Below are 91699 nucleotides of genomic sequence, written 5' to 3'. Positions count from 1 at the left end.
GCGCCACCACCGTCGAACACTTCGAGGCTCTCCTGCCCTGGAATCTCAAGGCTGAGCAGTTGATCACAGCGTAGCGAGCCCAGGAAGGATGGGGTTCGTGGAGCGCTTACAATCAATGGGTTACGAAGGTGTGTTTGAAATGTGCTTTGGTGGGCGCAGGCGACCGTGTTCGGAATTATGACGTGAGCGAAACCGTCGCGGCCGCGTCGCGAGTTACCACGTGGTCCAATCGACCCATACCACCGCCAGCCCGGACGCGAGAGAACGCGATGACCGCACCCCAACCCAACAATCCCCTGCACGGCCTCACGCTGGAGCGGATCCTCAACGAACTGGTGGCGTGCTACGGCTGGGCGGCGCTCGGACGGCAGATCGACATCCGCTGCTTCAACCACGAACCGGGCATCGCCTCGAGCCTCAAGTTCCTGCGTCGCACGCCGTGGGCGCGGGAGAAGGTCGAGGCCCTTTACCTTCACATGGTGCGCAGCAATGCCGCGCAGCGACACCCGACCCACGGCGCCGCGCCCAGGAGCACCCCTAAGGCATGAAAACCCCGAGCAGGATCCAGCCCCTGGTGGCCGATGGCCTCGTCGACGCCGTCATCCGGCAGCTGATGAGCGGCAAGGAGGCGATGGTCTATGTCGTCCAGTGCGGCGACACGCTGCGCTGCGCCAAGGTGTACAAGGAAGCCAACAAGCGCGGTTTCCACCACGCGGTCGATTACACCGAGGGGCGCAAGACCCGGAACAGCCGCCAGGCCCGTGCGATGGCCAAGGGCTCGCGCTACGGCCGCCAGGAACAGGAAGCGGCGTGGCAGCACGCCGAGGTGGACGCGCTGCGCCGTCTCGCCGCGGCCGGGGTGCGCGTGCCGACGCCGTACGACTTTCACGAAGGCGTGCTGCTGATGGAGCTGGTCGCCGACGAAGATGGCGAACCGGCGCCGCGCCTCAACGACGTCGTGCTCGGCGCGGAGGATGCGCGGCGCTACCACGCGATGCTCGTGCGCGAGGTCGTACGCATGCTGTGCGCCGGCATCGTCCATGGCGATCTGTCCGAGTACAACGTGCTCATCGACCGCGACGGGCCGGTGATCATCGACCTGCCGCAGGCGGTCGATGCTGCGGCCAACAACAACGCCCGCCGCATGCTCGAGCGCGATGTCGCCAACCTCGCCGCGTACTTCGGGCAATTCGCCCCCGCGCTACTGGATACCGACTACGGTAGCGAGATCTGGTCGCTGTATGAATCGGGCCAGCTTCAGCCCGAGAGCGCGCTTACCGGGGTCTTCAGGGCGGAAGAGGGATACGCCGATGTCGACGAAGTGATGCAGATCATCGAGGCGGCGCGCAGGGAAGAAGCCGCGCGCCAGGCCGGCCGCGCGGCGGCAGGCGCTGCCTGAACCGCAAGGCGGATGCCGATGCGCCCCCACGTCACCGTCTCGCCCGACGACGTCGAGATCAGCGCCATCCGCGCCCAGGGCGCGGGCGGGCAGAACGTGAACAAGGTGTCGAACGCGGTGCATCTGCGTTTCGACATCGCCGCCTCATCCTTGCCCGAGGCGATTCGGGCACGGCTGCTGCAGCTGGGTGACCAGCGCATCAGCAAGGACGGCGTCGTGATCATCAAGGCGCAGAAGTTCCGCAGCCTGGAGAAGAACCGCGCCGAAGCGCTGCGGCGGCTGGAAGAGCTGATCAACCGTGTCGCGGCACGGCCCAAGGTCCGCCGCGCCACCCGGCCGACGCGCGCCTCCGTCACGCGGCGTCTGGAGGGCAAGGCGCGGCGTGCAGCGGTGAAAGCGGGGCGGGGGAAGGTGGGCGAGTAGGGCGTCGGGCGCGGCCGATGTCGCGCTGACAGGGGCGGTCGGCGCGGGGGAGAACGGATTCAGCCGCAGCCGAGAAGCGCCTCGGCCAGCGCTGCGGGGCTTTCGAAAGCGCGCCAGTGGGGGGCCATTTCGGCCGCGGAAAGACTGCCATAACCCCAGGTTGCGGCGAGAAAAGGGAGGTGGTTGGCGTCGGCCGAGCGGCCGTCTTCGTCGCGGTCGCCGACGTACACCGCGCTGGCGGGGTCGATTCGGCAGTCAGCGAGCAGGCGGGCGATCATCGCGGCCTTGTCGGGCAGGCGAGGCTCGAAGAGGTCGAGCGCGTATACGGCATCGAAATGATTTTCCCATCCGAGGAGGCGAAGAATCAGGCGGGTGGGGTGCAGCCGTTTGTTGGTCGCGATGGACATCGACAGCCCGCTACCCTTGAGGCGTGCGAGCATTGCGGGGATCCCATCGAAGGCGCTCGTTTGGCGGTATCCGGTACGGTCGTAGCTCCGCTTGAATTGTTCCGCCAGACGGTCGATCAGCACCTTGTCGCAGTCGCCAGCCAGAAGCTCCAGCGTCTCGGTCAGCGGCGGGCCGATGATCGATGCATCGATCGGACATGCGGGCTCGCGCCCTGCGACCTCGAAGGCGTCACGATAGCTGGCGAGGATCGCCGGCGCGGAGTCGATCAGGGTGCCGTCGAGATCGAACAGCACATGTCGGAGGCGTGGCATGCGGAAACGATGAGAGGCGCGAGGACTCGGGAACGCGTTTGGCTTGGGTGGTAGCCGGGCGTTTGCGGATTCGGTGGCGCGGTGAATTGGCCTCGTCACCAGGAATCGAACCTGGATCTGGCGCTTAGGAGGCGCCTGTTCTATCCGTTGAACTATGACGAGCACGGCCGGCTATTCTAGCCGTTCGGCGGTGCGGGACCAAGTGCGACAACCATCCCACTGCACTACGGTTCCCGGTACAGGCATGCGGCGCGATCGGCCGGGCAGCCGGTCGATCGCGCTGCGGGTGGGGGACGATGGCAATCGACCGGGAGGGATCTCAGGTTTTGTCGGGGGCGGATTTGTCGTTTTCGTTCCCGTTTGCCGCGGCGCTCGCTGCCGGGTGGAATTCGCCTGCCGCGGGCGCGCTCGCGGCGGCGGGCGTCGCGGCTTCGTCTTTTTCGTCACGAAGCGGCGGCAGCAGGAACGCTTGCGGAGTGCGGAGCAGGCGTTTCAGCAGCAGCCTGCCGAGACTGCGCCCTTGGGCGAAGGTGATGCGGCGTGCGCGCATGGCTACGCTCAGGGTCAGGGTGAAGCTGACCAGTAGGTTCGTCACGCCGATCAGCAGCACGCCACCCAATCCCAGGGCCACGGCCTGCAGGGGGAGGGCGAAATCGAGCGCGATTGCGGCATATCCCAGGTAAGCGGACGAGAATGCGATGTGGCGGATATCGACCGGCAGGCCGAACAGCACGCCGATCGCAGTCGCGCCGCCGAGCAGGAAGCCGAAGAAAAAGTTGCCGGCGAGGGCGCCGAGGTTGTTTTCGATGTACACCGTGATCCGCTCGGTGCGCTCTTCGCCCAGCAGCCGGCGCGGCCAGCGCAACTGGCGCAGGCGCTGCGGGATGCGGTTGTAGGCCGAAAGGTTGTCGTAATAGGCTGCGATCAGGCCGGACATGAACAGGCATACGCCGGCGATTCCGGCAAAGAACAGGGCGCCGCCGCGCGGGTCGATTTCGTCGAGCAGGAGCCAGGCCTTGTCGGGGGGGACGAAGTGGCTGCCGGTGGCGAGTTCGAGGAGGAAGCCGATGAAAAGTGCCACCGGGATGGCAACCCCGATATTGCCCAGGATCGCGGCCACCTGGCTGCGCACCGTGCGCACGATGAGGTCGGCCAGTGCTTCCAGGTCGCGTGTCTTGCCGCGCGCTTCGCCGATCGAGGCGGCGATCGCGTTGGCGGTCATCGCCGGCTGCTTGGTGGCGACGGTGCCGCCGAGGACGTGGATCAGGACGAAGCCGAGGCCGTAGTTCAGGCAGAACGACAGCAGTTCGTTGAGCGGCGCCATGCCCTGGGTGCCGAGCACGATCTTGTGCGCCGTCATGAGGGCGATGATCAGCCCGCCGAGGGCGGCCGAGCCGAACATGCTGAAGTATTCGCCGCGGGTGCTGGTGATGTAGCGTTCGCCCGTCTTGCTGGCGCTTTCGGTCATGCGCAGCGACAACAGCTCGACGTTCTTGCCCCAGTAGTCGGTGAGCACGTTCTTGCGGCATTCGGCGCGCACCAGGGCCTTGAACAGGCCGATCAGGCGCGGGGCGACGTCTTCGATGACGCGGCGGGTGCGCAGTTCGCTGAGCAGGCTGATCAGTTCGTGAATGCGTTCGAGGTGCTGGCGCAGGCGCTCGAGCTTGAAGGTCAGGGTGAGGCTGGTGCCGATGCGGGTGGCGCGCTTGCGTACGCGCTGCAGGATTTCGTCGCACTGGTGCAGCATCACCGTCAGGTGCTTGTCGTCGGCGATCAGCGCGCCGGGCGTGGTCCACCAGTCGGTGTAGTGCTGGATGTAGATCAGTAACTCGCTGTTCTGCGCCAGGAAGGGCGATTCGTGTTCTTCCAGGTGGGGGTCGATGCGCACCAGTTCGGGGTCGAGGCCGATCGCCGAGACGTGGAAGGACAGCACCCGCAGCGCTTCGAGGATCTCGCCCACCGCGTGGGGGAGCGGGCTGGCGTCTTCCTCGAACATCGGCGTTTCGTGGCCGACCAGGGTGGTGAGCAACTCCAGCCAGACCTCGTCGGCGACCGCATTGACCCAGACTTCGTCGTCTTTGCGGTGGAACACCGCCGACAGCAGATCCCTCAGGTAGGCGGTGTCGATGATTTCGGGCAGCACCCGCCCGGCGATGCGGCGCGAGGTCTCGGAGAAGAAGCCGGTCGACGGCAGCAGTCCCGAGGAGACGTACAGCGTCACCTGCTTGCGTTCGGCGAACAGGCCCACGAGGGAGGTGCGCAGGCCGGCTCGCAGGTCGCTGCGACGGCCGATCAGGTCGGTGAGGGTGCGCAGGTTGGCGGTCGCCTTGCCGGTCTGGCTGGCGCGCGGCGGGCGCAGTTTGTCCACCAGCGCCGCCCACAGGGCGACCGGGTCCTGCCCGGGCTGGGCGAAGCGTTCAAGGAGTCTTTCCATCGATTGGGTACCTGTTTGCTGCCGCGCCGGCGCGTGGTCGATGTCCCGCGCGCTGCGGTGAGGGCTTGGAGAAACGCCGCGGCGCAGGGGGCCAGGTGCGGGCGTTCAAGCGCGATTTGTGCGCCGCATTATGCGATATTCCGCCCCGGATGCCAGCGCGGGGCTAAAATCCGCACCTCTCTTTCCCGCCCGCGCGTGACGATCGCGCCCCTCCGATGCCCCTCCTTTCCGTTGATAACGCCTGCCTCGCTTTCGGTCACGTCGACCTCCTCGACCATGTCGCTTTCCAGCTCGATGCGGGCGAGCGCGTCGCCCTGATCGGGCGCAACGGTTCGGGCAAATCCAGCCTGCTGCGCGCCCTCGCCGGTCAGGCGGCGCTCGATGACGGCACGGTGTGGCGGCAGGCCGGGATGGTGACGGCGTACGTGCCGCAGGAGCCGGATTTCCTTCTCGAGCGCGACGTCTTCGCCACCATCGCCGACGGTCTGGGTGCGGCTGCGCAGTTGCTGACGGAGTACCACGCCGCGATGCTGGCCGTCGGTGAGCACGCCACCCCGGAGGCGCTCGCCCGGCTTGACGACCTGCAGCACGCGGTGGAGTCGGCCCAGGCATGGCGCCTGAACCAGCGCGTCGAGCAGATCGTCGCCCGCCTCGGGCTCGACCCCGCGGCGCCGGTCTCCAGCCTCTCGGGTGGTGGCGTCAAGCGTGTCGCCCTGGCGCGCGCGCTGGTTGCCGAACCCGACCTGCTGCTGCTCGACGAACCCACCAACCATCTCGATCTCGACGGCATCCTGTGGCTGGAGGAACTGATCCGCGACTTCCGCGGCGCGGTCATCGTCATCACCCACGACCGCGTCTTCCTCGACAACGTCGCCACCCGCATCATCGAGCTCGATCGCGGGCGGCTGGCGAGTTATCCGGGGCGTTTTTCCGACTATCAGCGGCGCAAGGCCGAAGAGCTGGACGCGGAGGAAAAGGCTGCCGCGCGCTTCGACAAGTTCCTCGCCCAGGAGGAAGTGTGGATCCGCAAGGGGGTGGAGGCGCGCCGTACCCGCAACGAAGGCCGCGTGCGCCGGCTCGAAGCCTTGCGCCGCGCGCGCGCGGCGCGCCGCGACCGCCTCGGCGACGTCAGCCTGGCGGTCGATAGCGGCGACAAGAGCGGGCAGATGGTGGCCGAACTGACCCATGTCACCAAGCGCTACGGTGACAAGGTGGTGGTGCGCGACTTCTCCACCCGCATCCTGCGCGGTGACCGCATCGGCTTCATCGGCCCCAACGGCGCGGGCAAGACCACGCTGTTGAAGCTCATCCTCGGCGAGATCGAAGCCGACGAGGGCACGGTGCGCCGCGGCACCCGGCAGTCGGTGGCCTACTTCGACCAGCTCCGCGCCCAGCTCGACCCCGAGCTGGCGCTGACCGAAGTGATCAGCCCGGGCTCGGATTTCGTCGAGATCGGCGGCGAGAAGAAGCACGTCATCGGCTACCTCGGCGATTTCCTGTTCGCGCCGCAGCGCGCGCGCTCGCCGGTCAAGTCGCTCTCCGGCGGCGAGCGCAACCGCCTGCTGCTCGCCCGCCTGTTCGCCCGCCCGGCCAACGTGCTGGTGCTCGACGAACCGACCAACGACCTCGATATCGAGACCCTCGATCTGCTCGAGGAACTGCTCGCCGGCTACGACGGCACGCTGTTCCTGGTCAGCCATGACCGCGCCTTCCTCGACAACGTCGTTACCCAGGTGATTGCCGCCGAGGGCGAGGGGCACTGGGGCGAGTATGCCGGCGGCTACGCCGACTGGCAGCGCGTGCAGGCGGCCCGCGCCCAGGCCCGGACGGACGAGCGGAGCGCGGGCGCGGCGCGGGCGGGGGCGGTGGAAAAAACGCCGGCGGCGAAGGAGCGGCCGGCCGTGGACAAAGCGGCGAGCCGGCCAGCCAAGCTGTCGTTCAACGAAAAACGCGAGCTGGACGCGCTGCCCGGGCTGATCTCCGCGCTCGAGGACGAGCAGGCGGCGCTGCATGCCCGCATGGCCGATCCGGCGTTGTACCAGCAGGCTCCGCACGAAGTCGCCCAGGCCAAGGCGCGGCTGGAGGCCCTGGATGCCGAGATCGAGGCCGCGATGCTGCGCTGGGAAGAGCTGGAAACGCGCGCCGCCTCCTGAGCCCCCGCGTCGTGCCGCTGCATGCCGCGTCGGGTGCGCGCCGCGGCGAAGCCGTTGCCGCCGCCTTCCGGGGCGGGTGATCGGTCTGGCTATAATCGTTTTCAGGGCCGTGTCCCGGCCTACGACGATTTCCCCACCGAGGAGACTGCCCGCATGAGCCCGTTCAAGGCCTTCGTCATCGATCAGGATGAGAACCGCAAGATCGTCAGCCGCATGACGACACTGACCGCCGGGCAGCTCGACGCCGGCGAGGTCGGCATTCGCGTCCATTATTCGAGCATCAACTACAAGGACGCCCTCGCCGCCACCGGCGCGGGCAAGATCATCCGCCGCTTCCCCTGCGTCGGCGGCATCGATCTGGCCGGCGAAGTGGTCGATAGCGCCGACGCCCGCTTTCGTCCCGGCGACAAGGTCGTCGTCACCAGCTTCGATCTGGGGGTGGCGCACCACGGCGGCTACGCCGAATACGCCCGTGTGCCGGCGGCCTGGGTCGTGCCGCTGCCGGCCGGGCTGGACCTGTTCGAGGCGATGGCGCTGGGCACGGCCGGCTTCACCGCCGCGCTCGGCATCGTGCGCATGGAACACAACGGGCTGGCCCCGGCCAACGGCCCGGTGGTCGTCACCGGCGCCACCGGCGGGGTCGGCGGCCTGGCCATCGACATGCTGGCGCAGCTCGGCTACCACGTCGCCGCGCTGACCGGAAAAGCGTCCGAAGTCGACTACCTGCGGGGGCTGGGGGCGGCCGAGGTGCGGCTGCGCGCGGAGATCGATTTCGACAAGGTGCGCCCGCTCGAGGCGGCGCAGTGGGCGGGGGCGATCGATAACGTCGGAGGGCCGATCCTGCACTGGGTGCTGGCGACGATGAAGCAGGCCGGGACCGTGGCCAGCATCGGCAACGCGGCGAGCTTCGATCTCCACACCACGGTCTTCCCCTTCATCCTGCGCGGAGTCAGCCTGCTCGGCATCGACTCCGGCTACATGAGCTTTCCCACCCGGCTGCGCGTGTGGGAGCGGCTGGGCCGCGACCTGAAACCGCGCCATCTGGCCGCGGTGACGCGCACGATCGATTTCGACGCGCTGCCGGGCGCGTTCGACGACTACATCCAGGGCCGGATCAAGGGCCGCACCGTAGTGCGGATCGGCGCCTGATCGGCGGCGGCGCTTGGTAGAATCGCACGATCGCCGCCCGCGCCCGGAACGGGCTGTTCCAACTATTCCATAAATCGATCCGGCAACGGCGGCGGACATGCGGGGAGGGGCTTCCCTCGTCCGCACGTAGTGACGGCAGGTGCCGCCGCGCTGTCCCGGCGCAGCGGCGCAGACGTCACGTCATGGCAATACAGGTTCATTGATTGGAGAGGAAGCAATGACCGATTACCAGCAGTTCCACCGCCGTTCCATCGACCAGCGCGACGAATTCTGGGCCGAACAGGCCGCGCTCGTGCATTGGAACAAACCCGCCGAGCAGATCTGCGATTTTTCCCACCCGCCGTTCGTCAAGTGGTTCAAGGGGGGAGAGACCAATCTGTGCTACAACGCGGTCGACCGTCACGCCGCGAAGCGCCCGAACGACCGTGCGCTGATCTACGTTTCCACCGAAACCGGCGAGGAAAAGATCTATTCCTTCGCCGAGCTGCAGCGCGAGGTCGAGCGCATGGCGGCGATCTACCTGGCGCTCGGTGTCCGGCGTGGCGACCGGGTGCTGATCTACATGCCGATGATCGCCGAGGCCGCGTTCGCAATGCTCGCCTGCGCGCGCATCGGCGCGATCCATTCGGTGGTGTTCGGCGGCTTCGCCGCGGGCTCGCTCGCGACCCGCATCGATGACGCCAAACCGGCATTGATGGTGAGCGCCGATGCCGGGATGCGCAACGGCAAGCCGGTGCCCTACAAGCATCTGGTCGACGAGGCCTGCAGCCTGGCCGAGCACCCGCCGCAGAAGGTGCTGATCATCGACCGCGGCCTCGACAAGAACTTTTCCCGCGTCGACGGGCGCGACGTCGATTACGCCGAACTGCGCGCCAAGCACCTCGATGCCCGGGTGCCGGTGACCTGGGTGGAGTCGTCCGAGCCGAGCTACATCCTGTACACCTCCGGCACCACCGGCAAGCCCAAGGGCGTGCAGCGTGACACCGGCGGCTACTGCGTGGCGCTGGCGGCGTCGATGAAGCACATCTACACTGGTGGCGAAGGCGAGACGATGTTCACGACCTCGGACATCGGCTGGGTGGTCGGCCACAGCTACATCATCTACGGCCCGCTCATCGCCGGCATGGCGACGGTGATGTACGAAGGCACGCCGCTGCGCCCCGACCCCGGAATCTGGTGGCAGATCGTCGAGAAGTACAAGGTCGATGTGATGTTCTCGGCGCCGACCGCGGTGCGCGTGTTGAAGAAGCAGGACCCGGCCTGGCTCAAGAAGTACGACCTGTCCTCGCTCAAGCACCTGTTCCTTGCCGGCGAGCCGCTCGACGAGACCAGCCACCGGTGGATCATGGACGCGCTGGGCATCCCGGTGATCGACAACTACTGGCAGACCGAGACCGGCTGGCCGATGCTGGCGATCTGCCGCGGCGTCGAGGACAGTCCGATCAAGCTCGGCTCACCCGCCTTCCCGGTGTTCGGCTACGACCTGCGCCTCTTCCGCGAGGATGGAAGGGAGTGCGGCGCCAACGAGAAAGGCATCGTCGGTGTCGTGCCGCCGCTGCCGCCGGGCTGCCTGTCGACGGTGTGGGGCCAGGACGAGCGCTTCGTGTCCACTTACTTCAGCGTGTTCAAGGAGCCGGTGGTGTATTCCTCGTCGGACTGGGGAATCAAGGACGACAAGGGCTACCACAGCATCCTCGGACGCATGGACGACGTCATCAACGTCGCCGGCCACCGGCTGGGCACGCGCGAGATCGAGGAGGCGGTGCAGATGCACCCGGCGATCGCCGAGGTGGCGGTGGTCGGAGTCGCCGACGAGGTCAAGGGCCAGATGCCGATGGCGTTCGCGGTGGCGAAGGACGCGGCGGCGGTCGACACCGCCGAAAAGCGTGCCGCGCTCGAGAAGGACGTGATGAAGAAGGTCGACGCGGTGCTCGGTGCGATCGCCCGTCCCGGCCGGGTGCATTTCATCAACGGCCTGCCCAAGACGCGCTCGGGCAAGATGCTGCGCCGCTCGATCCAGGCACTGGCCGAAGGGCGTGACGCCGGCGACCTCACCACGATCGACGATCCGGGTACGCTGGAGCAGATCAGGGTCGCGCTCAAGAGCTGAGCGCGCGCCGTTCGCAGCGCGCCGGCGTCGGTTGCCGGCATGCTGCGGCTCATCCCGCCCGCGGCGCGGACATCCGTGCCGGCTGCGGGCGCGCGCGGTGCAGCAAGGCCGGCCGGAATGCCGCGCGCGGCCTCAGCGACAGACCATGTTGTCGCGGTGGATCAGCTCCGGTTCGTCGATGTAGCCGAGCAGTTTCTCGATTTCGGCGCTCGGCCGGCGCGCGATGCGGCGGCATTCCGAGGCTGAGTAGTTCACCAGTCCGCGCGCCACCTCCTCGCCGCCGAGCGTGCGGCAGGCCACCGCGGCGCCGCGTTCGAAGTCGCCGCGCACCTCGATGACGCCGACCGCGAGCAGGCTGCGCCCGCTCTTCAGGGCGGCGGCGGCACCGTCGTCGAGGACCAGGTCCCCGGCGAGCTGGAGGTGATCGGCGAGCCACTGCTTGCGCGCCTGCAGCGGCGTGCTGCTGGCGTAGAGCAGGGTGCCGAGCGCTTCGCCCGCGGCCAGGCGCAACAGCGGGTCGCGCTCGCGGCCGCTGGCGATGCAGGTGTGGGCGCCGCTGCGTGCGGCGCGCTGGGCCGCGCGGATCTTGGTGATCATGCCGCCACGGCTGATGCCGGTGCCGGCACCGCCCGCCATCGCCTCGTAGCGGCGGTCTTCGGCGCGGCCTTCGGAGATCAGCGTGGCGGCCGGATCGCTGCGCGGATCGGCGGTGTACAGGCCCTGCTGGTCGGTGAGGATGATCAGCGCTTCGGCCTCGATCAGGTTGGCGACGAGCGCGCCGAGGGTGTCGTTGTCGCCGAACTTGATCTCGTCGGTGACCACGGTGTCGTTCTCGTTGATGATCGGCACCACCCCGAGCGCGAGCAGGGTGGTCAGCGTGCTGCGCGCGTTCAGGTAACGGGTGCGATCGGCGAGATCCTCGTGCGTCAGCAGGATCTGCGCGGTGTGCAGGCCATGGCCCGAAAAGGCCTTTTCGTAGGCTTCGACGAGGCCCATCTGGCCGACCGCGGCGGCGGCCTGCAGCTGGTGCATCTCGTGCGGGCGCTTCGACCACCCCAGGCGCTGCATCCCGGCGGCGATCGCCCCCGAGGATACCAGCACCACCTGCCGTCCCTCGGCGTGCAGCGCGGCGATCTGGCGTGCCCAGGCGCCGAGCGCGTCCTTGTCGAGGCCGGCACCGTTGTTGGTGACGAGCGCGCTGCCGACCTTCACCACGAGGCGGCGGGCGTTGCGGATCTTGGTTCTCATCTTTCCAGCGGACTCAGGTCAACAATCCTTTTCAGTGGGGGCGGCCGCCATGGCCGCGCGTACCGGCAGCGATGATATCTGTCGGGGGCGCGCGCCGGCCGCGGCCCTGCGGCCGGGTTTCAGCGCTTTCGGGCGAACGGGGGAAGCGCTGCGCGGGCCTCTTCGATCACCGCGGTTCGTCTCCGGCCTTTGCTTCGTCTTCGGGCAGGGCGTCGTCGCTTTCATCGTCGCCCTGCACCTCTTCCTCGTAGGCCGCGTCGGCCGCTGCGCGCGCGGCCTCGGCTGCGGCCAGGCGGGCGGCTTCGGCGGCCTGGCGCTCGGTGCGTTCGGCGTCGATGCGGGCGCGTTCGGCGTCGAGGAAGTCCTGGATCGCGAAGATCAAGGGCCTTGTGCCTTCGCCTTTCAGCGCCGAGATCTCGAAGTGGCGCTCGACCGGGCCATAGGCCTCGAGGAAGGCGGCGACGCGTTCGGCGCGTTCTTCTTCCGGGATCAGGTCGAGCTTGTTGAGCGCCAGCCAGCGCGGCTTGTCGTACAACGCTTCGTCGTATTTGCGCAGCTCCTCGACGATGGCCTTGGCGTCCGCGACCGGATCGGCTTCGGGGTCGAAGGGCGCGAGGTCGACCAGGTGCAGCAGCACATGGGTGCGCTGCAGGTGGCGCAGGAACTGGTGGCCAAGGCCGGCGCCTTCGGCCGCGCCTTCGATCAGGCCGGGAATGTCGGCGATGACGAAGCTGCGATTTTCGCTGGTGCGGACCACGCCGAGGTTGGGGGCGAGGGTGGTGAACGGATAGTCGGCGACTTTCGGCTTGGCTGCCGAGACGCTGCGGATGAAGGTGGACTTGCCGGCGTTGGGCATCCCCAGCAGACCGACATCGGCGAGCACTTTCAGCTCCAGGTGGAGGTTGCGGCGTTCGCCTTCCTGGCCCGGAGTGCATTTGCGCGGGGCGCGGTTAACGCTGGACTTGAAGTGGATGTTGCCCAGTCCGCCGCGGCCGCCACGGGCGATCAGCACGATCTTGCCGTCCTCGTCGAGGTCGGCGACGAGTTCGCCGCTGTCCATGTCCTTGATCACCGTGCCGACCGGAAAGCGCAGCGTGATGTCGTCGCCGCCCTTGCCGTAGCAGTCGCGGCTGCCGCCGTTCTCGCCGCGCTCGGCGCGGAAGGTCCGGGTGTAGCGGTAGTCGATCAGGGTGTTGAGGTTGCGGTCGGCCGCCGCGTACACGCTGCCGCCGCGTCCGCCGTCGCCGCCGCTGGGGCCGCCCTTGGGGATGAACTTTTCGCGGCGGAAAGTGGCCACGCCATTGCCGCCGTCGCCGGCGAGGACTTCGATGCGGGCTTCGTCAAAAAACTTCATGCCTGATCAACCTTGAATGTCGAACCCCGCATGGACGCAGAGTTCGGAAAACAAAAAAGCCCTACCGCAAGGATAGGGCTTTTGTACTGCAAAAGCGCGGCGCGCGAAGATCAGGCCGCTTCGGGCACGATGATCACGGTGCGGCGCTTGGACGGGCCCTTGACCGCGAACTGGACGACGCCGTCCTTGAGCGCGAACAGGGTGTGGTCCTTGCCCACGCCGACGTTGTCGCCCGGGTGGTACTGGGTGCCGCGCTGGCGAACGATGATGTTGCCGGCGAGCACGAACTGACCACCGTAGCGCTTTACGCCGAGGCGTTTCGATTCCGAGTCGCGGCCGTTACGCGAACTGCCGCCAGCTTTTTTGTGTGCCATGTCGGATTACCCCCTGCGCTTAGGCCGAGATCGCTTCGATGCGAAGCTCGGTGTAGTTCTGACGATGCCCCTGGTGCTTCTGGTAGTGCTTGCGGCGGCGCATCTTGAAAATCTTGATCTTGTCGTGGCGGCCGTGCGAAACCACGGTCGCCTTGACGGAAGCCCCGGCCACCACCGGCGTGCCGATCTTCACGGACTCGCCTTCGCCGACCATGAAAACCTGGTCGAGGGTGATTTCGGAACCCACGTCGGCCGGTATCTGTTCTACCTTGATCTTTTCGCCAGCGGCAACGCGATACTGCTTGCCACCGGTTTTTATCACCGCGTACATGGTGTTGCTCCAGTTGATGGGTTTGCAAAGAATCGCGCAATCTAATCCGAAAGGTGGGCAAAGTCAATGGCGAAACAGCGGCTTGCGAGCCGTCCCGGGCTCGTGCCGGGTGCTGCCGGATTGTCTCCGGAGCGCATAATGTCCCATTCCCGATGACCATGGCGCCGCGCTCAGATGGCCTTCACCCACATCCCGCCGATCCAGTGCCTCGTGACTTTCGAGGCCGTCGCCCGCCTGCGCAGCGCCAGCCGGGCGGCGGACGAGCTGTGCGTCACGGTCAGCGCCGTCAGTCACCGCCTCCGCCAGCTCGAGGCGCAGCTCGGGGTGAAGCTGTTTACCCGCAACGACTTCACCCTCACCGGCGACGGCGCGCACTATCTGCAAAACGTATGCGCCGGCCTCGCCGCCCTCGGGCGGTTGCCTGCGGAGGGCGGGCGCGCGGCCGTGCCCCGGTTGCGGGTGGCAGTCACTCCCACGTTCTCGCGCCAGTTGCTGATGCCGCGGCTCGAGCTGTTTCGCGCTGCCTATCCGGATGTCGAGCTGACCCTGCAGGTGTCGATCCCGCTGCTCGATGTCACCGCCGAAGAAGCCGACCTGGAAATCCGCTTCGGTACCGGAGGCTATCCCGACCGCGAGTACCGGCGGGTCCTCGGCGACGTGATCACGCCGGCCTGCAGCCCGAGTTACCTGAATGAACACGGGCCCTTCGACGGCTTTTCCTGCGAGGCCGAATTCGTCCGCGTGCGCCTGATGAAGACGCCACTCGAGCCCTGGGCGCCGTGGTTCGCCGGCTGCGGCGTGAGCCGCGCGGAGCCCGCCGGCGGTGCGCAGTTCAACGACCTGGGCCTGGTCTATGACGCGGCCGCGAGCGGCTTCGGTGTCGCCCTCGTGCGCCACAAGCTCGGTGCGGCCTGGTTCGACAGTGGCCGCCTGCTGCCGCTGTCCACCCATTCGGTGCCCTCGCCCCACAGCCATTACCTCTGCTGGCGGCCCGGCACGCTCGAGCGCTGGGAGTGCGCCGCTTTCGTCGATTGGCTCGCGCACGTGCTGGCTTGACGATTCTTCAAGCCGCGGGCAAAAAACCATCAACCCGGTAGCAGGAAAAGCCTTTTATCCTTCGAAAATTCCACGCTTCGGGTGCGGCGGCCCTGAACTGGCCCCGATCCGATCCCGAGGCGGGGGGCCTGCCCGGCACCGCCGGCGATCGTCCTGCTTCGCCGGATCGCGGTTTTCACCGAGGGCGGGCAGCCGTGGCGCAGTCTAGAATCGGCGGGCCGCGCGGGGCTGTCCGGGGCGGTAGAAGGAGGGGAGAGATGGAAGCTGCAGCGAAAGACCTGGCGTATGGCGAGACCGAGGGCGATTTCTCCGCGGTCGACAAGGTCCGCGTGATCGAGGCGCTCGGGCGCATCCTGCCGCCGGGCAGCCTGATGTACGACACCGAGGATCTGCGTCCCTACGAATGCGACGGCCTCGCCGCCTATCGTGCGCTGCCGCTGGTGGTGGCGCTGCCGAGTACCGAGGAGCAGGTTGTGGCGGTGCTGCGCAGCTGTCACCAGCTGGGCGTGCCGGTGGTGGCGCGCGGCGCCGGGACCGGGTTGTCGGGCGGGGCGCTGCCGCATACCCGCGGCGTGCTGCTGTCGCTGGCGCGCTTCAATCGCATCCTCCACCTCGACCCGCTCGCGCGCCTCGCCGTGGTCCAGCCCGGAGTGCGCAACCTGGCGATTTCCGAGGCCGCCGCAGCGCACGGCTTGTACTACGCTCCCGATCCGTCGTCGCAGATCGCGTGCACGATCGGCGGCAACGTCGCCGAGAACGCTGGTGGCGTGCACTGCCTGAAGTACGGCCTGACCGTGCACAACCTGCTGCGCGTGCGCGGGGTCACGATCGAAGGCGAGATCATCGACCTCGGCAGCCACGCGCCGGACTGTGCCGGCTACGACCTGCTTGCCCTGCTCACCGGCTCGGAGGGCATGCTCGCGGTGCTCACCGAAGTGACGGTGAAGCTGGTGCCCCGGCCGCAGTTCGCGCAGTGCGTGCTTGCCGCCTTCGACGACGTGGTGCGCGCCGGCGATGCGGTGGCCCGCATCATCGCCGCCGGCATCATCCCCGCCGGGCTGGAGATGATGGATCAGCCCGCCACCGCTGCGGTGGAGGAGTTTGTGCACGCCGGCTATCCGCTCGATGCCAAGGCCATCCTGCTGTGCGAGGCCGACGGCACCGCCGAGGAAGTGGCCGAGGAGGTCGCGCGCGTATGCCGGGTGCTCGAGGACAGCGGCGCCACCGAGCTGCGCGTGTCGCGCGAGGAGGCCGAGCGGCTCAGGTTCTGGGCCGGGCGCAAGGCGGCCTTCCCCGCCGCGGGGCGGATTTCGCCCGACTACTACTGCATGGACGGCACCATCCCGCGCAAGCGCGTGGGCGAGATGCTCACGGCCATCCAGCAGATGGAAGAGCGCTACCGGCTGCGCTGCATGAACGTATTCCATGCCGGCGACGGCAACCTGCATCCGCTGATCCTTTTCGACGCCAACCAGGCCGACGAATTCGAGCGCGCCGAGGCCTTCGGCGCCGAAATCCTCGAACTGTCGGTGGCGCTCGGCGGCACCATCACCGGCGAGCATGGCGTCGGGCTGGAAAAGATCAACCAGATGTGCGTCCAGTTCGGCCCCGCCGAACTGCGCCAATTCTTCCGCGTCAAGGCCGCGTTCGACCCTCCCGGCCTGCTCAACCCGGGCAAGGCGATTCCAACCCTGAACCGCTGCGCCGAATACGGCCGTATGCGGGTGAGCCGCGACCATGTCCCCTACCCGGACATCCCGCGCTTCTGACGGCGCGGACGGCGATGGCGGACAAGGGCTGGGTGCAGTTCCTGCTGGTGGCGGTGCCGGTGATGTCGCTGGTCGGCGCCTGGCTGGCGCTGCGGACGGTCGGCGGGCGTGCCCACCGCCGGCCGGAGCAGGAAAAGGACGACGGGCCGCCTGGCGGTGGGCACTGGCGACGGGAAGGCGGAGAGGGGGAGGGTGTGCGCAAGGCGGGCGGGCAGTGTCGATTGGATGGGAATGCAACGGGCGCAGGCCTGGGCCGATTGATCCGGCGGGACGAGGTGGACGATGAATGAGGCGATGACCGCCATCGAGCGCGAATGGAGCGAGCGGGTGCGCATGGCCGTGGCGGACAAGCGCGCGCTGTGTCTGCGCGCAGGCGGTACCAAGGATTTCTACGGACGGGCGCCGGCAGGGGAAATCTTCGATCTGCGCGCCAACACCGGCGTGGTGAGCTACGAGCCCACCGAACTGGTGGTGACGGTGCGCGGCGGCACGCCGCTGACCGAACTCGAGGCCTTGCTCGCCGGGCAGGGCCAGTTCCTCGCCTGCGAGCCGCCGCACTTCGGTGCCGCCGCCACGGTGGGCGGCGCGGTCGCTGCCGGACTCGCCGGCCCGCGGCGGGCGAGCGCGGGCGCAGTGCGCGATTTCGTGCTCGGGGTGAAGATCCTCGACGGGCGCGGCGAGGTGCTGAACTTCGGTGGCCAGGTGATGAAGAACGTCGCCGGCTACGATCTGTCGCGCCTGATCGCGGGCAGCCTGGGCACCTTGGGCATCATCCTCGAAGTGTCGCTGAAGGTGCTGCCGCGGCCCTTTGCCGAGCGTACGCTGCGTTTCGAACTCGACGAAGCGGAGGCGATCGCGCGCATCAACGAATGGGGTGGACAGCCCTTGCCGGTGTCGGCGACGTGCTGGGCTGCAGGCGTGCTCTACCTGCGCCTGTCGGGCGCCGAAGCTGCGGTGCGCGCGGCCACTGACCGTCTTGGCGGTGAGGTGGAGGGCGAGGCCGAGGCCGCGGCGCTGTGGCAGGGCGTGCGCGAACAGCGCACCGCACCTTTCCCGCTCGCCGCGGGCGAGACCCTGTGGCGGCTGGCCCTGCCGAGCACCGCGCCCGCGCTGGCGCTGCCCGGGCGTCAGCTGATCGAATGGGGCGGCGGCCTGCGCTGGCTCGCCGGCACGCCCGAGCCGGCCGCCGTGCGCGCACGCGCCGCGGCGCTCGGCGGCCATGCCACGTGCTTTCGCGGCGGCGACCGTGGCGGCGCGGTGTTCCAGCCGCTGTCCGCCCCGCTGGCGGCGATCCACCGCCGTCTCAAGCACGCGTTCGACCCTGCCGGCGTGTTCAACCCCGGCCGCCTCTACGAGGATTTCTGAGCATGCAGACCCGGCTTGCCGATTTCATCCGCGACACCGCGGACGGCCGCGAGGCCGACGCGATCCTGCGCAAGTGCGTGCATTGCGGCTTTTGCACCGCGACCTGCCCGACCTACCAGCTGCTCGGCGACGAACTCGACGGCCCGCGCGGACGCATCTACCTGATCAAGCAGCTGCTCGAAGGCGCCGAGGTCACCGAGCGCACCCGGCTCCATCTCGACCGCTGCCTGACCTGTCGCGCCTGCGAGACCACCTGCCCCTCGGGCGTGCACTACAGCCGTCTGCTCGACATCGGTCGCCGCCTCGTCGATGAACGGGTGCCGCGCCGCGGTGGAGAGGCGCTGATGCGCCTTGCCCTGCGCGAGTTCGTGCCGCGGCCGAAGCTGTTCGGGCTGGCGATGAAGGCCGGCCAGGCCGTGCGCCCGTTGCTGCCGAAGACGCTGCAGGACAAGGTCCCGCGCCGGCGTCCGGCGGGCCCCCGGCCGGCGCTGCGCCACGCGCGCCGGGTGCTCGCCATCGCCGGCTGCGCGCAGCCGGCGATGGCGCCGTCGATCAACGCCGCCGCGGCGCGCGTACTCGATGCGCTGGGAATCTCGATGGTGGAAGCGGCTGGCGCCGGGTGCTGCGGTGCGGTGCGTTTCCACCTCGACGACCACGACGGTGCACGCGCCGATGCAAGGCGCAATATCGACGTCTGGTGGCCGGCGATCGAGGGCGGCGGGGTCGAGGCCGTCGTCACCACCGCCTCGGGCTGCGGCGTGCAGGTGAAGGATTACGCCCATCTGCTGCAACAGGACGGCGCTTACGCCGCCAAGGCGCTGCGGGTGAGCGCGCTGGCGCGCGACATCGGCGAAGTGGTGGCGGCCGAGGCCCCCGCGCTGCAGGCCGCGCTCGGCGCCCGCGCCCAGCCCCGGCGTGCGCTCGCTTGGCACGCACCGTGCACCCTGCAGCATGGCCTGCGCATCCGCGGCACGGTGGAAGCCCTGCTCGCTGCGGCCGGATTCGAGCTGGCTCCGGTGCGCGATGCCCACCTGTGCTGCGGCTCTGCCGGCACGTACTCGCTGCTCCAGCCCGAGCTCGCCGCGCGCCTGCGCACGAACAAGCTCGACGCGCTGGAGGCCGGCGGCGCCGGCCTGATCGCCTCGGCCAACATCGGCTGCATCAGCCACCTGCAGGCCGGGACCGCGACTCCGGTGCGGCACTGGATCGAGCTGATCGATGCGCGCCTGAACGGCCTGCCGGATTGATATCATGCGCTGACGTCCTTTCCGCAACCCCTTGCCCACGATCCCGCCGATGCCTTTCAGTGCTGAAACCTGCGTCGCCCTGCACCGTGGCGACCGCGAGGAACAACAGGACCGGGTCGGCCTTTTCCCCCATCCGAAACGCTCGGGCACGCTGCTGGCGGTGCTCGCCGACGGGATGGGCGGCCATAGCGGCGGGGCGATGGCCGCCGAGCAGGTGCTGATCCGTGCCCGGCAGAATTTCGAAGCTTACGCTCCGCTGTACGAGACGCCCGACAGCCTTCTTGCCAGCGTCATCGAAGAGGCCCACCTGGTGATCAAGCTGACCCGCTTCACCAGCGAGCAGGACCCGCACAGCACCGCGGTGGTGTTCCTGCTGCAGCAGGGCAAAGCCTACTGGGCGCATTGCGGCGATTCGCGCCTCTACCACTTCCGCGGTCCGTCCCTGGTGTCGCGCAGCGCCGACCATTCGCTGGTCGGCGAGCTGCAGCGCAAGGGGCGGCTGGACGCCGCCGATGCGCTCTGGCATCCGCGGCGCAACGTGCTGCTGTCCTGTCTGGGCAGCGAGCGAGCGCCACGGATCGCGTATGGCCGCGAAGAAGCGCCGCTCGCGGGAGATGCCTTCCTGCTGTGTTCGGACGGGGTGTGGGCCTACTTCGACGACGCCGAGCTTGGCGCCACCCTGCACGAGCTGCCGCCCCGCGCCGCCGCCGAGCGCCTGATCGGCCAGGCCCGCGCGCGCGCACGCGGGAGCGGCGACAACCTCTCGCTGGCGATCATCAAGCTCGTTCCGCCGTCCTCGCCTGCGCCGGCGTCGCCCGGCAGGAAGTGAGCGCGGGGGGCGCAACTGCCGCGCCGATCCCGTCCGGGTCGATCCGCCCGCTGCCGATTTGCCCGCCGATGCGCCGGGTTGCGCCGCCGGCGGATGCCGGTAAGATGAGCCCAATAGCGGATTCGAATGCCGCTGCAAAGGCCTTCGGCGCGGCGTTGCCGCTTCCCGGTTCCCCGGGCCGCGGCCTTTCGACCCGGTTTGATGCCGTTTTTGAGCGAGGAGGATGTCCATGCCCCTGGTCATCGGAGTGCTGGTGGAAACCCACCCCGGCGAGCGACGCCTGTCCGTCGTGCCGGATGTGGTCAAGAAGTATCAGGGCCTTGGCGCCCGGGTGGTGATGCAGAAGGGCGCGGGCCTGCCTGCGCACTTCCGCGATGCCGACTTTGCCGAGGTGACGCTGGTCGACCGCGCCGACGAGGTCTGCGCCGAGGCCGACGTGGTGTTCTGCGTGCAGCCGCCCGCGCCCGCCACGCTCGCCGCGCTCAAGCCGGGCAGCGTGCTGCTCGGCCTGCTGCAGCCCTGGGCGAGCGCCGAGCGCGCGCGCCAGCTCGCCGAACGCCAGGTCACCGCGTTCGCGCTCGAACTGCTGCCGCGCATTTCGCGGGCGCAGAGCATGGACGTGCTCTCCAGCCAGGGCGCGGTGGCGGGCTATGAATGCGCGCTGATCGCCGCCGACCACAGCCCGAAGTTCTTCCCGATGCTGACCTACGCCGCAGGCACCATCCGTCCGGCCAAGGTGCTGGTGATCGGCGCCGGCGTCGCCGGCCTGCAAGCGATCGCCACCGCGCGCCGGATCGGGGCGATGGTCGAGGCCTACGACGTGCGTCCGGAAACGCGCGAGCAGGTCGAATCGCTCGGCGCCAAGTTCGTCGACACCGGCGTGGCGGCCGCGGGCAGCGGCGGCTATGCACGGGAATTGACCGACGAGGAGAAAGCGAAGCAGGCCGAACGCCTGTCCAGGGCGGTGGCGCAGTGCGATGCCCTGATCACCACCGCGGCGCTGCCCGGGCGGCCGGCGCCGCGCATCATCGGCGCGGACATGATCGCGCGCATGAAACCCGGCGCGGTGGTCGTCGATATGGCGGCTGACACCGGCGGCAACGTCGAAGGCACGGTGGCCGGCGACAAGGTGTGGATCAACGACGTACTCGTGATCGGCCCCACCAACATTCCCAGCCGCATGCCGGTGCACGCTTCGGAGATGCTCGCCAAAAACCTGTTCAACTTCATTTCGCCCTTCATCCGCGACGGCGCGCTGGCGCTCGACTGGGAAGACGAAGTGATTTCCGGCAGCTGCCTCACCCACGCGGGCGAAATCCGCCACCCCGGGGTGAAGCAGGCGCTCGGTCTGTAAAGGAGGATTCAGCCATGGATGGCTTCACCGCACTGTACATTTTCATGCTGGCCGCATTCACCGGGTACGAGGTGATTTCGCGCGTGCCGGTGATCCTGCATACGCCGCTGATGTCGGGCTCGAACTTCGTGCACGGCGTGGTCCTGATCGGGGCGATGGTCGCGCTCGGCCATGCCGATCCGGAGGACCCGGTGCAACTGGCAGTCGGTTTCGTCGCCGTATTCCTGGGCGCGGCCAACGCCGCCGGCGGTTACATCGTCACCGAACGGATGCTGGGCATGTTCAAGGCCGGCGGCCGCAAGCAAGGAGGCGCGCAATGACGTCGAACTGGTTCGTGAGCATGGCGTATTTCATCGTCGCGGTGGTGTTCATCATCGGCCTGAAGGCGATGGCCTCGCCGGTGACCGCGCGCCGCGGCATCGTGTGGGCCGGCTTTGCGATGGTCGGGGCGACGGTGGTCACCTTTTTCATGCCGGGGCTGCACAACATCGGCCTGATGGTGCTGGCAATCGTGCTCGGCGGCGGTGTCGCCTGGTACAGCGGCAAGGTGGTCAAGATGACCGACATGCCGCAGATGGTCGCCATCTACAACGGCATGGGCGGCGGCGCCGCGGCGGGGATCGCGGCGATCGAGCTGGTGCGCGGCGTGCCCCACGACGGCGTCACGTCGACGCTGCTGGCGCTGGGGGCGATCATCGGCGCGGTGGCCTTCTCCGGCTCGTGCGTGGCGTTCGCCAAGCTGCAGGGCTTGATGACGAAGGCGATCCGTCTGCCGCAGCAGAACAACATCAACTTCTTCCTGACCCTGGCGACGTTCGGCATCGGCCTGACGGTGGCCTATTCGAGCGCCCCGGGCGGCTTCGAGATCTTCCTCTTCTTCGCCCTGGCGCTGGCGCTGGGGGCGGTGCTGGTGATGCCGATCGGCGGCGCCGACATGCCGGTGGTGATCTCGTTACTGAACGCCTTCACCGGCCTGGCGGTGGGCTTCAAGGGCTTCGTCATCGGCAACCCGGCGCTGATCGTGGCCGGGATCGTGGTCGGCGCCTCGGGCATGCTGCTCACCCAGTTGATGGCGAAAGCGATGAACCGGCCGATCCGCAACATCATCTTCGCTCCGCTCACCGGCGCCGCGGCTGAAGGCGGCGAGGCGGTCGAAGGCACGATGCGCGAGCTCTCCGCGATGGATGCGGCGGCGCTGATGCGCTACGGGCAGAAAGTCATCATCGTGCCGGGCTACGGTATGGCGGTGGCCGGCGCCCAGCACAAAGTGTGGGAGATGGCGCAACTGCTCGAAGAAGGCGGCGTCGAGGTGGCGTTCGCGATCCATCCGGTCGCCGGCCGCATGCCGGGTCACATGAACGTGCTGCTCGCCGAAGCCGGAGTGCCCTACGACAAGATCTTCGATCTGGAGGAGATCAACGCCGACTTCGCCCAGGCCGACGTCGCGCTGGTGATCGGCGCCAACGACGTCGTGAACCCGGTGGCACGTACCGACAAGTCGAGCCCGATCTACGGCATGCCGATCCTCAACGCCGATCTGGCGCAGAACGTCATCGTGGTCAAGCGCGGCAAGGGCGCGGGCTACTCGGGGATCGAGAACGCGCTGTTCTACAAGGACAACTGCCGCATGCTGTACGGCAGCGCGCAGGAGGCGATCGGGGAAGTCATCCAGCACGTCAAGGCGCTGGAGGCCTGACCCGGCGGCCGCGCTCCGGGAGGAGTGCGGCCGCATCGGACCTCGGGCGGCAAGCCCGGCTTTCGTGGCCGGGCTTGCCGCCCGATGCCGTCGGCGCCGGCGGGCTTACTTGCGACCGAGGCCGCCGAGCAGCACCGCGATCGGGCGCTGGTTGCGGCGCAGCGGCTCCGGCGGGTTCGGTGAAATCGCGCCGGGCTTGGTTTCCACGGCAACGGCGGGGTTGGTTGGCTGGTAGGGTTTGCTGAAATCGAAGCCGTCGGCGGCGATCGTCGAGCGGTTGCGGCGCGGGTTGCCGCGCGTATTTTCGCGTGTGCCGCTTTCCCGCTCACGGGAGCCGCCGCGTGCGGCACGTGGGCGTTCGCCGGGTTCGTGCTCTGCCGGCGGGCGGCGCGAGCGCTGGCTGCGGGTGCCGGCCTCGAAGAACTCGGGCTCCGGATCGAAGCCGGGCACGACTTCCTGCGGGATCTCGAACTTGATCAGCTTCTGGATTTCGGCGAGCCAGTGCTTTTCCTCCGAGCTGACGAGCGAGATCGCATTGCCCTGGTGGCCGGCGCGGCCGGTGCGGCCGATGCGGTGTACGTAGTCTTCGGCGGTGTGCGGCAGCTCGAAGTTGATCACGAAGGGCAGCTCGTCGATGTCGATGCCGCGCGCGGCGACGTCGGTGGCGACCAGCACGCGCAGCTTGCCGCTTTTGAACGCCTCGAGCGTTTCGGTGCGCTGCTGCTGGCTCTTGTCGCCGTGGATGGCGTCGGCCGAGATGCCGCTGCGCTCGAGGAAGTGGGCCAGGCGTCCGCAGACGATCTTGGTATCGACGAAGACCAGTGCCTGGGTGTCGGGCTTGTGCCGCAGCAGGTGGGCGAGCAGGTTGCGCTTCATGCCCGAAGACACCGGATGCACGACGTGGGTGATCGTCTCCGACACCATGTTGCGGCGCGCGACCTCGATCAGTTGCGGGTTCTTCAGCATCTGGTCGGCGAGCTTCTTGATCTCGTCCGAGAAGGTCGCCGAGAACAGCAGGCTCTGGCGCTGCGCCGGCAGCAGCGCGAGGATGCGCTTGATGTCGGGAATGAAGCCCATGTCGAGCATGCGGTCGGCTTCGTCGAGCACCAGCACTTCGACCTGGGAGAGGTTGATCGACTTCTGTTCGATGTGATCGAGCAGGCGCCCCGGCGTGGCGATCACGACTTCGATGCCGCGGCGCAACTCCATCTGCTGGGGCTTGATGTCGACCCCGCCATAGACACACACCGAGCGCAGCGGCAGGTGCTTGCTGTAGGTCTTGACCGACTCGTATACCTGCATCGCCAGCTCGCGCGTGGGCGCGAGAATCAGCGCGCGCGTCTGGTGGCGCGCCGGCGAGGTGCTGGTATTGGCGTGGCGGGCGATGCGGTGCAGCAGCGGCAGGGTGAAACCGGCGGTCTTGCCGGTGCCGGTCTGTGCGCCGCCCATGACGTCGTGGCCGGCGATGACGGTGGGAATGGCCTGGCGCTGGATCGGCGTCGGCTCGGTGTAGCCGGCGTCGGCGACGGCCTGCAGCAGTTCGGGAATGAGGCCGAGATCGGCGAAGCTCATGGGTGCCTTCGGTTGGGGGCGGCTCGGGCGCGGCCGTCCAGATTGCGAAATGGCGGATTATACACGGCGCACAAAACCGTTCCGGGTCAGAGGGTTCGGTGAGGGCGCGGCGCCAGCGGGGCGGCCGCCGGCTAACGCTTGAGGGTGAGGAAGGCGGTGACTTCCTCGCGGTCGTGGTAGAGCTGCTTGATGCGTAGATCGAAGGGGCCGACGCTGGCCAGGCGCTTGCGGATCAGTTCGCGGCATTGCTCGACCGCTTCGCGCCGGCGCTTCATCGGCAGCTTGAGGTTGAAGATGGTGTAGCGGCAGCGCCCGGTGGCGATCCATTCGGCCATCAGCGAGGCGATCCGCGAGGGCTGCTCGACCATGTCGCACACCATCCAGTCCACCGGCCGCTGGGGTCGCCAGGTGAAGCCGTCGGCGCGCAGGTGTTCGACCATCTCGGTCGCCATCACGCTGTCGCGCAGCGGGCCGTTGTCGATCGCGGTGACGCGCAGACCGCGGCCGACCAGCTGCCAGGTCCAGCCGCCGGGGGCGGCGCCGAGGTCGACGGCGCGCTGGCCGGCGCGCAGGATCGTGTCGCGCTCGCCGTCGTCGAGCAGGGTCATGAACGCTTCGGCGAGCTTCATCGTGGACCGGCTGGGGGCGTTCGACGGCATGCGCAGGCGGGGGATGCCCATCGGCCACGGTGCGCACTGCCCCGGCTGGCCGGCGGCGAGCCAGGCGGTGGCGGCGTCGGTGAATACGACATGCAGCACCGGCAGCCCGGTGCGGCTGGTGCGCAGGCAGCCGGCCTTCTCCAGGGCCTTGGTCAGCGGCTCGGTGAAGCGCTTGCAAAAACCCGAACGCTGCTTGGCCTCGTCGGTGTCCGGCGTTTCCAGGATGACGCCGGAAAAGCGCTGGCCGCAGGCTTTCACCGCGGCGACGATGGGGGTGGCGCGGTCGCGCTCGGGCAGCTCGTCGATGCGGCCGAACCAGGGCAGCAGCTGGCGGGCGAAGGTGGCGCGGCGCCAGTCGGTGGCCTGGCCGAAAGCGCCGAGCGGGGTCGGCTCGAAGGTTTCGAACAGCGCGAAGCCGGTGTTCGGCTCGGCGTGGAGGTGGCCGATGAGGCCGGCGTCGGCGGCGAAATCGTCGAGTTCGGCGGCCAGTTCCTTTTCGAAGCCGGCGCGGCAATAGCCGATCAGGCCGGCGCAGTGCAGGCCGGCGGCGGGAGTGTGCTGGTTCATCGGGGCGAGCGCGCGCAGGCGCTGAAGTATGATTGGGCCTTCGGTCGGGATGCGACGGGCCGGAAGCCGGGATGATAAGCCGCCTCGCGAGAGCTGGCGAGTACGCCGGTGTTCCGGGTCGTTTCGCCGGGACATGCCGTAACGGCCGCATAACAGGCCGGCGGCGGGCTGCAGCCGATCGATCGACAACAGGAGAGCACATGAACAAGCGTGAAATGCAGTACCGTCCGCTCGGTGAAGCGGGGCCGCAGGTGTCGGCGATCTGCCTGGGGACGATGACTTTCGGCGAGCAAGCCGGTGAGGCCGAGGCCCACCGTCTGCTCGACCATGCTTTCGAGCGCGGGATCAACTTCATCGATACCGCCGAGATGTACCCGGTCCCGGCCCGCGCCGAAACCTGCGGCGCCACCGAGTCGATCGTCGGCAACTGGCTCGCGCGCAAGCCGCGCGACAAGCTCGTCGTCGCCACCAAGGTGACCGGCCCGGCGCGCAGCCTGGACTGGATCCGCAGCGGGCCGCCCGCACTCGATCGCGCCAACATCCGCGCCGCGGTCGAAGGCAGTTTGCGCCGGTTGCGCACCGACTACATCGATCTCTATCAGCTGCACTGGCCCGAGCGCAACCAGCCGCTGTTCGGCCAGGGCAGCTTCGATCCCGCCCGCGAGCGCGCATGCACGCCGATCCGGGTTCAGCTCGAGGTCCTCGCCGAGCTCGTCGAAGAAGGCAAGGTCAGGCAGATCGGGTTGTCGAACGAGCAGCCTTGGGGAGTGATGGAGTTCCTGCGCGTGGCGCGCGAATCGGGCCTGCCGCGGGTGGCGACGGTACAGAATTCGTACAGCCTGCTCAACCGCGTCTACGAATACGGCTTGAGCGAAATCACCTACCGCGAGAAGGTGGGGATGCTGGCGTACTCGCCGCTGGCCTTCGGCCACCTGTCGGGCAAGTATCTGGCCGATCCGGCCGCGCACGGGCGGATCACGCTGTTCGAGCGCTTCGGCGTACGCTACACCAAGCCCGGCGTGCTGCCGGCGGTGCGCGCCTATGTCGAACTCGCGCGCCGCCGCGGACTCAGTCCGGCGGCGCTGGCGCTGGCCTTCGTCTATTCACGCTGGTTCGTGACCAGCACCATCGTCGGCGCGACGACCATGGCCCAGCTCGCGGAAAACCTTGACGCCTGGGAGGTCGTGGCGGACGAGGAATTGTGCCGGGAAATCGAGGCCGTCCACCAGCTCCATACCAATCCCGCGCCCTGAACGGCAGCGTCTCGCGTTCCCCGCGGCCGTGTTACAACTGTGGTCCGCGGGGCGACGCCGGCACGACTATAATTCCGCCGCTTCCGGGGTCGTCGCCCCGGTCCTTGCCGATACGTGCCGAGCCCATGAATACAACGCGGTTGAAACTTCTGTTCAGCGTTTTTTTCGGCTGCGCTGCCGCGGCTGTGCAGCTGCCCGCGCTCGCGGCCGCGCCGCCGCAGCAGATCGAACTGTTCCACCGCCTGCCGGATACTAGGGCGGCGGCTCTTGCCGGTCTGGTCGAGCGTTTCAATGCCCAGTCCAAGGAGGTGCGCGTCGTCCTGTCGCAAGCCGACTGGCGCCGCGCCGCGCCGCACCTGCTGATCCTCGAAGGCGACGATGAAGACGATTTCGTCGCCGGCAAGCCGCGTTTCAAGCCGCTGCATGCGCTGATGCGCGAAAGCGGAGTGGCGCTGCAGACCCTGCGCCCGCCGGCGATGATGACGCGGACTCCGGTCGATACCCAGGGGCGCTTGCTGGCCCTGCCGATCGGGCTGTCCACGCCGGTGCTGTTTCTCAATCGGGATGCGCTGCGCCGTGCCGGCATGAATCCGGACACGACCCGGGTCGATACCTGGTTCGAACTGCAGGAAACCCTGGGGCGTCTGGCCGATACCGGGCACACCTGCCCGTACACCGTGTCCGAACCCGGTCGCGTGATGGTGGAAAACCTCAGCGCCTGGCATAACGCGCCGGTGGCCGCGGTCGCCGGAAAAACCCCCGTGCCCAGCTTCAACGGCATGTTCCAGGTCAAGCACGTGGCGATGATGGCGAGCTGGACACGGGCGCGCTACCTGCACGTCTTCGGCCACCAGGCCGAAGCCGAGCAGCGCTTCGCCAGCGGCGACTGCGCCGTGATCGCGGCACCCTCGGCGAGCTGGGTGGATTTCCGCCGCACCGGCAAGCTCGATATCGGCGTTTCGCGCCTGCCGTACTACGAGGATTTTCCCGGGGCGCCGCAGAACACCGTCGCCGACGGTCCCGCGCTGTGGGCCGCGGCCGGCAAGAAGCCCCAGGAGTACAAGGCGGTGGCGCGCTTCGTCGCGTTCTGGCTGCAACCCGAGAATCAGGTCGCCTGGCAGCGTGAAACGGGCTACCTGCCGCTCAATCGCGCCGGCCTGCTGGCTTCGCGCAGCGAACTGCTCGGCAACGACCTCGAGAACGTGCGCGTGGCGGTGGACCAGCTCACCCACAAGCCGGCGACGCCGCAGTCTTCGGCCCAGCCCGTGGTCGAGCGTCAGAAGGTGCGGCGCATCCTCGACGAGGAACTGGCCGGGGTGTGGGCCGACGAGAAGGCCGCCAAGGAAGCGCTCGACAACGCCGTGATGCGCGCGCGCAACGGCGGCTGAGCATGTTTCACGCCCGCCTTCGCCGCAAAGCTCCCGCCGCTTGACGCCGCGCGCGCGCGACACCTACCATTCCGCTTTTTCCGCGAGCGTGCCCGCCTTGTCCGCCAAGCAGCTTTTCGCGCCGATCGCCGCCGACATGCAGGCGGTGGATGCGGTCATCCGTAACCGTCTCTATTCGGACGTGGTCCTGATCCGCCAGGTGGCGGAGTACATCATCCACAGCGGCGGAAAGCGTCTACGCCCGGCGCTGGTGCTGTTCACTGCCGGAGCCATGGGTTACCGGGGCACGCGGCACCATGAACTGGCGGCGGTGGTCGAGTTCATCCATACCGCGACCCTGCTGCACGACGATGTCGTCGACGAATCCGAACTGCGCCGTGGCAACAAGACTGCGAACGCCTTGTTCGGCAACGCCGCTTCGGTGCTGGTCGGCGATTTCCTCTATTCGCGCGCCTTCCAGATGATGGTCGGGGTCGAAGACATGCGCGTGATGCGCGTCCTTTCCGATGCAACCAACGTCATTGCCGAAGGCGAAGTGCTGCAACTGCTCAACTGCCATAACGCCGACGTCGTCGTCGACGATTACCTGCGCGTGATCCGCTACAAGACTGCCAAGCTGTTCGAAGCCGCGGCGCGCCTGGGCGGCATTCTGGGGGGAGCGAGCGCAGAGCAGGAAGAGCGCCTCGCCGCTTTCGGCACCCACTTGGGCACCGCTTTCCAGCTCATCGACGACGTGCTCGACTATTCCGCCGACGAAGCCGATACCGGCAAGCACCTCGGCGACGACCTCGCCGAAGGCAAGCCCACCTTGCCCCTGATCCACGTCATGCAGCGCGGTACGCCGGAGCAGGCCGCCCTGGTGCGCAACGCCATCGAGCACGGCGGTCGCGACGATTTCGCCGCGGTACTCGGCGCGATTCGGGCCACCGGTGCGCTCGAGGAGACCCGCCGTTACGCACAAGCCGAAGCCCGACTCGCGATCGAGGCGATTTCCACCTTGCCCCCTTCCATTTTCAAGGATGCGCTGCTACAATTATCGGACTTTGCAGTTGCGAGAAATCACTGATATAGTAGTCGGCTCTCGCGGAGCAGAAGATGGTCTGCAGGACAACGTCGGGGAATAGCTCAGCCTGGTAGAGCACTGCGTTCGGGACGCAGGGGCCGGAGGTTCGAATCCTCTTTCCCCGACCACCAATTCAAGCAAAACGCCCAAGTGATTCCGTCACTTGGGCGTTTTGCTTTGCAGCGGCGATTCACGTCGAGTTGGAGAAAATCGCGTGCGCATTGTCCCAAGGTTGCCCCAACGGACAGCGGGGTCTCCTGGTGTCCACCGAGTCTGTCCTTCGGAACCCTTGACCTTCGCCGATCCTTGCTCTAATTGATCCTGATCAACGTTCCCGATGACGTCACTCCCATGTCGCTCCATTCTCCCCGCTTGTTGCTCACGCCAAGCGTATCGCTGTTCGTTCTGCTGATAGTAGTGTTCGCTTCCTCCGCGTGGGCGACATTGCCGGTGCGGCTTGCCCTGCAATGGCAGCCGCAGAGCCAATTTGCCGGGTATTACATGGCACAGAAGAAAGGCTTCTACCGGGAAGCTGGGCTGGCCGTTACGTTGTTGCATGGCGACATCGAGCGTTCGTCGCGGGCGATGCTGGCTGACGGCAGTGCCGACGCCGGGTCGTTGATGCTGGCCGATGCGATTGTGGCGGCACAGGCCGGTGCAGCGGACACGGCGGCGACGCAAGTGTCGCTCAGGCAGTTGTCCCAGCTTTTTCAGCATTCGCTGCTCACCTTGGTGGCATGGAAAGACATGGGGATCGAACGGCCGGAAGATCTAAACGGGCGTCCGGTGAGTTTGTGGCAGGGGAGTTTTTCGCTGGCGTATGAGGCTTTTTTGCGCAAGCACGGCGCATCACCAGTGCGGATACCGCAATACGGCTCGGTGCAACTGTTTTTACAACGCGGCGTGGTAGCGGCGGCGGCGATGGAGTACAACGAGCTTAACCGGCTCTACCTCGCTGGCATCGATGCGGACCGACTGACAGTGTTTCGTATGCGCGACTTCGGCCTTGGCATGCCCGAGGATGGCCTCTATGCGCGAGCGGACTGGGCGGCGCGTCATCCCCAAGCAGCGCATGCGCTGTCGCAGGCGACGCTGCGTGGCTGGGAGTATGCGCGCCAGCACCCCGAAGAGACGCTCGATACGGTGCTCGAGTTGGCGGAAAAAGCCGGAGTGGTGACAAATCGCGCTCACGAGCGCTGGATGCTTAAAACGGTGCTGGCGGCAATTTTTGTAGACGGTGCGGCACCGGATGCAGCCGGCCGCATCGATCCCGACATGTACGCGCGTGCCGTACGCAGCCTGCGCGAGGCAGGGCTGATTGATGCGGCAGTGGTGCCCGCGCTGGCCGACTTTCAATTGCCGCACGGGAATACGCCATGAGCACAAGGACCGGGCAAGGCTTGCTCATACGCCATGGCCTAGCGTGGCGCATGATCGTCTGGACGATCGCCGTGACCGCCATCATCCTGGCGGCGGTTCTTTTTTCCAATCACCGCAATGTTGTAGACCAATTGGAGGACGACGCACGCGAGCGCGTGGCGACAATCACCGAAGGCGTTGCGGCGCGCATCGATGCTGAACTGGGGCGGTTGCATGGGTTGGTCGATGGCATCGCGCTGGCGCTTGAGGCTGCCCGGCTGCAGGTTGCGAACGACGAGGTGCTCGCCCTACAGATGCGTGTCCTGCGCGAACACGACGGTGTGCTCGGTGTCGGCGCGGCTTTCGAGGAGCGGCTGCGGCCGCCGGGCTGGCGTCATGGCGCACCATACAGCTACCGCCACAACGGTCAACTGGTGACGGTCGATCTGGTCACCCGCGACCATGCCGCCTTGCAGGGCGACTGGTATCAGTTACCCAAGCATCTCGATCGGCCGGTGTGGAGTGAGCCGCACGTCAAACAGGACGGCATCAAACGGGTTACCTACTCGGTGCCGATCCATCTGCCGTCGCCCGACGGGCCGGTATTTGCCGGCGTGGTCAGTGCCGACATCGACCTGCAATGGCTTGACCAGTTGATTGCCCGACAGCCGCTGGGCGAAGGCGGCTATGGGCTCATCATGACCCGCAGCGGTACCTATGCCTCGCACCCGGTTGCCCAGATGGCCTTCAGGGAAACGGTCTTCAGTATTGCCGAGGAACGCGGCGACATGGCTTTGCGCGCCCTCGGCCAGAGTATGGTGTCCGGTGAGGCAGGCCTGATCAGTTGGAACAACTGGACCAGCGCCGAGCGCAGCTGGCTAGCCTGGCATCCCCTGCAAACGACCGCATGGACGATGGGCGCGGTGGTTTCGCGTTCCGCGCTCGAAGCGCAGATGCTGCGCCACAGTCGCGACGCTGCCTTGCTCGGCAGCGCCGGGCTGTTGCTGCTGGTATTGGCAGTGGCCCTGATTGCCCGCTCGATCACGCGTCCAGTGCACGCCTTGAGCGAGGCGGTGGCGACCCTCGCCGACGGCAATCTCGATGCGCCCCTGCCGCCACCGCAGGGCCAGGACGAAGTGGCGCACCTCACAAGTGCCTTCGGTCGCATGCGTGACAGCCTCAAGCGTCACATCGCCGATTTGCAGAGCAGCACCGCCGCGCGCGAGCGCATGCACAGCGAGCTGAAAGTTGCACACAATATTCAAATGGATCTTGTGCCGAAGACCTTCCCTGCCTATCCGCACCGCAAGGATATCGACCTGAGCGCCATGATCGTGCCTGCGCGTGAAGTGGGGGGCGATTTTTACGACTTTTTCATGCTCGGTGACGACCGTTTGGTGGTGGCTATTGGCGACGTGTCGGGCAAGGGGGTGCCGGCAGCGCTGTTCATGGCCGTTACACGGAGCTTCCTGCGCTCGGAATTCAAGGTTCAGGACGACCCCGGCAAGGTGCTGACGCGCGTCAACGACGCGATCGCCGAGAGCAACGAATCGTGCATGTTCGTGACCCTGTTCTGTGCGGTCATCCACCTCGATGCAGGGCGTGTCGATTACAGCAATGCCGGCCACAATTTGCCGGTGCATCTGCGCGACGGCGTCCTGTCCTGGGTGCCGACCCCTGCCGGCACCGTTGCCGCCGGGGTCATGCCGGGCATGGAGTACGATACCCTCAGCCTGGACCTGCAAGCGGACGATGCCCTGCTGCTCTACACCGATGGCGTGACTGAGGCGATGAGCCCGGCCAGTGTGCTCTATGGCGACGAGCGCCTGCTTGCCTGCCTGAAGGCAGCCGGCAAGCAAACCTGCGAAGCGACGCTCGACACCTTGTTCCAGGACGTGCTGCGCCATGCCGACGGTGCCGATCAGTCCGACGACATTACCACCCTGATGTTCCGTTGGTTGCCGCCGGATGCTGCATCGCCTACGGGCATGTCAAGAGCACAGGCGCCATTGACGGAGAGCGTAGCCGCAGGCTCTGGGTACCCCCCCCCAGCCCATTGGCAGGCCGAATTCCACCCGGCTCCTGGCGAGTTGGCCGACGCACTGGCCCGATTCGACGAATTTCTCGATGCCCGGCGGGTTGCATCCGCACTGGCGCATTCGTTACGCTTCATCTTCGAGGAGATCATCACCAACGCCATCAAGTATGGCTATGACGACGGCCCGGCCGGACATCGGATCAGCGTGCATGTCAGACTCGACACCCCGGTCGTGATGGTCATCGAGGATGACGGACGGCCCTTCGATCCGCTGCAAGCGCCCTTGGCGCCCGACCTTGACCTGTCCGTGGAAGACCGCCCGATCGGTGGCCTCGGGCTGTACATGGTCAGGACCATGGCGACGCGAATGGACTACACACGTGACAACACGCTCAACCGCCTTACCATCGAACTGCCCGCCCAGCCGCAGGCATGACCCGGCGTCGGCAGACTGAACCACACCGTATCTCAACAAGGAAAAGCGCTCATGGAAATCACTCACCGCAGCGACGCCGACGTCGTCATCGTCAATGTCGTGGGCAAGCTCGACACCACCACCGCGGCTGAGTTCGACGCGCACCTGCGCGACGCAGCGGGCGGTGCCAGCCACTGCATTCTGGCGCTCGAGCAGCTCGACTACATCAGCAGCGCCGGCCTGCGCAGCGTGTTGATAGCCGCCAAGCTGTTCGACGCCAAGAAAGGCAAGCTCGTTCTGAGCGGTCTGTCGGGCGCAGTCAAGGATGTTTTCGCCCTTTCCGGGTTCGACCGGGTGGTGAAGATCAGCGCCAGCGACGCCGACGCCCTCGCCCTGATCCGGCAGTGACAGGGCTCGTCCGCATTCGAGTCCGGAAGCCGTTTTCCAGGAATGAATGATCCGAAGCAATCAGGCAGGCCACCCTCCGCGCCCCAGCGCCTCCGTATCAACAGGTGAACATGAAGCGGCAACAATCCTGCAGCACGCCCAGCACGGCATCGGCCAGTTTCCCTTTTTCGCCCGACTTCCTGCCCTTGGCCATGGCGTTCACCGAAAAAGCGGTACGCGGCTTCGCCTTTGGTGAAAAAGAAACCAGCAGTTTGGTGCTCGCGGTCGAGGAGATTTTCAGTTTCTATCTCGATCAGCTGTCGGGTGCGACCGGCATCGATTTGCGGCTGGCGAACGAAAACTACCAGTTGGTGGTCACCATCGGCTTTCGCGTGGCTCATCCCGATCTAGGCGCCTTCAACCTCACGTATCGGGTGAATCCTGACGATGAGGATTCGCTGGCTGGGCTGGGACCGATGATTGCGGCCCGCAGCGTTACCCGCCTGCGCCTCGATTTCGGCCACGACGAACGGCTCGACCTGCAACTAACGCGGACGCGCGAATACGCCGCGGTTCAGCCGCTGGCGCTGCCTGCTCTGCCGCCTGCCGCCACACTGCGTTGCCAGCTTCCGGGCAGCGCCGACATCGATTATTTTGCCCGCCTTGTGGCGGCAGACGACGCGACCTGGGTGCCGCCCTGGCTGCTGCGTTCAGGCATGGCGGCCGACATGCTGGCGGCAGGTGCCCTGGGGGGCATCCTTGCCAGCCGGGGGGAGGCCATGGTCGGCGGCGTGTTCTGGCGCAACCTGAGCGAATCGACTATCGAACTGTTCGGCCCCTATCTGCTCTATCCGGATCCAGACGATACGGTTCTGAGCGATCTGCTGGACGAGGCGGTCGGACGTATCGCGCGCAGCGGCGCACGCTCCCTGCTTCGTCGCCAGGGGCGGCTGGCCGGCTATGACCGGTTTTTCGACCGGCTCGGCGAGCTCGTGCTGATCCGTGGCGGTGAAGCTGTGCGCTGGACCCACTACTATAAACAGCTGCGCGAAGAGAGCGGCGCGACGGTGTATGCCGAGCCCCGGTTCGCGGCGTTCCTGTGCGCCGAGTACGATCGTCTCTGTCTGCCGCGTCAGGTGCGTGAGGCCTTGCCGCAAAGCGATGCGCGCGGGCGCAGCGCCGCTTCGGTGTTCAGTGTCGACTTCGAGCCCGAGCGCTCGCTCGCGACGCTGCGCCTTCTGGTGACGGGAAACGATTTGGCCGGCAATTTCACGCGCCACATGCAACTGCTTGAGCGCGAGGGCATCCACAACATCATCGTCGAAATCGATACCGCCTCGCCCGATGACAGCGCTTTGGTTCCGCTCCTGTACGCTGTCGGGTTCACGCCCCGCCTCCTGTTACCGGAGGCAGGCCGCGGCGATCTCGTCATTTTTTGTCCTGAATCATGAGCGCCGAACTGGATTTTGGCCGTCATCTCGACACACTGATTCCGGAGTACGTCAGGAACTTCGAGGCCTACGTGCCGAGCAAGCCCGATCAGCACCTGATGCGGGAGTATGGCGCCCCCTTTCTTTGCCGGATGAACAACAACGAGAATCCACTCGGGCCGCCGCCCGCCGCCCGGCAGGCCATGGAAGCGTATTCCGTCGACCTGCTGTCGCTCTATCCCAGTGGCGATGCCTACGATTTGCGCGCGGAATTGGCCGCCCGGTTTGATCTTTCCGCCAACCGTTTTTTGGTCGGCAACGGTTCTTGCGAGGTGATCGGCTCGATCATCAAGGCTTTTTGCGAGCGCGGCGATAACATCGTGACCGCGGACAAGACCTTTGCTGTTTATGAATGGGTTGCCGAGTTTTCCGGTATCGAAGCGCGCCTGGCGCCGCTGCGCGACCACGCTTTCGATCCGGAAGCCATGCTGTCCAGGATCGATCGACGCACCAAGATCGTTTTCGTCTGCAACCCGAATAATCCGACCGGAACCTATTGGCCTGCCGATGTCCTCGTCGATTTCATCAAGCGCGTGGACGAGCGCTGCATCGTGGTTGTCGATGAAGCCTATTTCGAATATGTGGACAAGCCTGACTACCCGAACGCCATGAGCCTGATGGAGCGTTTTCCGAACGTGGTGGTGTTTCGCACGTTCTCGAAAATGTATGCCTTGGCCAGTCTGCGCATCGGCTTCATGGCGGGTAGCACTGCCGTCATCGAGGCGGTGCGTCGCACCTACGTCACCTATTCCGTCAATACGCTGGCCCAGGTCGCCGCCCAAGCTGCTCTCGCCGACCTCAGCGGTCATGTGGTGCGCTCACGGCAGATGGTTTGCGAGGCGCGTACAGCGCTGACGCGGCTGTGTGCCGAACTGGAGCTGCCGACGGTGGGCGGCGAGGGCAATTACCTGATGATCAAGGTGCCGATCAACGATACCCTGATGTACCGCCGACTGATGCGCAGGGGTATCATGATCCGTTCGATGACGGGGTTCCGTTTTCCAGGCTGGATTCGCGTCACCCTCAGAGAAAGCGAAGCGATGGCGCGTTTTGCTGAAATTTTCACGGATGAAATTCGCCAGTTGCGCCAGTCTGCCCATGCCTGAACCAGCAACATGCGGGAAGAAATACAAAAAATCGTGGACCCAACGCCAACTTATTCCGTTGAACCCGGGCAAACCATTGTCATCGATCGTTACCGCCCCGAAGATGCAAATGGTGTCGTCAATCTGTTTCGCTTGGTCTATGGCGAGGATTATCCGCTCAAGCAGTATTACGACCCGGCATGGCTGACAAGCGCCAACGGCAGTCATGACCTGATTTCCGTGGTGGCGCGCACGCCGAAGGGGGACATCGTCAGCCATATGGCGGCCTACCGCAGCGCCGCGGTCAATCCGGAGCTTTACGAAATCGGCGTCGGCCTGACCCTGAGCGGCTATCATGCCGCGAGTGAAATCATGCGTCATATCGTCGCCATGCTGCCAAGCTTCGGCCTGGCCGGCATTTACGGCGAAGCCGTGTGCAATCATTTGGTGACACAACGCTTCTCCTACGACGTAGGTTGTATCGAGACGGCCATCGAAATCGATCTCATGCCGGCCGAAACCTATCGTCTGCTGAAGAACTCCGTGGGGCGCGTCTCCTGTCTGTTCACCTATCTCCCCTTCCGCACGGCCCCGCAGACCCTGCATGTCCCGGCGCTCTATCTCGACCCGGTGCGTTTCATTCTCGACCCCGTGCCCGGTGAGCGGAGACTCGTGGCCGCCGGTAGCACCGCGGCCGGACAGGAAAAAGCTCAGGTGGAGACCCGGGTGTTCGACTTCGCATCGGTCAGTCGCTGCCAGGTGGTTGTCTGCGGCGAAGACATCGCTGCGAGGCTTGCCGACATGGAACGCGCGGCCGATGCGCAAATGTGCACCACCCGCCAAGTCTTCCTCAATCTCGGCGATCCGGCCGTCGGACAAGCGGCGCAATGGCTGCGCGACCAGGGCTACTCGCTGGCCGGAGTGACACCGGGCTGGTTCTCCGGTGATCGGGACGGTCTGCTTCTGCACAAAATGCTCCACACGCCCGATTTTGGGGCGGTCAAACTGTACCGTGAGAGAGCTTGGCAGCTCCTGGCGCGGGTTGAAGCCGACTGGCGGAGCGTGAATGGCTGACGAGACGCGCGCGACCGCGCTGCGGGTCGGCGCGTCGGAAATCAGGGCGGATGCGCAGGCGAAAGCCGAAGGGCGCGAAGCTTATGCAGCCGACTGCTACCCGCAAGGACTGCTCTGGGCTGGTGCCGTGCGCCCCGGGGCACGGCATGGACTGGCGCACGCGCGCATCCGGAGCATCGACACCCGCATGGCCACTGCAATGCCAGGGGTCGTCAAGGTACTGACCGCACGCGACGTGCCGGGGACGAACCGGCAGGGGATCGTGCACAAGGACATGCCGGTGCTGGCCGACCAGAAGCTGCGTTATGCGGGCGACCCGGTCGCCCTGGTCATTGCCGAGAGTCCCGAGGCGCTGCGTGCAGCGCTGTGCCGGGTGGAGGTCGAACTCGAACCCTTGCCGGCGGTCTGCGACCCCGTGGCAGCGCTGGCCACCAATGCCCCCAGGCTCCATGAGGAGCGCGCCGACAACCTGCTCGGCGCTGCCGAAATCCGCCGGGGCGATGGCGCTGAGGCATTGGCATCCTGTGATGTCGTGGTCGCGGGTGAATACAGCACGCCGGTGCAGGCACATGGCTTCATCGAAACCGAAAATGGCGTGGCCTGCTATGCGCCTGACGGCACGCTGACACTCACGCTCTCGACCCAGGCGCCCTTTCGCGACCGCCTGGAGATCGCTCATGCGTTGGGTCTACCGTTCGAGCGCATCCGCGTCATCGCTCCCTGCCTAGGCGGTGGCTTCGGCGGCAAGGATGGCGCCACGGTGCAGTGTCTTCTGGCATTGGCGGCCCTCAATAGCGGCGGCCGTCCGGTCAAGATGCACTGGGATCGCGAAGAAAACCTGCTGGCGGGCTACCGCCGCCACGCCTGTCGCATCGAATACCGGCTCGGCGCCCGGCACGACGGTACGTTGCAGGCGCTTCATTGTCGCCTGGTCTACGACACGGGCGCCTATGCCCACCTCGGGGCCGAGGTCATGGCGCTAGGCATGGAACACGCGGGGGGGGCCCTATCGCATCCCCAATGTTCTGATCGAAGGTCAGTGCGTCTACACCAATAATCCGGTCGCGGGTGCGATGCGTGCCTTTGGCGTCTGTCAGGTCAGCTTTGCCTTCGAGAGCATGATGGACGAACTGGCCCGCGCACTGGGCGCAGACCCGCTGGTGCTACGACGCCACAACGCCTTGCGCGCAGGCGACACCAACTGTGCCGGGGTGACGCTGGCCACCTCAACCGGCATGGGCGCCTGCCTCGAAAAGCTTGCCGCCCACTCGCATTGGCTGAACCGCTACGCCTGGCAAGCAGCGGCGGCCCCCGGCACGCGCCGCGGCGTGGGCCTGGCAGCGGTGTTCAATGCCATGGGTTACGGCGGCAAGGTTCGGGATGCCGCCATCGCCAAAGTCGAACTGACCGCCGACGGCCGGATCGTGGTGCACAACGCGGTAGCCGACATGGGGCAGGGTAACGCCAGCGCCTTTGTCCAGATAGCCGGACACATTCTGGCCCAAGATGCCGGCCGGGTCCGTGTGCGACAACCGGATACGGCAACCGCCTACCCCTCAGGCTCTTCATCGGCTGGCCGGACCACCTATACCTTCGGCAACGCGCTGATTGCGGCATGTGAGCAACTCAAGGCCCGGATCATCAATCGTGCCGGACTATTGCTCTTCGTCGACGACGACTCGACGCTTGAGCTTGTCCCGGGCAAGGTCTGTCATGCGGCCTCCGGGCGGGAAGTCAGCCTGGCACGCCTGGGCGGATTCATGCGTGAGGAAGAGCGTTGTTGCATCGGTGAGTTTGTCGCTCCGGTCTGTCGGGACACCGGGAGCGGCAAAGGGTTTTTCATTGGCTTCCCCCATGTGATCTTTGCCTACGCCGCGCATCTGGCGCGCATCGAAGTCGACCTCGCCACCGGCTGCGTCCGGGTCATTGACTATCTGGCGGTGACCGATGGCGGCGCCGTACTCAATCCCGGCATGGTCGAGCAGCAGGTACAAGGCGGCGTGGCCCAGGGGCTCGGCTACGCCCTGATGGAGGATCTGGCTACCCATCATGGCCAAGTACTGGCCGAAGACTTCAGCCGCTACGTGATGCCCGGCAGCCTCGACGTACCGGAGATTGTTTCCCTGACCTGTGGCAGCGCCGAAAGTACTGGCCCGTTCGGCATGAAGGGCGTTGGCGAAGTCGCCATGAATGGGCCATTGCCCGCGGTGGCCAATGCGCTTGCCGATGCGTGCGGCATCGCCCTGCGGGATGCACCTCTGACCGCAGAGCGTGTCTTGCATGCACTGGATGAGCGCGAGCAGGAAAGTACGGTATGAAAATCCGACTCGGTTTTGAGCTGAATGGCAATCCAGTCAGCCTCGAAGTCCCGGCAATGCGCCGGGTGATCGATCTGCTGCGCGAGGACCTCAAGCTGACGGGCAGCAAGGAGGGCTGCGGCACCGGCGAGTGCGGCGCGTGCAGCATTCTGGTCGACGGAGAAGTGCAGCTGGCTTGTCTGCTGCTCGCCGGCCAGTTGGCGGGGCGCCGGGTCACCTCCATCGAGGGGCTGGGCGCAACGCAGGCAGGGGCGAGCCTGCAACAGGCTTTCGTCCAAAGCGGTGCCGTCCAGTGCGGCTACTGCATACCGGGCATGGAAATGGCCGCGCTGGCCCTGCTGACCCGGCAGCCGCATCCGTCGCGCGAAGAAATACGCGTGGCCTTGAGCGGCAACCTGTGTCGGTGTACCGGTTATGTGAAAATTGTCGATGCCGTGGCGCAGGCCGCCGCCGCGCTCCCGGCGACTGCAGCGGAAGAGCGGGTCAAGGCGAGTCCATGAGCACCATCCTGTCGCCAACCACCCTCGCCGAGGCGCTGGAACTGCTGCAGCGCGGTGAGGAAATGCAGCCGCTGGCCGGCGGCACCGACCTGCTGGTACACCTGCGTCGCACGGAGCAGGCAGCGGCGCCGACGCTCCTCAGCCTGGAACGGATACCGGAGTTGCGGGGCATTGACCTCGGCGATGGGTATGTGTCGATTGGCGCGGCGACACGCTTCAGCGAAATCGGCGCTTCACCGCTGCTTCTCGAGCAGGCGTCAATACTCGCTGCCGCTGCACGAACGGTCGGCGGGCCAGCCATTCGCAACATGGCAACCCTCGGCGGCAATCTCTGTATCGCCTCGCCCGCCGGCGACTCCCTGCCGCCGCTTTACGCCCTGGGCGCCGAAATTGAGCTGGCCTCCCTGCGTGGCCGCCGTCGGCTGCCGCTGCCCGAATTTGTACTGGCTCCCGGCCGCACCTGCCTGGCCCGGGACGAACTCCTCACGCGGATCCTCCTGCCCCGGCGACCGGGTTTTTCGCGACAGGGCTTTGAAAAAATCGGCCATCGGCAATCGCTGGCGATTGCCGTGGTCAGTTTTGCCGGTCTGTTGCGCTTCGATGCCGAGGAGCGTGTCGTGGCATCGCACTTTGCCTGGGGGGCCGTCGGACCGACCATCGTGACCTTGCCCGCGCTGGAAAGCCTCCTGCGCGGCGAGAAACTTTCTCCTTCGCTGGTGCGGCAGGCAGTCGCACTGGTCCGGAACAGCGTGCAGCCGATCAGCGATTTGCGAGCCGGCGCAGAGTATCGGCGGATGCTGGCCGGTAATCTGCTCCAGCGCTTCTTGCTGCAATGCCCCGCCCCGGCCGTGCATGACTGACGGCGGCAAACTCTGGACGCCGGGCTTCATTGCGCTGAACCTCCAGTTCATGCTGGTGACGTGCGTTACCGCGCTGTTCTTTCCTTTCCATGCCTATCTCGGCCTGCTCGGCCTCAGCCAGGAGTCGGCCGGTTTGATCATCGGTGCCGACGCGCTCGCCTCCCTGATCGTGCAGCCTCTGGTCGCTTTGCTGATCCATCCGGCAACGGCGCGACGCTGGCTGATCGGCGGCTCGCTGGTCTTTGCCGCCGCGCTGTACATGGCCAGCCATGCCACCGGTTTTGTCCCCCTGATGGCGGCGCGCTTGCTCCAGGGGGCGGGTTTCAGTTGCGTTATCGCCGCGCTGATTTGCATGATTGTCGAGACCATTCCGGCGGGCAAAAGCGGGCAGGCGTTCGGCTGGGCTTCGCTGGTTCGCCTCGTTCCTTATGCCCTCATGCCGCCCCTGCTCGATGTGCTCGGCATTCTGCCGGCGGCCTTTGGGCAGGTTCTGCAATGGGCCGCCTTGATTGCCTTGCTGCCGATCGCGCTGGCGCTGTTTTCCCGTCAAGGCAACACCGCAGCCGCCGTTGCGGCGCCACCCGGCATGGCTGGAGCGCTGGATAGCGTTCGCAGCCTGCCGATTGCCCTGCTGTTGTTTGCCAGCCTGGCTCTGTATGGCGGCTATGCTGCCGTATTTTTCTTCCTGCGCGAACTGGGCAATACCCTGGGCATCGTCAATAGCGGCCTGTTCTTCACGCTGGCAACCGTGGTGATGATGCTCGCACGCCTGTTTGGTGGCCCGTATTTTGACCGCCATGACAAGCTGCGCTTGTCGACTGCGGGCTTCTGTCTGGTTGCCGCGTGCTATGTCCTGCTGCCCTTTGCCAGCCAACAGATCCTGTTTTTTGCCTTGGCGGTTTTCCTCGGCCTAGGATGGGGCGTCATCATGCCCTTGCAGGCGGCGCTGATGTTCGATGTTTCACCGCCGGCAATGCGCGGCCTCAACCAGAACCTCCTGCTCGCCATGATGCAGGCTGGGTTTTTTCTCGGTCCCAGCGTCGCCGGCGTGTTGCTTTCCGCAACCGGGTTTACGGGGCTTTTTGCCGCTGCCGCCCTGACCACCCTCTGCGCCGCCCTGGCAAATGCCGCCCTGAATCAGCGCTCAGCATGACCAGCAGTTTTCGGCATATGCCACCGGGTTGAAAGACGGGGAGGCTCACAAAGATGTTCGCCTTTCTGAAGCAGAACAAAAGCTTCAGGCGCTTCTGGTTTGCTCAGGTGGCCTCCCAGATAGGGGCTAGTTCAGCGCTTTGAGCTCCGGCGGGGAGGCGTTCGGCCCGGTGGTATGAGCGCTTCAATCAAGTGCCACGAGGTGTCCACGCCCATGAGGGGCGTCGAAGTCGAGCACCGGCCCGGCCGGGACGATTCCGTTCGGATTGATCGTGGGGTGGCTCCGGTAGTAGTGCGTCTTGATGTGGTGCAGGTCCACCGTGGCGGCCACGCCGGGCCATTGATACAGCTCGCGGGTATGGCCCCATAGCTGCGGGTAGTCGCTCAGGCGCCGCAGGTTGCACTTGAAATGGCCGTGATAGACCGCGTCGAAGCGCACCAGGGTCGTGAACAGGCGCCAGTCGGCTTCGGTGATGCGCTCGCCGAGCAGATAGCGCCGGTCCGACAGCCGGGCCTCGAGCGCGTCGAGGGCATCGAACAAGGCTGCCACCTCGTGCTCGTAGACCCGCTGCTCGGTGGCGAAGCCGGCCTTGTACACGCCGTTATTGATGGTGCCGTACACGTGGGCATTGATCGCGTCGATCTGCGGCAGCAACGCCGCCGGAGCATAGTCGCCGGGGCGGGCGCCGACGTCGTCGAAGGCCGAATTCAGCATGCGGATGATTTCGGCCGACTCGTTGCTGACGATCGTATCGCGTTCCAGGTCCCACAGCACCGGCACCGTCACCCGGCCGCTGTAGCCGGGTCGGGCGCGCAGGTAGACTTCGTAAAGATGGCGTGCCTGCCCGACCGGATCGGCGATGACGCCGGGCGCCGGGGCGAAACTCCAGCCGTTCCCGGCCATGTGCGGGTTGACCACCGACACCCCGATGATCGTTTCGAGCCCTTTGAGCGCACGGAAGATCAGCGTGCGATGGGCCCACGGGCAGGCCAGCGAGACGTACAGGTGATAGCGCCCGGGCTGCGCCGCGAAGCCGCCTTCGCCACTCGGGCCGGGGCGGCCGTCGGGAGTGATCCAGTTGCGGAACTGCGCCTCGCTGCGCACGAAGCGTCCCTCGCTGGCCGCGGTGTCGTACCACCGATCGACCCATTCACCGTCGACGAGCAAGCCCATCCTGACCTCCTCCGGCGTGTCTGTGTGTGCGCATCGCTGGATAGAGATGCGCGCCCGGCGGTTCGAGTCCGCCATCCGGCGTTTCGTTCGGGAGCCGGCCGAAGCGGCCAAGCCGCTTCCCGCGGCGCTCAGTTCTGGATCGCTTCGAGCGAGACCGTGATCGTCACGTCGTCGCCGACGTTCGGGGCGAACTTGCCGGCGTTGAACTCGCTGCGCTTGATCACGACCGTGGCGTCGGCGCCGATCGCGTCCTTCTTCAGCATCGGGTGCGGCATGTTGGTGAAGTGGGTCACCTTCAGCGTCACCGGCCTGGTCACGCCCTTGATGGTGAGCTCGCCGTCGATGGCGACCGGCTTGTCGCCTTCGAACCTCACTTCGGTCGACTTGAAGGTGGCGGTCGGGTACCTGGCGGTATCGAGGAAGTCTTCGCCCTGGATGTGGCCGTCGAACGTCTCGTAGCCGGTGTCGACCGAAGTCATGTCGATGGTGATGTCGACCGCGCCGGTCCTGGCGGCCTTGTCGAGGGTGACGGTGCCGCTGGTCTTGTTGAATTTCGACAGCTGGGTCGACAGGCCGAAGTGGCTGTACGAGAAGCGCGGGAACGTGTGGGTGCCGTCGACGGTGTAGGTCGCGGGCGCGGCCAGCGCCGGGGCGGCGGTCGCGGCGCAGACGAGCAGGGCGGCGGAAAGTCGGGCGAAGCGGTTCATGGCGGAGTGTCCTTCAGGGGGGGTAAAAAAGCACAAAGGGGTGGATGGGGGGCGGCTTACTTGCCCGCGGCGGCGGTGATGCGGAACTTGATCACGACGTCGTTGGCGACGATGTCGAAGGCCTTCCACGCACCTTCGCCGATCGAGAAGTCGCCGCGCTGGATCGTGAGACTGCCGTCGAACACGGCGCTGTCGCCCTGCGCGGTGAACGTGGCCGGGACGATGACGTCGCGGGTCGTGCCCTTGATCGTCAGCCGGCCGGAGACTTCGTAGCGGTTGCCGCCGAGCGCCTTGACGCCGGTCGATTCGAAGCGGGCGACCGGGAAGTTCGAAGTGTCGAACCAGGTCCGGGTGGCCACTTCGGCGTCCCCTTCGGCGCTGCCGGTATCGACGCTGGCGAGGTCGACTTCGATCGCCGCCCGGGCCGCGGCCGGGGCCGCCGGGTCGAAGCGCAGCTCGCTGGTGAACGTGCCGAACCTGCCCTCCATCGACACGCCCATCTGCTGGTAGCCGAAGTCGATCCGGCTCTGCTCGGCCCGGACCCGGGTGTATTCGACGGCGTGGGCCGTTCCGGCGAGGGCGAGTGCGCTCAGGAGAGCGATGGCAATGCGGTTCATGATCGGGTGTCCTTTGCTTGCGGTAGGGCGTTCAGGAGGCGCGACGCGGCAGAATGCGGGTCAGCACGTCGTCCTTGTCGATGAAGTGGTGCTTCAGGGCCGCGCCGATGTGGCCCAGCAGGATCGCGACCAGTAGCAGGTTCAGGCCGGGGTGTACGGCCTGCAGCAGGTCGCCGAGTTCCTTGTCCTTGGCGAGCAGGTCCGGGATCGGCAGGACACCGAACCACACGGTCTGGAAGCCCTTGGCCGAGCTCATCAGCCAGCCCGACAGCGGGATCACGAGCATCAGCGCGTACAGCAGGTGGTGGGCGGTGTGCGCCGCCAGCTGCTCGATCGGGGCCATGTGCCCCGGCAGGGCGGGCGGACGATGGGTGGCGCGCCAGCCGAGGCGGAACACGGCGATCAGGAACACGGTAACGCCGGCCCACTTGTGCCACGCGTACAGCTGCAGCTTGGTCGGCGACAGCGGCAGATCCTGCATGTAGAAGCCCAGGCCGAGCAGCCCGAGGATGAGGGCGGCGATGATCCAGTGCAGGGCCTTCGCCGTGGCGGTGTAGTGCGTGCTCATGTCCGGTGTCCTTTGGCGGCGCCTCCGGCGGCGGTGCCGGCGTATGCGATGGGTGGACTGTATGCGGCACGTGGGGAGGTGAAACAGGGGGCAATCGTCAAATCACCATTGCCGCTGATGGAACAATAGACCCGCTCGCCGCCTGCCGCCGGTTGCATGACGGGCCAATGGCGGCTACCTTCCGGCGATGTTTCCCGTTCCCCGGAGCGCCGCGTTGACCGACGCCGATCTCTCTCCCGGTCTGATTCTGATCCACGGCAACCAGGCTGAGTCCCTGCGCGACCTGCTCGTCACCTGGATGAAACGTCATCCGCTTGCGCCGCTGGAGACCGAAGTGGTGCTGGTGCAGAGCAACGGCATCGCGCAGTGGCTCAAGTTCGCGCTTGCCGCCGACGCGGGGCGGGGCGGCTGCGGCATCGCCGCCGGGCTGTCGTTCTCGCTGCCGTCGCGCTTCCTGTGGCAGGCCTATCGTGCGGTGCTCGGGCGCGATGCAGTGCCGGAGGTCTCGCCGTTCGACGAGACGCTCCTGCAGTGGCGGCTGATGCGCATCCTGCCGACGCTCGGGGCCGAGCCGGTGTACCGGCCGCTGCAGCGCTTCCTCGATGACGATGCCGACTTGCGCAAACGCTTCCAGCTCGCCGAGCGTGTCGCCGACCTGTACGACCAGTACCAAGTGTACCGCGCCGACTGGCTGGCGGCGTGGGCGCGGGGGGAGGATGTGCTGATCGATGCCCGTGGCGGGGTGTCGCCGCTGCCCGAGGAGCAGCGCTGGCAGGCCGCGCTGTGGCGCCACCTGCACGCCGACATCGGCGCGGCGCGCCCGGCAACGGGCGGCGCGGCGCGGGCGGCGGGCGGGCGTGCCACCGTCCATGAAGCCTTCCTCGAGCGCGCCCGCGCCCTTGCCGACGCGCCGCGACCGCCCGCGCTGCCGCGCCGGGTGCTGGTGTTCGGCATCTCCGCGCTACCGCGCCAGTCGCTGGAAGTGCTGGCCGCGCTCGCGCAGTGGTCGCAGGTGCTGATGTGCGTGCATAACCCGTGCGAGCATTACTGGGCGGACATCGTCTCCGGGCAGGACCTGCTGCGCGCGCGCGCTTCGCGCCAGGCGCGCAAGCCGGGTTCGCCGCCCGCGCTGAGCGAGGAGGCGCTGCACCTGCACGCCCATCCGCTGCTCGCGGCATGGGGCAAGCAGGGGCGCGACACGATCGCGCTGCTCGACGAGCATGACGACCCCGGCGCCCGGGCCGGCCACCAGCGCCGCTTCGCCGCCATCGGCGAGCGCATCGACCTCTTCGTCGCCACTGCCGGCGCCACCCTGTTGCAGCAGATCCAGGACGACATCCGCGCGCTGCGTCCGCTACCCGAAATCCGGCGCCTCGGGCGCACGGTCGACCCCGCCGGCGAACGTTCGCTGTGCTTTCACGTCGCCCACAGCCGGCAACGGGAAGTCGAGATCCTCCACGACCAGCTGCTCGCTGCCTTCGATGCCGACCCCGGCCTGCATCCGCGCGACGTGATCGTCATGGTGCCCGACATCGACGCCTACGCTCCCCACATCCAGGCCGTATTCGGGCTGGACGAGCCCCACGACCGGCGCTTCATCCCCTTCAGCCTCGCCGACCAGGGCCCGCGCCGCATCGACCCGCTGCTCCATGCGCTGGAGCATTTGCTCGGGCTGCCGCAGTCGCGGCTGGCGGTCAGCGACGTCCTCGACCTGCTCGAAGTGCCGGCGCTGCGCGCGCGTTTCGGGCTTGCCGCGGATGACGTGCCGGTGCTCCACCGCTGGATCCGCGGGGCCAACATCCGCTGGGGGCTGCACGGCGAACAGCGTGCCCACCTGGCGCTGCCGGATGCCGGCGAGGCGGCGCCCAACAGCTGGCTGTTCGGCTTGCGCCGGATGCTGTTGGGGTATGCCGCAGGGGCGGAGGCGGCGCCGTGGCAGGACATCGAGCCCTATGGCGAGATCGGCGGCCTCGATGCTGCGCTCCTCGGCCCCCTCGCCATGCTGCTCGCCCGCCTCGACGACGCCTGGCGCACGCTGCGCACGTCGGCCACGCCGCGCGCCTGGGGCGAGCGCCTGCGCGCCCTGCTTGCGCACTTCTTCGCGCCCGCGGCGGCGGCCGACGCCTATACCCTGTCGCGCCTCGATGCCGCGCTCCAGCGCTGGCTCGACGCCTGCGACGAGGCGGCGCTGGACGAGCCCCTGCCGCTGGCGGTGGTGGCCGGGCACTGGCTCGACAGTGTCGATGACGGCGGCCTCGGCCAGCGTTTTTTCGCTGGTGCGGTGACCTTCGCCACGCTGATGCCGATGCGCGCGATCCCGTTCCGCCACATCTGCCTGTTGGGGATGAACGACGGTGATTATCCGCGCACCCGTGAGCCGCTCGACTTCGATCTGATGGGGCGCGACTACCGCCCCGGCGACCGCTCGCGGCGCGAGGATGACCGCTACCTGTTCCTCGAGGCGCTGCTGTCGGCGCGCGAACGCCTGTACGTATCATGGGTGGGGCGCAGCATCAACGACAACACCGAGCGCCCGCCTTCGGTGCTGGTCGGCCAGCTGCGCGACCACCTCGGCGCCGGCTGGCGCCTGGCGGGCGATGAGGCAAGCAGCGCGGCGGACGCGGCCCGGGCGCTGCTTGCGGCGCTCACCGTCGAGCATCCGCTCCAGCCTTTCAGCATGCGCTACTTCGCTCCCGATTCGGCCGCGTCGGCGCTGTTTACCTATGCCCACGAATGGCGTCGCAGCCCGCTTCCGGCATCCGCCGCCGGGGCCGCCGCCGGGTCCGCCTCATTGCCGCCGATGCAGCGCGAAGAGCCGCTCAGCGTGGGCGAGCTGGCCGATTTCCTGCACGATCCGGTGAAGGCTTTCTTCCGCCGCCGCCTCGGGGTCGCGTTCGAGCACGAGGATCCGGCGAGCACGGATGTCGAGCCGTTCGTTCTCGACGGCCTGCAGAAGTGGCAGTTGCAGGACGAACTGATCACCGCCCAGGCCGATGCCCTGGCCCGGGCCGAGGCCCCGGCAGCAGCGCGCGAAGCCGGCCTGGGGGCGATCCGCCGCCGCGGCGAGCTGGCCGCGGGGGCCTTCGGCGAGCGCCTCGCGACGGAGCTGGCCGAGCCGATGGAGGCCTTGTTCGACGCGTACACCCAGGCACTCGCACGCTGGCCGCGGAACGTCGAGGGCGAATTCGAGCTGCGCTTCGAGGCGGTATGCGACGGCGTCCGCCTCGAACTCGCCGACTGGCTCGGCGGCCTGCGCTGCCGCGACGGCGATGGGGGCGACGAGGCCTGGATCGCGCAGGGAGCGACGGGGGGCGCCGTCCCGGCCGCCTCGTCCGCCGTCATCGTGCTCGAACCCAGCGACCTGGTGAAGGACCGCCACTACCGCGGCGAGAAGCTGATCCGCCACTGGGTCCGGCACCTGGCCTGGCAGTGCGCCCGGGGCGCGGTGACCACGGTGGTGGTGAGCAAGAAAGGGGTGGTCGCGCTCGCGCCGCTCGAGGCCGCCGCTGCCGCCGAGCGGCTGCGCGACCTGCTTGCCGCCTGGCAGGACGGAATGGGCCGGCCCCTGCCGCTGGCGGTGCGGACGGCGTTCGCCTGGCTGCGTGCGCGGCCCGGGTCCGCGCACGGCGGGGAGGAGGAGCAGGGGGACGGGGAGCGGGAGGACGGGAGCGCAGCCGGCAAGGCGCTGGCGGCGGCGCGGACGGTCTACGAAGGCGGCTACGGCAATGACGGCGAGCTGGGCGCCAGTCCTTATCTGCGCCGCGCCTTTCCCGACTTCGATGCCCTCGTCGGCGGCGGCGAGTTCCAGGCGCTGGCCGAGCACCTGCTGCGCCCGCTGCACGACGCCATCCACTCGCAGGCGGCGGAAGAGGGGAGGGCGGGAACGGAGGCAAGGCGAGGACGGAGGCAAGGTGGGGACGGAGGCAAGGCGGGGCAGGGCGGGGATGCAGGAAGCAGGAGGAACCGGAAGTGAACGCTGAGCAGGGGAAGGAATCCGGCGGCGCGGTGGACGGAGGCGAGCTGCCGGGGAGCAGTGCCGGCGCTCCCCTCGATCCGCTGCGCTTCCCGCTCCACGGCCAGCGCCTGATCGAGGCCAGCGCCGGCACGGGCAAAACGTTCACCATCGCCGCGCTGTACGTCCGCCTGGTGCTGGGCCACGGCGGCGCGGATGCGTTCGTGCGCGCCCTCGCGCCGCCCGAGATCCTCGTCGTCACGTTCACCGAAGCGGCGACCAAGGAGCTGCGCGAGCGCATCCGCGCCCGCCTCGCCGAAGCCGCCGCAGCCTTCCTCCCCGCGCCGCAGGGGGAGGGGGCGCAGGGGGAGGGGCCGGCGGCGGTGGATGATGACTTCCTCGCCCGCCTGCGCGCCGACCATGCTCCCGAGCACTGGCCGGCCTGCGCGCGCAAGCTGCAGCTCGCCGCGGAGTGGATGGACGAGGCCGCGGTATCGACGATCCACGGCTGGTGCAAGCGCATGCTGCGCGAGCACGCGTTCGCCAGCGGCAGCCTGTTCACCCAGACCCTGGAGGCGGACCAGGGCGAACTGCTGGCCGAAGCCGTGCGCGATTACTGGCGCACCTTCATCGTCCCCCTCGATGCCGCGCAGGCCGCCGAAGTCGCGCGCTGGTGGAGCGGGCCGCAGGCCCTGCAGCAGGCCCTCGAGCGCCTCGTCGGGCACGCCGCGGCGCTCGAAGCGTCGGCTCCGCGCAGCGCGCCCGCGGCGCTGCTCGGCCAGGCGGCGGCCGAACGGGAGCGCCGCCTGGCTGCGCTGAAAGCGCCCTGGCCGGGCTGGGCGGACGAACTGCAGGCCCTGCTCGAGCGGGCGGTGGCCGGCGCCTGCGTCAATGGACAGAAGCTCCGGGCGCAGTATTACCTGCCCTGGCTCGACAAGCTGCGCGCCTGGGCGGGCGACCCGGGGGCGGTCCACCTCGAGCTGGGCACGGGGTGGACGCGGCTGACGCCGGCCGGACTGGCCGATGCCTGGAAGGCGGACAAGGGCGCGCCGCCGTCGCACCCTGCGCTGGAGGCGGTCGCCGCGCTGCCGGCGGCGCTGGCGGCCTTGCCCGACGCCTTTGGCGACCTGCTGCGCCATGCCGCGTGCTGGGTCGCGGCGCGCTTCGCCGCCGAGCAGCAGCGCCGTGCGCAAATGGGCTTCGACGATCTGCTGACGCGGCTCGATCGTGCGCTGCAGGGCGACAACGGTGCGGGCCTCGCCGAGCGCATCCGCAGCACGTTCCCGGTGGCGCTGATCGATGAGTTCCAGGACACCGACCCGGTGCAGTTCCGCATCTTCGACGCGGTGTACGGGGTGACCCGGGCGGGCGCGGACCCGCACTCCGGAGCCGGGATGCCGTCCGCGCTGGTATTGATCGGCGACCCCAAGCAGGCGATTTACGCTTTCCGCGGCGCCGACATCTTCACCTACCTCGCCGCCCGGCGTGCCTGCGCCGGCCGCCTGTACACGCTCGGCCGCAACTTCCGCTCGACGGCACCGATGGTGGCGGCGGTCAACCGCTGCTTCGGTTTCGCCGAGGCGCGCTCCGCCGGGGCCGGTGCCTTCCTGTTCCGTTCCCCGGGCGCAAGCCCGGACGACAACCCGCTGCCCTTCATTCCCGCCGCAGCGCAGGGGCGGAAGGAGACGCTGGAGATCGACGGCCGGCCGGTGGCGGCACTCACCGCATGGTGGCTGGCGGCGCGGGAGGACGGCAAGAGCCTGCCCAAGGGCGCCTACCGCGAACAGATGGCCGCCGCCTGTGCCACCGCGATGGTGCGCCTGTTGAACCGCGGCCGCGCGGGGGCGGCGGGTTTCGTCGCCGGGGCCGGGTTCGCTGCGCTGCGCCCGCGCGACCTCGCCGTGCTGGTCCATACCCGGGACGAGGCCGATGCGATCCGTGCCGCGCTTGCGGTGCGTGGGGTGCGCAGCGTGTACCTGTCCGATCGCGACTCGGTGTTCGACAGCGCCCGCGCCGAGGAGCTGCAGCACTGGCTCGCGGCGTGCGCCGAGCCCGACGACGCGCGCCTGCTGCGCGCTGCGCTGGCGACCGCGACCCTCGGACTGGACTGGGCCGCGCTCGATGGCCTGGACCGCGACGAGCACGTGTGGGAGGCCCGGGTGCTGCAGTTTCGCGGCTATCGCGAGCTCTGGCGCCGCCAGGGAGTGTTGCCGATGCTGCGCCGGCTGCTGCACGACTTCGACGTCCCCGCGCGCCTGCTCGGCGCCGCCGCGGTGAACGGCGGCGAGCGGGCGCTGACCGACCTCCTGCACCTGGCCGAACTGCTCCAGCAGGCTTCTGCCGTGCTCGACGGCGAGCATGCTCTGATCCGCCATCTGGCCCGCCAGCGCCAGCCCGGCGCGCGCACGGGGAGCGGCGACGAGGGGCGCCAGATCCGGCTCGAAAGCGACGCCGACCTGGTCCAGGTCGTCACCGTGCATAAGTCGAAAGGCCTCGAATATCCCCTCGTCTTCCTGCCGTTCGCCTGCTCCTGGCGCCGGGTCGGGGCCGCCGACCGTCCGCTCACCGTGCATGACGCCGCCGGCCGGGCGCAGCTGCTGCTGTCCGCCGACGAGGACACGCTCGCCCGCGCCGACCGCGAGCGCCTGGGGGAGGATCTGCGCAAGCTCTACGTCGCCCTCACCCGCGCCCGCCATGCGACCTGGGTCGGGCTGGCGCCGCTCGACGAGCTCGAGCACAGCGCCTTCGGCTACCTCCTCGCGGGTGGCGCGCCGATCGCTCCCGCCGCCCTCGAAGCCCACTTGCGGGCGCTCAAGGGCGAGGCCGACTGCATCGCGGTGGCGCCGGCCCCCGAGCCCACCGCCGAGCGCTATGCGGCGCCCGGTGCCGATGCCGTGCCCGGCCCGGCGCGCCGGCCACTGCGCAGCGTGCGCGAGCACTGGTGGATCGCGAGCTATTCGGCGTTGAAAACCGGCGGGCACGGCGACGGCTTTCCGCCCGCCGTTGCGGATGCGGTCGCCGATGCGGTTGCCGAGGCCGAGGCGAGCGGCGTGCGTCCGCCCGCGGCGCCGGACAGCGCCGCCGAAGCCACTTTCCACGAAACCCTGCACACCGCGCCGCTCCTCGCCCCGGCGGCCGGCGCGCCGGCGCAGGGCGCCGGCCTGCACGCCTTCCCGCGCGGCGCCGAGGCCGGCACCTTTCTCCACGAACTGCTCGAATGGGCCGCCGAGCGCGGTTTCGCGTCCCTGGCGGCCGACCCCGGCGGGCTGCGCGACACGGTCGCGCGCCGCTGCCGGATGCGCGGCTGGGAGGCCTGGATCGGGCCATTGACGGCGTGGCTGGAGCACTTCCTCGCCGCCGAGCTGGCGCTGCCGGCCGCGCCCGGGCAGGCGGCGACCCGCTTGCGCCTGGCCGGCCTCGGTACCGTGGTGGCGGAGATGGAGTTCTGGCTCACCGTCGCTACGCTCGACACCCGCGTCCTCGACCGCCTCGTGTGCGCCCACACGCTGGACGCCGCGGCCCGCCCGGCGCTGCTCCCCGACACCCTCGGCGGCATGCTCAAGGGCTTCATCGACCTGCTGTTCGAGCACGAGGGGCGCTTCTACGTCGCCGACTACAAGTCGAACTGGCTGGGGGCCGATGACGGCGCCTACACCGCCGCGGCGATGCGGGCGGCGGTCCTCGCCCAGCGCTACGAGCTCCAATACACCCTCTATCTGCTGGCGCTGCACCGCCTGCTCAAGGCGCGGCTGCCCGGATACGACTACGACCGCCACGTCGGCGGCGCGCTGTACCTGTTCCTGCGCGGCAGCCGTGCGCCCGGTGCCGGGGTGCACTTCGAGCGCCCGCCGAAGGCCTTGATCGAGGCCCTCGACCGGCTCTTCACCGGCGTCGGCGGGCGAGGGGCGGCGGCCGCCCGGCTTGCGGAGGGGAGCGAATGACTCCCGCCCTGCCGACGCCTTTCCCGGCGCTCCTGCCGCTCTTCGGCGCTCCCGTGCCCGCGGGGCCCGCCCGCCAGGCGGCCGGCGACGCCCGCGGCCGGATGCAGGCACTGATCGCGCGCTGGGCGCAGCGCGGCTGGCTGCGCCCGCTCGACGCCGCCTTTGCCGGCTTCCTGTGGCGCGAAGTACCCGATGCCGATCCGCTGCTGGTGCTGGCCGCGGCGCTGGCCAGCCACCAGCTCGGCCGCGGCCATGTCTGCCTCGATCTCGCCGCCACCCTCGCCGATCCCGCGCTCGCCCTCTCCCTGCCGCCCGAAGCGGCCGGCGGCGAGGACGAGGGGGCGGACGACCTGCCCGCGCGTGTGCTCGCCGGGCTCGAGCTGGCGCGCTGGCAGCGCGCGCTCGACGATCCGCGCCTGGTCGGTCGCGGCGCCGGGGCGACGCCGCTGGTGGCGCACGGCACGCGGCTGTACCTGCGGCGCTACTGGCAGTACGAGCAGGCGGTGGGGGCGGCCCTCGACGCGCGCCTCGCCCGCTCTGCGGCGCTCGCCGCTACGCTGCCGCAAGCGGCGCTGCGTGCGGCGCTCGATGCGCTCTTTCCCGCTGCCGCCGGGCCCGTGCCCATACCCGCGCCCGACTGGCAGAAACTCGCCTGTGCGCTCGCCGCGCGCAGTGCGTTCGCGATCGTCACCGGCGGTCCCGGCACCGGCAAGACCACCACGGTGGTGAAGCTGCTCGCCCTGCTCCAGGCGCTGGCCCTGTCCGCCCCCGCCTCCGGCGGCGTGCCGGCCCGGGCGCTGCGCATCCGCCTCGCCGCGCCCACCGGCAAGGCGGCCGCCCGTCTCAACGAAGCCATCGCCGGCGCCGTCGCCCGCCTGGCGCTGGACGGCCTGGCGCAGGGCGAGGCGGTGCGGGCGGCGATTCCGACCACCGTCGGCACCCTCCATCGCCTGCTCGGCAGCCGCCCGGACAGCCGCCGTTTTCGCCACGACGCCCGCAATCCGCTGGCGCTCGACGTGCTGGTGATCGACGAGGCGTCGATGATCGACCTCGAGATGATGGCCGCGGTGCTCGCGGCCTTGCCCCCGCGCAGCCGCCTGATCCTGCTCGGCGACAAGGACCAGCTCGCCTCGGTGGAAGCCGGCGCCGTGCTCGGCGAGCTGTGCGCGCAGGCGCACCGGGGGCGCTACACCCCGGCCACGGCCGCGTGGCTGCGGGCGGTGAGCGGGCAGGACGTCGCCGCGGCGCTGGTCGATCCGGCCGGCAGTGCGCTCGACCAGGCGGTGGCCATGCTCCGCCACAGCTTCCGCTTCGCGGCCGGCAGCGGCATCGGCCGGCTCGCCGCGGCGGTCAATGCCGGCGCCGCGGAAGAGGTCGTGCAGGTGCTGGCGGCATCTGCCGGGGCGCAGGAGGCACTGCAATGGATCGTTCTCGACGGCGAGGACGACGCCGTGCTCCGGCGCCTCGTGATCGAGGGCAGCACGGCCGAGCGGGGGTCGTCCGCAGGGGCGGCGCCGGGCGAGCGGGGCGGCGTGCGCCGCCGTGGCTACCGCCACTACCTGGAGGAGATGCGCCGCCGGCGGCCGTCGCACACGGCAGGCGCCGCCGCGGTCGACGCCTGGGCGCGCGCGGTGCTGCAGGCGCACGCCGAATTCCAGCTCCTGTGCGCACTGCGCCGCGGCCCCTGGGGGGTGGAAGGGCTCAATGCGCGCGTCGCCCGGATGCTGCACGCGGCCGGGCTGATTCCCGCGGTCGATGGCTGGTATGCCGGGCGGCCGGTGCTGGTGACCCGTAACGACTATGCGCTGGGGCTGATGAACGGTGACATCGGGATCACCCTGGCAGTGCCCGAGCCGGCCGCGGAGGGCGGGACGGAGGGCGAGGAGGGGGGGGCGGTGCGCTTGCGCGTCGCCTTCGCCGCGGGCGACGGCAGCGGCGGCATCCGCTGGGTGCTGCCGAGCCGCCTGCAGGCGGTGGAGACGGTCTTTGCGCTGACGGTGCATAAGTCGCAGGGCTCGGAGTTCACCCACACCGCCCTGGTGCTGCCGGAGCGCCCGGCGCCGATCCTGACCCGCGAACTGCTGTACACCGGCATCACCCGCGCCCGCAGCTTCCTGACCCTGGCCACGGCGGGCGGGGCCGCGCTCGTCGCGCAGGCCGTGCACCGCCGGGTGGTGCGCGCGAGCGGGCTGCGCGGGGAGGATGGGAGGGGTTGAGCGGAGTCGGGAGGAAATTCCACGGGTGTGTTGCATTTATCCTTCGGAGTACGGGATACTGTATACAAACAAAGCGAGCGCTGCGCCAGCCGCGCCGACACGACACACCAGAGGAGATCCATACATGGCCAGCAGCTTCGCCAATCCCTTGCTCGCCGCGCCGACGCGGCCCCTGCCCCGCACGGTGGCGATCATCGGCGCCGGCACGATCGGGCCGGACATCGGCTACTACCTGAAGAGCGCGCTGCCCGGGCTCAAGCTCTATCTCGTCGACATTTCGCGGGAAGCGGTCGATCGTGCGATCGAGCGCTTCCGGGCGTATGCGGCGAAGGCGCTGGCGAAGGGCAAGATGACCGAGTCGCAGGCTGCCGCAGTGACCGAGAACCTGATCGGCACCCTCGATTACCGCGACCTCGCCGATGCCGACTGGGTGCTTGAGGCGGCGACCGAGAACATCGAGCTGAAGAAACGGATCTTCGCCGAAGTGGAAGCGATCGTGCGCCCAGATGCACTGATCACTTCCAACACCAGCTCGCTTCCGGCGGCGCAGATTTTCGCTGCGCTGCGCCATCCGGAGCGCGCCACGGTGACCCATTTCTTCGCCCCGGCGTGGCGCAATCCGGTGGTCGAGGTGGTGCGCTGGGAGAAGACCGCGCCGGAAGTGGTCGAGCACCTGCGCCAGGTGTTCTGCCTGACCGGAAAGGTGCCGCTGGTGACCGCCGATGTCGCCTGCTTCATGCTCGACCGGATCTTCGACAACTGGTGCAACGAGGCCGCGCTGCTCCTCGATGATGCCACCGCGGCCGAGATCGACAGCGTCGCCGGCGAGTTCGTCCATGCCGGGCCGTTCTTCGTCCTCAACCTGGCCAACGGCAACCCGATCATCACCGAGACCAACACCCTGCAGGCCGAGATGGAAGGCCGGCACTACCGCCCGGCGCCGATCTTCCGCGCGGTCGAGCGCTGGCTGACGGTGGCGCCGGGGCGGCCGGTGGAGGTCGCGCCCGCGCTGGCGGCGGCGATCCGCGCGCGCCTGCTCGGCATCCTGTTCTCGCAGACCGTCGATATTCTCGACCGCGGCATCGGCGAAGCGGCCGACCTCGACTTCGGCTGCCGCCAGGCGCTCGCCTTCCGCGCCGGGCCGCTCGACCTGATGAAGGCGCTCGGCGCTGGCGAGGCCGGCGCGCTGCTACAGCGCTTTTGCATCGAACGTCCGGGGATGCCGGGGGCGCGGCGTCCGCTGGACGACTATCAGGACTTCCTGCGCCACATCCTCGTCGACGAGCTCGACGGCGTGAAGGTGATCACCTTGCGCCGGCCGGAGGCGATGAACGCACTCCACGACGAGATGACCGACGAGATCCTCGCGGTGATCCGGCGCTACGAGCACGACCCCGCGGTGGCCGGCTTCGTCATCGTCGGCTACGGCAACCGCGCCTTCTGCGCCGGGGCCGACATCGGCCGCTTCCCGCGCCTGCTCGGCGACGCCGAGGGCGCGGCGCAGTACGCGCGCGACTGCTCGCGCCTGCTCGTTCATCTCGACCGGATGCAGAAGCCGGTGGTCGCCGCCCTCAACGGCATGGTGCTCGGCGGCGGCTTCGAGCTCGCCACCCGCTGCCACGGCATCGTCGCCCAGCGCCAGGCCTGGATGCAGATGCCCGAAGTCACCCTGGGCATCGTCCACGGCATCGGCGCGATGGTCGTGCCCTACCGGCGCTGGCCGCAGGCGGCGGCCGAATTCCACGCCATGCTGCGCCGCGCCGAACGCCTGCAGGCGACGCGCGCGCTCGAGCTGGGGGTGGTCGATGCGCTCGCCGACGACTACCGCAGCCTGGTGCTGGCCGCGGTCGAGCGGGTGAAGGCGCTCCAGGGCCAGGTCGCGGGCATTCCCGATGGCGCGGTCGAGCTCGGCGCGCTCGCCCCGATCGAACCGAAGGCGGCCAGCGGCCAGCCGCTGAGCGCGGAAGTGATCGCGATCATGGAGCAGGCGATCCGCGCCGCGGCCGCGGCGCCGACGCTGGAGGCCGCGCTCGAGGTCGGCTATCGCGCGTTCGGCGACAGCGCATGCACCGCGGCGGCACGCGAGGGTATTTCCGCCTTCCAGGAAAAGCGCAAGCCGGACTTCACCCGGACCCCCTGAGTCCCGCCCCCCTGAATCCCCGCCCCCTCCGCGGGAGGGGGCGTTGCACCGCTTTCCCGCTCATGGCCCGGCTTTCGCTCCGGCCGGCGCTGCCCGCCGGCGGGCAGCGTGTGCGGTCCCTGCACAATGATTCGATGAGGAGATGTCGATGGCCCTGCCCGGTGAGCTCAAGCTCCCCCACCTGTTCAAGCCCGGCCGCATCGGCCGCTACGAGACCAAGAACATGGTCAAGTACGGCGCCTGCTGCGTCTCCAACTACAACACCCGCGACGGCTTCATCACCCCGCGCGAGCTGGCGCGCACGCGGGTCATCGCCGGCACCGGGGCGGGCATCATCACCAACCAGGGCGCCTACCCCGACCCGCTCGGCGAAGGCAAGGCCTACTTCCGCCAGGTGGCGCTGTTCGACGACAAGTTCCTGCCCCAGTTCGAGACCATCGCCCAGTACATCCACGACAACGGCGCGGTCGCGATCCAGCAGATCCTGCACGCCGGGCGCTACGGCGGCATCGACCTCGGCTACTGCATCCAGCCTTCGGTGGTGCCGCAGACCCTGCCGCACTTCCGCCCGCCGCGCGAGCTCACCAAGGAGCAGATCCGCGCCATCGTCGTGCAGCACGCCGAAGCCGCCAAGCGCGCGATCCGCGCCGGCTTCGACGGCACCGAAGTGACCAGCTTCATGGGTTACCTGCTCGCCAACTTCAACTCGCGCTTCACCAACCAGCGCAGCGACGAATACGGCGGCTCGATCGAGAACCGCGGCCGCTTCATGCGCGAGCTGATCGACGCGATCAAGCAGGCCACCCCCGACAACCCCCTGGTCGTGCGCCTCAATGGCGCCGAGCTGATGGACAAGTGGGGCGGCAACAGCGAGGACGAATGTTTCGAGCTGATGCAGCAGGCGGTCGATTGCGGCGTCGACATGATCTCGGTCACGGTCGGCTGGCAGGAGGCGCCCGAGTCCTCGATCGGCCGCGATGTCGCCCCCGGGCACTGGAACTACCTCGCGGCGAAGGCGAAGAAGCTGTTCCCGAACACGCTCATCACCTTCGGCAACCGCCTGCCCGATCCGGTGATGGCCAACCAGTGCATCGCCGAGGGCGTGTTCGACTACTGGGAAGTGTGCCGGCCGATGCTCGCCGACCCCGAGCTCCTGCACAAGGCCGCCGAAGACCGGCTCGACGAGGTGCGCCGCTGCATCGGCTCGCTCAACTGCCTGTCGCGCCTGTTCCGCGACCTGCCCTACACCTGCGCGATGAACCCCGCGCTCGGCCACGAAGTCGAGCCCGAGTACCACGTCACCCCGGCGGCGGTGAAGAAGAAGATCATGATCATCGGCGCCGGCCCCGCCGGCATGGAAGCGGCGATCACCGCCAAGCGCCGCGGCCACGATGTCACCGTGTTCGAGAAGGGCGAGCGCATCGGCGGCAGCCTCGTCGGCTACGCGTCGAACGACCTCGCCCGCCCCGACGACCTGCTCTCGGTGGTGCGCTACTACGAGACGATGGCGCGCAAGATGGAGATCGACGTGCGCTTCAACACCGAGGCCAACGCCAAGTTCATGCGCAGCATCCTGCATCAGTTCGACGTCTGTATCGTCGCCGCCGGTTCGCGCACCGACTTCAAGGCCTACCGCCACCTCGACGGCCGCGAACTGCTCGTCGATGCGCTCGACGTCGCCACAGGTAAGGTCGTGCCGGGCAAGCGCGTGGTGATGGTGGGGGCGGGCAAGATCGGGCTCACGCTGGCCGAATCGTTGTGCAAGCAGGGCCACGAGGTGGTGCTCGTGGAAGAGGAAAAACGCATCGCCGGCGATGTCATGCCGTCGTTCAAGTGGCGCCATTCGGCGTGGATCGAGGAACTCGAGATCCGCACCCTGACCTCTTCGCAGCTCGCCCGCGTGAGCGCAGAGGGGGCGACGATCCGCAACGCCCAGGGCGAGGAGATTTTCGTCGCCGCCGACAGCGTCATCGTGTCCGGGCCGCGCCAGGCCAACCACGACCTGTTCCACGAGTTCCAGTGGATGATCGACGAGCTGCACGGTGCCGGCGACGCGGTGATCGCCCGCGGGCTCGATGCGGCGATCCACGAGGGCTACCGCCTCGGCGTCCGGATCTAGATACTTCAGGGGGGCGCGCTGCGCGCGTTCCGTCCAGAGACACCCACAACCACGAGGAGTGCATATGCAGGTACTGCAACCGCCGGGATGGAAACGTCCCAAGGGCTATTCGAACGGAATCATCGCCAGCGGGCGCACGGTGTTCGTCGCCGGCCAGGTCGGTTGGGACGAACAGGAAGTGTTCCGCACCGATGACCTGGTCGGCCAGGTCCGCCAGGCGCTGACCAACATCGTCGCCATCCTCGCCGCCGGCGGCGCCCGCCCCGAGCACATCGTGCGGATGAACTGGTTCCTCGCCGACGCCGCGGAATACAACGCCCGCCTGGCCGAGATCGGCGAAGTGTACCGCGAGCTGATCGGGCGTCACTTCCCGGTAATGATGGCGCTGCAGGTGGCCGGCTACGTCGAGCACGGGGCGAAGGTCGAGATCGAAGTCACCGCGATGCTGCCCGAGTAAGGGCGGAGCGCGCGGCAAGGCGCCGCCGGCTTCGCCCGGCGGCGCGGGGAGGACAGGCGATGGATGTTGAGCTCGAAGCGGCGCCCGCCGCCGCCAGCGGCGGATTCGGGGCGCTGGCGCGCTGGCAGGCGATGCTGGAGCGCCACGCCGAGCTGTTCACCGACATGCTGCCCGGCTCGGCGGTCGGTTTCGTGGCGCGCGCCGGTTCCGGGATCCAGCCCGGCAAGCACGTCGCCGGCGTGGTCGAGCACTGCCGCGACCTCGACATGATGAAGTGGTGCGCGACCGGCCGCGGCATGGTCGCAAGTACCCTGCGCTTTCCGGGCTTCGAGGCGGCCGCGGTCGATCTGCTGTTCGTCGCCGACGAGGCCGCGCTCGCCGCGCTCGAGGCCAGCCTCGACGGCGACGCGCTGTCGACGATCAAGCGCCGGATCCGCCAGGGCGGCATCCTGTTCTTCGTCCTGCGCACGAAGTACGAGCTGCAGGACGCGGGCTACGAGGACTTTCTCGATACCCTCGGCCTGGCCTTTCTGGGAGCCTGCCGATGATCTTCCACAATCCCGCCGGCGCCCCCGAGCTGGCCTGCGACCAGTGCGGCTGCCGCTGGTTCGACCGCATCAGCGGTGCGTGCTACGAGTGCGGCACGAGCGTGCCGGCCGCGGCGGTGGCCGAGTTCGAGCGTGCGCTCGAAGCGTTTGCGGCGACCCGGGCGGCCGTTCGGCAACACACGGCGCACGACTGATCCGGCAGCGCCGCTCCGGATTCATCACCCAGCACTCGGAGGAGACTCATCATGCATATCGTCTGCATCGGCGGGGGGCCGGCGGGCCTGTACTTCGCGATCCTGATGAAGAAGCTCAACCCGGCGCACCGGGTCCGCGTCATCGAGCGCAACAAGCCTTACGACACCTTCGGCTGGGGCGTGGTGTTCTCCGATGCCACCATGGACAACATGCGCGCATGGGACGGCGAGACCGCCGACGCGATCCAGCTCGCGTTCAACCACTGGGACGATGTCGAGCTGCGCTTCAAGGGCAAGGTGATCCGCAGCGGCGGCCACGGCTTCGTCGGCATCGGCCGCAAGCAGATGCTCAACATCCTGCAAGCGCGCTGCGAGGTGCTCGGGGTCGAGCTCGAGTTCGAGCGCGAAGTCGACACCGACGACGAATTCCCCGATGCCGACCTGATCATCGCCGCCGACGGGATCAACTCGCGGATTCGCAGCAAGTACGCCGCAATCTTCCAGCCCGACATCGTCACCCGCCCGAACCGCTACATCTGGCTGGGCACGAACAAGCTGTTCGATGCCTTCACTTTCCTGTTCGAAAGGACCGAGCACGGCTGGTTCCAGGCCCACGTCTACAAGTTCGACGGGCAGACCACGACCTTCATCGTCGAGTGTCCGGAAGCGGTGTGGAAGGCCCACGGCCTCGATGGCGCCGGCCAGGCGCAGTCGATCGCATTCTGCGAGCGCCTGTTCGCGAAGCACCTCGACGGCCACCGCCTGATGAGCAACGCCCGCCACCTGCGCGGCTCGGCGTGGCTCAATTTCCAGCGCGTCAAGTGTGAGCGCTGGCACCACTTCAACGGTTCGAGCCATGTCGTCCTGATGGGCGACGCGGTGCATACGGCGCATTTCGCGATCGGCTCCGGCACCAAGCTCGCGCTCGAGGATGCGATCGAGCTGACCCGCCGCTTCCGCGACCACGGCGATGCGCCGGAGGGGATCGCGGAGGTGCTGGCGCAATACCAGGACGCCCGCCGGATCGACGTCCTGCGCCTGCAGAACGCGGCCTGGAACGCGATGGAGTGGTTCGAAGTCTGCGGCGCGCGCTACTGCGAGCGCTTCGAGCCGGAGCAGCTGATGTACTCGATGCTGACCCGCTCGCAGCGGATTTCACACGAAAACCTGCGCCTGCGCGATGCCGCCTGGCTGGAAGGCTACGAGCGCTGGTTCGCCGCCCGCAGCGAAGGGGCGGCGGGGCAGGAGGGCAAGGCGCCGCCGCCGATGTTCACCCCGTTCCGCCTGCGCGCGCTGGCGCTGGCCAACCGCGTCGTGGTGTCGCCGATGGCGATGTATTCGGCTGAGGACGGCACCGTGGGCGATTTCCACCTGGTGCATTTCGGCGCGCGCGCGCTCGGCGGGGCGGGCCTGCTCTATACCGAGATGACCTGTGTGTCGCCCGATGCGCGCATCACCCCGGGCTGCGCCGGCCTGTACAAGGCGGAACACGTTGCGGCGTGGAGGCGCATCGTCGATTTCGTCCACGCCCAGTCGCCGGCGAAGATCGGCATCCAGCTCGGCCATGCCGGGCGCAAGGGGGCGACGAAGCGCGCCTGGGAGGGCATCGACGAGCCGCTCGAGGACGGCGGCTGGGCGCTGCTCTCGGCGTCGCCGCTGCCCTATCTGGCGCACTCGCAGACGCCACGGGCGATGACCCGGGAGGACATGGCGCGGGTGCGCGAGGACTTCGTCCGCGCCGCACGGATGGCCGACGAGGCCGGCTTCGACATCCTCGAGCTGCATTGCGCGCACGGCTACCTGCTGTCGAGCTTCCTCTCCCCGCTCACCAACCGGCGCGACGACGACTATGGCGGCAGCGTCGAAAACCGCGCGCGCTATCCGCTCGAAGTGTTCGCCGCGATCCGCGCCGTGTGGCCCGCCGGCAAGCCGATGGCGGTGCGCCTGTCGTGTCACGACTGGGCTCCGGGCGGCAACACCGCCGACGAGACGGTCGCCATCGCGCGCTTGTTCAAGGCGGCCGGGGCGGATCTCATCGACTGCTCGTCGGGGCAGGTGGTGCCCGATGCGTCGCCCGTCTACGGCCGCATGTACCAGACGCCGTTCGCCGACCGCATCCGCAACGAGCTCGAGATGCCGACGATGGCGGTCGGTGCGATCTACGACGCCGACCATGTCAACAGCATCGTCGCCGCCGGCCGCGCCGATCTGTGCGCGATCGCGCGCCCGCACCTCGCCGACCCGGCGTGGACCCTGCATGCGGCGGCGCAGATCGGCCATGCCGGCATCGCCTGGCCGAAGCCCTACCAGTCCGCGCGCAGCCAGTACGAAACCAACCTGCGGCGCGAGCGCTCGCCGGGCTGAGGCTCAGTGGCGCGGGAAGGCCAGCCCCAGGTCTTCGACGAACTCGTCGAGCCCGGCGGCTTCGAGCGCATCCCGGGTTTTCAGGACGTAGGCGTGGAGCTCGCCGCGGCGCACGAGCCGCGGCAGCACGGCGAGGCCTTCGCCGCGCAGGGCGTGCAGCACCGCTTCGTCGGCGACCAGCAGCACGGCCATGTCGGCGGGCGCCTCCCCGTCCCAGTCCGCCGCGCTCGCCTGCGGCCCCGTGGCCGGGAAGCGCCAGGTGAGGAGGCGGCCGCGGCGGGCCTTGAACGCCGTGCGGCTCAGCACGCCGATGCTCGCCTGTGCCGGCGGCCATGCCGCGGCGGCGAGCATGCGGGTCCAGCAGGCCGGATCGTACAGTTCGGGAGGAGTGCTCATTGCAGGCGTCTTTCCGGGCGTGGCGGGACTCAGCACCGATGAATAAATCTACTGCGCGGGCCTATTGCGGCGTTGCTCACGCGCTCACTCCTCGCCTATCCAGTGGATATGTCTTGTCGTTCGCTCGCGCCTTGCAGTCGGCTCTGCTCGCTACGATTTCTTCACCGGCGCTCAGGTGTATTACTCTTCCATCCTTCCGCTCGCGGCATCTTTTCGATGGCGTGGAACGTGTTTTGTATACGGTATCATGGATACCTGAATAGGGAGGTCGTCCGCGCATGCGCTCCAGCATTCCCGATTTATCCGCGTTGCGGGCAGGGTCGCGTACCGTGCTCGCGCGCTTGTTGACCCAGGTCGAAAACGCCGACGAGGCGCTCGTCCCGCTGCTCGAGCAGCTGGCGCCCTGGCTCGGCCGGGCCCAGGTGCTCGGCATCACCGGGGCGCCCGGGGCGGGCAAATCCACCCTGATCAATGCGCTGCTGGCCGAACTGCGCCGGCGCGGGCAGCGGGTGGCGGTGCTCGCCATCGATCCCTCGAGCCCGGTCAGCGGCGGTGCGCTGCTCGGCGACCGGGTGCGGATGGGCGAGCATGGCGAGGACGAGCAGGTGTTCATCCGCTCGCTGGCCTCCAGGGGAGCGCTCGGTGGGCTGGCGCGTGCCGCCGAGCGGATGGTCGATGTCCTCGATGCGGCCGGTTTCGACGTGGTTATCGTCGAGACCGTGGGGGTGGGCCAGTCCGAAGTCGATATCCGCCACCTGGCCGACTGCCGGGTGGTGGTCTGTGCCCCCAGCCTCGGTGACGAGGTGCAGGCGGCCAAGGCCGGCATCCTCGAGATCGCCGACATCCTCGTGGTGAACAAGGCCGATCTGCCCCAGGCCGCGCGCACCGTGCACGACCTGCAGGCGAGCGGCGTGCTGCGCAGGGTCGATGGGTGGTCGGTGGAACTCGTGCCGACGGTGGCGAGCGCGGGGCAGGGCGTGGCGGCGCTGGCCGATCTGGTCGAGCGCCACGCCCGCAGCGCCGGAGTCGGGCGGCGGCGGGCCGCCCCGGCGGCGACCGCGGATGCCGCAGGCGGCGGATCGCGGGCCGCCCCGCCGGCCAGCGACGACGCCTTGTTCGCCCAGATCACGGACTGGCGCGCGCAGGGCCGGGGCGTGGCGCTGGCGACGGTGGTGCGCACCTGGGGTTCGTCGCCGCGCCCGGAAGGCAGCCACCTGGCTGCCGATGAGCACTGCGAGTTCATCGGTTCGGTGTCGGGCGGCTGCATCGAGGCCGCCGTCATCGACGAGGCGCAGCGCGTGATCGCCAGCGGCGAGCCGCGCCTGCTCGAATTCGGCGTCAGCGACGAGCAGGCGTGGGAAGTCGGCCTGGCCTGCGGCGGGCGGATTCAGGTTTATGTGGAGCGGATCGGATGAAGACGAAGCTGTTCGAAGCGCTGCTGGTCGAGCGCCGGGCCCAGCGCCCGGTCGCGGTGGTCACGCGGATCGCCGACGGCGCCCAGGCCCTGGTCGGCAGCATGGGGGTGGTCGGTGAGCTGGCGCTCGCCGGCCCCCTGCTCGATGAGGTCGGGCAGCTCCTGCGCGCGGGGCGCAGCGCCATGCTGCGCGACGGCGAGGACGACGTGTTCGTGCGCAGCCACGTGTCGCAGCCACGGCTGGTGATCGTCGGCGCGGTGCATATCGCCCAGGCGCTGGCGCCGATGGCCGCGACCGCCGGCTTCGAGGTCGTGGTGGTGGATCCGCGGCGGGCGTTCGCCACCGAAAAGCGCGTGCCCGGCGTGCGCATGGTTCACGACTGGCCGGACGAGGCGCTGCGCGCCCTCGGCCTCGATGCCCGGACCGCGGTCGTGACCCTGTCGCACGACGCCAAGCTCGACGATCCGGCGCTGATCGCCGCGCTCGCCAGCGACGCCTTCTACATCGGCGCGCTGGGCAGCACCCGCACCCACGCCAAGCGCGTCGAGCGCCTCACCGCGGCCGGCCTCGGCGACCGCCTGGGACGCATCCACGCCCCGATCGGTCTCGATCTGGGCGGGCGGGCGCCGGCAGAGATCGCCGTCTCCATCCTCGCCCAGATCCTGCTGTGCCGCTATCGCGGCGAGGCTGCGAGCGATCCGACCCGGCCACCGCGCCAGGAGGCGCAGAAGGCATCGACGCAATGATCTTCGACGAATTCCCCCTCGCCGAGGCCGATGGCGTGCTGCTCGCCCACTCGCTGAGAACGCCGGCAAAGCGTTTCAAGAAGGGGCGCCGGCTCGATGCCGCGGATCTCGCGATCCTCGCTGCCGCGGGCGTGGCGAAGGTCAGCGGTGCCCGCCTCGAAGCGGACGAGGTCGATGAGGTCCGCGCCGCCGCCGAGATCGCCGCCCTGCTCGCCGCCGCCGATCCCTTGCTCGAGGCCCGCTCGACGCCGACCGGACGCTGCAACCTGCATGCTTCGGGGCGCGGCCTGGTGGTGGTCGAGCCGGCCGTCGTGGACCGCCTCAACAGCGTCGACGAAGGCATCACCGTGGCCACTTTGCCGCAGCACACGGCGGTGCGCCCTGGCCAGGTGGTGGCGACGGTCAAGATCATTCCTTTCGGCGTGCGGCGCGCGTCGATCGAGGCCTGCCGGCAGATCGTCGCCGCGGCGGGCCCGCTGGGTGCGACTGCAGCGAGTCCACTGAGCGCGGCAGCAGCGATTCCGCTGAAGCTCGCGCCCTTCCGCTCCTGCCGGGCGGCGCTGATCATGAGCGCGCACCCGGGCATGAGCGACAACATCTTCGAAACCACGCTTGCCGCCACCCGTCACCGGCTCGCGGTGATCGGCGCCCGGCTGGCGCTGGTGTTGCGCTGCGCGCACGAACACGGCGCGATCGAGGCGATGCTGCGCCAGGCGCGTGCCGCCGGATGCGACCTGGTGCTGGTGTCGGGGGCGACGATCGCCAAGGATCGGCGCGACATCGCCCCCGCGGCGCTGGTCGCGGCCGGCGGCACGGTCGAGCATTTCGGCATGCCGACCGAGCCGGGCAACATGCTCGTTCTCGGCCGCATCGAAGACGTGCCGGTGATCCTGCTCCCGGGCTGCGGGCGCTCCCGGCGCCTGAACGGCCTCGACTGGGTGTTGCAGCGCCTGCTCGCCGGGCTGCCGGTGGGGCGCGAGCAGATCGTGCGGATGGGGGTCGGCGGCTTGATCCGTAATCCGATTCTGGCTGCGGGGGCGCCGCTGGATGAAACCGATGCCGCTGCGGCCGGTGACGAGCACGACGCCGATGAGCCGGCGGGCGCTCCGGCCGCGGAGAGCCCCGCCGCGGAAGGCCCCCGGGTGGCGGCGTTGGTGCTCGCCGCCGGGCGGTCGACGCGGATGGGGGCGGAGAACAAGCTGCTGCTGCCAGTCGACGGTGTGCCGATGGTGCTGTGTGCGGTGATGGCCGCGCGCGCTTCGCGGGCCACTTCGGTCACCGTCGTGCTCGGCCACGAGGCCGGGGCGGTCGAGGCGGCGCTCGCCGGCAGCGGGGCCGGGTTCGCCCGCAACCCCGATCCCGCGCAGGGCATGTCGAGCTCGCTGCGGGTCGGCATCACGGCCCTGGCCGACGACATCGACGCCGTGGTCGTGCTCCTCGGCGACATGCCGCGCATTTCCGCCGCGCACGTGGATCGCCTGATCGAGGCGTTCGATCCGGCGCAGCCGGCCATCATCGTTCCCGAACACCAGGGCCGGCGCGGCAACCCGGTGCTGTGGCCGCGCGCCTTCTTCGCCGAAATGTGCGCGCTGACGGGCGACCAGGGTGCGCGCGGGCTGATCGAACGCCATCCGGAGCGGGTCGTCCGCGTCGCGGTCGACGACGAGGCGATCTTCATCGACGTCGACCGTCCGGCCGACCTGGCGGCGGTGCACGGCGCCTAGCCTCCGGAGGGCGGGCGCGCCGCCGGGTCGGCGCGCGGCGCTGCCCGCGGCAGGCTGGGGCGCAGCAGCAGCGGCCCGAAACGGCACAAGGGCACGAGGATGGCGGCCCCCCACAGCAGGGCGGCGAGCGTGACCGGGCGCAGGCCGAGGCCGGCCACCTCGACCGCTTGGCGCAGCAGCGCGGCCGCCAGCATCAGCAGCGCGGCGGCCCCCAGGCTGGCGGGCAGGGCCAGCGGACGGCCGGTGTGGCGCAGCCCGACGCGGGTCATCAGGCTCAGCATCATCATCCCCAGCGCGCCGACGGTAAACGCATGGATCCAGGTGTTGGCGGGGACGATCCCGCCGAGATCGGCCGCCGCTTTCAGCGCGAAGGCGAGGATCAGCCACAGGAAGCCGAACTGCATCAGCAGCACCAGCGGCTCGTCGATCACCCGCCAGCCTTGCCAGCGCGCCGTGCGCCAGGCGTGGACGAGGGCGCAGAAGAGCGCCAGTCCGCCGCTGAGCGCGCGCGGGGCACCGCCCAGGTCGGCGATCGCGAGGGCGACGACGGCGGCGGTGGCGACCGTTTCCAGCCCGCGCCGGAAGCTCGCCTGGGTGCCGCGGCCGCGGGCGCGCAGCGCGTTGCCGGTGAACACCTGGGTCAGGACGCCGCCCTTGAGGACGAAGAGCACGATGATCGCGTAGAGCGCGGCGTGCAGCGCGCTCGCCGCGCGCGCGGGGTCGGCGCCGGAGTGGCCGGCGTAGAAGGCGATGTTGGCCGCCCACAGCGCCCCGAGGATGGGCAGCAGGAGCAGGTACAGAGGGTTCGCCGCGCGCAGCAGCTGGGGGGCGAGGAAGGCGATCAGCACCGGCAGCAGCAGGTTGTCGATGACCGCCGGGAGGTGTGCCGGAAGCTGCGGGGCGAGGTGGAAGGCGGCCCGCCCGGCGAGCCAGAGGACGACCAGCACCGCCAGCCGGCGGCCGTGGATCTCGGGCGTGCCGGCCCAGCCCGGCAGGGCGGTGAGGGCGATGCCGACGATCACCGCCATCGCGAAGCCGAAGATCATCTCGTGGCCGTGCCACAGCCCGGCCGGCAGCGCGGTGGGCGGCCACAGGCCGTGCAGGGTGGCGAGCCACGCGGCGATCAGCAGCGGGCCGTAGGCGAGGGCGAGGAGGAAGAAGGGGCGGAAGGGGCTCGCCCACAGGGCGGCGGCGAAAAAGGGAGTCTGGTGTCGTGGCATCGTCGAGGTGCACGGTCGATCGAGGCAGGGCGGCAGGCGCTGCCGGGGGGCGGGCGGCGCCGGGCGGACCGGCGTGCACGGCGCGGCCGTCAATGTACCGTGAATCGGCGCGATGTGCTGTGGGTCGAGTGGCTTGTGGCGTGAGGTGCGGAGCGGTGGGCGGGGGACGGCCCGCTGCGCTCGCGGCCCGTGATCGGGCAAGCGGGAGGGGCGGTCGCCGGGTGCGGCGGCCGGATGCGCGGATCGGACACCCGGCCGCCGTCGTGACGGGGTGGAAGACGCAGGCTTAGTCGCGCACGAGGACGAAGCGCTTGTCGCGCACCGTCATCAGCACCTGGCCGCGGTCGTCGAAGCCGGAGTGGTCGGCCGCGCTCATGTCGATCACTCCTTGCGAAGCGCGCATTCCGGAGGTGCGCTCGAGGGCGTCGCGCAGCGCGCTGCGGAACTCCCGGGTGCCCGGCTGCGCGCGTTCGAGCGCCTGCGGCAGGGCGTTCGCCAGCAGCAGGCCCGCGTCATAGACGCCGGCGCCGAAGATCGGCGGGCGCTGCTGGTGCATCTGCTCGTAGCGGCTGACGTACTCGTGGGCGAGGGCGCGCGTCGGGACGTCGTCGGCGATCTCGTCGATGACGAGCAGCATCGGGCCGACGACCAGCGCGCCTTCGACCGCCTTGCCGCCGATCTGGATGAAGGCGCCCGAAGCCGAGCCGTGAGTGTGGTAGATCTCGCCCTTGAAGCCGGCCTCGATCAGCTGGAGGTGGGGCAGCGCCGCCGCGGCGGCGATTCCGGCGACGAGCACGACGTCGGGGCGGGCGGCGATCAGCTTGGCGACCTGGCCGGTGACGCTGGTGTCCTGGCGGCCGTAGCGCTCGCTGGCGACGATGCGGATGTTGGCCGCCTGCGCCTGCTCGGCGAAGGTGTTGTACCAGTTCTCGCCGTAGGGGTCGTTGAGGCCGATGAAGCCCACCGTGCCGACCTTGCGCGCCTGCATCGCCGCGATCAGCCGGCGCGCGATCACGCCGTCGTTGGGGTGGGTCTTGAACACCCAGCGCTTCTTGTCGTCCATCGGCAGCACCACCGCGGCGGTGCCCACCGGGGCCAGCATCGGCGTTTCGGCTTCGGCCATGAACGACAGCACGCCCATCGCGTTGGGCGAACCGGAAGGCCCGATCAGGGCGTCGACGCGTTTCTCGCTGATCAGCTGCTGGGCGGCCTTGACGCTGGCGGTCGGATCGCTGCCGTCGTCGAGGAAGATGTATTCGATGCGGGTGTCGCCGACCTTGTCGGGGAGCAGCGGAATGGTGTTGCGTTGTGGAATGCCGACGAAGGCGGTCGGTCCGGTCGCGGAACCGATCACACCGATCTTCACCTGCGCCTGCACCGGCATCGCGGCGAACAGCGCCGCGCCTGCGAGCGCGAGCAGAAACTTGCCTGTTTTCATCATTGCTCTCCTCCTTTGGTCAGGATGCTGATGGTGTTGCTGTGCTGCTCGGTGTCCGCGCCGGCTCAGGCGATCACGCCCTGGGCGCGCAAGGTTTCGCAGGCCGCGTCCTCCACCCCGGCCTCGCGCAGGACGCGCAGCGTGTCCTGGCCGTAGCGCGGCGGCGGGTTCAGCGCCGTCCGCGCTTCGGGCAGATCCACCGCCATCGGCTGCATGTGGATCGTCCGTCCGTCGGGGAAGGTGGTGGTGGTCAGGCGCCGGTGCACCGCTTCCATGTCGCGTACCGCGGGGATGTCGTGGATGGGCGCGTGCGGAATGGTGGCGGTGCGGAAATCGGCGGTCAGTTCGGTCGTGGGGTAGCGCCGCGTCACCGCCGCGAGGTCGTGGTGGATGGCCTCGCGCTCGCGGTGGCGGCCCTCGTTGGTGGCGCGCTCCGGCGTGGCGATCGAGGCGAAGCGGGATAGTTCGGTGAGCCGCTTCCACTGCACGTCGCTGCCGATCGCAACGTAGATGAAGCCGTCGGCGGTCGGATAGACGTTGGTCGGAATGAACTTGCGGTGCTCGTTGCCGCAGCGGGTGATTTCCCCCGGGTCGCAGTCGAAGTCGAGCAGGGGCAGGGTCGTGATCAGCCAGGACGTCGCGGCCTGCAGCATCGACACGTCGATGCGCCGGCCCTGTCCGCTCTCGGCACGCTCGAGCAGCGCCAGCATCACGTTGGCGTAGACCTCGTCGCCCGCCTTGAGGTCGATCAGCGGCACGCCGGCCAGCGTCGGCGGCCCGGCGGCGTCACCGGTCAGCTCCATGTAGCCGGCCATCGCCTGCAGCACCGGGTCGTAGCCGGGGGCGTCCGGGTAGTCCGGCCCCAGCGCCGAGATCCCGGCCCAGATCAGGTCGGGCTTGGCCGCGCGCAAGGTGTCGTAGTCGATGCCCAGCTGGGCGTAGCGCCGCGGTACGGTGTTGCAGCAGAACACGTCCACGTCGAGGGCCTGGATGATCCGGCGCAGCAGGGCCTGGCCCTGCGGGTCCTTGAGGTTGAGGGCGATCGCTTCCTTGCCGACGTTGGGGGCGATGAAGTAGCTGCGGCGGTCGTCGTCGAGCACCTTGCCGCCGATGTAGCGGTTCGGATCGCCCGGCAGGCCGTCGCCGGCCGGGGTCGATTCGATGCGGATCACCCGCCAGCCGAGCTGGGCGAAGCGCAGCGTGGCGTAGGGCATCGACAGCGCCTGCTCCATGGAGAGAATGGTGCGTTTCTTCATTCCGGCTTCCACGGTTTCCAGTACGGTTTCTCGGCGCGGCCGTGGAGCGCGGCATACACGGCCTCGGGCGTGAACGGCAGGGCGAAGAGGCGGGTGCCGGTGGCGTTGTAGATCGCGTTGGCGGCGGCCGCGGCGATGCAGATCGAGGGCGCCTCGCCGACTCCCTTCGCGCCCTGCGGACCTTCGCCGTCCATCGACTCGATGAAGGAAATGTCCATCTCGGGAATTTCCGGCGCGGTCACCAGCTTGTAGTCGCGGAAGTTCGGGTTGCGCATGACGCCGTTTTCGATCATCAGGTTCTCGGTGAGTGCGTAGCCCTGGCCCATGACCACGCCGCCCTCGATCTGGCCCTCGATGCCGAGCCGGTTCAGCACCCGGCCGACGTCGTGCGCGCCGGTGACTTTCGTCATCCTGACGATGCCGGTGTCGGTGTCGACCTCGACTTCGACGACCTGGGTCGCCCACGCGTAGGCGGCGGAGACGTCGCCCTTGTAGCCCTTGTCCTGGTGCACGCTGGGGGGCTCGTAGTAGTGGGTGGTCATGATCAGCTCGGCGCGCTCGGAAAAGTGCAGGCCGCGGATGAAGCGGGCGAGCTCGACCACGGCCTCGCCGCTGTCGTTGCGCACGATGTGGCCGCCGTAGAGGTCGAGCTCCTCGGCCGCGCAGCCGAACTTCTGCGCCGCGGCGGCGAGGATCTTGGCCTTCGCCTTGCGGGCGGCGCCGATCGCCGAGTTGCCGGCGATGAAGGTGGTGCGGCTGGCGTGGACGCCGACGTCCCAGGGCGTGATCGCGGTGTCGTTGTTGACCACGGTGACCGCGGCGATGGGCAGGCCGAGTTCCTCGCAGACGAGCTGGGAGAGCACCGTTTCCGAGCCCTGGCCGATCTCGGAGGCGCCGGTGATGAGGGTGACGTTGGCGAAGTCGTCGAGCTTGAGGATGGTGCCGCAGCCGTCCGAGGGGTAGATCTTGGCGCCGCCGCCGACGTGCAGCATCGAGGCGATGCCGATGCCGCGCTTGAGCGGGCCGGGGGCGTCGCGTGCGGCGAGGTTGTCGCGGTGCTTGCGCAGGTAGTCGCTGCGCGCGGCGGCGGTGGTGAGGCAGTCCTTGAAGCCGCAGCTCTTGAACACCATGCCCTGGCCGGTGACCTCGCCCGCCTCCTGGGCGTTCTGCAGCCGGAATGCGAGCGGGTCCATGCCGATCGCCTCGGCGAGCATGTCCATGTGCTGTTCGATGGCGAAGGTCGCCTGCAGGTTGCCGTAGCCACGGAACGACCCGGCGTAGGGGTTGTTGGTATACACCGCGGTGGTGTGGTAGTCGCAGTGCGGTACCCGGTACAGCGAGGAGAAGGTCTGCATCATCACGAACGGCGTGGTCGCCCCCCACGAGGTGTAGGCGCCGTTGTCGTGCAGGGTGTGGACCTGGCGGAAGGTCAGGGTGCCGTCCTTTTTGCAGCCCGAGCGCAGGGTGAGCAGCACCGGCTGGCGGGTGGGCGAGGCGAGGAACTCTTCCTCGCGGCTGAACACCAGCTTCACCGGGCGCCCGGCGGTGCGGGCGAGGAACACGCAGATGACTTCGAACGGATAGACGTCGAGCTTGGAGCCGAAGCCGCCGCCGATCGGCGGCTGGATGATGCGGATGCGCGCCGGGTCCATGTTCAGGTACTCGGCGAACTCGCGCTTGTGCAGGAAGGGCACCTGGGTGTTGGAGTACATCAGCAGGTTACCCGAGGCGTCGAACTCGGCGATGATCCCCGACACCCCCAGGCAGCAGTGGGTGACGTAGTGCAGGCTGAAGGTGTCCTCGAGGATCACGTCCGATTCGGCCTCGCCCTGGGCGATGTCGCCGTGGCCGTAGTCGAAGCGCATCGCGACGTTGCCCGCGCGCCCGGGCTCGAGGACGCTGCCGTCGGCGGCGAGCCGCGGCGGGTGGATCTGCACCGCGCCGGGGGCGACCGCGGCGGCGGGGTCGGCGAGCACCGGCAGGTCTTCGTATTCGACCCGGATCAGGCGCAGCGCCTGCTCGGCGATCTCCTCGCTGTCGGCGGCGACCGCGGCGATCTCGTCGCGCTGGCTGCGCACCCGGTCGCCCTTCAGCGGCAGGTGGTCGCGGGCGACGCCGATCGGGCGCTGGTCGGGGACGTCGGCGGCGGTGATCACCGCGTGCACCCCGGGCAGGGCGCGCGCCGCGGAGGTGTCGATGCTCAGGATGCGGGCATGGACGCGGGCCGAGCGCAGGATCCTGGCGTAGAGCTGGCCGGGCAGGTTGAGGTCGTGGAGGTAGCGCGTCTTGCCGCTCGCCTTTTCGGGCGCGTCCTTCTTCTGGATGCGCTTGCCGATCAGGGTGTCGCGCTCGATCTGCTGCGGATGTGCTGCGATGTTCATCGTTCGCCTCCCCTCAGTGGCCGCCACAGCACGACGTGGTCGTGGCCGAGATCGCGTCGACGATCTTGCGGTAGCCGGTGCAGCGGCACAGGTTGCCTTCGATGCCGCGCTTGATCGTGGCCTCGTCGGCGTCCGGGTGGGCGTCGAGGACGTGGCTGGCCTGCATCACCATCCCCGGCGTGCAGAAGCCGCACTGTACCGCACCGTGCTCGACGAAGGCGGCGCGCAGGGCCTCGCTGCGCTGCTCGCCGGCGAGCCCTTCGATGGTCACCAGCTCGCGCCCGTCGCAGTCGGCGGCGAACATCAGGCAGGCGTTCATCGTCGTGCCGTCGACCCGGATCGTGCACGCGCCGCACTCGCCTTCGCCGCAGCCGTACTTGGTGCCGGTGAGGCCGAGGACGGTGCGCAGCATCTCCAGCGCGCTCATGTCGACCGGCACGGTGACCCGCCGCCGGACGCCGTTCAGGGTGAATTCGATGTCATGCTTGAGCGACATGGTCGAGCATCCTCTTGGTCATGTTGTGGATCAGTTCCTTGCGGTACCAGGCGCTGGCGCGGACGTCGTCGATCGGGTCGACCTCGTCGCGCGCCACGGCGGCGGCGCCCGCGATCGTCGCCGGGGTCAGGGGGCGGCCTTCGAGCACGGCCTCGGTGCGGCGGGCGCGGACCGGGGTGGGGGCGACCGCACCGAAGGCGATGCGCACGTCGCCGAGGGCGCCGTCGATGAGGGTGCCGGCGATCGCGATCGAGATCGTCGAGATGTCGAGCGCGGGGCGGGTGCCGAACTTGAAGAAGTGCGCCACCCGGCCCGGTGCGGGGAGCGGGATGCGCACGCCGGCGAGCAGTTCGTGAGGTTCGCGCCGGGTCCGGCCGGGGCCGGTGAAGTAGTCGGCGATCGGCAGCCGGCGGCGGGCGATGTGGCCGTTGGGCTTGGCCGCGAGCTCGACTTCGGCGTCGAGGGCGAGCAGCGGCACCAGGGTGTCGCCGGCCGGCGAAGCGTTGCTGATGTTGCCGCCGATCGTGCCGGCGTTGCGGATCTGGTCGCTGGCGAAGCGGTCACAGGCTTCGGCCAGCGCCGGCAGGCGGGTGCGCACCAGCGCGCTGGCGAGCAGCTCGGTGATGGTGGTGAGCGCGCCGATGCGGATCGCGCCATCCTCGAGGGCGATGCCCTGCAGTTCGGGAATGCGGCGGATGTTGAGCAGGGTGGGCTGGATGCGGATGCGTCCGGCCCGGCTCTGCGGCATCAGGTCGGTGCCGCCGGCGAGGATGGTGACGCCGTCATGTCGGTGGAGGCAGTCGAGCGCCTCTTCCAGGCAGGTCGGCGCGAGATAGCGTTCGATGGTGTTCATGCGGTTTCCTCAGAAGCGGATCGGTTCCTGGTAGCGGCCGAAGACCTTCACCAGCTCGCGGGTGATCTCGCCGACGCTGGCATAGGCCTTGACCGCGTCGACGATCGCCGGCATCACGTTGGCACCGTCGCGGGCATCGGCGCCGACGCGGGCGAGCGCGCGCGCCACCGCGTCGGCGTCGCGCTCGGCGCGGACCTGGGCCAGGCTGGCGATCTGGGCGCGGGCGTCGTCTTCGTTGTAGGGGTGGAATTCGACCGGGTGCTCGTCCTCGTGCTCGTTGCGGTAGCAGTTGACGCCGACCTTGGGGAAGGCGCCCGACTCGATGTTCTGCTGCATCCGGTAGGCCTGGGCGGAGACCTTGGCCTGGATCGCCCCTTCCGAGATCAGCTTGACGATGCCGCCTTCGGCATCGGTCTCGGCGATGATTTCCTCCATCTTCGCGCGCATCTGGTTGGTCATCGTCTCGACGTACCAGGAGCCGCCGAGCGGGTCGACGGTCTCGGTCAGCCCCATCTCCTCGATCAGGATCTGCATGGTGCGCAGCGAGATCCGTGCCGAATACTCGGTGGGGATGGTGTAGGCCTCGTCGTAGGAGCACAGCGCCATCGTCTGGGTGCCCGACAGGGCGCTGATCAGGGCGTAGTAGGCGCCGCGCACGATGTTCAGCTCGGGCTGCTCGAAGGTCAGCCCGCCACCGCCGCCGGCGGCGATCATGCGCAGCCACATCGAGCCCGGGCTCTCTGCCTTGTATTCCTCCTTCATGATCTTGGCCCACAGGCTGCGCCCGGCGCGGAACTTCGCCACCTGCTCGAAGAGGTTGCCGAAGATGTTGAAATTGTAGGACAGGCGGCCGGCAAACTCGTCGACGTGGAGGCCGCGGCGGATCGCCTCGTCGGCGTAGGCGCGGGCGATGCAGAACGCGTAGGCCATCTCCTGCGCCGGAGTCGCGCCCGATTCGCGGATGTGATAGCCGCAGACCGACACCGGGCTGTACTTGGGAGCGTGGCGGGCACAATACTCGATGGTGTCGCCGACCAGCCGGATCGAGGGCTCGACCGGGAAGATCCAAGTGCCGCGGCCGATGAATTCCTTGAGGATGTCGTTCTGCGCGGTGCCGCGCAGTTTGGTGACGTCGTAGCCGCGCTTTTCCGCCATCGCCAGGTACATCGCGATCGCGATCGCCGCGGCGCCGTTGATCGTCATCGACACGGTGATCTTGTCGAGGTCGATGCCGTCGAAGGCGAGCTCGAAGTCGCGCAAGGTGTCGATCGACATGCCGACGCGGCCGATCTCGCCCTCGGCGAGCGGGTCGTCCGAGTCGAGGCCGATCTGGGTGGGCAGGTCGAAGGCGACGTTGAGCCCGGTCTGGCCGTTGGCGATCAGGTACTTGAAGCGCTGGTTGGTGTCGCGCGGATTGCCGAAGCCGGCGTACTGGCGCATCGTCCACGGCTGCTTGCGGTACATCAGGCGGTGGATGCCGCGGGTGAAGGGGTATTCGCCGGGGGCGCCGATCATCGCTTCGCCGCCGCTGGCGTCGACGTCGGCCCGGGTGTACAGCGGCTTCACTTCGAGGCCGGACTCGTTGAACACGGCTTTCGGTTCGACTGGGGCGCGGTCGTTCATGGGGCGTTCTCCCGGATGTAGGACACCACCGCCTCGAGCCGCGAGCCGGTGGGAAAGATGCCCGCGAAGCCCAGTTCGCGCAGGGCGTCGTGGTCCTGGGCGGGCAGGTTACCGCCGATCATCCACAGCTTGTCGGTGAGGCCGCCGGCTTCGAGCAGGGGCTTGAGCTTGCGGCAGAAGGGCAGGTGCGAGCCGGCCATGCTCGACAGCGCGACGACGTCGACGTCCTCGTCGAGGGCGATGCGGGCGACCGCCTCGGGGGTCTGGCGCAGGCCGGTGTAGATGACTTCGAAGCCGGCGTCCATCATCGCGCGGGCGACGATCTTGGCGCCCTGGTCGTGGCCGTCGAGGCCGGGCTTGGCGAGCAGGACGCGGATCCGGCGTGCCGGCATCGCCTGGGTCGGTGAGCTCATGCGCTAACCTCCTTTGCAATGATGAGCTTGAGAATTTCGCTGGTGCCGCCACCGATCAGGGTGAAGCGGATGTCGCGCAGATAACGCTGCACCGGGTACTCCATCGCGTAGCCGTAGGAGGCGAACACGCGCGCGGCCTGGTCGCACACGGTGGCCGCGGTCTCGGTGGCGAACAGCTTCGCCATCGCCGCCTCCTTGTGGTGGGGGCGGCCGGCGCCGTGCAGCCAGGCGGCATAGTGGACGAGGTGGGTGGCGGCCTCGAGGCCGGTCGCCATCTCGGCGAGCTTGAGCTGGATGGCCTGGAAGCGGTCGATCGGCTTGCCGAACTGGACGCGCTCGCCGGCGTAGCGCACCGCCTCGGCGAGCGCGGCACGCGCGCCGCCGAGCGCCATCGCGCCGGTGAGGATGCGGATCTCGGCGAGGGTCTTCCTGAGGTGGGCTTCGCCGTCGCCTTCCTCCTTCGACAGGCGGTGGCTGTCGGGCACGAAGCAGTCGTCGAAGGCGAGCTCGGAAGTCGGCAGCGCCCACACGCCCATCTTGTGGATCGCGCGCCCGATGACGAGACCGGGGAAGTCCTTCTCGACGAGGAAGATCGTCAGCTTTTTCTCCTCGCCGGCGCGCGCGAACACGGTGAAGAAATCGGCCACCGGGGCGGCGGTGATCCAGGTCTTGCGCCCGTTGAGGACGTAGCCGCCGTCGACCTTGCGGGCCTGGGTGGCGATGCCTGACAGGTCGGAGCCGGCGCCCGGTTCGGTCATGCAGATCGCGCCGATCTTGTCGCCGGCGAGCGCGGGCTTGAACAGGCGCTCGATGATGTCGGGGCCGCCGAGCATGTGGAGGAACTTCGTGCCCATCAGCGACTGCATCGCCGCCGCGCCGGCGAGCGACATCGAACCGCGCGCGATCTCGGCGAGGGCGAGGCAGAACTCGGTGAGGCCGAGGCCGCTGCCGCCGGCCTCCTCCGGGTAGCGCATGCCGAAGAAGCCGAGCGCGGCCAGTTCGTGCACGAGCGCGCGGGGATAGGCGCGGGCCTCGTCGAGGGCAGCGGCCTGGGGGGCGATGCGCGCGTCGCAAAAGCGCGCGAAGGTGTCGCGGATGGCCTGCTGCTCTTCGTTCAGGTCGAAGTCCATGGTCAGGCCGCCTGCTCCGGTTCATAGCCGTACAGCGTGCGCGCGGCCGCGGCCGAGATCACGCCGTTGCGGACCTCCTCGGCGAGCGCCTTGCGGCTGCGCCGCTTCGGGTCGCCGTAGCCGCCGCCGCCGCTGGCGACCTGGTGGTAGATCGTGCCCTTGGGCACGCCGGTGATCAGGTCCTTGTTCTTCGGCACCACGACGGTGCCGTCGGGGTAGTGCAGGCGGATGAAGTTGAGCCCGCCCTCGCCGCCGCCGAAGAGGCCGAACGCGGGCTCGAAATCGCCGTCGCCGAAGGTCACGAGCTGGGTGTCGTCGGAGCCGATCTCGAAGATCGTCTCCACCCCGAGCCCGCCGCGCCACTGGCCGGCGCCGGCCGAGTCGGTCAGCAGTTCGTGGCGGATCAGGCGGTGCGGGGTCTGCTGCTCGAACATCTCGTAGTCCTGGTCGAGCACCCCGCCGGAAGCGTCGATCATGCCGATGTGGTCGTAGCCGTCGGTGCCGCGCATCGCGCCCGAGCCGCCCTTCAGGCCCATGAAGCCGATGTCGACGTAGGCCTCGTTCTTCTTCGGGTCGATGCCGGTGGTGAGCGAGCACAGCAGGTTGTTCCAGCCCGCGGTGACGCGGTCGGGCATCACCGGCGCGAGTGCGCGCTGGATGGCGTCGGCGTTGGGCGGGCAGAGGTGGTTGCCGAAGGTGGTGGCCTTCGGATAGGAGGCGTTGAGCAGGGTGCCTTCGGGGATCACGATCTCGATCGGCTGGACCATGCCCTCGTTGTGCGGGATGTCGGGATTGACCATCTGCAGCAAGGTGAGGATGGTGGCCGAGGCGCTGGAGGTGAAGGTGCCGTTGACGAAGCCGTTGGTCTGCGGGTCGGTGCGCGAATAGTCGAAGCGGATCGAGCGGTCGGCGACCTCGATGTCGACGCGGATGGTGAACTTGCTGCCTTCATGGCGGCCGTCGTAGTAGACGTAGCCCTCTCCCGAATAGCGGCCGTTGGGAATCTTGGCGATCTCCGCTTCCATCATCCGCCGGGTGGCATCGAACAGCGCGCTCTTGTGCGCTTCGTAGCTCGCCACCCCGTACTTGCCGAGCAGCTCGAGCAGGCGGCGCTCGCCGACCGTGCACGCGCCCATCTCGGCCTTCATGTCGTGCTGCACGATGTCGAGGCGGATGTTGGCGAAGATCAGGTTCCACACGTCCTTGCGCAGTTTGCCCTTCTCCACGACCTTGACCGGCGGGATGCGCAGCGCCTCCTGCCACACTTCGACCGCGTTCGGGTTGTAGCCGCCGCGCACGTTGCCGCCGATGTCGGCCTGGTGGCCCTTGACCGCGGTCCATGCGACCAGCCGGCCCTCGAAGAAGATCGGCTTGAACACGGCGACGTCGTTGTTCTGGTTGCCCAGGCTGAAGACGTCGTTGTGGAAGATGACGTCGCCCGGGTGGAGGTCGTCGCCGAAGTAGTCCTTGATGTACTTGCACACCGGCGCCAGCGAGAACGCGAGGATGGGCAGGTTCTCGGTCTGCTCGAGCATGTTGCCGTCGCCGTCGTAGAGGCCGGTGACGTAGTCCTTGGCCTCGCACAGGATCGGCGAGCGGGTGGTCTGCTCCATCGAGATGCTCATCTCGTCGGTGATCGACTTGAAGGTCCGCGCATAGACCGAGAGCAGGATCGGATCGATTGCGGCGCGCTGTTCGGGGGTGCTCATGCCACGGCCTCCTTCTGTTCGCGGATGCAGGACTGGACGAGATCTTCGCGGCCCTTGCGGTAGAGCGCGAAGGAGCCGAGCGCGTCGATGACGCAGTCGTAGGCGGCGCTGACGAAGATCGCCGTCGTCTCCTGCTCGATCATCGCCGGGCCGGTGATGCGGTTGCCGAAACGCAGGCGGTGGCCGTCGTAGACCGGCACGGTGTCGAAGCTGCGGCTCTCCGGGATGTACACCGGGCGCTCGCCCTTGCGCGCGTGGCCGGCGTCTTCGCCGCTCCAGCTCTTCTCGTGTGCCTGCGGCTTGTCGGTGAGGCCGATCGCCTGCACGCGCACGTTGATGATTTCCACCGGGGTGTGCTCCTGGGCGAGCTCGTAGCCGTAGAGCCGGTTGTGCTCGGCGTGGAAGGCGGCGGCGATGGCGGCGAGGTCGTGGCGCTCGAGGTGCTCGCGCGCGACCGCGAACGAGACTTCGTGGTACTGCTTGACGTAGCGGCAGTCGAACTTGATCTCGAAGCGGCGACGCGCCGGCGGGATGCGCTCGGCGTCGAGCTGGGCAGCGCCCTCGGCGGCCATGTCGTCGATCGCGGCGTCGAGGCGGGCCCAGTCGACGGCGTCGAGGCGGGAGACGAAGGTGCGCACGAAGTCGTGCTTGAGCTCGCTCATCAGCATGCCGAAGGCGCACAGCACGGACGACTCGCGCGGCACGATCTGGAGCGGGATCTCGAGCTCGTCGCAGATCAGGCAGGAGTGGATCGGTCCGGCGCCGCCGGCGGGAATGAGCGGGAACTCGCGCGGATCGAAGCCGCGCTTGATGGTGACCTCGCGCACCCCCTGCGCCATGCTGTTGCACGCCACCCGGTACATGCCGGCGGCGGCGTCCTCGATGGACAGTCCGAGCGGGCGGGCGATGTGCTCCTCGATCGCGCGGCGCGCGGCGTCGAGGTCGAGCTTCATCTTGCCGCCGGCGAAGAACTCGGGGTCGAGGTAGCCGAGCACGACGTTGGCGTCGGTGGTCGCGGGCAGGGTGCCGCCGCGGCCGTAGCAGGCCGGCCCCGGATCGGCGCCGGCGCTTTGCGGCCCCATGCGCAGCAGGCCGCCTTCGTCGATCCAGCCGATCGAGCCGCCGCCGGCGCCGATGGTGTGGATGTCGAGCATCGGCAGCGCGATCTTGTAGCGGGCGATCTCGCCGTCGTTCTTGAGCATCGGCGTGCCGACCGCGATCGAGGTCTCGAAGCTGGTCCCGCCCATGTCGGTGACGATGCACTTGTCCTGGCCATGGGGGCGCACGTAGAACAGCCCGGCGCCGGGGCCGCCGGCCGGCCCGGAGAGCAGGGTGAGGGCGGCGCGCTCGCGGGCGAGCTGGGGCGAGATCACGCCGCCGTTGGACTGCATGATCAGCAGCAGGCCGCCGAAGCCGATGCCTTTCAGGCGGCCGACGAGCTGGTCGAGGTAGTGGTTGAGCTTGGGGCCGACGTAGGCGTTGAGCGCGGTGGTGCTCAGGCGCTCGTAGAAGCGGATCGAAGGCAGCAGATCGGTCGACACCGACAGGTGGGCGCCGGGCAGGGCACGGCGCACGCGCTCGGCGGCGGCACGTTCGTGGGCCGGATTGGCGAACGAGTTCATGAAGCAGATCGCCACCGCGTCGACCTTCTCGTCGCCCAGCAGCGCGATCGCGGCGTCCAGTTCGGCCTCGTCGAGGGGGGCGATTTCGTTGCCGTCGCGGTCGAGGCGGCCGCCGATGCCCTGGCGCAGGTAGCGCGGCACCAGCGGTTTGACGTTGGTGTAGCGGTTGTTGTACTGCTCCTCGCGGATGCCGCGGCGCATCTCGAGGGCGTCGCGCACGCCGGCGGTGGTGAGCAGGCCGCATTTCGCCCCGGTGCCGGTGAGGGTGGCGTTGGTCGTCACCGTGGTGCCGTGCACGATGGTGTCGATGCGCGCGGCCAGCGCCTCCAGCGTCAGTGGCGGGTCCATGCTCGCGGCGATTTCGGCGAGGCCGTTTACGACGGCGATCGACGGATCCGCAGGTGTCGACAAGGTCTTGAATATCGCCGGCTCGGCGGTGCCGTGGATCACGACAAAGTCCGTGAACGTGCCGCCGACGTCGATCCCGATCTTCAGCGTCATTGGATGTGCTCCAGGTGGGACGGCCGTGCGACCAGCCGGCGCACGTCGTCTTTGCGGATCTTGCCCAGGGCGGTGCGCGGCAGCTGGTCGGTAAACACCACCTCCTTGGGAAGCTTGTAGCGGGCGATGCGTCCTTCGAGAATCTGCAGGACCTGTGCCGCGTTCAGTTCGTGGCCTTCGGCGACGACCACGACGGCGACGACGATCTCGCCCCAGCGCGGATGGGGGCGGCCGACGACGGTGACTTCGGCGATCTGCGGGGCTTCGGCGAGTACCGCTTCGATTTCGGCGGGATAGATGTTCTCGCCGCCGGAAATGATCAGGTCCTTCTTGCGGCCGTCGATGTAGAGATAGCCTTCGTCGTCCTGGTGGCCCATGTCGCCGGTGCGGAACCAGCCGTCGACAAAGGCGGCGGCGGTGCCGTGCGGGTCGTTCCAGTAGCCGCTCATCACGTTCGGGCCCTGGACCAGGATCTCGCCGGTGACGCCCGCGGGAACGTCGTGCCCGGCGCCGTCGATGAGGCGGATGCGGGTGTAGCGCGCGGCGCGGCCGGTGGAGGCGGGCTTGCGGGCGACGTCCTCGGGGCGCAGGCAGGCGGCGATCGGACAGGTTTCGGTGGCGCCGTAGATCGACACCAGCGGGATGCCGCGCTCGAGCAGGGCGTGGACCAGGCGCTCGGGGACGATCGTCGAGCCGGTGGAGATCATGCGCAGGCTGGAGAGGTCGGCGTCGGCCCAGCGCGGATGGGCGAGCATCATCTCGATCTGGGTGGGGACGAGCACGGTGAGGGTGATGCGCTCGCGCTCGATCGCATCGAAGGTGGCATCGGCGTCGAACTTGGGCTGCAGCACCACGGTGGCGCCGACCGACAGCGCCGGAGTGGTCTGGTTGTTGAGGCCGCCGACGTGGAACAGGGGCAGGTTGACGAGGACGCGGTCGCTGGCGGTCAGACCGTGCAGGTCGATGCTGTTGGCCGCGTTCCAGATCAGGGCGTCCTGGCTCAGCAGCACGCCGCGGGGCTTGCCCGTCGACCCCGAGGTGTAGCAGATCAGCAGCGGCGTCGCGGTGTCATCGCCGGCCGGCGGTGTCGTGCGCCCTTCGGCGCGGGCAAGGAAGGAATCGAGCCCGATCCAGCCGGCGGGCAGCGGGCCCAGCGCCACCAGGGTGGCGTCGGGGAGCGTCCGCCGGATGTCGTCGATCGCGTCGGCGAACGGGCTTTCCGCGATCAGCACCGCCGGCGGGCAATCCTCGAGCAGGCGGCGGTGCTCGGCGCCGGCCAGGCGCCAGTTCATCGGCATGAACAGGGCGCCCAGGCGGGCGCAGGCGAACAGCGCGACGAGCGTCTCCGGCCGGTTGTGACCGAGATAGGCGACGCACTTGCCGTGCCCGCTGCCGGTGGCGTCGAGCGCTGCGGCGAAGCGCTCGATCCGCGCGGCGAACTGTGCATAGTTCAGGTCCTGTCCGCCGAAGCGGAGCGCGACCTTGCCGGGCGTCGCTGCGGCGTGACGCGCAATCCACTGCCAGAGCCCCATGCTCCTCCTCCTTTGTCGTCAGCTGCGTCCGGCGTCTGTCGCGCCGTGTACGCTTCAAGCGGTTGTCGATCTTCGGGGCGTTCCCCCGCGGTGGGCGTTGCACACGCCTCTTCCGGCCAGCGGCCGCGGGGTGAGGGACTGCGGGTCAGGCGCGGGCATCTCCCACTTCGAGGACGACGGCCATCGCCGTGTCGCCGGCGGCGCAGCCGGCAAACAGGCCGAAACCGCCGCCGCGCAGCGCGAGTTCCTCGATCAGCTCGATGATCGCGCGCGTCCCCATCGGCGCCTGCGGATGGCCCCAGACCAGGGAACAGCCGTAGTTGTTCATGCGCATCAGGTCGGCGCCGGTTTCACGGGCGAACACCAGGTCGTTCACCGCGAACGGGTTGTGGGTTTTCACCGCGTCGATGTCGGCGATGCCGCGGCCGGCCTGGGCGAGGGCGTTGTGGGCCGCCGGGATGGTCGCCTCGGGCATGTAGGCGAGCTCCGCCCGGGCGAGGCCGAAGCCGTGCAGGCGCACCGCGATCGCCGGGTCGCGGGACAGCTCGCGTGCGCGCTCGGGCGTCGTGACGAGGATCGCGGCGTTGCCGTCGGCCGGGTGGGTCTGGCCGCCGTAGGTGATCGTCCCGCCGGTCGCGACCGGTTTCAGCCGGGCCAGGCTTTCGGCGCTCGAGCGCACCACCCCTTCGTCGCCGTCGAGGGTGGCGACGGTCTTGCGGAAATCGGCGCTCGGCACGTCGAACGGCAGGCTCATGAAGCGCTTCAGGAAGGCCGCGCCGTTTTCCAGCGCCTGGGCGTACTGCTCTTCGCGGCGAAGCACGACTTCGTGCTGCTGCGCGGTCGTCACGCCGTGCCGGGCGGCGACGTTTTCGGCGGTCTGCAGCATCGAATGGCCGCCGAGAGGGTCGCAGCCGAAGTTGTCCATGACCCAGTTTTCGGCGCTGCCGGTGCCGCCGGGGGCGCGCGGGTTCGGGTAGTACAGGTGGGGGCCGTTGGAGGTGCGGTCGCAGTTGATCGCGAGCGCGACGCTGGCCAGTCCGGCGTCGACTTCCTGTGCCGCGGCGAGCAGGGTGCGCACGCCGGTGGCACAGGCCTGCATCATCGTCGGCCCGCCCGCGCGGTGGGCGCCGATCAGCCCGGCGAGCCAGGGCAGGCCGTAGAAGGCGTGCTTTTGCGGCACCGAGAAACCGAGCACGCCGTAGTCCAGGATCGCCGGGTCGATGCGCCGGCGGCCGAGCTCGTGGCGGGCCACGTGGGCGGCGAACTCGATGCTGTGCAGGTTGGAAAAGCTGCCTTGCCAGCGCGCGAAGGGGGTACTCCAGTAGGCGCCGTAGGGAATTTCTGCCCGGTACTTCATGTGGAAACTCCTGGGTTCGTTCTGGTGTGGTGAGTGCGGCGTGCCGGTGCGGGGCGCTTGCTTCAGGGCCTGGCGGCTGGGGGGCGAAGCCCGTCGCCGGTGGCGGGCCGGGGCGTGTCGAGGCCCACGGCGTGGATGAACGCGACCCGGGCCTGGCCGAGGTGTTCGAGCATCGCTGCCGCGGCGAGCTCGCCGTCGCCGGTCGCGAGCGCGGCGGCGAGCCGCCCCAGGCCGTGCAGCACGATCTTGCGGGTGGCGTAGTCGTCGAGCGTCAGGCGGCGGATCCGCTGCATGTGGTCCGCATACTGCTCGATGATGTGGACGAGGCGGGGGTTGGGCACCAGCGCCAGCCAGGCGGCGCGGAAGCGGATGTTGGCGCCGCGGAAGGCATCGGCGTCACCCTGTTCGTGGGCCCGCGTCGCGGCCTGCAGCGCCTCGTCGAGTGGGCGGCGCACTTCGACCGAAGTGGTGAAGCGGGCGACGTGGCGGATCGCTGCCGGTTCGACCAGGGAACGGATCTCGTAGATGTCGTTGACGTCGTCCAGGGTCAGCTCGGGGACGATGAAGCTGCGCCCGTCGGAAGCGAGCAGGCCTTCGCTCGACAGGCGGCGCAGCGCTTCGCGTACCGGCGTGCGGGACACGCCGAGCTGCTCGGCGAGCTGCACTTCCTGCAGGGGCTGGCCGCCGGCGATCAGGCCGTCGCGGATGGAGGCGCGCAATTTGTGATAGACCTGCTCGCCGAGGGCGAGCGGCCGTTCTATGGGCTTGAGAGGGGAGAGCGTCGAAGCCATCGGGGAAGCCTTGTGGAGCCGGATCAGGTGAGCGGAATTCATTGATGAATACTGTATACAGTATTTTTTGCGATGTAAACCGTTCGATCGGCACTCCGCAGTGCGCCGGGCGGGCCGTGCACGGCCGCCGGACCTGCGCTGTGCAGGACAGGACGCAGCGCTGGTCTCAGCGCCGGCGGAGCCTGGCGTTCATGTGCCTGCGCCGGGCGGGGGGGCGGGTTCTTCTTTCCAGCGCTTCATCAACGGGTGTTCGATGTCGAACAGATCGAGCGCCTTGCCTACGCTGTGATCGACGATGTCGCCGAGGCTTTGCGGCTTGCTGTAGAACGCAGGCACCGGGGGCAGGATCACGGCCCCGTAGCGGGCCGCCCGGGCCATCATTTCGAGGTGTCCGAGGTGGAGGGGCGTCTCCCGCACCATCAGCACCAGGGGGCGGCGCTCTTTGAGGCAGACATCGGCGGCGCGTGTCAGGAGGTTGTCGTTGTAGGAATGGACGATGCCCGACAGGGTCTTGATCGAGCACGGCGCAACCAGCATTCCCGCGGTGCGGAACGAGCCGCTGGCGATCGAGGCGCCGATGTCGCCGTGGGGGTGGAGCACATCGGCCAGGGCCTCGACCTGCGCCACCGTCCACTCGGTCTCCTCGACGACGGTCCGCTTGGCCGAAGGGGAGAAGATCAGATGGGTTTCGATGCCCGCCATCGCCTTCAAGGCCTGCAGCGCCCGGATGCCGTAAATGACGCCCGAAGCGCCGGAAATGCCGATGATGATCCGCTTCATGTGTGTTCTCCGGCCATGCTCCATTTTAGTGTGCGGGATGCGCGCTGCGCGGACGGGGGAGGGCGTCAGCGGACGGGGTCGGGTGCAGGGCGGGGCCGACATGCTAGCCGAGCCCCCGCCGTCGGACCAGCGCCGGCGCCGAGGCGGGGCCGCGTGGCGGGGCATTCCCGAGCGGGCCATTCCCGAGTTGACTGGTCATCGCCGCGGCGTATGCTTTCCAGGCTGTTCATGCGGTCTGCGGGGCGATCGAATCCTGCGCTCCGGCCTCGCGCCGCAACGTGCCCCGCACGCTGTCGGGTCACCAACGACCAGGAGATGATCGATGTGGAAAGCACTGCACATTGATCCCGCCAAGTGCACCGGCTGTCTGCAATGCGAGATGGCCTGCTCCTTCGAGCACACCGGGGTCATCAATCCGAGCAAATCGCGCATCAAGGTGTTCAACTTCGAACACGAAGGCAGGAAGGTGCCGTACACCTGCACCCAATGCACCGAGGCCTGGTGCCTGAATTCCTGTCCGGTCGATGCGATCCGCATCGACCTCGCGACCGGTGCGAAGATGGTGTTCGAGGATACCTGCGTCGGCTGCAAGGTGTGCACGATCGCCTGTCCGTTCGGCACGATCAACTTCAACCAGGACACCGGCAAGGTGCAGAAATGCGACCTGTGCGCAGGCGATCCGGCCTGTGCGAAAGCCTGTCCGACCGCGGCGATCACCTATGTGGACGCCGACTGGACCGGTATCGAGCGCATGCGCGCCTGGGCCGCGAAGGCCAACACGCCGGCTTCGGCCGCTTCCTGAAGGAGGACGCGTCATGGGATGGAATCGCAAGATCCTGCGGGTCGACCTGGCACGGGGCACCTGTACGGAAGAGCCGCTGAACATGCAGTGGGCGCAGGACTACCTCGGCTCGCGCGGGCTGGCGACCAAATACCTGGTGTCCGAGATCGACCCCAAGGTCGATCCGCTGTCGCCCGACAACAAGATGATCATGGCCACCGGCCCGCTGACCGGCACCCTGGCCTCGACCGGCGGGCGCTACACCGTGGTCACCAAGGGGCCGCTCACCGGGGCGATCGCCTGTTCGAACTCGGGCGGCTTCTTCGGTGCCGAGATGAAGTTCGCCGGCTGGGACATGGTGATTTTCGAGGGCAAGTCACCGAAACCGGTCTGGCTCTACATCGAGAACGACCGCGCCGAGCTGCGCGACGCCGCCGGGCTGTGGGGCAAGAGCTGCTGGGAGACCGAGGAGCAGATCCGGCACGAGCTGCAGGACCCGCTCGTGCGCGTATCCTCGATCGGCGTCGCAGGCGAACATCAGGTGCTGTTCGCCTGCATCGTCAATGACCTGCACCGCGCCGCCGGGCGCTCGGGCGTGGGCGCGGTGATGGGCTCGAAGAACCTGAAGGCGGTGGCGATCCGCGGCACCAAGGGGGTGGCGGGCATCCGGGACTTCGGCGCCTTCGTGCAGGCCACCACGGCGGCAAAGAAGATCCTCGCCGACAACGCGGTGACCGGCCAGGGGCTGCCCAAGTACGGCACCCAGGTGCTGATGAACGTGATCAACGAGATCGGCGCGTTGCCCACGCGCAATCACCGCGACGTGCAGTTCGAGGACGCCGCGAAGATTTCCGCCGAGGCGATGCACGAGAAGCGCGCGTCCGACGGCAAGCCCCAGCTCGTCACCAACGCCGCCTGCTTCGGCTGCACCATCGCCTGCGGGCGCATCTCGGAGATCGACAAGGGCCACTTCACGGTCAAGAACAGCCCGAAGTACTGGGGGGCCTCCGGCGGCCTCGAGTACGAGGCGGCGTGGGCGCTCGGTGCGGCCAACGGCGTCGGCGACCTCGAGGCGCTGCAGTACGCCAACCTGATCTGCAACGAGCAGGGCATGGACCCGATCTCCTTCGGCGCCACCGTCGGCGCGGCGATGGAGCTCTACGAGATGGGCGTGCTGACCGACGCCCGGATCGGCCTGCCGGCTCCCTTCGGCTCGGCCGGGGCGCTGGCGAAGATGGTTGAGATGACCGCGCTCGGCGAGGGCTTCGGCAAGGAGCTGGGGCTGGGCAGCAGGCGGCTGTGCGAGAAGTATGGCCACCCCGAGCTGTCGATGAGCGTGAAGGGGCAGGAATTCCCCGCCTACGATTCGCGCGGCATCCAGGGCATGGGCCTGGCCTACGCCACCTCGAACCGCGGCGCCTGCCACCTGCGCGGCTACACCGTGGCCTCCGAAGTGATGGGCATTCCGGTCAAGACCGACCCCCACGTCACCGAAGGCAAGGCCGAGCTGGTGAAGGCCTTCCAGGATGCGACCGCGGTGTTCGACTCGGCCGGCATCTGCGTGTTCACCAGCTTCGCGTGGACCCTGGCCGACGTCCAGCCGCAGATCGCGGCGGCGTGCGAGGGCGACTGGAGCATGGACAAGCTCAACGCGGTCGGCGAGCGCATCTGGAACATGGAGCGCCAGTTCAACAACGCCGCCGGCTTCACTGCCCGCGACGACACCCTGCCGCCGCGCCTGACCCAGGAGCCGGCCAGGACCGGGCCGGCGAAGGGCATGGTGAACGCGCTCGCGAAGATGCTGCCGGAGTACTATCAGGTGCGCGGGTGGACGCCCGACGGCGTCCCCACCGCGCAGACCCTGGAGCGGCTCGGCCTGTAGGCCGGCGCTGACCGGCGCGCCCCGTCCGCAGTGAGGGGTGCAAGCCGCGCGCCTTTCGAGGATTTGCGCATGAGACACCTGATTCTGGGCAACGGCCCCGCCGGGGTGGTCGCCGCCGAGACGCTGCGCCGCGCAGCGCAGGAGGACGACATCGTGCTCGCCGGCAGCGAGGACGCGCCGCCGTACTCGCGCATGGCGATCCCCTACCTGCTCGAAGGCAACATCGACGAGTCGGGTACCTGGCTGCGCAAGGCGCCCGACCATTTCGAGCGCCTGCGCATCCGCGCGCTGCGTGGGCGCGCGGTGGCGGTCGACACCGACAAGCGCCGCGTGCTGTTCGACGACGGCCATTTCGAGCCCTACGACCGTCTCCTGATCGCCACCGGCTCGCACCCGGTGCGCCCGCCGATCCCCGGCGTGGACCTGCCCGAAGTGCACACCTGCTGGACGCTCGCCGATGCGCGCGCGATCGCCGCGCTGGCCCGGCCCGGCGCGCGCGTGCTGCAGCTCGGCGCCGGCTTCATCGGCTGCATCATCATGGAGGCGCTGGCCAAGCGCGGCGTCGAGCTCACCGTGGTGGAAATGGGCGACCGCATGGTGCCGCGGATGATGACGCCCACGGCCGGGGCCATGATCAAGCGCTGGGTCGAGGACAAGGGCATTCGCGTCGTCACCTCCGCCGGAGTGCAGCGCATCGACCGTGGCAGTGCGGTCGGTGCCGCCGCGCCGCTGGCGGTGAGCCTGTCGACCGGTGAGCGCCTGGAGTGCGAGCTGGTCATCGTCGCAGCCGGGGTGGCGCCCAACGTCGGTTTTCTCGACGGCACGGCGGTGCAGGTGGCCAAGGGCGTGCTGGTGGATGCGCGCATGCAGACGAGCGTGGCCGGGATCTTCGCTGCCGGCGACGTCGCCGAGGCGCCCGACCTCTTCACCGGCGCCCATCTGGTCGCGGCGATCCAGCCCAATGCCGCCGACCAGGCCCGCATCGCGGCGCTCAACATGGCGCGTGGCGAGGCTGGCGAGACCCGCCTGAACGGCGTCCTGGCGATCAACGTGCTCGACACCCTGGGGCTGATCTCGTCTTCCTTCGGCCAGTGGTGGGGGGAGAAGGCGGAGCACGGCGGTGAAGGCGTCGAGCTGGTCGACGATGCGCGCTATCGCTATCTGAGCCTCCAGTTCAAGGACGACGTGCTGATCGGTGCGACTTCGATCGGGCTCACCGAGCACGTCGGCGCGCTGCGCGGCCTGATCCACGGCCAGGTCAGGCTCGGCGCGTGGAAGGCGCGTCTGCTTGCGGCGCCGCTGGCTTTCGTCGACGCCTACGTCGCCTGCAGCCAGCAGCCGATGGCGCTGGCGCGCTGAACTGGGGGACGGGCATGAAGGGGTGCGGCGCGGGCGGAACGCGGGGTGCGCGGCGCGGCCGCGGCCGGGAGGCCGGGATGACGATCCGGGTCGCATTGAAGCTGTTCGCCTCGCTCGCCGACTACCTGCCCGCGGGCCATCGTGGCAACCGGCTCGAACTCGATGTCGACGAGGGCACGACCGTGGCGGACATGCTGCAGCGCTATCGTGTGCCCGAGCGCAGCGCCCACCTGGTGCTGGTCAATGGACACTACGTGGCGCCGGCCGCGCGCGCCACGCGGCGCCTGGCGGACGGCGACGAGCTTGCCGCCTGGCCGCCGATCGCGGGCGGCTGAGCGGGAGAGGGCCCCGTACACGGATGACGCTCGAGTCGCCGCGCTTCTTCAGCGGCCCGGTGCCGGAGTCCTTCGTGCGCCGGATGACCGCCACGCCCGCCGGGTTCGAGCGCGAACTGCGCATGGCCTGGCCGGCGCTCGAAGGCGGTGCGGCGCAGGGCCGTTTCCGCCTCCGGGACGGCGAACTGGTTCTGGAAATCGAGGTGGAGGCGGCGGGCGTGCGCCGGCTGGGGCTGCTCGAGCTGCCCCAACTGCACGTTCGCTACCGCTTTACTGTTCCGGGCGTCGAGCCGGCGCGGCGCGCCCTGCTGAGCCGTCTCGATAACGCGATGCGCAAAGGCGGCGGTTAAACCTTTCGCCGAGTGGGTGTAATCGCGGCGTAATGCGTACTGCCTAGCATCGGCGGAGTTTCATTTCATGAAGTCCTGCCCATATGCGCCTCCTCGAGCCTGTCGTACACGTCGTTGGCCGGCTGTCCTTCCGTAGCAAGCTCCGCATCACCGCGCTGATTTTCGGCCTGCCCCTGCTGGTGGCGGCCGGCGTTCTCGTCTTTGCCCTCAATGCCCGTGTCACGGCGCTCGAGACGGAGCGTTCCGCATTGGCCATGCAGGTTCCGGTGCACCAGCTCTTTGCCCGTCTTTACCAATTGCTGGCGACGCGCCAGGCGGTTCAGGACGGCCAGGATGGATCATCCGGGCTGCAAGGGCTGGTCGCCGCCCGGCAGTTCGGTGCGCACGAGGCACTCCGCAACCTGCAGCGGACTTTTGCTGCG

Annotated in this window: 75 protein-coding genes, 2 tRNA genes and 1 pseudogene (1 of these 78 cut by a window edge); 48 read left to right on the top strand and 30 right to left on the bottom strand. The window is 68.7% G+C overall.

What is annotated here, in order from left to right; all coding sequences use genetic code 11:
• Positions 1–269: 269 nt before the first annotated feature.
• From MXC99_RS11900 to arfB, 3 genes are read left to right on the top strand one after another with little or no spacing between them, the layout of a single operon-like run.
• Positions 270–548 (top strand): VF530 family DNA-binding protein, encoded by a 279-nt coding sequence (locus MXC99_RS11900; RefSeq protein ID WP_247725662.1) that lies wholly within the window; start codon positions 270–272, stop codon positions 546–548.
• Complete coding sequence (locus tag MXC99_RS11895; RefSeq protein WP_247725661.1) at positions 545–1399, top strand: PA4780 family RIO1-like protein kinase; 855 nt, start codon at positions 545–547, stop codon at positions 1397–1399. The genes MXC99_RS11900 and MXC99_RS11895 overlap by 4 nt, the downstream gene beginning before the upstream one ends.
• Before the next feature lie 18 nt (positions 1400–1417).
• Entirely contained in the window at positions 1418–1822 is a 405-nt protein-coding gene (gene arfB / locus MXC99_RS11890; protein WP_247725660.1) for an alternative ribosome rescue aminoacyl-tRNA hydrolase ArfB, read from the top strand.
• 59 nt (positions 1823–1881) lie between these two features.
• Here arfB and MXC99_RS11885 read toward each other — a convergent pair whose 3' ends face one another.
• From MXC99_RS11885 to MXC99_RS11875, 3 genes are all read right to left on the bottom strand, one after another.
• Positions 1882–2541, bottom strand: coding sequence for an HAD family hydrolase (locus MXC99_RS11885; RefSeq protein ID WP_247725659.1), 660 nt, complete (start codon positions 2539–2541; stop codon positions 1882–1884).
• Between the two features lie 87 nt (positions 2542–2628).
• Positions 2629–2703: transfer RNA gene (locus MXC99_RS11880), tRNA-Arg, on the bottom strand.
• Between the two features lie 157 nt (positions 2704–2860).
• Positions 2861–4975, bottom strand: a complete 2115-nt coding sequence (locus MXC99_RS11875) for a site-specific recombinase (protein WP_247725658.1) — start codon at positions 4973–4975, stop codon at positions 2861–2863.
• Between the two features lie 215 nt (positions 4976–5190).
• On the opposite strand from MXC99_RS11875, the gene MXC99_RS11870 reads away from it, so the two are divergent.
• From MXC99_RS11870 to MXC99_RS11860, 3 genes are all read left to right on the top strand, one after another.
• On the top strand, positions 5191–7128 hold the full coding sequence (locus MXC99_RS11870; protein ID WP_247725657.1) for an ATP-binding cassette domain-containing protein: 1938 nt from the start codon (positions 5191–5193) through the stop codon (positions 7126–7128).
• 153 nt (positions 7129–7281) lie between these two features.
• Positions 7282–8277, top strand: coding sequence for an oxidoreductase (locus tag MXC99_RS11865; protein ID WP_247725656.1), 996 nt, complete (start codon positions 7282–7284; stop codon positions 8275–8277).
• A 217-nt stretch (positions 8278–8494) separates the two neighbouring features.
• Positions 8495–10387 carry a propionate--CoA ligase gene (locus MXC99_RS11860; RefSeq protein ID WP_247725655.1) on the top strand — a complete coding sequence of 631 codons (1893 nt, stop codon included), beginning with the start codon at positions 8495–8497 and terminating at the stop codon, positions 10385–10387.
• Between the two features lie 132 nt (positions 10388–10519).
• Here the strand turns inward: MXC99_RS11860 and proB are convergent, their stop codons facing one another.
• The 4 genes from proB to rplU form a co-directional block, all read right to left on the bottom strand.
• Positions 10520–11635, bottom strand: a complete 1116-nt coding sequence (gene proB, locus MXC99_RS11855) for a glutamate 5-kinase (protein ID WP_247725654.1) — start codon at positions 11633–11635, stop codon at positions 10520–10522.
• Between the two features lie 166 nt (positions 11636–11801).
• Positions 11802–12989: an Obg family GTPase CgtA gene (gene cgtA, locus MXC99_RS11850; RefSeq protein WP_247725653.1), complete on the bottom strand. Its 1188-nt coding sequence runs from the start codon at positions 12987–12989 to the stop codon at positions 11802–11804.
• Between the two features lie 110 nt (positions 12990–13099).
• The gene (gene rpmA / locus MXC99_RS11845; RefSeq protein WP_247725652.1) at positions 13100–13363 is read right to left on the bottom strand and encodes a 50S ribosomal protein L27; all 264 of its coding nucleotides are present in this window, start codon (positions 13361–13363) and stop codon (positions 13100–13102) included.
• A 19-nt stretch (positions 13364–13382) separates the two neighbouring features.
• Complete coding sequence (gene rplU, locus MXC99_RS11840) at positions 13383–13694, bottom strand: 50S ribosomal protein L21 (RefSeq protein ID WP_068637126.1); 312 nt, start codon at positions 13692–13694, stop codon at positions 13383–13385.
• A 174-nt stretch (positions 13695–13868) separates the two neighbouring features.
• On the opposite strand from rplU, the gene MXC99_RS11835 reads away from it, so the two are divergent.
• From MXC99_RS11835 to MXC99_RS11795, 9 genes are all read left to right on the top strand, one after another.
• On the top strand, positions 13869–14750 hold the full coding sequence (locus MXC99_RS11835; RefSeq protein WP_247725651.1) for a LysR substrate-binding domain-containing protein: 882 nt from the start codon (positions 13869–13871) through the stop codon (positions 14748–14750).
• Positions 14751–15007: 257 nt separating this feature from the next.
• A complete protein-coding gene (locus MXC99_RS11830) occupies positions 15008–16519 on the top strand; it encodes an FAD-linked oxidase C-terminal domain-containing protein (RefSeq protein WP_247725650.1) in 1512 nt (503 codons plus the stop codon).
• A 14-nt stretch (positions 16520–16533) separates the two neighbouring features.
• Positions 16534–16809 carry a hypothetical protein gene (locus MXC99_RS11825; RefSeq protein WP_247725649.1) on the top strand — a complete coding sequence of 92 codons (276 nt, stop codon included), beginning with the start codon at positions 16534–16536 and terminating at the stop codon, positions 16807–16809.
• A 4-nt stretch (positions 16810–16813) separates the two neighbouring features.
• A complete protein-coding gene (glcE, locus tag MXC99_RS11820; RefSeq protein ID WP_247725669.1) occupies positions 16814–17884 on the top strand; it encodes a glycolate oxidase subunit GlcE in 1071 nt (356 codons plus the stop codon).
• Between the two features lie 2 nt (positions 17885–17886).
• Positions 17887–19131 carry a glycolate oxidase subunit GlcF gene (gene glcF / locus MXC99_RS11815; RefSeq protein WP_247725648.1) on the top strand — a complete coding sequence of 415 codons (1245 nt, stop codon included), beginning with the start codon at positions 17887–17889 and terminating at the stop codon, positions 19129–19131.
• A 49-nt stretch (positions 19132–19180) separates the two neighbouring features.
• On the top strand, positions 19181–19960 hold the full coding sequence (locus tag MXC99_RS11810) for a PP2C family protein-serine/threonine phosphatase (RefSeq protein WP_247725647.1): 780 nt from the start codon (positions 19181–19183) through the stop codon (positions 19958–19960).
• A gap of 229 nt (positions 19961–20189) precedes the next feature.
• Positions 20190–21314: an NAD(P) transhydrogenase subunit alpha gene (locus MXC99_RS11805; RefSeq protein WP_247725646.1), complete on the top strand. Its 1125-nt coding sequence runs from the start codon at positions 20190–20192 to the stop codon at positions 21312–21314.
• 14 nt (positions 21315–21328) lie between these two features.
• Positions 21329–21634: an NAD(P) transhydrogenase subunit alpha gene (locus MXC99_RS11800; protein ID WP_247725645.1), complete on the top strand. Its 306-nt coding sequence runs from the start codon at positions 21329–21331 to the stop codon at positions 21632–21634.
• Positions 21631–23010 (top strand): NAD(P)(+) transhydrogenase (Re/Si-specific) subunit beta, encoded by a 1380-nt coding sequence (locus MXC99_RS11795; protein WP_247725644.1) that lies wholly within the window; start codon positions 21631–21633, stop codon positions 23008–23010. The genes MXC99_RS11800 and MXC99_RS11795 overlap by 4 nt, the downstream gene beginning before the upstream one ends.
• 105 nt (positions 23011–23115) lie before the next feature.
• On the opposite strand, the gene MXC99_RS11790 is transcribed toward MXC99_RS11795, so the two are convergent.
• Positions 23116–24582: a DEAD/DEAH box helicase gene (locus tag MXC99_RS11790; RefSeq protein WP_247725643.1), complete on the bottom strand. Its 1467-nt coding sequence runs from the start codon at positions 24580–24582 to the stop codon at positions 23116–23118.
• 131 nt (positions 24583–24713) lie between these two features.
• The gene (gene rlmM, locus MXC99_RS11785; protein ID WP_247725642.1) at positions 24714–25808 is read right to left on the bottom strand and encodes a 23S rRNA (cytidine(2498)-2'-O)-methyltransferase RlmM; all 1095 of its coding nucleotides are present in this window, start codon (positions 25806–25808) and stop codon (positions 24714–24716) included.
• A gap of 215 nt (positions 25809–26023) precedes the next feature.
• On the opposite strand from rlmM, the gene MXC99_RS11780 reads away from it, so the two are divergent.
• The 15 genes from MXC99_RS11780 to MXC99_RS11710 all read left to right on the top strand — a co-directional run bounded on the left by MXC99_RS11780 (position 26024) and on the right by MXC99_RS11710 (position 42191).
• Positions 26024–27061, top strand: coding sequence for an aldo/keto reductase (locus tag MXC99_RS11780; protein WP_247725668.1), 1038 nt, complete (start codon positions 26024–26026; stop codon positions 27059–27061).
• A gap of 125 nt (positions 27062–27186) precedes the next feature.
• On the top strand, positions 27187–28449 hold the full coding sequence (locus MXC99_RS11775; protein ID WP_247725641.1) for an extracellular solute-binding protein: 1263 nt from the start codon (positions 27187–27189) through the stop codon (positions 28447–28449).
• Positions 28450–28546: 97 nt separating this feature from the next.
• Complete coding sequence (ispB, locus tag MXC99_RS11770) at positions 28547–29515, top strand: octaprenyl diphosphate synthase (RefSeq protein ID WP_247725667.1); 969 nt, start codon at positions 28547–28549, stop codon at positions 29513–29515.
• 48 nt (positions 29516–29563) lie between these two features.
• A tRNA-Pro gene (locus MXC99_RS11765) sits at positions 29564–29640 on the top strand.
• Between the two features lie 187 nt (positions 29641–29827).
• Entirely contained in the window at positions 29828–30892 is a 1065-nt protein-coding gene (locus MXC99_RS11760) for an ABC transporter substrate-binding protein (protein ID WP_247725640.1), read from the top strand.
• Between the two features lie 50 nt (positions 30893–30942).
• Positions 30943–33345: a SpoIIE family protein phosphatase gene (locus MXC99_RS11755; protein ID WP_247725639.1), complete on the top strand. Its 2403-nt coding sequence runs from the start codon at positions 30943–30945 to the stop codon at positions 33343–33345.
• Positions 33346–33396: 51 nt separating this feature from the next.
• Entirely contained in the window at positions 33397–33732 is a 336-nt protein-coding gene (locus MXC99_RS11750; RefSeq protein ID WP_247725638.1) for an STAS domain-containing protein, read from the top strand.
• Positions 33733–33842: 110 nt separating this feature from the next.
• Positions 33843–35162 (top strand): hypothetical protein, encoded by a 1320-nt coding sequence (locus MXC99_RS11745; RefSeq protein WP_247725637.1) that lies wholly within the window; start codon positions 33843–33845, stop codon positions 35160–35162.
• Entirely contained in the window at positions 35159–36307 is a 1149-nt protein-coding gene (hisC, locus tag MXC99_RS11740) for a histidinol-phosphate transaminase (RefSeq protein ID WP_247725636.1), read from the top strand. Before MXC99_RS11745 ends, hisC begins: the two co-directional genes overlap by 4 nt.
• A gap of 9 nt (positions 36308–36316) precedes the next feature.
• Positions 36317–37360 (top strand): hypothetical protein, encoded by a 1044-nt coding sequence (locus MXC99_RS11735; protein ID WP_247725635.1) that lies wholly within the window; start codon positions 36317–36319, stop codon positions 37358–37360.
• Positions 37353–38417, top strand: coding sequence for a xanthine dehydrogenase family protein molybdopterin-binding subunit (locus MXC99_RS11730; RefSeq protein ID WP_247725634.1), 1065 nt, complete (start codon positions 37353–37355; stop codon positions 38415–38417). Before MXC99_RS11735 ends, MXC99_RS11730 begins: the two co-directional genes overlap by 8 nt.
• Positions 38418–38433: 16 nt before the next feature.
• Positions 38434–39678: a xanthine dehydrogenase family protein molybdopterin-binding subunit gene (locus tag MXC99_RS11725; protein WP_432654250.1), complete on the top strand. Its 1245-nt coding sequence runs from the start codon at positions 38434–38436 to the stop codon at positions 39676–39678.
• Positions 39675–40178 (top strand): (2Fe-2S)-binding protein, encoded by a 504-nt coding sequence (locus MXC99_RS11720; RefSeq protein ID WP_247725633.1) that lies wholly within the window; start codon positions 39675–39677, stop codon positions 40176–40178. Before MXC99_RS11725 ends, MXC99_RS11720 begins: the two co-directional genes overlap by 4 nt.
• Complete coding sequence (locus tag MXC99_RS11715; RefSeq protein WP_247725632.1) at positions 40175–41038, top strand: FAD binding domain-containing protein; 864 nt, start codon at positions 40175–40177, stop codon at positions 41036–41038. Before MXC99_RS11720 ends, MXC99_RS11715 begins: the two co-directional genes overlap by 4 nt.
• Positions 41031–42191 carry an MFS transporter gene (locus MXC99_RS11710; protein WP_247725631.1) on the top strand — a complete coding sequence of 387 codons (1161 nt, stop codon included), beginning with the start codon at positions 41031–41033 and terminating at the stop codon, positions 42189–42191. The genes MXC99_RS11715 and MXC99_RS11710 overlap by 8 nt, the downstream gene beginning before the upstream one ends.
• Positions 42192–42374: 183 nt before the next feature.
• Here MXC99_RS11710 and MXC99_RS11705 read toward each other — a convergent pair whose 3' ends face one another.
• From MXC99_RS11705 to MXC99_RS11690, 4 genes are all read right to left on the bottom strand, one after another.
• Entirely contained in the window at positions 42375–43364 is a 990-nt protein-coding gene (locus tag MXC99_RS11705; protein ID WP_247725630.1) for a glutathione S-transferase family protein, read from the bottom strand.
• A 128-nt stretch (positions 43365–43492) separates the two neighbouring features.
• Positions 43493–44071 carry a YceI family protein gene (locus MXC99_RS11700; RefSeq protein WP_247725629.1) on the bottom strand — a complete coding sequence of 193 codons (579 nt, stop codon included), beginning with the start codon at positions 44069–44071 and terminating at the stop codon, positions 43493–43495.
• A gap of 56 nt (positions 44072–44127) precedes the next feature.
• Positions 44128–44688: a YceI family protein gene (locus MXC99_RS11695; protein WP_247725628.1), complete on the bottom strand. Its 561-nt coding sequence runs from the start codon at positions 44686–44688 to the stop codon at positions 44128–44130.
• Positions 44689–44719: 31 nt separating this feature from the next.
• Positions 44720–45256, bottom strand: coding sequence for a cytochrome b (locus MXC99_RS11690; RefSeq protein ID WP_247725627.1), 537 nt, complete (start codon positions 45254–45256; stop codon positions 44720–44722).
• Positions 45257–45470: 214 nt separating this feature from the next.
• On the opposite strand from MXC99_RS11690, the gene recC reads away from it, so the two are divergent.
• From recC to MXC99_RS11645, 9 genes are all read left to right on the top strand, one after another.
• Positions 45471–49229, top strand: a complete 3759-nt coding sequence (recC, locus tag MXC99_RS11685; protein WP_247725626.1) for an exodeoxyribonuclease V subunit gamma — start codon at positions 45471–45473, stop codon at positions 49227–49229.
• Positions 49226–53149 carry an exodeoxyribonuclease V subunit beta gene (gene recB / locus MXC99_RS11680; RefSeq protein ID WP_247725625.1) on the top strand — a complete coding sequence of 1308 codons (3924 nt, stop codon included), beginning with the start codon at positions 49226–49228 and terminating at the stop codon, positions 53147–53149. Before recC ends, recB begins: the two co-directional genes overlap by 4 nt.
• Positions 53146–55365: an exodeoxyribonuclease V subunit alpha gene (recD, locus tag MXC99_RS11675; RefSeq protein WP_247725624.1), complete on the top strand. Its 2220-nt coding sequence runs from the start codon at positions 53146–53148 to the stop codon at positions 55363–55365. The genes recB and recD overlap by 4 nt, the downstream gene beginning before the upstream one ends.
• Positions 55366–55489: 124 nt before the next feature.
• Complete coding sequence (locus MXC99_RS11670) at positions 55490–57505, top strand: 3-hydroxyacyl-CoA dehydrogenase/enoyl-CoA hydratase family protein (protein WP_247725623.1); 2016 nt, start codon at positions 55490–55492, stop codon at positions 57503–57505.
• A gap of 148 nt (positions 57506–57653) precedes the next feature.
• The gene (locus tag MXC99_RS11665; protein ID WP_247725622.1) at positions 57654–59624 is read left to right on the top strand and encodes an FAD-dependent oxidoreductase; all 1971 of its coding nucleotides are present in this window, start codon (positions 57654–57656) and stop codon (positions 59622–59624) included.
• Between the two features lie 64 nt (positions 59625–59688).
• Positions 59689–60081, top strand: coding sequence for a RidA family protein (locus MXC99_RS11660; protein ID WP_107221577.1), 393 nt, complete (start codon positions 59689–59691; stop codon positions 60079–60081).
• 59 nt (positions 60082–60140) lie between these two features.
• Positions 60141–60629 (top strand): hypothetical protein, encoded by a 489-nt coding sequence (locus MXC99_RS11655; RefSeq protein WP_247725621.1) that lies wholly within the window; start codon positions 60141–60143, stop codon positions 60627–60629.
• Positions 60626–60823 carry a cysteine protease gene (locus MXC99_RS11650; protein ID WP_075148175.1) on the top strand — a complete coding sequence of 66 codons (198 nt, stop codon included), beginning with the start codon at positions 60626–60628 and terminating at the stop codon, positions 60821–60823. The genes MXC99_RS11655 and MXC99_RS11650 overlap by 4 nt, the downstream gene beginning before the upstream one ends.
• Before the next feature lie 51 nt (positions 60824–60874).
• The gene (locus MXC99_RS11645; RefSeq protein ID WP_247725620.1) at positions 60875–63187 is read left to right on the top strand and encodes a bifunctional salicylyl-CoA 5-hydroxylase/oxidoreductase; all 2313 of its coding nucleotides are present in this window, start codon (positions 60875–60877) and stop codon (positions 63185–63187) included.
• A gap of 3 nt (positions 63188–63190) precedes the next feature.
• Here the strand turns inward: MXC99_RS11645 and MXC99_RS11640 are convergent, their stop codons facing one another.
• Positions 63191–63583 carry a hypothetical protein gene (locus MXC99_RS11640; RefSeq protein ID WP_247725619.1) on the bottom strand — a complete coding sequence of 131 codons (393 nt, stop codon included), beginning with the start codon at positions 63581–63583 and terminating at the stop codon, positions 63191–63193.
• 278 nt (positions 63584–63861) lie between these two features.
• On the opposite strand from MXC99_RS11640, the gene meaB reads away from it, so the two are divergent.
• Genes meaB through MXC99_RS11625 form a run of 3 tightly spaced genes read left to right on the top strand, consistent with a single transcriptional unit; the run spans position 63862 to position 67468 of the window.
• Complete coding sequence (gene meaB / locus MXC99_RS11635; RefSeq protein ID WP_247725618.1) at positions 63862–64998, top strand: methylmalonyl Co-A mutase-associated GTPase MeaB; 1137 nt, start codon at positions 63862–63864, stop codon at positions 64996–64998.
• A complete protein-coding gene (locus MXC99_RS11630; RefSeq protein WP_247725617.1) occupies positions 64995–65744 on the top strand; it encodes an XdhC family protein in 750 nt (249 codons plus the stop codon). The genes meaB and MXC99_RS11630 overlap by 4 nt, the downstream gene beginning before the upstream one ends.
• Positions 65741–67468 carry an NTP transferase domain-containing protein gene (locus MXC99_RS11625; protein ID WP_247725616.1) on the top strand — a complete coding sequence of 576 codons (1728 nt, stop codon included), beginning with the start codon at positions 65741–65743 and terminating at the stop codon, positions 67466–67468. The genes MXC99_RS11630 and MXC99_RS11625 overlap by 4 nt, the downstream gene beginning before the upstream one ends.
• Here the strand turns inward: MXC99_RS11625 and MXC99_RS11620 are convergent.
• The 16 genes and pseudogenes from MXC99_RS11620 to MXC99_RS11550 all read right to left on the bottom strand — a co-directional run bounded on the left by MXC99_RS11620 (position 67465) and on the right by MXC99_RS11550 (position 86570).
• Positions 67465–68688 carry an NnrS family protein gene (locus MXC99_RS11620; protein ID WP_247725615.1) on the bottom strand — a complete coding sequence of 408 codons (1224 nt, stop codon included), beginning with the start codon at positions 68686–68688 and terminating at the stop codon, positions 67465–67467. The two genes, MXC99_RS11625 and MXC99_RS11620, sit on opposite strands and share 4 nt — an antisense overlap.
• A gap of 286 nt (positions 68689–68974) precedes the next feature.
• Positions 68975–70126 (bottom strand): ABC transporter substrate-binding protein, encoded by a 1152-nt coding sequence (locus MXC99_RS11615; RefSeq protein WP_247725614.1) that lies wholly within the window; start codon positions 70124–70126, stop codon positions 68975–68977.
• Between the two features lie 65 nt (positions 70127–70191).
• Entirely contained in the window at positions 70192–71382 is a 1191-nt protein-coding gene (locus MXC99_RS11610) for a CaiB/BaiF CoA transferase family protein (protein WP_247725613.1), read from the bottom strand.
• Complete coding sequence (locus MXC99_RS11605; protein ID WP_247725612.1) at positions 71379–73763, bottom strand: xanthine dehydrogenase family protein molybdopterin-binding subunit; 2385 nt, start codon at positions 73761–73763, stop codon at positions 71379–71381. Before MXC99_RS11605 ends, MXC99_RS11610 begins: the two co-directional genes overlap by 4 nt.
• A 13-nt stretch (positions 73764–73776) precedes the next feature.
• A complete protein-coding gene (locus MXC99_RS11600; protein ID WP_247725611.1) occupies positions 73777–74259 on the bottom strand; it encodes a (2Fe-2S)-binding protein in 483 nt (160 codons plus the stop codon).
• Positions 74243–75112 (bottom strand): FAD binding domain-containing protein, encoded by an 870-nt coding sequence (locus MXC99_RS11595; protein WP_247725610.1) that lies wholly within the window; start codon positions 75110–75112, stop codon positions 74243–74245. Before MXC99_RS11595 ends, MXC99_RS11600 begins: the two co-directional genes overlap by 17 nt.
• A 9-nt stretch (positions 75113–75121) precedes the next feature.
• Positions 75122–76735 carry an acyl-CoA mutase large subunit family protein gene (locus MXC99_RS11590; RefSeq protein ID WP_247725609.1) on the bottom strand — a complete coding sequence of 538 codons (1614 nt, stop codon included), beginning with the start codon at positions 76733–76735 and terminating at the stop codon, positions 75122–75124.
• A complete protein-coding gene (locus MXC99_RS11585) occupies positions 76732–77148 on the bottom strand; it encodes a cobalamin B12-binding domain-containing protein (protein ID WP_245880898.1) in 417 nt (138 codons plus the stop codon). Before MXC99_RS11585 ends, MXC99_RS11590 begins: the two co-directional genes overlap by 4 nt.
• Positions 77145–78278: a benzylmalonyl-CoA dehydrogenase gene (gene iaaF, locus MXC99_RS11580; RefSeq protein ID WP_247725608.1), complete on the bottom strand. Its 1134-nt coding sequence runs from the start codon at positions 78276–78278 to the stop codon at positions 77145–77147. Before iaaF ends, MXC99_RS11585 begins: the two co-directional genes overlap by 4 nt.
• Before the next feature lie 2 nt (positions 78279–78280).
• Positions 78281–79987 carry a hydantoinase B/oxoprolinase family protein gene (locus MXC99_RS11575; protein ID WP_247725607.1) on the bottom strand — a complete coding sequence of 569 codons (1707 nt, stop codon included), beginning with the start codon at positions 79985–79987 and terminating at the stop codon, positions 78281–78283.
• On the bottom strand, positions 79984–82110 hold the full coding sequence (locus MXC99_RS11570) for a hydantoinase/oxoprolinase family protein (RefSeq protein ID WP_247725606.1): 2127 nt from the start codon (positions 82108–82110) through the stop codon (positions 79984–79986). Before MXC99_RS11570 ends, MXC99_RS11575 begins: the two co-directional genes overlap by 4 nt.
• The gene (locus MXC99_RS11565) at positions 82107–83642 is read right to left on the bottom strand and encodes an acyl-CoA synthetase (protein WP_247725605.1); all 1536 of its coding nucleotides are present in this window, start codon (positions 83640–83642) and stop codon (positions 82107–82109) included. The genes MXC99_RS11570 and MXC99_RS11565 overlap by 4 nt, the downstream gene beginning before the upstream one ends.
• A 145-nt stretch (positions 83643–83787) precedes the next feature.
• The gene (locus tag MXC99_RS17070) at positions 83788–84162 is read right to left on the bottom strand and encodes a hypothetical protein (RefSeq protein WP_432654252.1); all 375 of its coding nucleotides are present in this window, start codon (positions 84160–84162) and stop codon (positions 83788–83790) included.
• A 102-nt stretch (positions 84163–84264) separates the two neighbouring features.
• Positions 84265–84999 (bottom strand): annotated as a pseudogene (locus MXC99_RS17065) (thiolase family protein); the annotation flags it as partial.
• A gap of 62 nt (positions 85000–85061) precedes the next feature.
• Positions 85062–85790, bottom strand: coding sequence for a GntR family transcriptional regulator (locus MXC99_RS11555; RefSeq protein WP_247725603.1), 729 nt, complete (start codon positions 85788–85790; stop codon positions 85062–85064).
• A 189-nt stretch (positions 85791–85979) separates the two neighbouring features.
• Positions 85980–86570 carry a UbiX family flavin prenyltransferase gene (locus MXC99_RS11550; protein WP_247725602.1) on the bottom strand — a complete coding sequence of 197 codons (591 nt, stop codon included), beginning with the start codon at positions 86568–86570 and terminating at the stop codon, positions 85980–85982.
• Positions 86571–86892: 322 nt separating this feature from the next.
• On the opposite strand from MXC99_RS11550, the gene MXC99_RS11545 reads away from it, so the two are divergent.
• The 6 genes from MXC99_RS11545 to MXC99_RS11520 all read left to right on the top strand — a co-directional run.
• Positions 86893–87372, top strand: a complete 480-nt coding sequence (locus tag MXC99_RS11545; RefSeq protein ID WP_247725601.1) for a 4Fe-4S dicluster domain-containing protein — start codon at positions 86893–86895, stop codon at positions 87370–87372.
• Between the two features lie 13 nt (positions 87373–87385).
• Positions 87386–89233: an aldehyde ferredoxin oxidoreductase family protein gene (locus MXC99_RS11540; protein WP_247725600.1), complete on the top strand. Its 1848-nt coding sequence runs from the start codon at positions 87386–87388 to the stop codon at positions 89231–89233.
• 69 nt (positions 89234–89302) lie between these two features.
• Positions 89303–90592 (top strand): NAD(P)/FAD-dependent oxidoreductase, encoded by a 1290-nt coding sequence (locus MXC99_RS11535; protein ID WP_247725599.1) that lies wholly within the window; start codon positions 89303–89305, stop codon positions 90590–90592.
• A 77-nt stretch (positions 90593–90669) separates the two neighbouring features.
• Positions 90670–90927 carry a MoaD/ThiS family protein gene (locus tag MXC99_RS11530; protein WP_247725598.1) on the top strand — a complete coding sequence of 86 codons (258 nt, stop codon included), beginning with the start codon at positions 90670–90672 and terminating at the stop codon, positions 90925–90927.
• 23 nt (positions 90928–90950) lie between these two features.
• On the top strand, positions 90951–91277 hold the full coding sequence (locus MXC99_RS11525) for a hypothetical protein (protein WP_247725597.1): 327 nt from the start codon (positions 90951–90953) through the stop codon (positions 91275–91277).
• An 83-nt stretch (positions 91278–91360) separates the two neighbouring features.
• Positions 91361–91699, top strand: partial view of a HAMP domain-containing protein gene (locus MXC99_RS11520; protein ID WP_247725596.1) — the start only. The gene runs 2514 nt beyond the window's last position; 339 of the gene's 2853 nt are visible here — the first part of the coding sequence; the start codon lies at positions 91361–91363; the stop codon falls past the right edge of the window.

It is taken from the genome of Thauera aromatica, assembly GCF_023093595.1.
Taxonomy (GTDB): domain Bacteria; phylum Pseudomonadota; class Gammaproteobacteria; order Burkholderiales; family Rhodocyclaceae; genus Thauera; species Thauera aromatica_A.
The sequence above is the reverse complement of the archived record's forward strand: the minus strand, read 5'-3'. Positions and strand labels throughout refer to the sequence as shown.

Excerpts from the sequence above, each read along its gene's own strand:
- MXC99_RS11900 (WP_247725662.1), top strand. The coding sequence starts at position 270 with ATGACCGCACCCCAACCCAACAATCCCCTGCACGGCCTCACGCTGGAG.
- MXC99_RS11895 (WP_247725661.1), top strand. The coding sequence starts at position 545 with ATGAAAACCCCGAGCAGGATCCAGCCCCTGGTGGCCGATGGCCTCGTC.
- arfB (WP_247725660.1), top strand. The coding sequence starts at position 1,418 with ATGCGCCCCCACGTCACCGTCTCGCCCGACGACGTCGAGATCAGCGCC.
- MXC99_RS11885 (WP_247725659.1), bottom strand. The coding sequence starts at position 2,541 with ATGCCACGCCTCCGACATGTGCTGTTCGATCTCGACGGCACCCTGATC.
- MXC99_RS11875 (WP_247725658.1), bottom strand. The coding sequence starts at position 4,975 with ATGGAAAGACTCCTTGAACGCTTCGCCCAGCCCGGGCAGGACCCGGTC.
- MXC99_RS11870 (WP_247725657.1), top strand. The coding sequence starts at position 5,191 with ATGCCCCTCCTTTCCGTTGATAACGCCTGCCTCGCTTTCGGTCACGTC.
- MXC99_RS11865 (WP_247725656.1), top strand. The coding sequence starts at position 7,282 with ATGAGCCCGTTCAAGGCCTTCGTCATCGATCAGGATGAGAACCGCAAG.
- MXC99_RS11860 (WP_247725655.1), top strand. The coding sequence starts at position 8,495 with ATGACCGATTACCAGCAGTTCCACCGCCGTTCCATCGACCAGCGCGAC.
- proB (WP_247725654.1), bottom strand. The coding sequence starts at position 11,635 with ATGAGAACCAAGATCCGCAACGCCCGCCGCCTCGTGGTGAAGGTCGGC.
- cgtA (WP_247725653.1), bottom strand. The coding sequence starts at position 12,989 with ATGAAGTTTTTTGACGAAGCCCGCATCGAAGTCCTCGCCGGCGACGGC.
- rpmA (WP_247725652.1), bottom strand. The coding sequence starts at position 13,363 with ATGGCACACAAAAAAGCTGGCGGCAGTTCGCGTAACGGCCGCGACTCG.
- rplU (WP_068637126.1), bottom strand. The coding sequence starts at position 13,694 with ATGTACGCGGTGATAAAAACCGGTGGCAAGCAGTATCGCGTTGCCGCT.
- MXC99_RS11835 (WP_247725651.1), top strand. The coding sequence starts at position 13,869 with ATGGCCTTCACCCACATCCCGCCGATCCAGTGCCTCGTGACTTTCGAG.
- MXC99_RS11830 (WP_247725650.1), top strand. The coding sequence starts at position 15,008 with ATGGAAGCTGCAGCGAAAGACCTGGCGTATGGCGAGACCGAGGGCGAT.
- MXC99_RS11825 (WP_247725649.1), top strand. The coding sequence starts at position 16,534 with ATGGCGGACAAGGGCTGGGTGCAGTTCCTGCTGGTGGCGGTGCCGGTG.
- glcE (WP_247725669.1), top strand. The coding sequence starts at position 16,814 with ATGACCGCCATCGAGCGCGAATGGAGCGAGCGGGTGCGCATGGCCGTG.
- glcF (WP_247725648.1), top strand. The coding sequence starts at position 17,887 with ATGCAGACCCGGCTTGCCGATTTCATCCGCGACACCGCGGACGGCCGC.
- MXC99_RS11810 (WP_247725647.1), top strand. The coding sequence starts at position 19,181 with ATGCCTTTCAGTGCTGAAACCTGCGTCGCCCTGCACCGTGGCGACCGC.
- MXC99_RS11805 (WP_247725646.1), top strand. The coding sequence starts at position 20,190 with ATGCCCCTGGTCATCGGAGTGCTGGTGGAAACCCACCCCGGCGAGCGA.
- MXC99_RS11800 (WP_247725645.1), top strand. The coding sequence starts at position 21,329 with ATGGATGGCTTCACCGCACTGTACATTTTCATGCTGGCCGCATTCACC.
- MXC99_RS11795 (WP_247725644.1), top strand. The coding sequence starts at position 21,631 with ATGACGTCGAACTGGTTCGTGAGCATGGCGTATTTCATCGTCGCGGTG.
- MXC99_RS11790 (WP_247725643.1), bottom strand. The coding sequence starts at position 24,582 with ATGAGCTTCGCCGATCTCGGCCTCATTCCCGAACTGCTGCAGGCCGTC.
- rlmM (WP_247725642.1), bottom strand. The coding sequence starts at position 25,808 with ATGAACCAGCACACTCCCGCCGCCGGCCTGCACTGCGCCGGCCTGATC.
- MXC99_RS11780 (WP_247725668.1), top strand. The coding sequence starts at position 26,024 with ATGCAGTACCGTCCGCTCGGTGAAGCGGGGCCGCAGGTGTCGGCGATC.
- MXC99_RS11775 (WP_247725641.1), top strand. The coding sequence starts at position 27,187 with ATGAATACAACGCGGTTGAAACTTCTGTTCAGCGTTTTTTTCGGCTGC.
- MXC99_RS11755 (WP_247725639.1), top strand. The coding sequence starts at position 30,943 with ATGATCGTCTGGACGATCGCCGTGACCGCCATCATCCTGGCGGCGGTT.
- MXC99_RS11750 (WP_247725638.1), top strand. The coding sequence starts at position 33,397 with ATGGAAATCACTCACCGCAGCGACGCCGACGTCGTCATCGTCAATGTC.
- MXC99_RS11745 (WP_247725637.1), top strand. The coding sequence starts at position 33,843 with ATGAAGCGGCAACAATCCTGCAGCACGCCCAGCACGGCATCGGCCAGT.
- hisC (WP_247725636.1), top strand. The coding sequence starts at position 35,159 with ATGAGCGCCGAACTGGATTTTGGCCGTCATCTCGACACACTGATTCCG.
- MXC99_RS11735 (WP_247725635.1), top strand. The coding sequence starts at position 36,317 with ATGCGGGAAGAAATACAAAAAATCGTGGACCCAACGCCAACTTATTCC.
- MXC99_RS11730 (WP_247725634.1), top strand. The coding sequence starts at position 37,353 with ATGGCTGACGAGACGCGCGCGACCGCGCTGCGGGTCGGCGCGTCGGAA.
- MXC99_RS11725 (WP_432654250.1), top strand. The coding sequence starts at position 38,434 with ATGCGTGCCTTTGGCGTCTGTCAGGTCAGCTTTGCCTTCGAGAGCATG.
- MXC99_RS11720 (WP_247725633.1), top strand. The coding sequence starts at position 39,675 with ATGAAAATCCGACTCGGTTTTGAGCTGAATGGCAATCCAGTCAGCCTC.
- MXC99_RS11715 (WP_247725632.1), top strand. The coding sequence starts at position 40,175 with ATGAGCACCATCCTGTCGCCAACCACCCTCGCCGAGGCGCTGGAACTG.
- MXC99_RS11710 (WP_247725631.1), top strand. The coding sequence starts at position 41,031 with ATGACTGACGGCGGCAAACTCTGGACGCCGGGCTTCATTGCGCTGAAC.
- MXC99_RS11705 (WP_247725630.1), bottom strand. The coding sequence starts at position 43,364 with ATGGGCTTGCTCGTCGACGGTGAATGGGTCGATCGGTGGTACGACACC.
- MXC99_RS11700 (WP_247725629.1), bottom strand. The coding sequence starts at position 44,071 with ATGAACCGCTTCGCCCGACTTTCCGCCGCCCTGCTCGTCTGCGCCGCG.
- MXC99_RS11695 (WP_247725628.1), bottom strand. The coding sequence starts at position 44,688 with ATGAACCGCATTGCCATCGCTCTCCTGAGCGCACTCGCCCTCGCCGGA.
- MXC99_RS11690 (WP_247725627.1), bottom strand. The coding sequence starts at position 45,256 with ATGAGCACGCACTACACCGCCACGGCGAAGGCCCTGCACTGGATCATC.
- recD (WP_247725624.1), top strand. The coding sequence starts at position 53,146 with ATGACTCCCGCCCTGCCGACGCCTTTCCCGGCGCTCCTGCCGCTCTTC.
- MXC99_RS11670 (WP_247725623.1), top strand. The coding sequence starts at position 55,490 with ATGGCCAGCAGCTTCGCCAATCCCTTGCTCGCCGCGCCGACGCGGCCC.
- MXC99_RS11665 (WP_247725622.1), top strand. The coding sequence starts at position 57,654 with ATGGCCCTGCCCGGTGAGCTCAAGCTCCCCCACCTGTTCAAGCCCGGC.
- MXC99_RS11660 (WP_107221577.1), top strand. The coding sequence starts at position 59,689 with ATGCAGGTACTGCAACCGCCGGGATGGAAACGTCCCAAGGGCTATTCG.
- MXC99_RS11655 (WP_247725621.1), top strand. The coding sequence starts at position 60,141 with ATGGATGTTGAGCTCGAAGCGGCGCCCGCCGCCGCCAGCGGCGGATTC.
- MXC99_RS11650 (WP_075148175.1), top strand. The coding sequence starts at position 60,626 with ATGATCTTCCACAATCCCGCCGGCGCCCCCGAGCTGGCCTGCGACCAG.
- MXC99_RS11645 (WP_247725620.1), top strand. The coding sequence starts at position 60,875 with ATGCATATCGTCTGCATCGGCGGGGGGCCGGCGGGCCTGTACTTCGCG.
- MXC99_RS11640 (WP_247725619.1), bottom strand. The coding sequence starts at position 63,583 with ATGAGCACTCCTCCCGAACTGTACGATCCGGCCTGCTGGACCCGCATG.
- meaB (WP_247725618.1), top strand. The coding sequence starts at position 63,862 with ATGCGCTCCAGCATTCCCGATTTATCCGCGTTGCGGGCAGGGTCGCGT.
- MXC99_RS11630 (WP_247725617.1), top strand. The coding sequence starts at position 64,995 with ATGAAGACGAAGCTGTTCGAAGCGCTGCTGGTCGAGCGCCGGGCCCAG.
- MXC99_RS11625 (WP_247725616.1), top strand. The coding sequence starts at position 65,741 with ATGATCTTCGACGAATTCCCCCTCGCCGAGGCCGATGGCGTGCTGCTC.
- MXC99_RS11620 (WP_247725615.1), bottom strand. The coding sequence starts at position 68,688 with ATGCCACGACACCAGACTCCCTTTTTCGCCGCCGCCCTGTGGGCGAGC.
- MXC99_RS11615 (WP_247725614.1), bottom strand. The coding sequence starts at position 70,126 with ATGAAAACAGGCAAGTTTCTGCTCGCGCTCGCAGGCGCGGCGCTGTTC.
- MXC99_RS11610 (WP_247725613.1), bottom strand. The coding sequence starts at position 71,382 with ATGAAGAAACGCACCATTCTCTCCATGGAGCAGGCGCTGTCGATGCCC.
- MXC99_RS11605 (WP_247725612.1), bottom strand. The coding sequence starts at position 73,763 with ATGAACATCGCAGCACATCCGCAGCAGATCGAGCGCGACACCCTGATC.
- MXC99_RS11600 (WP_247725611.1), bottom strand. The coding sequence starts at position 74,259 with ATGTCGCTCAAGCATGACATCGAATTCACCCTGAACGGCGTCCGGCGG.
- MXC99_RS11595 (WP_247725610.1), bottom strand. The coding sequence starts at position 75,112 with ATGAACACCATCGAACGCTATCTCGCGCCGACCTGCCTGGAAGAGGCG.
- MXC99_RS11590 (WP_247725609.1), bottom strand. The coding sequence starts at position 76,735 with ATGAACGACCGCGCCCCAGTCGAACCGAAAGCCGTGTTCAACGAGTCC.
- MXC99_RS11585 (WP_245880898.1), bottom strand. The coding sequence starts at position 77,148 with ATGAGCTCACCGACCCAGGCGATGCCGGCACGCCGGATCCGCGTCCTG.
- iaaF (WP_247725608.1), bottom strand. The coding sequence starts at position 78,278 with ATGGACTTCGACCTGAACGAAGAGCAGCAGGCCATCCGCGACACCTTC.
- MXC99_RS11575 (WP_247725607.1), bottom strand. The coding sequence starts at position 79,987 with ATGAGCACCCCCGAACAGCGCGCCGCAATCGATCCGATCCTGCTCTCG.
- MXC99_RS11570 (WP_247725606.1), bottom strand. The coding sequence starts at position 82,110 with ATGACGCTGAAGATCGGGATCGACGTCGGCGGCACGTTCACGGACTTT.
- MXC99_RS11565 (WP_247725605.1), bottom strand. The coding sequence starts at position 83,642 with ATGGGGCTCTGGCAGTGGATTGCGCGTCACGCCGCAGCGACGCCCGGC.
- MXC99_RS11555 (WP_247725603.1), bottom strand. The coding sequence starts at position 85,790 with ATGGCTTCGACGCTCTCCCCTCTCAAGCCCATAGAACGGCCGCTCGCC.
- MXC99_RS11550 (WP_247725602.1), bottom strand. The coding sequence starts at position 86,570 with ATGAAGCGGATCATCATCGGCATTTCCGGCGCTTCGGGCGTCATTTAC.
- MXC99_RS11545 (WP_247725601.1), top strand. The coding sequence starts at position 86,893 with ATGTGGAAAGCACTGCACATTGATCCCGCCAAGTGCACCGGCTGTCTG.
- MXC99_RS11540 (WP_247725600.1), top strand. The coding sequence starts at position 87,386 with ATGGGATGGAATCGCAAGATCCTGCGGGTCGACCTGGCACGGGGCACC.
- MXC99_RS11535 (WP_247725599.1), top strand. The coding sequence starts at position 89,303 with ATGAGACACCTGATTCTGGGCAACGGCCCCGCCGGGGTGGTCGCCGCC.
- MXC99_RS11530 (WP_247725598.1), top strand. The coding sequence starts at position 90,670 with ATGACGATCCGGGTCGCATTGAAGCTGTTCGCCTCGCTCGCCGACTAC.
- MXC99_RS11525 (WP_247725597.1), top strand. The coding sequence starts at position 90,951 with ATGACGCTCGAGTCGCCGCGCTTCTTCAGCGGCCCGGTGCCGGAGTCC.